The organism is Proteiniphilum sp. X52 (assembly GCF_003712195.1).
Lineage (GTDB): Bacteria > Bacteroidota > Bacteroidia > Bacteroidales > Dysgonomonadaceae > Proteiniphilum.
This window is the reverse complement of record NZ_RDSD01000005.1, coordinates 1-115,343: the sequence shown is the minus strand read 5'-3', so window position 1 is coordinate 115,343 and position 115,343 is coordinate 1. Positions and strand designations below refer to the sequence as shown.

Here is a 115,343-nt window from a genome sequence, read left to right as displayed (position 1 = left end):
CTTCGCCCTGGGCAAGCGTGCGGGGAAATCCGTCAAAGATAAATCCTTTGGCGTCTCTATGCTTGCCAATCAGATTATCCAATATATCAATCACCAACTCGTCGGGGACAAGATCTCCTTTCGACATATATGAGTCCGCCAATTTTCCCAATTCCGTGTCTGCTTCAATCTCGTTGCGCAACATATCTCCGGTAGAGAGATGCTTGAGTCCGTATTTCTCAACTAATTTCGCGCTTTGTGTTCCTTTTCCCGATCCGGGAGCTCCAAAAATTACAATATTCAACATATCCGTTTTTCGTTAAGATGCAAAGATACGATTTTTATTTTTTCCTGGGCTGTAGCTCCATCACCGTTTTTACACTATCTCATTCAATTGAGGTTGAACTAATTTGTTTGCCATCTGTTTATAAAGTAAAAGTCAACATTTTCGTTAAGCAAGAGCAGAACAAATTTATTTGTTTTGCCGAGCACAGAAAATGTCCAATGTAATTGAACATATAATACTCTTAACACTCTCTACAAATGAAAAAAGAAGAATTCAAACAAAAAACGTATGATGTACTGAACGAATTGGCTGATTACATCACCAAACTGGAAGACAAAGCAGGTGAAATTGCGGAAGATGCAAAAGAAGAATACCAGGCGCGCCTGGAGAATCTCAAAGAGATTAAAAACAACCTGTCCGCCAAATTGGAGGAATATGAGCAAGTGGCCGACTCCAAATGGGATGTGGTGAAGGATAGTGCCATCAGTTTCTTTGCTTCAGTAGCCGATGCATGGAAAGAAAATTTCGGTAAAGTGGCAGAAGCATTCAAAAAGGGAAAAAACGAAGAATGTTGCGACGACGATAATGCCGATACAACGGCCTGATACAGATTACAAGTTATATTGAAAAAGGAGCCGTCTCGATTTGGGACAGCTCCTTGTCTGTTTCAATCAGTTATATTTTCTGTGGTGGAAAAACAGAAGGAAGTTTATTTTGATATTCCAGTGAGCCTTTCGGGCTCACCAGTAAAGATATGTGTTTCTAAAAAGAAGAAGTAACTTTGTAAAAAAGTGCGACAAGAGGTCGCACAGGTAATTGTTCAGCATCATGTTTTACATTTGATATGAACACAAACAAATTTGGAATAAGATATTTTTCCCTATTCTAATTTTTACACCAAAAATAGAATAACATTTTTCTTATTCTAAAAAAGACGGATATTTTAGAATAAGGGGTATCTTTGTTCTAATTATTCTAAAGTAATTTTATATGAAACCGACATGTTTAAAATAATCATTAAACACCCGAAGGGAATGATTATTTTGAACATCAAAGGTTCCATATACCGAAATAAAAAAATAAAATAATCAAATGAAAAATTATAAGGCAGGAACTTTCATCAACCAAGGTGGATATAAAAACCGCTCCGGCTCCGGATATGATCCCGAGAAACCAAAGCATTTAGGAGGCGTGAGTTTCGGGAAAGTCCAGGCGGGAGTGTACGCAATAACCGGCCTGGACTAAAAGATAAACGGAACCGGCTATTGTCAATTTCACCGGTTCCGTGACGATGGAGGTACCTGGCGGACATTCTTTAGACCTGATTTTCTTCATATTATAAATTATTGGTTTGCAAACGGGGGACATTTCCCCGTTTTTTTAATTACGGCTCAGGTTCCGAAGCAATAGGATAAGTCCTATTTTTTTTGCTTTCCTTTAACCTTACAACCTCTTTTTTCAGTTCATTATTTTCTATTGCCAATTCTTCCACACGCTTCAGGAGCCATTCAGGGGCTACAGACGTTTCATTTCCTTCCACCCGTTGAATTGGCTCCTTCCCCAGGAGCAACCAATCCGGATTTACCCAAACAAATGTTTGCAAAATAGCGACAAGCATATCGTATTTCGGTTTATTTCTCCGCAAATCTGAGACATAACGCACTGCTTGTCCGGAAAATCCGATCATTTTTCCGAATTTATCAGCCGTACCACCTGCCTCTTTTTCAATCAAATAAGATATCCTGTCAAAAATCTCACTCATTATTAACAATCTTTAAACAAACAATTGTTTGCCAAACACAAACATTTGTTTTATATTTGCAAACGTATGTTTTGAGCGGCACAAATGTACGCTTAAAACGAACACATGTAAATAGCAAATTTAGACTATTTTTTTCAGGATATGGCAAAAAACAAAGAAAACATCCACAGTTTTAAAAAAGGATTCGGATTGATACCCTACAAGGACATCCGTAGAGCAAAAGACGAGATAATGGAAGCCCTTGGTATTTCCGCAAGATCACAATGGTATCAGCGGTTATATGGAAACATCATCCCAAATGTTGAGGAAAAAGAGGCAATTGAGAAAATATTCTCAAAGTACAAAGTTAAACAGTCCGATATCTGGGGAAGCTGATGAATGCACGTGCTCAACTAACGAAACGAGAAAAAGAGATTGGAGAGCTTATTGCATGGGGAGCGATAAAGAAAGAAGTTGCCTATCGACTATCAATCTCAGTGCATACAGTAGAAAACCATGTGAGGAATATTTTCGCAAAAACCGAGTGCCGGAGCGCCAACGAATTTTCAGCATGGTATTTCTGTACACACTTCAACATCAGCATGGAATTGTCCCCATTGAAAAACGTAGTCGCCGCTTTCTTACTCACAATATATCTGTCTGGCGACATTTCGCAAGGATTTGATCTTTTCACTCGTGGACGATATGCCAGGCAGACGAAAACTGCCGAAATACGTAGGTCCCGAATCCAGCGCGATGAGTTAGAATTCACTTTTACTTAAAAGGTATGATTGAAGCATTATTCAACCAACTATTCACGGAGGATGACCGGATAAGGATCAGATCCCGGACACGGTCTGAACCGACCGAGACGGAGCGAAAAGCATGGATCCTGTTCGCGTATATGTCGGACTACAGTATTTATGATATTGCCAGATGCACGAACAGAAAATCCAGACAGGCAAAATATCTTCTTACAAAAGCGGAAGATTTATTCAGCGTGAATGACAGGACATTACACAGTTTTATTGAAAAGTATGAAAGAGCATTGGAACAATCTGGTGGATCAGATTCAAAAAATGATTGACGACGAAGCGACCGTGATCAACGGGTTGCGAAACGGTCCGGACGTGACGAAGATCAAAAAGAATTTTGAGCGAAACGTGAAAACATTGGGCAAACAGATCGACGAGTTCAGCGTATTTGTCCCGGATCCGGAAGCGGATGAGATTGAGATGCCGTTCGACAGTGAAGAATTCGCAGGCACATGGAAAGACTATAAAGAGTTCCTGTATGACGTGTTCGGCATTATCCTGGTACCAGTAGAAGAAAGACGTAGGTTAAAGAAACTTTTCAATATCTCGAAAAAAAACGAAGAACGTGCACTGGAATTCCTGGATTTCTATATCTGCAGCCGGTACAAATCGATCTTCCTACCGAAAGATTTCCAGTTGAATAACGACCAACCCGGCGACGAACCGGCAAAAGAATCCGGATTTACTCTAAAGAAAAAAACAATATGAAATTCAAAAAGAAAACGAAAGAAGAATGGCTCGAAATTATCATCTACGGTCTACTGGCAGTAGTGTTAATTGGATTGTGTCTTTGCCTCATTTTGCTATCAGAGAAACCAGATAAATTATTCGCGACAAATTAATAGAACATGGAAATTAAGGACAAGTCAACTCATGTCTTTCTAAAAACGGAGGACAGTTTTACCAGCATTGCGAAAAAGAAATTCAAGGGAGTGCACCAGGTATTCACGACTATAAAACTAACCTCCCGGATGGCGGATCAGATCAATGACCTGTATAAGGCAAATATGGAAGTGGTAAGGATCAATTTCAAAGACGGATTCCTCCTTATCAGACTGAAGGAGAAGTCAACTTACAACCATATTGTAAAAGCAATCAAAACCGTGCTTTATGGCGAAAGTTGACCCGCGTTTGAAACGCCGGTACAATCTATGCTACCGGGCGAGAAAGAAAGGATATACAATTCACTCCCGGCGTAGAACTATCTATAGGGGGGGGGTAATTGATACGAACTTAGAAAAGAAATTATCAACATACGGTTTTGCCGTTCAATTAAAACTTTTCGAATATGAACGATTTAGAAAAACAACTATTGCAAGATTATCCCACCTGGCAGGACTTCGTAAAAGATCAGAGTCCGGAACAATTGGTGGTCAATTATGATTTTGTCAATAATTTATTTGACGTGTATGAAACATCACCCATCACGCTGTTATTCCTCACGAAGATCTATCCACGGAAGCAAAGTTATGCCGGATTCGAATATTTGGATCTTTGGCTCCGTTTCCTGAACGATTTCCTGAATATAAATAAGAGCCTCCAGACTCAATATATAAAGCAGCTCTCATATATGCTGTATGCCAAATATAATCACTTCCGATTATCAGATCTCAAATTGCTGTTCTATTATATCCTGGAAAGCCGGTACGGCACTTTTTACGGAAGTATTGATACCCAGAGGATCGTCTCCAGTTTTTTTGATTACAACCGGGAACGCGAAGAGACATTCGGAAAGATTCGAGACAGACAACGTGCGGCTGAAAAAAAAGCCGAAAATGAGAAGCCTTACACACCACCTGATCTGTCGAAGTACGAAAATATCTACGGCATCCTAAAAGGCGGAGAAAAGTATATTGAATCGCTGGCCAGAGAAAAAAGCGTATGATTTTCATCCTGTCCATATTTTCCGAGCAGGATCCTGTAAAGAGAGGGCAACACTACAAGGCCTACTCTCTACATAACCTACTCAAAGGTATTGACAATCGTATTGTAACATCATCAGAATTTTACGCAATTCTCAGATGCATGCGTGAAGATATCCTGCAACTCGATAGGTATTACAAGTGTGAAACGGTGCTCGATATCTATTGGGCGAAAGACAAAGGCCTTCACGTGATCGATATATCCACCAGATTTTATTCAGCAACATTAACAGCTAAACAAATAGATTGACATGACTTATTTCATCACAACAGCGGATATCAATCCCGTGAATCTGCTTCAGAAAGCAGTGAAAGAGATGGCCGAAAAAATAGACCATCGCACGAATTCGGATCCGGATCAGTTCGAAAAGGGTCTCAATGAACAAGTCCGAATATTGAACAAAAAGTATCCGCGCTGTACACCTGTCAAAGTCTCGGATAGTCGGCGCCACTCATTGGTCGAAGATTCGGATTTCAGTTTTTTTCTTAATGCCGGTAACTGGTACTTGTATATATATTTTCACGCAATTAAAGGAGAGGCAAAGCTATGATCAATTACATCACATTCGAAAATGTCAATGGAGTAAAACGAGAGTTTGAAAATAAGGAAGGGTTTGCCAAAATCGACGGGAGCAACGGGATTGAACTCATGACTATTTGGGGATATGAGTTTGATGAAAAGTTGTTAGATATGACCGTCATTACCGATTAATCATAAAAGACCAGCATGAAATTTAATTTGGAAGAACAATACCAGATCTACCTTCAGAAAGTATATCTTGATGAGAACAAAATGGGAGAAACCCAGAAAAAAGAAACACGACAGGCTTTTTTTGCCGGCGTTTCCCAATCCGTTTTGTTCTATCTCGCACTCGCGAATATAGAAGAGATGAAGGCTGTTGATTTACTTGACGATCTGATAATGGAAGTTTCCAACTTCTGGCTAAAATTGACGGGGACTCCTCTGAAAAGTGATAATTAGTGATATATGACAAAAATTAAACTGCCTGAGATTACCAGCAATTCGCTGGTATTCGTAGATGACCGGATCCAGGACATTGTGGACACGATTAATGAAGCTTTCATTGTCAAGACCTCATGCCTGGATCCATCTAAATTCAGTATCGAGAGCCGGGATAAAGACCGGTACCGGTATGAACCGACGGCGGACACGCTGTATCTCTATCTGAAAGGGATCGGAAAGACGATATCCCGGACGGATCTCCGGATCATCCTCCGGGACCAGAACTATTTCGACCAGGAGAACCCGGTGTTGAATTACTTCAATACCATCCGGGGATCATACAAAGGGGACAGCCATATCGACAAGCTATGCGACCACATCACGCCCAGGATCTTCGACCGGGAACCGGATTATTACCGGGAACGGATGAACACCCTTATCCGGAAATGGATGGTGGCCAGCGTGGCGCAATGGATCGACGGAACTCCCAATCCGGTGGCGCTCGGATTTATCTCCATGGAGGAATATATTGGCAAAACTTTCCTGACCAGGTTTTTCCTGCCGGCAGAATTAGAGTCGTATTACGTGCAGCCGGAGAATGACAGCCGGTTTTCCCTCTCGGATGTATTCACCCGTTACCTGATCGTCTGTTTCGACGACCTGGTGGGAATAAACAAGGGGACAGCCAGGATCGAGGAATTCAAGAAATACACCCGGTCACGCATGATCCTGGTGCAACGCCGGAATGATGAGTTTCCGGCCGAACAGCCGCGGGTGGCCGTGCCGATGTTCACAGCTAACCGTACGGCCGAGATGGGAGGGTTCCTCTCGCCTATCCATGGGACCAGCCGTTTCGGCACCATAGAGGTGGACAGGATCGATAAACGCTACTCGCAGCGGGTGAAGATCGACCAGATGTGGGCGGAGGCCCTGATGTTGTATGAGAACTCGGAATTTGATCCCCATTATAGCGATGAGGAGATCGAGGAACTGCAGGAATACAATCAGCGGTACCTGATACAGACGGACGAGGAGAAATACGTGAGACTCTATATCACGCCCCCTACCGACGAAGAGGACGAAGAGGCGGAATGGTGTACGGCCAGCGAGATACTCTCGAACCTGAGACGGAACAGGAAGATTCTCTCGAACGACATGATGCGGGTTACCCCCCAGAACATCGGCCGAGCTTTGACATCCATCGGGTTCCGGAGGGAATCGAAACGGTCCGCGTCAAAATCGTACCCCGAATACAAGTATCACATAAAGTTCAATTTTTAATGTATATACGCTATATGGGTGCATACGCATATATAATATTTATAATATATTTATTATTAATAAGTTACAATATTATATATTTTTTTTACGCACGTAAAATTATTTTTTGCAAAAAACACATACTACTTACTACATATTTTACATAACCGTTTCCCAAACGATGTTTGCAATGTAGTAGGTACGTTTATTTAAGTTACTACAAAGTTACTACAAGTTGTAGGCTTATTTTTTTGCTTACTACATATAATATATTATATTTCAGCAATATATATCCAATGTAGTTTGTAGTAGGTATTTTCATTTTTGGATTTTATTCTAAATTTTTTCGTTGTATGACAGACAATCGCCCACATATCATTATCAACTTACGTCCTATATTACAAGATTTTATGTTGCATGAATTCAATTCTTCCGATGATGGCGCCATCATCCTGCACGAACGGCACGACATCGGAAGATTCATCAACACCATGTGGTCCATATCAGACAAACCGGTCAGCAAAAAGGATTACAAATACCCGGTGAAGATGATCATCCCGGTACAACCCAACAGTGCCCATATCCTGAAGTATAATTTCATCCATGTTACTACATGGAAGCATGTGCAGATCATCAACTACATTGAAGCGGAATTCAAACGGCGTGTGAGGGATTTCTTCTCGATCGGATATGAGAAAAAGTTCAAACAGACCGATATCATCAATGCTTTTTTGCAGGCGTATAACATCAAAAATAACGCGCTGAATTTCGACCAGGTCAAGAAATTAGACTACCGGAACAGGTTCAGATTCCGGGAAGAAATTGCAAAAACAATCCAAAGCACTATTATCCAATAAATTAAAAAAAATCTCACCCTTTTGTGAAAAAAATCTCACAAATCGGTAAAACCGTTTACTCTTATGACACGAAAAAACAGCGAATTAAGAAACCGGATATGTAACATATACTATACTCCGGCAAATGAATGCTCCATGGTAGATATCCCCGGACGGGATTTTGTCCAGGTTACCACCACCTGGAAAGAACTAATCTACGCCGACGCGGAATTAAAGGAAGAAGAGCCGATAAAAGGCGAAATGATCAACCAGGAACTGACAATCCGGATCCTGGGAAAAAGCAGGGAGATGGATGCGGAATTGAACGATATCATTTCCAGACCGAATATATTCCGCCTGGCGTACTCCAACGGTGAAAACCGGATCGTGGGTACGACCGAGAACCCGGTGGTATTATCACATGAGACATCAGGCGTCCTGTCTGGAACAAACCTGACCTCAAAGCGGACATCCGCCGAAAAATCCAAAATATTGCAGTCCTTTTGACACTCCGTGTTTCGTTGTAAACTTGCACTATAAACGCGTTTACAATGAAATCGAATTATTTGATCACTACCCTGCTTCGTGGCAAATGGTTTATTGACCACAGGATTGACCTGGAAACCGGTGCGATTGTCGATAAGTTACTCGATCGGCAATTTTCGGGACAAACAGGAATTCTGTCGGACGATAAACCGTTTTCTTTTTCCATTATCTCCAGCGGTGGTGCCATACCGGTAGCCGAAGAGATCCCCGACAATATACCGGACGATACCACGGCCGTCTTCCTGGTGGAAGGTACCATGTTGAAATACGGGTCACTGAGCCATTACGGTACCACTGAAATCGCGGCGGTTATCCGGAAAGCGGCTTTGCATAAGAAAATAAGCAGCCTTGTTATACGATTCGATTCCGGTGGAGGATCCGTCGATTCCATCGCTCCACTGGCGGAAGTGATCCGGTTAGCGAAAGCCAATGGTAAACCGGTAGTAGCTTCATGCGACCTTTGCGCCAGCGCGGCTTATTTCGTGGCGACCTTTTGCGACGAGATCCATGCCGACAACGATATCTCCGCCGAATTCGGATCCATTGGTGTGATGATGTCGTTCCGGGATTATCAGAAATACTATGAGAAAAACGGGATCATCGAACATCGCATCTATTCCAACCTGAGCGAACACAAGAATGAACCCCTGGAACTGGCTCTTCAGGGAAAATACGATCTGATCAAAACCGAAATGCTGGATCCGCTGGCACGTGAATTCCAGGAAACAGTGAAAGAGAATATGCCGCAATTGAACCTCAAACAGGAAGGCATACTCTCCGGAAAGACTTTCTATGCAAAAGAGGCGCTCCAAAACGGGATGATCCACGCCATCGGTGACCTGGATTATTCAATTTCCCGGGCTCGCAAACTGAGACAAAAGAGACTTATCAACGATTATACTAACTCTTAAAATTTTCCTTTATGTTCAAACAAATCTTAGCTGTAGTCCTGTCGATGTTCACAATGAGCAAACTTCCTGTAAATAAGGAAGGAAAATCATTCCTGACCGACGACATGAAAGCAAAACTGAAAGAAGAATACGGCGACAAGTTCGTCGCCAAGTTCGAGGCCGAACTGGCGGAAGCCGAAAAGGACGGTCCGGTCGATACCGAATCGGACGAGATGGTTGCGATGAGAACGCAACTCGACAAACTGAAAACGGATCTCTCTGCCGCCCTGAACGACAAACAGAAATCCGATAAAGAAGCCGAAGAGCTGAAAAAGAAAGTGGAATTTCTCTCGAAAGAGGAAGAACCCGGCAAACCGACTGTAATTCCAATGGGTATGGGAGCAAAACAAGCGTTCAAACCGAACATGAACTACATCCACAACAAGTATGTGGATGCTTATTTCCGTGGCGACGTGGGTGCCATGTATTCTACCGATACGACCATCGATACCGCCGAACTCCAGACAGAGTTCGGCAAGTACGTCCAGACCGAGAAAGTGGATATCATCCGCAAACTCACGATGGATCTGACGGATACCAAGTACATGACCACGATCGTGACGGACAAAATGGAATGGCGTGCTTCCCAGGCCGACATCGATTCCGTGCTGCAGCAGTTCACGCCCTACTGGACTCCGACCGGAAAGGCGAAATTTACGCCCATCACCATCAAGAATTTCATTCTGAAGGTGAACCAGCCGATCAAGCCGGCCGATATCATCGACCAGTATCTCGGTTATATGTACGATGAGAACCTCACACCCGACAAGATGCCGATCGTGAAGTACATCGTGAACGAACTGATCCTGCCGAAGCTGTCGGAAGACCTAGCGCAAGCAATGGCAAAAGGTGAATTCGAGGAATTCAATCCGTCAGAAGATGGTGAAGCCGCTCCCGCCGGTCACGTGCTTGCTTCCATGGACGGATATGTGACTATTCTGGAGAGATTGAAGGAAGCCGTTGGAAATAAAGTAACCTGGCTACTTGATGGCGTGACGCTGACTCCTGCCAATATCCTGGCATCGATCGAGGGTATCGTGAACGAGATCTCGCCGAAGTACCGCTACAAAAAGTTGCCGATCCATATCGATCCCGACCTGGTACGGATGTACAATCTCGCGTATCGCGACAAGTACCCGACGACCAAGAACGAAGACAAGAATGAGAACCGTCTTGACTTCACCAATTTCTACTTCCAGCCGCTGGAGGGTTTGATCGGTACCGGTATCTTTTTCCTCACTCCGAAAGAGAACTTCAAACACCTGATGAGCAAAGATCACCGGGAAGCCAGGATCTACATCCAGGTACAGAACTACGACGTGAAGGTGTTCATGGAATTCCGTAAAGGTACAGGGTTTGCCATTCAGGAAGCGTTGTTCGCTTATCTGCCTCCCGCAGGAGAAGAAGGAGACGAAGAGCCGGAAGATCCTGAAGGTGTTTAACCACTTTTAAATTCGGGGGATTCGTTTCCCCGAATTTCTACTCAAAAGTTTTACGAACAATAAAAAAATTTCATTATGCCTCCATATACTTTAGTATCAGTCCCCAAAAAGAACGTGAATCAGGGACGGCCTACGCCCAAGAAAAAATATGTCATGATTTTCGATTGGGATGATGTGGCCGATTACGCGCGTGACGAAAAGAATGTGAGGGTTACCACCCTTGAATTCAAAGAAGGTAAAAAACCCATCGGTGTCTTTGCTACATCAAGAACGATCAACCCTTATTCCGAATCGAGCGGCGAATCCGGCCAGGCAGGGTTTCTTCAGCATGTGGACTTTGAGCATCCCGGTACCGACCTGGAATTCGACGAGTTCATCGAGAACAATATCAACCGCGAACTAGGCGCCATCGTGATCCCGTGTGACGGCGTTGATGCCCGGATTGCAGGAACTCCGTGCATCCCGTTGGTGATGACGGTTTCCTCTCAGGATAACAACGAAGCCGGCAAACATACCGTGCAGCTCGTTTCCGAAATGATCGGCAGCGTACTCGGACACATTTCGAAAGAACTGATCCCTGAGACGGATAACGCGGATATCAACGCCGCTCTCGGATTACCGTATGTACCACCTGGAGGAGATGGCGAAGGAGAAGGAGTGTGAACTCTTCAATTCGATAACATGCAAGACCGCCGGATAAGTCCCGGCGGTTTTTTTGTCCTTTTATCTGACCGTTTGCAATTGCATATTTGTATTGTATTTCAAAACACTAATTATCATATTATGACTACCAAAAAAAGTACAACAAAGAAAACGACCGGGGAGGCGGTTGAAAAGGTATCTCCAGTCGTCGAAAATTCGACGGAACAATCTTCTCCGGCTGAACAGGCGCCTCAATCCGGAGATGTGGATCCATCGACTGATGATAATCCGGGTGAAGAATCGCCTATCACGGAAGATCAGGTAAATGAGAGTCCATCTCCCATCTATGAGACAAACAATGAAGCGATCAAGCCGATTGTACTCGTTGTTACGAAAAGCGAGAAGCTGGCGGAAGTGGCATCCCGGAGTATCGCGCATTTTTTTGAAGCCGATGTAAGGGCGATTGTTGTAAATTTCGATCCCGAAATGAACCTGGTTGAGAAACTGGCCGATTGCATTTCCACATACGAAAACGAAACAGTGATCCTTTTCGATTCTATTGTGGCGGTAAATAAATTCTTTTTACAGGATGTCGGCGCCATCTATGCCGAACGGTCAAGGATTGGTTGGGATTACAACGCAAAAACTCCTGTCGTACTCGAACGATCCCGTATCGTAGATCTGTTGGAAAGCATCCCTGGTCTTTCCGGTAAAGATTTTATCCAAAGTTATTTCGAAACCTTCCATGGTGATGAATTGCCCCTTGTCACCGATTGGAGGATCGACACGTTTACATTGCCGGTAGTGAGTGTGAATCCATCACACAAGACCCTGAACGATTTGTTGCGTTTCAAGAGGTGGGTACACGTATCGGAAGCATCGGTGGATGCAATGCTTGAGTTTTTCAGTGAATAAAAACCTGGTATGAAAGAGGAAATTCAATCGTGGCTTAACTCGGGAGCGGACGCTTTTTCCGGGATCCTGTTACTGGATAAATATTGTCCTGATCAGATTTTCGTGCGTTTAATGAAATTAAACCCCACGAAAAACAGGTCAAAGATCATCCGGAAGCTGGCGGAACTGGCGAACCTGGACTATGAGATCAAGCCGAAAAAAGCCAAAAGGGAAACATTTCCCAGAACTCCGTTCAGGGAGGAGTTTCCTTTTCTCGCCTCCCCGGGTTGCCCGATTGAACTGAAAGCCCTGGTGACGGATAAATTCTCGTCATTTTACCGGTACCGGGATCTGCATGAAAAACTTTTCGACTGCACGTCAGCCGAAGAGTGTGCCGATGTGGCTGCCGCCCTTCTGGACAATTACCACGAAAACCGGATGATTTATGCGGAACTGGAATATTATAAAAAACACGGTTCACTCCTTGGAAAACATCCTGTTTTCGATCACTACCGGAAAATGAAGGCATTGCACAATCTTACCATAAAAGAACTGGTACTCAAACAGGGAAAGTTACAGCACAACATCTGGCGTATCGAATCGGAAATTAAAAGAGGGGATAAACCTCATTTGTTGGAAGACCGGGAACGAAGGTTGCAGGAAAAGAAAGCGGAACTGGCGGAAGTGAACAGGTTGCTGGAATAAAAAATCGATGGAATTATATGGCTTCAGAAATCATCGCTCAGGCGACATGGAATGAAAATACCGCTCCGGACTGGTTGGAAAAGATCAACTGGAAACATTATGAGAAACTGGCTTATATAGGATATAAACCGGAACAGATCGCCATGTTTTATGAGATCGACAAAGCGGAATTCATGTTCTACTTCATGATGATCGACAGCAAATTAAAGTGGCATTACGACCGTGGCCAGCTTTATGGTCAAGCCCGTGAAGGGATGGACATGGTGGCTGACGCCGCATACAACGTTACCCAAGCGCAGCGGCTGGACAAACTCCGTGATAAGATAGAATTCGAGAACGCGAAAAACGACGTGATCTATGGCGGATTTTAAACGGAGTTACTTCGATGAATTACAGGATCACATTCAGGGCGGTTCCAAGGATAAGATATCCGAAGAGGCTGAACAGTATCTGGATGTGCTTTACCTGCTGATCAACCTCCGGAGAAAATACGGCAAGGAAAACGCCATAGCTTTCATCCAGCGTCCGCCGTTCGGTATCAACTACCGCCGTGCCCGGTTGATGTTCGACGAAGCGGTGAACCTTTTTTATACCGATGACGGCATCGACCGCCAGGCCATGAATAACATGATTGCCGAAGATATTTTTAAAGCCGCCCAGGTTGTACTCCTGACCGCCAAGAGTGCGAAAGACATGGAGATCTACGGCAAACTGATGATGCAGGGACGGGAAGCCAAGGGCCTGGACAAAGAAGAAGCACCTAAACTTCCAGAAGAATTCTACAAAAAACCGATCAAAGTATATTCCCTGGATCCGGCGGCAATCAAACTGGAAGCGGCCGACCGTGACGCGCTGGCTGCACGGATCGACAGCATGGATATTCCGGAGGACGAGAAAACCCGCCTCCGTCGTGATGCACAAGTGGAAGATGTGGACTTTATAGAGATGTTCGATGAGCAGGAAAAGAAAACTCGATCTGAAGCGTGACGATGTAGAAGTCCGTTTCTCCAACTGGCTGGCCCAGCTGCTCGCGATCATGATGCCCAGGATCCTGACATTGATCGCCGGCCGGGGCACATCCAAGACAGTAGACGTACTGGTAGAACGGATACAAGAGGCTGCATTCGATTGTGCCGGCGCCCCGTTCGCCTTTGTGTCCGATACCTATACCAACCTACACAAGAACGTGATACCTTCCCTGCTGGAAGGGTTACGCATCAAGGGATGGGAGGAAGGCGTGCATTACGTCATCAATAAGGAACCGCCGAAAGAGTGGCGGGATAAGATGTACAACAAAATGTCGTCTTATAAGCATACCATGGTTTTCTTCACCGGATTCAATTTCACATTCATCTCCATGGACCGGCCGGCCATCGGCGCCGGTATGTCATACGTGGGTATTTTCGGAGACGAAGTGAAGTACTTTCCTCAGAAACGCATCGCCAACATCCTGAAAGCCGTCCGCGGGTATAAGGTCCGTTACGGGAATTGTGCATTCTACCGAAGCATTACCTTCACCACCGACATGCCGGATCCGAACAATATCGGAGAACACGACTGGTTACTCAACTATGCCCAGTTGAACGACAAGAAAAAGATCCTGGATCTGATACAAACCGGGTTCGTGTACAATGAGACCAAAAAGGAATATGCCACCTCATTGGATGGGAAGAATCAGCGTGCGATCGCACTGGCGGAACGAAATATGAAGCGATGGGAGGAGCGTTGGATAAAGTGCCGCCGGCAAACATCATTCTTCTGGATCGCCAGTTCATTCGTGAATGCCGATATCCTTTCCCTGGGATGGTTCGACGATGAATTCGAGGTGGGCCTGGAAGGTGTGAGCGCTTCCATCCTTTCCATTATTCCGAAACTATCCGGTGTATCAATGTTCTATGCCGGCCTGCAGGAACGCCATTTCTATTTGGACGGGATCGATTATAAATACATCGACTCCCTACCCTTTGGCCAGGATCCGGACTGCCGTGAGTTGAAGTTTCTGGATCCACGTCAACCCATCGAAGCAGGTCTTGATGTGGGTAACACTCTTTGGATGCTCTTCAGCCAAACCAAGGGTAATACCATGCGGATCATGAAGGAAATGTATACCCTTCCGCCGAAATACATCCGCCAGCTGGCAGACGAATTTCTGCGGTACTTTAAGCCGCACGGTCGCAAACGGCTAAAGCTCTATTACGACAGGGCGGCCAATTCCTACAAAAAGGTGGGACAGGATGTAGCCTCCCAGATCAAAAAGGCCATTGAGTTCGACGCCGACGGCCGGCGTACCGGTTGGTCCGTCCAGTTGATGAGCATAGGCCAGGCCAACATCGGTAGCAATGCAGAATACAACTTCATGATGGAACTGATGAGCGGCAAGAACCCCGTGCTGCCTAAACTCCTGATCGATCGCTCGACGTGCCCCAATCTTAAATCGCAGCTGGAGAAAACCAGAACCAAGACACACAACAGCCGCACCGGTGTAAAACTCATTGTCAAAGAAAAGAAAACCGACAAGTTACCCATTAACCGATTGGCGAAAGAATCCACCAATTTCACCGATGCGTTCAAGTATCTGCTATGTCGTCGTAACTACCTCCGTGCGGTGAACAACAAACAATCCCAGATAGGTACATCCATCAACGCCGGGTGATCCACGCCATCGGCAGGGCATACGGGAAAATGTTAAAATTAGAGGGTGAATCAGTGGATTTTTTCACAAAAAATCACATTTCCCCTCGAAACGGGGCGTGCAATTGCATCCACGGGGCAGAGCGGGTCGGCCACAACTCCGTGTTTTGCGATCTCCAATCGCATTTTGAACAGGTTTTTTAACTGTTTTTCAAAATGTTGCAAATTTTTCTCGTGAAAAAAGTGCCAAAAGTCGACCATTTTAAGGCGAAAATCGGCTATTTTTAGTGAAAAATCGGTGTTTTAAGGCTAAAACAAGCCTAAAACTAAACTTTTAACAGCAAAACTTTGTTTACCATATGAATAATTTGCTACTTTTGCACAAAAGAGCACATAAAGCGCAGTAACAAGACAGTAGACACAACTAAATCGTCATTTTCAATATAGTTATAACTCTTTCTCTCTCAGAGTATAAAGAATAGATATATTATGAGTAAATTACCTAAGGCTCCTCTTATAGAGGTTATATTTGAATTAACGTGGCCTATAAATAATGGGAAGGAGCAAGAAAAGTTTCAATTTTTACTTGGTGATATTTATTCGAAATTAAGAAGTGAATACCCTAATCGTCTTAGGCTTGTTCAACCTCCAAATGTAGAAATTCCGTTAGAAATTTTGGCCAATAAACCAGTTTATAGATTCAGTAAAAATGAATCATACCCTCTCTATCAAATAGGACCAGGGTTATTATCCGTCAACACAGTTGATTCGCATTATTTCTGGGAACAGTTCGAAAAAGAAATAGTGAAAATAACAAAAGTATTTAAAGAATCTTATGATTTTGAGAAGGATACATTATTGAACATGGGGTTGAAATATATTGATTTTTTTGAATTTAATTTCAATCATGACGCATTCGAGTTTTTACACAAACTGTTACATTTAGACATTAAACATAATATACGTCCCGAGAAAAACAATAATCCGGTATTTTTCACATTCGCTAGTGGCTACAACGAAGAGATAGGGTTGTTTAATGTGATAATAAACCGAGGTGGATATAACAATAAAGAAGGATTTGTTATCGAAACAAATGTTTCAAAAAAAATCAGCTCTACAGATTTTAATATCTTACCTTCATGGCTAGAGGAAGCGCATTCTTTCTTGAGTGAAAAATTCAAGAAAATGACTGAGGGAGAAATGTATAACAGCTTTAAATAATTAGTAAAATGGATTCAACTCTAGATTTAACTCCAATGTTTCCTGCTACTTCATCCGTATTAAGGAACTCCAATAATGAAGAGTCAGTTAGATCAATTAACAGCCGGAAATCATATCCTATTACTACTTTAGGATTTAGTATTCTAATCCTGTCCGCATCAATCTCCACAGGAGTTAATATTAACCCGGCATCATTGAACACGTCTTCTTCGATTATTTCATACAAAAGCGCAACTGACGATATGTTTGATATTTCTATTTTGCATGAGTTTGTTTCTAATTTGCTTACGAATAGTAGTGAGTTAGATAGAGAGATTGTAGATTTGGTTAATGAAAACTTCTGGGATTTAATTTGATATGAATATATATGAAGATATAAGATTATATCTGCCCAAATATCTATCAGAGGAATCTACAAAAAAATTACTACGAGAAATTGCAGATTTCCCAAATATCCTTGATGGTTCGCTTTATACAAATAGACTGCAAAATGACAACATAATTTTCCAAGGTGATGCCATCAAGGAATTGCCTGTTATTAATTTACCTGACACAACGATCAAAAAAACTCCATCTATAATATTGTCAAACACTTGTGATATTGATGAGGCTAATGAAAGAGCTTTCCCTTCCCACATTTGTTATGCACCAATATTCAACCTTGAAAAATATATCAATGCTGTAAAAAGAATTGATAAATATAAACAAGAAGAGAGCCTTAATCAGCATATTGAATCAATAAGAAAACAATACATTACTCAAATACTTTATTTGCCAGCAGGAGAAGGTTTGGATTATGAGGGTATTGTTTTTCTGGATCGAATCAATAATTGCAAAAACACAATAATAGAAAGAAATAATTTAAAAACAAAAAGGCTTTTCACCTTGAGTAACTACGGACATTACTTATTGCTAACAAAGATATCGATCCATTTTTCACGACTACAGGAGAAAGTTGACAGAAATGAAGGAGTAATAATAAAATAGCTCTTGATCATTCATGATAAAATTCATTTTCTCAAATATTTATTACCTTTGCCATTGCCCACGAAATTGAAAATAAAACGAAGCCTCTCAGGCGTGTAATCCGTAAAATCGGATTCCGGCAATCAATTCCGGTGGGCACACGCTTGAGAGGTTTCTCCGTTTATTACTATGAAATACGACGTATTAATTTACAATCACAACAACCCGCACGCTATTGGCCAAGTGCGAGCAAATAGTATTGAGAAGTTAAAGGGTTTGGCTCGATACTATGCTACCAATTACAACGGAAAAGGTGGACGCATCATGTTAGAAGATCAGAAAACCGGAAGAATCTGGAGAATTAATTCTTAAACTATCTATACTATGATTTTCGCTTTAATCCTTCTTGCAGTGATAATTATGGCTATTGCTATAGTTTTTACAACAGACAAAAAAAATGGAAAGAAACCGGTTCGAGATCAGAGTGTCATTGATGCCGTCGATCAGGTACTCGACAATCAGAAATCTATTGTCAACACTACAATTTATGTACCCGAAAAGAGTTCCACCAACATTGGTAAATATCTGATTCTCGACACGGAGACAACAGGCATTCCATCAAAAAGTAGAATATTCAAACCCGACAATATTGCGGACTGGCCCTATATTGTTCAGATCGCCTGGATCCTTGTGGATGAAGAGGGATTGTTAGTTGAAGGAGAGGACGTGATTTTGAAACAGGATACAACAATCCCCATATCAGCAACCAATATTCATAAAATAACAACTGAAAAGATGTTGGCTGAAGGTGAGGATCCAAAACCAATTTATGAATCTCTACTATCACAGATTCAAAACTGTGATACAATTGTTGCGCATAACGCAAAATTTGACATCGAGGTATTGAAGGCTGATCTATATAGACATGGATTTATATTCAGTGTTTTAAATGAAAAAGATGTTTATTGCACCATGGAGAATGGGAAAGAATTTTGCATCACATATGGTAAAGGACTTACAAGGAAGAATCCACGGTTGGAAGAACTGTTTGGAGAACTGTTCTACAACAATAAATACATAACTATTCAAAATGCACATTCTGCTTTTTACGACGTACTGGTTACCTATAAATGTTTTATGAAAATGAAAGACATGGAACCTCCTTATCCGATTGAGAAAAAGATCCCAGTGGTGAATGAGCATACTTATAATGAAGCATTTGTTTCAAAATGTGTAGGAAAAATAGACCCAGAAATATTTAAAGGAAAAATATTTGTGATTACCGGTGTTTTCAATAATTTCTCGAGAGACGATCTGGGCGAAATATTCACTCGGCTCGGAGGTGTAAAAAGAGGAGCAATTACTTCCAAAACGAATATTGTCATCATAGGTGAAAATGCGGGACCATCAAAATTGGAGAAAATTGAAGAGCAAAAGAGGCTGAGAGATGACATTGTGGTCTTGGAAGAACATGATTTACTTGAAATGTTGAAATAAACTGGTAAGTCCATATTTGCTATCCCCAAAAAAAATTCCGGTTTTTTTCTTTGCCGGTTAAAAAATTATCCCGATATTTGCATCGATCTACATTCTCAGGGGCGGGTAAGGCTCGCCAGTTTGCGGGCATTTTTTATGCCTATACTTTATGATATTTGGGTTCTGACCCCCGTGCCGGCTGCTAATGCACCGGCTGCCTCTGAGAGGTGTAGATCAACGGGAAAGCGGAACCCTCTTTTTATTTCCGCACTAATACTAATCATTTTTAAAGATCTACAAAAAATGAAAGAAAAAGAAAGACAAGACCGGTTTTTCGACCGGGCCCAGGCAACACTTCCCAGGGGAGCCGTCCTTATTAGTGCTTGTGGAGTTTTCAACCGTGGCAACAGCCGGGCATCATTCACTTACCGCCATTGCGGCAGAGTTTTCACCACTACCTTGCAAACGGAAGGAGGTGCGGTATGAAAGGAAATAAACCGGTAATATCCAAAAGTAAAAAAATCAACTCCAACGGAATACCTGCCCGTTATCGTGAGAGATTCAGTGACACTACACTTGGGAAGTTCAAGGAAAGAATAGAAGAGATCCTTGCCAAAATAGACAAAGTTCATGATGCGGAAACACCGGTAAGGCAATTTGAGGGACGAATCCATTGGGAGGACGCCATTGCATGCTGGACGGGAAAGTATTATATTCACTTTACGGTTACCCGGGAAAGGAGGTCGCGATGAAAGACAATTTACCTAATCCCGTAATGGCTCTCAATCCATACACGAATAAATTGGTGAACGTGGAGCCTTTTTTTGAATTCTTGAAAGAACAATCGGATGCTAAAGAAAGTATAGATTCCGTTATTCGTACACTGGTTACAATATTGAGTGATACTGACGACGATCACAGATCACGCATTCATCACAGGTTTGGATTACCCTCTGACATGTACTTTTTTCTTTACGACCTAAGCGATTTATTCCAAAAGATTGCAGAATGTGAAATATCAATGCCAAAAAGAAAAGGAGGTAATGAATGATACGAGGAGCGGCCGGCAGTTTGTCGGCCGTATCTTGTTAAACAGTATTAAATATAATACTTTTTGTTCCGGTTTTGCTTGTTTATTAGTATTAAATATACTACCTTTGTAAGGTATTAATCAAACGGACATTGACATTATGAAGTACTCAGAGATTGAAAAGAAACTGAAGAAAGCCGGCTGTTACTGGCTATGTGATGGGAAAAGACATCCGATATGGTACAGTCCGATTACCGGGAAAGAGTTCCCGCTCAGCTATCACAGATCGGAGGAAGCCAAGTTTGGAACAATGAAATCAATCAGTAAAGACTCAGGGGTTAAGCTTTAACCCCTGAGTAAAAAAACGGAGGAAAAAATATGAAAATAGATGTGATTATTGAAACCGGTCCCGACAAGCGTTTTGAAGCTGTTATAGATCCTGACAAAGAGTATGGATTATCGTTTGGGTTATTAGGTGAAGGACATTCCGTACAGGAGTGTATCGATGACTTTTATGCATCGGCCGACGAAATGAAAGCTTTATACGCCGAAAAAGGGAAAGAGTTTCCTGGGGATTTAGAATTTACGTTTAAATATGATGCCGCTTCGTTCTTAGCTCACTATTCGGATATGCTTTCGTTATCCGGATTGGAAAAAATTACCGGTATCAATCAACGCCAGTTAAGCCATTATTTGAACGGGGTAAAGAAACCGCGTCCGGAAACGATCCAGAAAATTGAAACAGGGATCCATCGTTTTGCAAATGAATTGAGTCAAGTGAATTTCGTTTGATTAATACACTTATGTAATTTCACTGACGGCCGCTCCCGATTATCGGGGGCGGTTTTTTTAATAGGCACTCACTCTTTTCGGTGGGTGCTTTTTTTGTCCTTTTTTCCCGCTGTCGATCAAACTAATTTTGATGTAAAAAAGATGGATCTGTATAAAGCGATTGCGGAAATGCGGAAATTAAGTAACAGGGGAGAGTGTTTCTCCTTTGCTTTCATGACGTTCAGCGCGACGAAAAGAAAAAGCCACGGGATCAGCGAGGTGAGGCGCGCCCGGTTGGCACCCCAGAATCGGGATGATAAACATCCGTGGAAAGATTACCTGCTCTATTTCGTCGATCTCGATACGAACGAGACGAAACGTTGCTATCAGCCGCTCCTGATGGAGTTCAATGGTGAAAAATTGGAACTGAATTAAATCACATAAATCATGAGTGAATCAAAACAGGAGGGAATGATCCCGGCAGAAAACCGCTCCGGCTCCGGATATGATCCCGAGAAACCAAAGCATTTAGGAGGAGTGAGTTTTGCGAAAGTCCAGACGGGAGTTTATGCGATAACCGGCCTTGACACGGAATATACCTTCTATGCGCCGTCGAGTAAATTTACCGGACCATGGGAACAGGAGAAGGTAATCTATGGAGGTGTGGAGATGGTGCCATACGGCTACAATAACAATATGCCGGCCGAAATGCGGGATTTGCTGGAGAAAAACAACCTCGCGCCGGGGATCCTCTCCCGGAAATTGGGATTGCAATACGGCCAGGGCCCGTTTCTCTATTCCCTGAAACTGGAGAATAACGAGATCCGGAAAGAATGGACGGAGGACAAGGAGATCCAGGCGTGGCTGGATTCATGGGATTACCGCCAATACGTGCGTGACGCGCTGATCGAGTTCAATCATTCCGGCGGTTTTTTTGCACGGTACCACTCCGCACGTAGCCGGCGGCTGGGCAAACCGTGGATCTCCCGGATAAAGGCATTGCATTCCACCGATTGCCGGATGGGTTATCCGGGGAAAGACAAGTCGCTGGATGACGTGGATACTTTTTACATTGGGAATTTCGAGAGCAATTATCCCAAGGAACTGGAGAAATACGCACGGTTCAACATGCAGGATCCGGGAAGATATCCGGTGTGCATGGATTACCATTCGCTCCGCAGTTGGGGACACAAATATTACAGCGTGGCATCGTTTCTGGGTGCCGTGCCATGGGTGAAACGGGCAAACGATCTTCCGGAGATCATACAGTATCTCACGGAGAACATGATCGCGGCAGCATACCACGTACATGTTCCACGGGAGTACTGGGAAGAGAAGTACGATAAACTGGTAGAACAGTATCCGGAGGAAAGCGAAAAAGAGATCGAGATCCGCATGCAGAAGTTGCGGGACGAACTGACCGAAACGATTGCGAAAGTGCTCTCCGGGAAAAAGAATACGGGAAAGTTCCTGGAGAGTATCGACTTTACGGATGACCAAGGCAATAGGTGCGTCTGGAAAGTAGAACAGATCGAAATGAACATCGACAAGTTTATCGAAGCGCAAAGTAAGATCTCCAATATCGCAGACAGCTCAACCACTTCCGGATTCGGATTGAATCCTGCATTGTCAAATATTATCATTGACGGTAAGGGTGACAGCGGCAGCCAAATGATTTACGCGCTGAAAATATTCTATGCGGCGGATACGCAGATCGCTGAAGATATAGTCTTTGAACCTATCAACCGTGCGTTCCGGATCAATTTCCCGGGGAAGAATATCGACATGGGGATATACCGCCTGGCAGTGAATAAGGAGAACAACGTGAGCGCCGGGGACCGGATGACAAACCAGATTTAATTTCTACGATCATGATTTTCAATAAAGACAATAAAGGGAATGAGGAGTTGCGGCGACTGACCGGCAACTACTATGCGAACAATGACTTCGCCAAGATTGAACAGGACATTGTCCTGGCGGAAGAGGAGCTGATAAAAATCATCGGTAGGAATGTTTTCAAACGTGCCGAAGATCATTATAAGAATCCGGATCAGGATCTCACTCCGGAGCAAAAAGAACTGGAGAATGATTTGTTGGAACGGGTGCAATTGCCGATTGCCATCTATGCCACGTTCATGATGTACCGGAAAAACGACGTCAGCCATGAGGATAGCGGCCGGAAAGTGAAAATGGATCCGGATAAAGAAAAGTTACCATGGCAATGGCAACTGGAACGGGATGATGAGATCCAAATGGAGAATTACTACCGTGCAGTGGATCGCTTGATTGACTGGATGGATGAAAAGGAGATCGCGGAATGGCTGGATACTCCGACGCGGAAGGCCATCAAAAAGCAGTTGATCCGGTCGGCCGAAGAGTTCGACAGCTATTATCCTATTGATAGGTCCAGCCGTTTTTTCGTGATGATATCCCCGTTCGTACGGGATGTGGAACGGAAATATATCCGTCCCACCCTGGGTAAAGAGCTGTATGAAAAATATTCAGGTCAAACCACGGATCCGGAACTCACGCCCGAAGAGGAGGAGTTGAAAGAATGGATCTATCCGGCCATCCCGTTGCTGGCCATGAGCATCGCGCTACGGCGGATGCCGCTGGCAGTCATCCCGTTCGGCGTGATCAGGAATTTCAAGGCCGAACAGCAGACGATGAACGCATCGGATCCGGCTACCATGGAAGAAATATTTGCCTTTTCGCGAGACCTGGAACAACAGGGAAAAGAGGCCATCGCCGATTTCAAGAATGAACGGAACGGGAAGGGGATCCTATTCCCGTTGCTTCCGAACAATCATCCGAGAAACAAATACATGAAGGTGTGAAAATGTTGAAAACGTAGTTATGGACGATCCTATTATTATTCTTCCGCCGCCATCGTGGTGGGGCACATTGCAAGGTCTCCCGGAAGTGAGTCTGAGCAGCATGTTCCCGGATCTTTACGCATCACCGGTATCAGACCCACGAGATTTCATCATCAAAAATGAAGCGGGGAACACGATATTGAGTGAAAGTTACAAGCCTTACAACTTCAGGTTAGAAATAAAAGGGCTGAAAGAGATCCTGTCGATGTATCTACGCAGGAAGAACCAGGAACTGGTGATCGGTGGCGAGAACACGCAAATTAAGGAGAATTTCCAGTTCATCCTGGGAGTGGATGGAACCAAAAGCTGCGATGTGATTTACAGCCGCATGAAATCGAACATCCCGGCCGAAAAATTCAAAGGAGATCTCTTCCTCACTACACAGTACCTGAAAAAAATCACCATGCCCGGAGGCAAGGAGTTTTTGACCTACTATTTTAAAAATACCGGTGTCCAGGTCAGTGCCCGGATGTACTACCTGCATAGCTCCGGCCAGATAATGAATACGCCTTATGTGTCGATAGAATCCGGTAAGACCGGATTTTTCGCATTCGACACATCTTTCAGTCGGATCAAAAGCTACTTCCCATCCATTGCGTCGGACAACTGCCTGTTCTACCGGGTAGGCAATGACAGCTACAACGTGGAATACCTGATCGATCGGAGCACCTACCCTAACCTCACCCAACTGGTATTTATGAACAGTTTCGGTGTTCCAGAAACATTGTATATCCGCGGTGAGGTGATCCAGAACGTCAATGCCTCTTTCGAAGAAGGTAAAGTGCACCATATTTCACGTAAGTGGAACCAGCGGGAGAATGAAACTTTTGAGGCCAGTACCGGCAAGATATTCCTCCGGGATGAATACCTGATGTGGCGGGATCTCTTCATGAGCCCCGATGTGTACATCTATGTGAACGGCACACCCCGGAAGGTTTTTGTGACGGAATCGAAAAACAGCATCAATCGGTTGAAAGGAATCAATAAATCACTGGTGTTTACTTTCCGTTTTGCCGACGAGAACGACACCTGGGATTATATGAGGTACCTGGAATGGATTCTGGAACACGGCGTATGGGATGACGAAGGCATCTGGATGGATAGCGGCCACTGGCTGGATGAACCGGAATAAAAAATACAGATATGGCGGAACCGACAAGAGAAGATATTGAATTCCTGTTCCAGGAAGAAGTCCTGAGCCAACATGGAGAGTTCGTGGTGGATTTGTTGCAGGATACCCTTGAGAAGAAAAAAATAATCTTTGAAGGGGATTTACATGACATCCTGGATTACGAGACTTTCAAACGCGGTATCCAAAGAGGTCTTCGTATCTCTTTCTTTGACTACGGTCGTTTCATTGAAATCCGGAAGCATAAAAAAAAGCCCTCTAAAATGGAAACGAATACCAACCAATTGATATGGGGAATTAAGGAAAATACCATGAAGAAAAAGCCAAAAGATGTGAGTTGGTATAGTAAGAACGTGTACGGAAGCTTGAACCGATTGATCGGGATTTTAATGTATGAGTTTACTGATTATGAGTTGGCACGCCTTAAGAAAATAATTACAAATAAAATTGAGACATCACTATGAGTTTGAGAATAGATCGGGCACAACTGGAGATCGTGATTGGCAACGATCAGGCACGCAAACGGATGCGTGAAATAGATGAGGAAGTAAAGGAGCTGAACAAAGAAATACGAAAACTGAAAAAGGAAGGAGAGGATACTTCCAAACAGGAACTTCAGGTTAAAAGGTTAATCCGGGAGTATGATAAATTAACTGATTCGATAGGATTAACAGGTAGTTCTATAAAAGAATTGCGTAGGCGTCAACGGGAACTGATCGCTATCCTTCAGAGCCTTCCGGGCGACAGTCCGTTATATAAACAATACCGTGAACAATTAGAAGCTATAAATGGGCGTCTTAAGGAATTAAACGTAAGCGCTCGAGATACTCAAAAGATACTGAATAATACCAGTAGTAAAGGTGGATTCCTTACCGTACTGAAAGGTGTTTTTGCCGGAAACCTGTTAACCAAAGGAGCAATGATGTTGAAAGATCTGGCAGTGAAAGCACGCGACTTTGTCCGTGAAGGTGTACAGATGGCTGCCGCATCCCAAGGCATTCAACATGCGTTTGAAAGGATTGCCGACCGGGACTACCTTGATTCGTTGCGGAGGCAGACCAAAGGGTTAGTGAGCGATCTAACTTTGATGAAATCGGCTGTTCGTGCCGAAAACTTTAATATTCCGCTCAAACAACTCGGGACATTGCTTGAATTTGCCCAGAATCGAGCCCGTGATACGGGTGAGAGCGTGGATTACTTGGTAGAGTCTATTATCAACGGTATCGGCCGAAAATCACCGCTCATTCTCGATAACCTGGGAATCTCTGCCGTTCGCCTGCAGGAAGAAGTGAAAAAGACAGGTGACTTTGTAGCAGCTGTCGGGAAAATCATTGAGGGTGAAATGGAGAAAGCGGGCCCCGCCATTGATACGGCCGCCGATGCTGCTACCCGGAAAAAAGTGGCATGGGAGAATTTACAGCTGGCGGTGGGCAATTTCTTTGTCGGATTCCGGTCAGGATGGGATGACTTCACTACTCGATTTGCAGAAGGACTGACAAAGTTGTTACAAGGCCAGGAAAAGGCATCTATTGCTTTCGATAATCAGATTAACAAAGTAGCTGATCTGAATGTGAATCTTTTCCCTCTTTTGGAACGTTACGAAGAATTGCAGGAAAAATCTATATTGTCAACCGAAGAACAAACCGAACTAAACCGGATCATGCAGACTATTTCGCAAACCATTCCGGGTGTAATATCAGAATTTGACAAATACGGTAATATACTCTCGATCAATACTGACAAGGTATATGATTTCATTGAGGCGGAGAAAGCCAAACTGGAAGTGCTTAACAGAGACCGACTCCGAGAATACCGAAAAGAGTTGGAAGAAGTGGAGAAGCAGTTGGAATTATTGAATAAACAGCAGGCAGCAGGTGGGAAAACGGTTGCGATCCCCGGTGGAGGTACATTTGCACAGCCTTCATACGTGATTGATCCAAGCACGATCGGGGAGGTAGAGGCAGAGATACAAAAGTTGGGACAGCAAAAACTGGGTCTGGAAGAACTAATTCAGGATCTATCGGGACAAACCACTGAACAAATGCTTCAGGATCTGGAGAAGAGAAAGGAAGCACAGAATAATTTCAATAAAATGGATAAGATCCAGCTAGAAACATGGATTAAAAATAATGAAGAAACTGCGAGCGAATACCTTGAAATTGCACAACGTGTCTATAATAACAGATTTGCTTCCACCACAGAAACGGTCGATGGCAATAATAAAACAACAAAAACTGACAAAAAAGAAAAAGATCCCTTTCAGGAAGAATTGAAGCTGTTGAAAGAAAATCAGAAACGAGAAATCCTCGAATTAAAACAGGGTTTATTGGAGAAAGAAGCTACCGAAGAAGAATTCAGGGATGAATCATATAAAAAGGAGTCGGCTCATCTCATTGAAATGAGAGCCCTGTATGAAAGCTATGGACAGGACACGGTTGATATCGATATGCAGATCACCGACCGGTTGATAGCTGAAGCTAACCGTCGGTACAAACTCGAACAGGAAGCCGAGAAAAAAAACCAGGAAGAGATCGCCGCAATTGAAAAGGATGCTGCTGATACCAAAGCAAAAGAAGAAGAGGACCGGTTAAAAGAAATTGAAGAGCGCCGACGTGAGATTATGGACGGTATTGGCGATGAGTACACGGATTTATATGAGTTTCTCTACGGTCTAAACGTAGAGTGGCTCAATGATTTTCTTGATAAGTGGGGTGTAGAGGCTTCAAAAATCGCCGAGACCGGAGCAAATATTATTAATGCCGCTGTCAACTTCAACAGAGCTGAAGAAATGGCTATCGAACGTCGCTACAATAAAATGATCCAGGCGGCCGGGAATAACAGTCGGAAAGTTCAGCAGTTGGAAGAAGAAAAGGAAAAGAAACTGCACGAGGTCCGGGCAAAGTATGCCGATAAGCAATTCATCCTCACCGTCGCCCAGGTAATTGCTTCTACCGCTGTGAGCGCCATGGAAGCATTCAAAGCGATGGCGGGAATCCCCGTGGTAGGTCCGGCGTTGGGTGCCGTGGCTGCCGCTGCCGCCGTGGCGTATGGTGCCAGCCAGATCGCCGTGGCAAAACAACAGCGGGATGCGGCCAAAGAAGGATATCGTACCGGAGGATATACCGGCCGGGGTGATGACCGCGACGAGGCGGGTGTGGTGCACCGCAATGAGTTCGTGAATACGGCCGATGCCGTGAGAAACCCGCATGTGAAACGTTTCCTTGACGTGTTCGATGTGGCCCAAAAGAACGGTACCATCCGGATGCTGAACACCACACAGATCCTGGAACGGGCAAAACTGGCAAACAATGCACCGGCCAGACAGGCGGCGGTTGACAATTCACCCGCTCCGTCAGCGGATTTGGAAACAATTGAAACTTTGAACCGATTACGGGATAGTGTAGACCGTTTTACAGAAAAATTGGATATTCCTATCAAAACATATACGGTGATCCACGGTACCCAAGGAGCGCGGCGACAGAATGAGCTGTATGACCGCATCATGAAAAACGCGCGTTTGTAAAGGGCATTTCCAATGTCCTTTTTTTTGTGTCCATGCCAAGCTAATTTTGAAATAAAAATGAAAATCGATTACAGCATGGATATCTTCCTCGATCGAATTAAAGAATTCTACTGGCTATTGCTCACGGCATTGTTCTCCGTATTTTCTCCGGTCAAACACGCGCTCATCTTTTTGATGATCGCTTTCATGTTCAACATCATCTCCGGGATCATTACCGATGTGCATGTGAACCGGGCGCCGTTCAGCCTGAAAAAAGCATTCAACGCTTTTACCCAACTGTTGTTCTACGCGGTATGCGTGGTGTTTCTCGACTATGGTGCGAGACTGATGGGAGATGCCGATATCGGTATTACTGCTGTCAAATGGCTTACCTATATTGTCGTTTATTTCTACCTCACTAATATCTTTCGGAATGCACGGCTGGTATATCCTAAATCTGCCGCAATCAATTTCATATACGATCTCTTGTCAACGGAGATATTCAGCCGGCTCAAAGATATGATCGGAATCAAAAATAATAAGGATTATCAAAATGATTAAACTGAGATTAGAACGATTCTTTTTTGGTGATAAGTACACCGTCGGCCGGTTATTCATCGATGATAAATATTTTTGCGATACGTTGGAGGACCGTGTGCGTGACCTGGCCAGTGAAGAAAAAGTATATGGTGAAACAGCTATTCCGGCCGGAACCTATGAGGTACGTGTTACCTGGTCGCCGAAATTCAAACGGAACCTTCCGCTGTTGATGGGTGTCCCTCACTTCACCGGGATAAGGATCCACCGGGGAAATTATCCGAAAGATACCCTCGGGTGCATCTTGGTAGGTGAGAACAAAGTTAAAGGCGGGGTGATTAATTCTACGCAATATGAACTCCTGCTCACAAAAATACTGAGTGGCAAAAAATCTGAAATCGAGATAATCAATAAAAAATGAGATATTATGCTTTTATATACTGTATTGGGATTGCTCTTTGTGTTGGTATTGGTCTTAACGGCTGTCGAGCAAAGAAAAGCCTCCAGAGAGTGGAAGAAACTGCAACACGAACTGAACGGGTTGAGAGATCTGTGGATTCATCACGAGTTGAACAAAGAGAAACAAATCGTGGAGAAGATCGGAGATCCGAAGCCGAACGATCTTACATCCGAACGACCGAATACGATTCTTCCGGGATTGTACGAAGAGTATCTGAAGAATGGCGGGACCGACGATCCGCTGACGTGGCTGTACGGGACAACATCTCCGAGACCATTTCCGTGACCGGCTCTGAAACGGTAAAAACAGAGCGGGACAGCAGCTCTGTCGTGGTGAAAGAAAAATCGCATACGCAGGCAGACAGCCGGCCGGTACAGGGCTTTGAATGGGTGTGGGTGATCGTCGGATTAGTGATAGCAGTCGCGGCTATTCTATTTATCCGGCAAAAAGTAAAATAACGGAGGCGCTTATTTAAGTTTTACCCTGAAAATTGGAATAACGATGAAGATCAATCTTTTTTTCCTGATAAAAATTGCCTGGTACTACTCCATCTTTCAATTGATGAGAAGTCTGACTGACCACATCACCGATAAGGACGCCCGTGAGTTGATCGACTACTGGGAGGTGGTATACCAAATGAAAATCCGGAAGACCTTTAAAAACAAAAGCAGAAAACTGTTTGGCGAATGAGTAAAATACTTGAAATACCGGAGATGTGGGAGGAGCTGGCACCTGATCAGTTCGCATACCTGTTGCGCCTGGTGTTCGAAGCGAAACCGGATGAAGTGACTATACACGACCTTTTGCTGAAGTTCGCCGATTATTTGCTCGGTGAAAAGCAGTTCATCGCCCCGGATAAACGCACCCAGTATTACAAACTGGTGAACGATGTGGCCGGTACCATGGACTGGATCTTTGCCAGGGATGAAGATGATAACTTCCTACTGAACTTCGAGACAACGTATAACCTGCTTCCGGAACTTGCCGGTTACCTTGGCCCTCAAAGCCATGGGAGCGACCTCACGTTTGGTGAATACAAGGCAGCCGTGGATATGATGAACCGGTACTCACAAGAAAAAGATCTCTTTTTCCTTGATGCCCTTTGCGGGATCCTGTACCGGAAGCCGGCACTGAAGAAACTCAATCCGGAGGGGATCACCATGCGGGAAAATTTTTCGAAGCACAAAATCGACCGGTACGCCCGCAACTTCGAAAAGGTTCCGGAATACCTGAAATGGGGTGTGTACCTCTGGTTTGCCTATTTCAACCGGTACCTGATAGAGGGAGGCCCTTTCATTATCGACGGTAATACGCTGAGTTTTGAATCTCTTTTTGAGCGGGACGATACCACCGATGGAGCGGAAAAGGATCAGGCCATCGGGTTGATGAGCATCGTATTTACCCTGGCTGACAGCGGCACGTTCGGCAATGTATCGCAGACGGAAGAGGCCCTGTTATTTCCCGTACTGATGAAGCTGCTGCACGACAAACAAATGTTTGAAAAATTGAAACGAAATGATCGGAATTAAAGAATTAAGAAATACGTTTAGCGAATTGGCCGCGGAGGTGAACAGCGAACTGGATGATGACCTGTTGCCGTTCGCAGTGAAACGGGTTATTGTGTCTCCCACGGAAAAGCACCTGGTCAATAAACTAAAAGACAAGCCGGGAGTGATCCTGGCATTCCGGATGCCGAGTGCCGATACCGATATTGTGAGCGGTGACAATTACGGGGAAATTAATAAAATGCTTTTTTACATCATAGAGAAAGTGGATCCGGGTTCGCAAAGCGATGAGCAGGAACTGGATCATTACAACCAGCTGCAGCTGATCACGTCGGCATTCAAACTGAAATTGCTCGACCGGTTGATGGGCAATGATTTCTGCCGTACCGACAATGAGCTGGCCAAGGCATTCCACACGGAATACGAATATCAGGAATTCGGCGGATGGAACGGCCTGAGTGTGAGTTTCGACATCAAAGATTATGAACTATGACCGAATTATTTGTCAATAATGAACAGGTGACGCTTCCGGATAAATTCAGCACGGAAGTGATCGAGGGGAATCCTTTCATCAACCCGATCGGGGAGACGTCGCTTGACATCACGTGTTCGTTACTGGAACCGGCAAACGCTTATATATTCGGGTACCTGCATCGGACCAATTCGAAAAAAGACATCTCCCAATCACTTGACTGCAAATTGCTGGTCGATGCTACTGAGTATTACGGAAAATGCATTATACTGGAGTTTTCGGACGAAGAGGTGAAGTTCCAACTGGTTTTTAAAAATAGCATCTTCACCTATGCGATAAGTGAAGATCTGGAACTCCGCCACCTAAACCTTGGAACGGCTGTCATCAATCCAGGCGAAATTATATCGAACTTCGACAAAACCTATCCGGAAGTGGATTTTCAGTTGCTGATGGTCTATAATCCGGATATTACTTACAGTTTCGCGGGATTTCAGTTGGTGGATGGCGACCTGCTGAACCGGCTCACTTATGTGTGGAACGGTACGACGCATCTGCTTACCTATGGCTTGGACGGAGAGAATGTAAATCTAAATGGCATGTTCGCGAACGGAGATCTCCGTATCAAGAAGGTATTATACAGTCCGCAACCTTATCTATCCGCGATCGTAAAAAAGATAATCAACGCGCTGGGATTCCAGTTGGGAGTAAATGAGATTACGGAACATCCGGTGTATAAATACGCCATCATCGTGAACGGCGCCACATCATTACATTACTCGGACATGCTTCCGGACTGGACTGTAAAGAAATTCATCGAACAGGTACAGATCTGGCAGAACTGCCGGTTCATCTACAATTCCATAACCGGTGTGGTAGATATCCGCTACAATCATCGCAATTCGCAGAACCCGACCTATACCGAACTGGAAGTACTCGATGATTTCTCCGGTGCCTCAGAGGAAGAAGATCCGGTGATGAACCGCCAGCGGAATATCGAATACAACCTTCCGGATACGGACGGATATAAATATACCCGCATCGATCAAAAGATCTTGGAAGAGTTCCCGAATGTAGGGATGAGCGCCGGCACATTACAAGCTGCGGTTACAGCACTGATGGCAAATGGCAATCCGTCGTGGATCTATTATTTTGATAATTCAGATCCATTGCTGATCATGCAGGGAGGGATGCCCAAAATCGTGCATGAATACCCAATGTTACAGAACAACCCCGATACCGACAGCGCCGACGAGACGCTGGATATCGTGCCGGCCGAAATGAAGCTGATCACGTTCTACGTACGCGATCGGTCGAGTAACGCCACATCCAGTTGGGTTTACACCATGGTACCGGTCAACCGGGAATCTTCCATCCTGTTGACAGATATCGATGATACCCAGCATAGCATGCCGGTAGACGACGCAATACAAGATCCGTCATCAATCACCGGAGATAAGGAGACCAGCGAAGTAATGCAAATCGTACTTTACAGCGGGTACAGGAATGCTGAAGTTAAGGGTGCTTTCGTATCGATGGAAGGACTTCCGGAACCCTATACCCGTTCGGTTTCAGATATCTACCCCGACGGAGGATTTCACACGCTTGTTTCAACCACCCCGCAGGTGGACAATCTCCTGTCGCTCGACCATCTCAACAGACACCTTTATGAGCAGGAATTAGAAATAGATCCTTCGAAGCGCTATCGTTTCCGTTTCTTCCGTCCCATGCGTGACCTAGATATCACTGATATTTTCGTGATCAATGGTGAGTATTACCGCGCCTACCAATTTCATAAAACCATCACCAGTGACGGCATGGATGAAGTCATTGAAGGGGAATTTTACAAACTAAAATAGAGTACTAACGATTAAATTACATAAGAGATATGGCAATTGAATTAGAACAAATACAACCTTGGGATGGACAATCCGGTACTGGCTCCGATGCCCGGGTTGTGATTGACGGCAATTTCGAGAAGATTAAAAACGAATTAGAAACTGTCGATTCCAAGCTGGAGGAAACTAATGAACAAATAGTTCAATTAGCGGGCGAGAAGGTGAGTTCTGAAAATATTATTCATTCTGTTTTTGAACGTGTTGATTTTTCAAATAATAGCCCAACATTGCCTGATGGATTCACTATCGAGAATGGAAGCCTTGTGTTTACAAAAGCAGCCGGAATGAGCGGTAATAAAACAGCAATTATTCCTTTAAATATCCCAAATCGATGGAAAGCAGGTAAATACATATCAATGCGTGGAGCGTCTGTTTTTGGTAATGAATCAAGTATTACTTTGACATTTCATAACTCAGCCGGAACAGCGATGATAAATCAGCTTATAGGAGCGATTCCTAAAAGTGGTTCAAGAATAAAAGCAATAGTCAATGCTTATGATTCGTCAACTAAACAGGTCAAGTTGAATGTGTCTATTAATTCGACAGCATTGTCAACAGGGGCGAAGGTTTATCTCAATGATGTAGTTTTAACAGATGTCGCGATTAATGATTTTAGGGGCTTAATCCAAGTCATATCTAATCCTGCACTTTTATCTGAAACAATACAATCGGTATCAACCGTGTCAACAGATTTGGATAAAGTAGAGAATTCGCTGGACGGGATAGAAATAATTACTGATTCAAAAGATCAAGTTAATATTCCCGATAGAGCAATTTCCAATTTTGGCGGAGGGGAAGCTGTCGTAACAGGTTATACTTCAAGCAACTATTTAGACATTAGTGGAGTTGACAGGATAGAAATGTGGGCGTCGATCACCAACTTTGCAACGGGCTATTGCCCGATTCTATTTTATAAAAATGCATCTACTGCAGGATATCTGAGCGCCTTAACTCCTATTTTTCATCGTAAAATGCCTTATGTTGGTTATCGTGAAGCATTCAAAGAAGCAACGCATATTAGAGTGAGTTGCTTGACAGCTGACATTTCAACTTTTTATCTAAGATTGATAAAAGGCAGCACCTCTTCGTTCTACGAGGTGTCAAATGAAGGCATCTTGGCTAAATCTGTCGAATGGGTTCAAAAACATAAACCGTCTGTGAAAGTGGCAAATATTGGCAGTTTTTCTGTCAGAAAAATAGTTGACAATCCGGTGAAGATTGACAATGTAAACACTTACATGAAAGATTATGAGCCGATTAATCGTGATTTAAGGCGACCGATAGGGAAAGTCGTTGTTACTGATACTTATCTGAGCAAGCCCGAAATATGGCATATCGGAAAATATACAGGAAAAATATACTGTAGTGGCTCCGATTATGGTGGACTGTATTGCGCCAACAATTGGGGTGATTTTCTTTCAGGAAACATCGTTAAAATAAGTACCAATAATGTGTATGCAGGTATTGTCGGCGTTAGAGAAATGCAAAATGGCGAATTAGTTATTATGGGAGGAAATGCTTTAACCGGTGGTGAAATAGATGCTCGGTGTGGCGTTTATGTTTCTGCAGGATGGAAGACGGCAAGCATGACCAATACGCCAGTAGCATTTACAATAAAACAGGCATGGCAAAGCAAAAGAAATGCACCTCAGGATGCTTGGGGGTTTCACGTAGTTGGGAATCAAGTTCTTGTTTCAGAATATTCTGTTTCAGGTACAACTTTTGAGAATAGTTACGTATATTATTCGAAAGATTTCGGACAAACGTTTTCAGCTATTTTCGACATTGAAACTCAATTTGGAAATTCAAATAATCGCGTTCCGGCAACTAATTATCAACACATTCACGGATGCACCATAGACCCTTATTGGAGCAGGTTATGGGTGTTTCCCGGAGAAAGCGCTGTCAATCAACAAGTAATTTCATATTCGGATGATGAAGGTGTGACGTGGACCCATCTCTCTACGACATATATGGAAAAGATGCTTACTGTCGGGAATTATCAGGCAATGAAATATTGCGCTGCTCATGCATTAGATACAGGTATTCTAATGGGAACGGACAGCCAGCCAAATGGTATGTGGAGATTCAACCGAATTAATCGTAACATGATTTCAGGCAGTCAAGCTGATTGCATTGAAGAAGCTAAACGATATGATTTGCAAATAACCAACTCAAGCACCGGTTATAGTGGTCACGAACGGACAATTACTCACATTATGGGACATATGACAAGGGTCATGGATGATAATTCAGCTTATCCGGTTATTGTGTGCTCCCCAATGGTTGGATTATACTCTAATATCGGAACCCCTGACCAATCCGGATTAGTGCATATCAGTTATGACGGCGTTAGATTCTGGGAGATTTGGCGCGAAACTGACGCCGCATTCAAAGCACCTGAAAATTTCAAGGATAATAATATGAAGGCCTTCGCATATAAAGACGGAACGATTTATATTATTGCAAAGTATTATGATGGCGGCGCTGTAAGGAATAGGATTGTAAAAGGAGTTTTGCCTGAAGCTTATTGAGAGAACAGTTGGAACCGAGGTGATTCGAAAGAAAATCCCTAAATGGGAATTGGTTTCATCGCACACAGCCCGCAGGAGTTTCGCAACAAACATGTTTCTTCAGAATATACCAACGTACCGAATAATGCTCATCACAGGCCATAAGAGTGAGAGTTCTTTTTTTAAGTACATCCGTGTCACCCGTGAAGAGAACGCAGCCACGCTGGCCGGACATTTGTTCTTTCAATGAGCAAACCCATCAAAACATTTAACCCCTTCCTGTTTACTTTCATCCAGCACGTGGGCATAGATCATTGTTTCAGAAAGCGAACTATGGCCTAATATTTTCTGCAGTGCCGTGATATCTTTTGTCTTTGCCAGAAAATAAGTGGCGAAAGTATGTCGGCCGGCTTTGTGGGTGATCGGCTTTCGGATCTCCAACTCTGCAGCAATATCTTTCAGGTACCGGTTCATGGTCTGATCGGCCGGGAGATCCTGGAAAATCTTTCCTTTCTTTCGTAGGCCAACCACATTCCGGATAATCATTTTCAATGTTTCAGATACCGGCACCAAAATGGGTTCAGGTTTCGAATTCCGGTTCTTTACGCGATAATAAACAAATGATTCCTCCGTGAATTGTTCAAGAGACAGGTTCCGGGCATCGGTGACGTGTAACGATGAAAAACACATGAACAGGAAAAATTCCAGTGTCCGGTGGTATTTCGACTCAAAAACACCGGTTTTATAGGCATCCATCAATATTTTCAATTCATCTTCCCTGAGATAGGTGTAACTTGCCTTTCCTCGTTTTATTTTGAAATTCACAAAAGGATTTTCATCCATATATCCCATCTTCCAAGCGGCTAATATGTATTTTTTGAAAATAGCCATGTTTTTACCAGTTGTGTTATCGTTGTTTCCGCAGTTCTTCCTGAGATGTATGTAATACCGGTGTAGCCAGTCCTCTGTGATATCATCGAAATGGAGATTGGGTTGCCACTCCTGCACCTTCTTTATAACAACGTTATGCGTATTGATAGTCGATAGTTCGTTCCCGAAATTGAGGTTCCGTTTATTTGCTTTGATAAAATCAAAGAATGTGGCATAGTCGGATGGACGGTTGTACGCTCGCAGAAAAGCATCACGGGTAAGTTTTTTATTCTTCAGTCGGTATGTTACGAACACATTATTGATCCGGGCACGGATGTTCTCGATAAGCTGATTCTTGTCTTCATGATCAGGATCTGATGATTTTATACGCATCTTTTTCGGATCCCAATTCTTTTTTGCACATCTTACTTTCGCGGAGAAGTGAACACGGCCACGGTTCACATAGAAGTCAAACCAAACAACACCTTCATTGCTTGTTTTGTATTCGCGCAGGTATATCTTCAGATTTACCATAGCGGTATGTTTTTGAGTAGTTTTTTTGCACCGGTGGGCAAACGGTCTACATAGTTATGACAATAATGTGTTTTTCGATTACGGGTTGAGTCCTGATTATCTAAAAGATAAACGGAACCGGCTATTGTCAATTTCACCGGTTCCGTGACGATGGAGGTACCTGGCGGATTCGAACCGCCGTCAACGGTTTTGCAGACCGGTGCCTAACCACTCGGCCAAGGTACCAATTGTCCTCAAAGAGACTGCAAAGGTAGGATATTTTTTTGACTTATAAAAAGATTCCCCCTCTTTTTCCATTCCCCGATCAATCTTTCCCGGTCAATCCGGTTTTTCAAGAAAAAAGCAGCCTGAAAGCGTCACTCACCCTTTTCACCTGCTGAATATCGATCTTCATCTTCTTATTGAATCCTTTCAGGTTGTTGAAAGGCACAAGAATACGGGAAAAGCCCAGTTTTTCGGCCTCCTGGATACGCTGTTCTATCCGATGTACAGGCCGGATCTCGCCCGACAAACCAACCTCACCACAGAGACAGGTCTGGTTTTCGATTGTCATATCAAGGCTGGAGGAGAGCACAGCACTGATCACCGCGAGATCCATACCAGGGTCGCTTACTCGCAAACCGCCGGCAATATTAAGAAACACATCTTTTTGTGCCAGTTTGAACCCTGCCCGCTTTTCCAGCACAGCCAACAGCATATTCATCCGCCGGATATCAAATCCGGTAGCGGAACGTTGTGGCGTACCGTACGCGGCACTACTTACCAAAGCCTGGGTTTCGATCAGAAAAGGACGAACACCCTCAACCGCCGCGGCGATAGCCACACCACTCAGGCCATCATGGTTCCGGGTAAGCAGCAGCTCCGACGGATTAGTCACCTCGCGCAATCCCGACCGGTTCATCTCATAAATAGCCAACTCCGCCGTACTTCCAAACCGATTCTTGACGCCGCGAAGGATACGGTACATATAATGCTGGTCGCCTTCAAACTGTAACACCGCGTCCACCATATGTTCCAGTATTTTAGGGCCGGCTATGCTGCCCTCCTTGGTGATATGGCCGATAAGTAAGACAGGCGTAGCTGATTGTTTGGCAAATTTGAGGAGCAACGAGGCACACTCGCGCACCTGTGAAATACTGCCGGGAGACGATTCCAGCGCCTCGCTGTAAATGGTCTGTACCGAGTCGATGATCAACAATTGCGGCGACACTTTCCTTACATGCTTGAAGATTTCATCGAGGTTAGTCTCACACACGATCAGACAATCATCATTTTGTATACCGATCCGGTCGGCACGCAGCTTTAACTGACCTGCGCTCTCTTCACCCGAGACATAGAGAGACTTCACGCCAGAGAGCTTCAAAACAGTTTGGAGCACCAGTGTCGATTTTCCGATGCCGGGCTCTCCCCCGATCAGCACAACGGAGGCGGGAACCAATCCTCCTCCCAGCACACGGTTCAGCTCCCCGTCGTTCATATCGATTCTCGGCAGTTCGTCGGCTTTGATCTCGCTCAGCGTCACCGGTGCGCTTTTCACTTCCCTGAAGGAACGGGTATCTTCCTGTTTGGAAGGGGTATCCTTGCGGACCAGTTCTTCTATGAAAGTAGACCATTCGCCGCAAGCGGGACATTTCCCCATCCACTTGGGAGATTCATACCCGCAACTGGAGCAAAAATAGACAGATTTCAGTTTCGCCATGCAGTTATTGTTTAGAAAGGTAAAGATAGAGAAATTTCTTGTATTTTTGTAGCGCATATAAATCGATTACAGATGTCAGTTATTCATACACTCATTTCCAAATCACTGAATATTCCTGTCAGAAATGTGGAGAACAGTATCAAACTGCTGGAAGAAGGTGCCACCATCCCTTTCATCAGCCGCTACCGCAAAGAGGTGACAGGAGGTTTGGATGAGGTGAAGATCGCCAATATCAAAGAGCTGAATGAAAAGTATACAGAACTCGAGAAACGAAAGGAATATGTACTCAAGTCGATTTCCGAGCAGGAGAAACTAACGCCCGAACTCGAAAAAAAGATCACTGATTGCTGGGACAGCGCGGAACTCGAAGATATCTACCTGCCCTATAAACCGAAACGGCAGACCCGCGCCGAGATTGCCCGCAAGAACGGGCTGGAACCCCTCGCGAAATGGCTGATGGCACAACACCCCGGTTCACCCGAAGCGAAAGCGGCACAGTATCTCAATGAGAAGGTAACCGATAGGGAAGCTGCCTTGAAAGGCGCGCGCGATATCATTGCCGAATGGGTGAACGAAGACGGGCATGCGCGTCAATTGCTGAGAAATATGTTTGCGCGTGAAGCGGTGATCACGTCAAAAGTGGTGAAGGGAAAAGAAGAGGAAGGAGAGAAATACCGGGATTATTTCGATTTTTCCGCACCCTTATCCCGCTGTCCTTCACACCGAATCTTGGCGATTCGCCGCGGTGAATCGGAAGGATTTCTGCGTGTGTCTATTTCTCCCGACGATGAGAAATGCCTCGACAGGCTGGTGCCTCGCTATGCGAAAAATGACACTGAAGCAGCCGATCAGGTGGAGGACGCGGTGACCGACAGTTACAAACGCCTGTTGAAACCTTCCATAGAGACGGAGTTTGCCAATCTTTCCAAGGCACAGGCCGATGAAGCGGCCATCGCCGTCTTCGCGGAAAACCTGCGCCAGTTACTTCTGTCTCCTCCCTTAGGGCAGAAACGTATCCTGGGTGTTGACCCCGGATACCGTACCGGCTGTAAGTTAGTCTGTTTGGATGAACAGGGAAATCTGCTGCATAACGAGACCATCTATCCGCATCCTCCACAGAACGAGTTCACCAAATCGGCAAGTAAAGTGGTGAAAATGGTTTCCACCTACCGGATCGATGCCATTGCCATAGGGAACGGCACCGCCAGCCGCGAAACGGAACGTTTTATAACCAACCTGCGTTACGAAAAAGAGGTGAAGGTATTCGTAGTAAGTGAAAGCGGCGCATCGGTCTATTCCGCTTCGAAGATAGCGCGTGAAGAGTTCCCCGAATATGATGTGACCGTAAGGGGTGCCGTCTCTATCGGGCGGCGGTTGAGTGACCCGCTGGCAGAGTTGGTGAAGATCGATCCCAAATCAATCGGGGTGGGCCAATACCAGCACGATGTAGATCAGACAAAGCTGAAAAGATCTCTCGACCAAACCGTGGAAAATTGTGTGAACCTCGTGGGAGTGAACCTCAATACGGCCAGCAAGCATCTCCTCACCTATGTGTCGGGGTTGGGTGATGTGCTGGCACAGAATATCGTGAATTGGCGCACGCAAAACGGGCCTTTCCGCTCGCGCAAGGAGCTGAAAAAAGTACCCCGCCTGGGAGAAAAAGCGTTTGAGCAATGCGCCGGATTCCTTCGCATTCCGGATGCGGAAAATCCGTTGGATAACTCCGCCGTGCATCCCGAAAGCTACACGATCGTGGAACAGATGGCCGGTGACCTGCAATGCACGGTGAAAGAATTAATCCGCAACAAACCGCTCATCGGAACCATAGATATCAACCGATATAAAACAGAAAAAGTTGGTGAAGAGACACTTACCGACATATTGCAGGAACTGGAGAAACCGGGGCGGGATCTGCGCGCCACGGTGCAGGTATTAGAGTTTGACCCCAATATCCGGGCCATTAACCACCTGAAAGAGGGAATGATACTAGCCGGTATCGTCACCAATATTACCCATTTCGGTTGTTTCGTGGATGTGGGTATTAAGGAGCACGGGCTGGTACATATCTCTGAACTGGCCGACCGTTTCGTCTCCAACCCCGCCGATGTGGTTTCCCTCCACCAGCATGTAAAAGTAAGGGTGTTGTCTGTGGATTTGGAGCGCAAGCGGATCCGGTTGAGCATGAAAAAAGTGGCGGCTGAAGGTTGAGCGGCGTGGAAAAGAGGTGAAAGGGAGTGAAAGAAGGCGAAAAGAAGGGAAGGGAGGAGAAAGGAGGAGAAGGGAAGTGCAAAGAAAGGAAGTGAAGGGAAGTGAAAAGAGGAGAAAAAGAGGCAAGAAGAAAAAAAATAAACCCCCAAAAAGTTCATTGTTCAACTTTCGGGGGTCAGATACGGCATAACACCGGAGGTTCTGCCTTCAGATCGTCAGATTTTATTTGAGATTTTTATACAACGATTTTGGGAAATAGATTTGGAAGCCTACGTTCAAAGACAATCCGTTGGAACTGCCATTTCCAAACGTCCCGTTATAAAGCAACAACGCTTCCACAGCTACATTATCGCTCAGGAAATAGGCATAACCGGGGCCAAAGTTCACATTAAAACCCAGATCAACACCTCTGGCGCCACCGACTCCTGCTCCGGCTTCTAAAAACCAACGGCCCTGCTTCAGCAGTGTGTCAAATTCGTCCGGCCCGAAATAATAACGGCCGAAAGCATTCACACTATACCCATAGGCATCTTCTCCGGGTTGTGCCGTATAGGTAAGGCCTACCTTGCCTCCAATGGCGACATTATCCTGGATAAAATATCCCACACGCGGGGTCAAAGTAATATTGAAAACATTTTCATCACCCAATCCCATACTCAAATCTGCGATGCCACCACCTACCAACGTACTCCCTTTTTGAAGTTGCGCGGTAGCCACCCCTACAGAACAGGCAAAAACCAATAAAGTACTAAACAAAAATTTTTTCATTTCTTGAAGTTTTAGTGATTCTACATAAATGTTATTTAATCTCTGAGACAATTCCATTCGGTCTCAATTTCTATATTACAACAACTACTTTTAATTTTTGTTTAAACTACTTTTTACAATTTACCTTCAAAAGGGGAGGATATGTAACGTTCCAGCAACAGGATTTTTGAATCATGGACAAGACTTTAGAATTTGACCACATAGATTTTAACCGCATAGATTGTTCATTCAAAATTTCAAATTTCAAGATTTTGTTTGGCCGATTTACTTAAAAACCAATGTCAACTGCTGCTCAGAGAGGCGAAAACTTTTCCGGTGATGGGGTGTAATTCCGTATCGGGCTATCGCCTCCCGGTGCGCCTTGGTGGGATATCCTTTATTACGGCACCACTCATACGCGGGATATTTTCCGTGGAGCTGTCGCATATATTCATCGCGGTATGTTTTTGCAAGAATCGATGCGGCGGCTATAGACCTGTATTTCATATCACCTTTTATCACGCAGCTATGGGGGATATTACCGAAGGGACGAAAACGGTTGCCGTCCACCAAAATATATTCAGGGGATGTCTGCAGCCGAGCCAATGCCCGATGCATCGCTTTTACGGAAGCCCACAGGATATTGATCTCGTCAATTTCTTCCGGGGAACAACTTTCCACGGCATAACACACCGCGTTTTCTTCGATGATCTTCCGCAATTCATCTCGTTCTTTTTCCGAAAGCTGTTTGGAATCATTCAATCCGTCACAATGAAAATCATCAGGCAAGATCACCGCGGCGGCAAAAACGGGGCCGGCCAGGCAACCACGCCCGGCTTCATCACATCCGGCCTCCAAACGACCCGGTTGCATACAAATCATCAATGGATCAAACTGTTTCATCCCATTTTCATTCACTGTCCTCCACCCCTTACGGGCACCAAACCAGCCGGGCACTTTTCCACTTTATTGAAGGGGTATCACCACCCGGTTGTCTTCCGGCGGGAAATCGAATAGGAACAATTCGGGATCGGCTTCACTTCCCATCTGCCCGGCAAAGAGGCGGATCGCTTCCTTCATCTCCGGATCCAACTTTTCATCACCCTTCATATGCATCAGGCCCAACTTCACAATCACATCTGTGAGGGCCTCGATAATCTCCTGAGGGATAGGAATAGCCAATTCTTCCAACCTGTTTTCGGCCACGCGCCGGGTTATAGCCTCCAGTTTATCACGATATATCGCTGCCAGGTCCGGATTACCCGGGAGAGAAGTCACAAAACGGGTATCGATAGAAAGGGCAGTATCGGTCAACTCCATCAGCCTGTAGGCAAAAGGATACTGTGCCAACGAAGCAGTCTCCACATCATAGATAACATTTCCGGCGGAAGAGGTATGCATGGTGATGTCATTGGCGTGAAAATGTCCTGTAAAAACTACTTTCAGGCCGGCATCGGCAAGAAGAGCGGCATTCTTTTCCCACCCATCAATCAGATACTGCGGAAAGAAGGCAGCCTGATAGGGTATATGCTCCACCAGGCCATGATGCATCATTCCCAACACCATTACCCCTTTATCTTTTGCCTGGTGGAGAATATCAATGGCCCAATCCATTGTTGCAGGAAGGAGACGACCAGCGGTAATAGATTTTGTGGTATGTTCTTCATAGCGGTTGGTGTCAAAACAGAGAAACCAAAGGGAATCGTTTATCCCGGCGAGATAACTGAGTGAGGCCTCATCCCTTTTCAATGCGTCCGAATAACCGAAGGGTGCGTATAGCTCTGTGAATTCCTCTTTTGAAATAGTTTCGGTGGGGGATGCCTTGTCACCCCGATAGGCTTTTGCGTCGGGGATATTGATATCATGATTGCCGGGAATTACCAGAACACGGGTTCCCCGGTTTTGTAACAAACGGAGTTTTTCTATAAAACCAAGATGGCTTTGCCTCTCGCCGTGATTGGTAATGTCACCCGTCACCAATAACAGGTCGGGTGACTCTTTGAGTAAATCGACCAATACCGTATCCAGCACAGCATGCAAATCGGCAATATTTCTACCGGTCGACCTCTCATATGCGGAGAGTGCTTCCCCCTCCGCGACCAGGCTTTTATCAAGAAAATGAATATCGGTTATTACGGCAACCTTTATCGTTGCGGCAATGCCGCACGATGCATAATATCCGGGAAAGAGGAGAAAAAGAATAAGAACAGCTCCTCTTTTATGAATTAAGCAAGTTTTCGATTTCATCGATATCGGATCGGAATCCTTTGTCTACTTCATAGAAATCCTTTACCGTATTGCAGGCATGAAGCACGGTTGCATGATTGCGGTTACCCACCTGGGCCCCGATCTGTGAAAGTGACAATTCTGTATGTTTCTTGATAAAATACATAGTCACCTGGCGTGCCTGCACTATTTCACGCTTGCGGGATGCGGAATGGATAAGCTCTTTTTTCACATGATAGAAGTCAGAGACTATATCCTGGATCTTCTGCACGGTAATACGTTTCTTTTCGAATTTAATACTTTGTTCTACCACCCGCCGTGCCAACGCCAGGTCAATCTCACGATTATTGATGATGGAATGCGCCATCAGGGAGACCACAATTCCTTCCAGGTCACGCACATTTTCAGTGACGTTCTCGGCAATAAATTCGATCACGTTTTCCGGGATGATGAGTCCATCGGCGAGGACTTTGTTCTGAAGGATCTTCTTTCGGAGTTCCTTGTCGGGACGCTCCAGCTTGGTAGTAAGCCCCCAGCGGAAACGGGTAAGCAACCGCTCTTCCACCCCCTGCATATCCATAGGCGGACAATCGGAAGTCATGATCAACTGCTTGTTATTCTGATGCAGGTGATTAAAAATGTGGAAAAAAGTGTTCTGCGTTTTCTCCAAACCCGCGAGCTCCTGGATATCATCGATCAAAAGCACATCAATACTCTGGTAAAAGTTGATGAAGTCATTGATCGTATTGAACCGGCGCGCATCGGTATATTGCACCTTAAAGAGATGGGCGGAAAGATAAAGCACCTTCTTATCGGGATAAAGGTCCTTCACCTTTGATCCGATGGCATGACAAAGGTGGGTCTTTCCCACGCCGGAATAACCATGCACAAACAGCGGATTGAACGCCGTCTTTGCCGGGTTCAAGGCGACCGCTTCGGCAGCTGTGCGAGCAAGGCGATTACTTTCGCCTTCAAAAAAATTGAGAAAGGTATATTTGGAATTGATCTGGGAATCGAACTCCGAAGTCTCCACCCTGTCAAAAGGGCTGGGCACTTTCGAAGACACCTTGCCGGCAGCATTCCTGTCAACTCCCCCCGCGTAAGACTTGGTCTCCCCCCGGAGTTCAACGGCTGTGTTATTTTCTGTCTCCACCAGTATACGATAATTGAGGATAGTCCCCTCTCCTATTTCACGGTAGAGTGTATGCTGGATAAGATCAAGGTATTTGTCTTCCAGATACTCATAAAAAAACTGGCTTGGAACCTGAACCGTAAACACATGATCCTGATACTTTAGCGGAATAATGGGTAAAAACCACGTATTGAAAGCCGGTTCGGGGATATTATCCCGGATGACATTCAAACAATTATTCCATAAAAGTCGGCAATCTTTATTCATTGGTAAAAATGATCTTTTTTTTTCGCAAACGGATTACAAATTTTCAAAAAAAAACCGAGATAAAAAAATAAACTTCAGGTGAGTATTTTTCTCATTCCAAAAAAACCCTATTTATCAACAAAATAGAACCAAGGTATTATATATCAGACAATTAAATAGTGAATCAATATTAAACAGGACTGATTGACAATAGGATATAAAAAGCCTGCAATTACTTTACGATTATCCAAAAAGGCACGATATTGCTGCTTAGCTTCGATCAAACCAAAGAGTTCACCTCCATTCCCGGACAAGGCATTATTTAGAATAATTCTATTTAAATTACCGGAAGGGTATCAATCCAAAACTTTCGTCCTCTAGAAAAGACGTAATCGTATGGTCAAATAACGATCCGGATTCTGCCGAATATCTTCTAACAATTTGGTTGCCGTATCAATTGTCACATTGAGGCTATCATGTAGTTTGGTATCGTTCAGCAGCAGCCCGAGAGAATTATCGTCACTATTGATTTTGGCTGTGAGTAGTTTCAGGTTGTTTACTGTCTCATCGATAGACGCGAACGTGCTCGCCATATCCATCCCGCTGAGTTCCTTGCTGACCTCTTTCAAATCTGAAGAAACAGCGGTGAGATTCCTGCTGATCTCGGGGAGTTCCCGTTCCAGGGGAGCAATCATCCTGTTGAGGCTTTGGCTTGAGTGATGGAGTTGCTCCACCGTACTGCCAATCCCTTTAATCGACTGTTCCCAGCCAGGATTGGCCGCGATTTTTTGTAGAGAATAGATCAATGAATCCACCCTTAGCAGAATGGAATCGGCCTTGGGCATCACAGTCGCCACACCGTCCATCAACCCGGCCTCTTTTCCGCCCGTAAGGGTATCTCCCTTTTGCAGATAGACATCGGATTTTGCCATTATGAGATTTACCGTAGAGGCCCCGAACAGGTCGAGACCATATTCGAGGTGGCTCCCTTTCGGGATCCGTATGTCCTCCGAGAGGTTAAGCCCCACGGAGAAACGCATCGGATCATCACTCACCATCTCGATCTTATTGATCAGCCCTATCTGATAACCTTTCACATAGATAGGTGATGAGATCAACAACTTCGACACGTCGTCAAACAGGGCATAATACTGATTCTGTTTTTTGAGAACATTCATCCCTTTCAGAAAATTGATCCCGAAATAAATCATGACAAGGCTGGCGATAAAAGCCAGTCCGATAAGAGCATTCCTGCTTAATTTGGTTCTCATATATTGAAAATCTGTTTATTTCACCCGTTCTCCGTTTTCGAACTCGATAATAAAAGCATCTTTGAAATTCTTCCGCACCTTGCGCAATAATTTCCGGCTTTCTTCAGGATCGGTTGTGCGCCCATATGTATATTTATAAGTCTTGCCATCGGTATAATAGTCGACAGGGGTTAACCCTTTGAACACCGAAGCACCGTTCTCATACTTCCTGGATGAAGTAAGAAACTGGACCCTGTATTCTTTTCCACCCACCGCCTGAGGCGGCAGGGGGCTTTCCTGGGACTGCGGATGCTGTGCTCCACCGTTAGTAAACACATAACTCTTCTTATCGTACTCCCGCTTATACTCTTTGAAGCCATTATAAATACTTGCTGCGAGCGAACTCTGGCCGCTCCCGCTCTGCAGGTATTTCTCTTCCTCCCTGTTACTGATATATCCCAACTCCACGAGCACACTTGGCATGGCCACCTGCCTCAAAACGAGAAATCCGGCCTGACGGACATTCCTGTTGATCCTCTTCGAATTGGTAACCAGCTGGTTCTGTACCATAGTGGCGAAATAAACACTCCGGTCGAGAAACTCATTGGCCATGAATTCAAAAATAATATAAGACTCCGGCTCATTCGGATTAAACCCCTCGTACTTGACTGAATAGTCCTCCTCGTACATAATCACCGAGTTCTCCGTCTTGGCAACATCCAGGTTGTCTTTGCTCCTGTGCAACCCCAACACGAAAGTCTCCACTCCCTGTGGAGATGTCCTCCTGCGGTCGAGAGCATTACAATGAAGCGATATAAACAGGTCGGCATGTGCCTTATTGGCAATCCCGGCTCTGCGATTCAGCTCCACAAACCGGTCCTCTTTTCGCGTATATACAACATTCACATCGGGATGATTATTCTCGATGAGCTTCCCCAGCTTCAGGGCTACCGAAAGTACAATATCCTTCTCTTTGGAACTCGATCCTACAGCTCCGGGGTCCTTACCCCCATGACCGGGGTCAATCACAACGGTAAATTTCCTGTTTTGAGCCGACAGCGGCTGCGCTGTAACAAACAGAGCCGGCATCAGAATCCAAAAAAGAAAAAAAAACTGCTTTCTATGTAATGCCATACGAATTGTTTTTTACAAAAGTAGATATAAATTTCGTATTGAAAACAGTTTCAGGGTATGGGCTAAGATGAATTTACCCAACTTTGAAAGAATTTAACATGAAACCGGCATGTTTAAAATAATCATTAAACACCCGAAGGGAATGAATATTTCCGTTAAGCCAAGGGTTCACCCATTCAATTTTCGCTTCTTTTTATTTCGGGATCGGCCGATTCCGTCATCGGCACTATGATGGTATCTCCCGGGTGAACTTCAAACTCTTTGGACTGCCTTTTCACGGGTACAGATTGGGGCGGTTTGTTGACATCTTTTTTCTTTTTCGAAAACAACCTGAAGATCCAACTGTCTGCTATGGTCTCGGCTGCTCTGGTAACCTCAAAAACACCCTTGTCCACCCTTGTGAGGGCCGTATCCACACTCAATCCCAATTCTTTGTCGTGAAGCAAGCGGGGTAAAACACCTTCTCCATAATTTATAGCATGCGCTGTCTGCTGCAACTCGCCAACAACTCCATCGGCTTTTACGGAGGTGGCATATAGGTTTTCCATGATGCCTGACAACTGGTCTGTAATGGCATCGTCGCTAATCAGCTTACCTAAATCTCCCTGTCCATTGCTTACTTTCCTCGTTATTTCGTTCACGTCGGACATCGAGCTATTCAACTTACGGGCGGCAATGCCCAACTGGGTAGTTAAATCATTGCCATTCAACAAACGGGCTATATCTCCGTCGCCTTCATTGATTTTATCAGTCACCGAATTAAGATTCGATACGGTTTGGGTGGCTTCCCTAAGCATCGTCTGGGCCTGGGCTATCATCCCCTGCACATCCAGTCCCTCGGCCACAGCCAGGAAGTCATTATCCTCAATTACCCCCGCTTCGGGAGTTCCGGAAGAGATCAGCACGATCTTTCCCCCCATCAAACCTTCCTGTCCGATCTGTACTTTGGAGTTCTTATAAATATACTTTGAATAATCTTCACGTATTGACATTGTCACCACAACAGAGGTATCGGATATAATGCGAATGTTTTTCACCGTACCCACATTGATGCCTGCAAACCTGACATTGTTTCCCTCCACCAGACCCCGTATATCTTTAAATGATGAAAACACATCCTTGGTAGGGCTGAACAAGTTTCCCTTGCTCCCTATTAAATATACGGCCACAACAAATAAAATCAATGCCGCTGCAACAAAAATACCTAAGCGCAAAGCTTTTTTTGTATTCTTCATAACTGTCTGTTATCTTTTTTATTACTATATAAAATAATCACGTATTTCTTTATCCGCACTCCTGCTTAGCTCATCATACGTACCCTCCACGACAAAAACCCCTTCTTGCATAATTCTGATTGTGTCGGTAGCAATTTTGGCGCATTTCATATCGTGGGTAATGATAATGGATGCAGTATTATACTCCTCCCTTATTTTGATGATAAGCTCACTGATCTCTCCTGATGTGACGGCATCCAAACCGGTGGTAGGCTCATCATATAGAATAATCTCAGGCTTTAATATCAGGGTTCTTGCCAAAGCTATTCTTTTTTTCATCCCACCCGATAATTCTGCGGGCATCTTGTCTATGGCATCCAACAACCCCACACTTCTCAAGGATTTTTCCACCAATTCGTCACTATCTTGTTTTTTATCTATAAATTGGGTTCTTCTTATCGGGAAAAGCAGGTTTTCCCTTACACTCATTGAATCATACAGCGCACCTCCTTGAAAAAGATAACCCACTTTTTTCCTTATCTCGTTCAGTTCAATAGTATCACAAGCCAGGACATCAGTTCCAAGGACCTTGATCTCACCCGCATCAGGCTCTATTAATCTCACTATACATTTTGTAAGTACCGATTTTCCCGTGCCCGATTTGCCGACAATACCCAAATTCTCACCCTTATGCAGCACCAGATCAATCCCCCGAAGGATACGCTTATCCCCGAAAGATTTACATAGCTCCTTTACCACAATTACCTCTTCCCTTTCCATACAAAATCAGAGAATATTGGTGATTAAAACAAAAATCAAGTCTATCACGAAAATAGTAAGGGAAGCCACTACCACCGCCGAATTGGCCGCGGTTCCCACCGACTCTGTTCCTATTCCCGCGTTATAACCTCTATAGCAACCTATCAGTCCGATAAAAAAACCAAAAAAGAGTGTTTTTATGGTAGCGGGGATCAGATCCCGGAAACCCAGCATGGCAAAAGCTCTGTCAATAAACAGGGTAGCGGAGGTGTCTTCGAAAACATTTACAGCAAGAAAGGCTCCCAAAAAACTGAATGCATCGGCAAAAATAACCAGGAGAGGAACAGTTACGGTTGTTGCCAACACACGGCTGGCAACCACAAAACCCAAAGGATTCGTTCCCGAAACTTCCATGGCGTCTATTTGTTCGGTTACTCTCATGGCTGCAATCTCGGCTCCAATACCGGAACTCATTTTCCCCGCACAAATAAGTCCTGTTATCACCGGGCCCAACTCACGCACCATTGCCACAGAAATAGCACTCGGCAATAAAGTTTGAGCGCCAAAATCCGCTAAAACCGGATTCATCTGCATGGTTAATACTAATCCCATTATAAAACCGGTCACACCCACCAGGGCGAAAGATTTATTCCCCAGCAGAAAGCCTTGTTTTATCAATTCCCTATGCTCAAAAGGCGGACGAAAAAATTGTTTTATTACGTTTATGGAAAAAATGACCAACTCTCCCAAATCAATAAAAATTCCATTATAAAAATTTCGGGTTTCCTCTTTTATATGGATTTTTTGTGAGGCTAATTGACGTACTTTGAGTTGTTTCATATGATTATTCTATTTTTTTATTTCGGTGTATGGAACTACTAAGCACTATTTCGATAAGCGAATAATGCAATAAAACTTGAAATAGTAAATTAAAATGCAAATATCTAACTTTAGTGGAACCATTGATATTTATAGCATATTAGAATTTCTAGAAGAACAATCATTAGAACAATAAAAAGAATACATTTGTTCCACGATGACTGCACATACATCAGCCCTTGGGTTAAACTTGAATTATAAATATAAAAAAAGCCTGCCTCAAATTAGTGAGACAGACTCTCTTCTCTGCCGGTTTCCAGCGAAGAGGCATATAGGGTTTATACCCGCTCTCTCAAGGCATCAACTCAGCCAATTTGGCATCCAGGGCTTTCCCACTCAGATTCTTTTCAATAATCTTGCCTTCTTTGTCAAGAAGTATAGTATGGGGTATTCCCTGTATAGCGTACAGATCCACTATCGGACTGTCCCAGTACTGCAGATCGGACATTTGCGGCCAGGTCATGTTCAAATCTTTGATTCCCTGTACCCAACGTGTATGTTCCTGATCAAGCGACACGCCTACCACCTCAAATCCTTTTGCTTTATATTTGTCATATGCCGCAACAACATTAGGCATCTCCTGACGACAAGGTCCGCACCAGGCAGCCCAAAAATCGACCAACACATAATTCCCTTTACCGGCATAATCGGAGAGAGAAACCTCATTCCCTTCAGTATCCTTCAAAGTAAAATCAACAAATTTCTTACCCACGGCCACATTCTCAAGATTTTCAAGTCTCTTTCTCACACGTTGAATCCTCTCTGTGGATTTGAATTCTTCGCCGGCAAGATCAAGGATCTCTTTTTGCTGTTCTGCCTCAAACATGGAAGAAGAGTTTTGAAAAACAAATTCGCCCAGTTTATTATCAATGTTATCCTTGATAAAATTGAAATTGAGATCGGTCAATTGCTTATTGATTTCTTCGTAAGATTGTTGCAATTGGGCATCCTGCTCTTCAGTCATTGTGCCTGCCGCATTTTGGCTGTTGTATTGTCCTATAATACTTCTGATATTTTGCACCAGCTCTCTTTGTTGCAACCTGAAATTGGTATAAGCATCATTTATTTTTGTGCCTTTTACCGTAACTACGGTATCGAAAGTCACTTCCAGTTTGCCCGGTTCCACCAATACCGGTATTCTGCGTTCTTGTTGCGGATCCACAGTCTCATCCAGTGCGATAAAACGAAGCACCGCGGTATCAGCCATTCCCGAGAAAGAGAAAGTCCCATTTTGGACAATAGCCGAATCGGTTGCCACCATCGCATTCTCGGTCATTTGCTGCAAATAAACGCTGGTTCCTTCATAAGCATCACCGGTTACGGTACCCTGGATTGTATATTTATTGTTATTTTGACACGAAAAAAGCGCGCTAACAGCAATAAAAAGATAAACTAGTTTTCTCATTTTCATTCTTTTTTATAATTAAATCACGACAAAGATATGTAAAAAGGTTTGATGAAAAGTGTTTTTTGCTTTTTTTTCAACCTGTTGCAATAAAAAGGTCTTTGCGAGCGTTCTAATCTTACCAAATAAGTTAGAAACTGTTTTGAATTTTTTCATCCATTGTCTTTTAACCATTTTTCGATGGATTTGGAATTTCATTTATTGCAATGTGGCGGGCTACTTGAAAGAAGTGAAAATTCGAAGGCGGGGAAAAGGGCAAAAAACAAGATGAAAGAGTGGAAAACAAGTGTGATATGATTTCTCGTGAAATTCAAAACAGTTTCTCGGAAGGCAAGTTATGCGAAACAAAAAAAAGAATCCGAACAAACCAGCAGGTATGACCGCTGAAATAAAACCATCGGCCTTATCTCTGGCTCTTATTCGCCAATTTGCCCAATGCTCTCATGTTGAAAAACGACTTCGGATTCCGGATAACACATTGTTTTTAAACTGATTCTTGGTTCTTGATTCTTGGTTCTAACAGTTAGCTCTTCCTTTTCCGACGCAAAATTAGTAAAAGAATAACAATAACCACAAGTAGCGCGGTTTTATCCCTACTTATAGGTATTTGAAATAAAAAATAGGTTTCATTTATATCCCTGCCGGTTTCTTTCTTTTTATTAGTTAAAATTTCAGGTCTTGTTTGCGGATTTGATATTTTGATTACATTTGCACAATAAATCATGGGAATGCGCTTACCATTAGGATTTTCAACTCAATACGCTGTCTGCGTTTTCAGCGGGATATCTGCTCTTTTAAAAACAGGTGTAATCTTGCTTGTCCTATTCTTAACTTTTTCATGTGCGCAAGACGATAAAAGACAACAATTTTCAGAAGAATACAAGAAGGAATGGGAAGATAAGATATCAGAGGATTTCCCTACCGACTCTATGCGTATATTGCTGGAAGAGCGTATTGCTTCTCAGGACGAAGTGGCCATTTCCATACTCTGCAGGGAGTTAGGGAAACGGATGCGGCAGATGTCCGATTTCTCGAATGCCATCTCGTATCATCAACAGGGATTGATTGCCGCCTACAATATAAAAGACACCCTCGGTATTACGGAAGCCCTGAATAATTTGGGGACCGATTTCCGGCGGATAGGAGACTTCGCGGAAGCCTCCGGGTATCATTACCAGGCACTGCAAATGGCCGAATCCTATTCCGGAAGAAATGAATACAAAGGCAGGAAAAACCGTGTGATGGCGTTGAACGGCATTGGTAACATTTATCTTTCATTCGACAATTACGATGAAGCCGAAAAGTTGCTCCGTGAAGCGCTCGCGGAAGAAAAAGCGTTGAACAGCCCGGTAGGACAAGCGATGAATTACGCCAATATCGGAGTAATTTTCCAGGAAAAACAGATGTATGATTCAGCCTTTACCTATTATCAGTATTCCATGGAGCAAAACCAGATTGCCCAATCACAGTTGGGAATCGGCTTGTGCCATATCCATTTCGGCCATATCCACGAATTGCAGGAGCACTACCATGAAGCGGAATCTGAATACCAACAGGCTTACGAAATCATGGGTAATATTTCTGACACATGGCACTGGCTGGAGGCCTGCCTGGCGATAGCACGCATCCGGTTGGCGAAAAATGACTTTGCGGCAGCCAAAAAACAGATTGATCTGGCAAAAGAAGCAGCGAACCACATTGAATCGCCGCAACATCTTTCGCAAACATATGACCTGTTGCATCAATATAACCTAAAGCAGGGCAATTTCTCCGACGCACTAAAGAATTACAAACTCAGCGAGGCTTATCAAGACAGTGTCCGTAATGCACAGAAAATGAATCATATCATCGACACACGCGTAAACTACGAGCGGGATAAAAACAGACAATACATAACCCAACTGAACATACGCAACGAGATGGAAACCCGGCAGAAAAAAATTATCCTCACGGCTTCTTTTATCATTGTCTCCCTCCTCATACTCTTGTCGGCGACTCTTTTTTATGCTTACAGGCATCGCACCAGAAGCAACAAGATACTCCAGAGGCTCACCCAGTTAAGAACCAATTTTTTCACAAACATCACCCACGAATTCCGCACGCCACTCACCGTAATCCTGGGTTTAAGCAGACATTTACAGGAAGAGAAAAATTCCACTCAGGCCGAGTCCAGCTATTACCTTAAAGCCATAGACCGACAGGGCACACACTTGCTTACATTGGTAAATCAATTGCTGAACATGGCAAAAATAAACGCGGGCATGGACAACCCTGAATGGCAAAGAGGAAATATATGCGTTTATGTGCAGATGATGGTTGATTCGTTCCGCCTGTACGCGCAAAGCAACAATATCAGGTTCTATTTTTCCTGTAGCGAACCGGTTATTGAAATGGATTTTGTGCCACACTACATCGATGATATCCTGCAAAATCTATTGTCGAATGCTTTGAAATTCAGCCTCCCGGGTGATGAGGTCTCGGTATCGCTTTCAACGGTCAAAAACAAGGAGGTCGTACTGAAAGTCACCGATACCGGTAAAGGCATTGCGAAAGAAGAGATAGAGCGGATTTTTGAACTTTTTTATCAGAGCGGTCAATCCGATAAAAAAAGAGGAAGTGGCATCGGTTTAAATTATACCCGTCAACTGGTGGAAATCATGCGCGGAAAAATAACGGCAGAGAGCGAGGAAAAAAAAGGGTCCGTATTTACCGTAACATTACCGTTGCGACAATCGGAAGAATGGATTTTGCCGGTATGGAAGCCGCAGGAGAGGCCACAACCCCTCCCAACCGAAGCCACCCGGATAGCACAACGAAACAGCCGGCTTGTAAGGTCACACGAAAAGGGAAAATCACCTAAAACAAGTGTGAAGGCGACGATCCTGCTGATTGAAGATAGTGAAGATGTGGTACTTTACATAAAAGCGCTCCTCTCGCCCAAATACAACACCATAATGGCACGGGACGGGGAGGAAGGTTTGAAATTGTCCAACGAACTGGTTCCGGATATAATTATTTCGGATATCATGATGCCGAACAAAGACGGGTTGACATTCTGCAACGACATTCGCAACTCGGAACTGCTAAACCACATCCCCATAATTCTGCTGACGGCAAGAAGTGGCATGGACGACCAACTGAAAGGGTTGAAGCATGGCGCGGATGCATATATACGAAAACCGTTCCATCCCGAGGAATTGCTGGTACAGATTGAAACGTTGCTCGAAAACCGGCGGCTACTCAAGAAAAAATACATGCGCACAATCTTCAAGGAAGATGCTCCCCCGGTAAAGGATGTCAATATGGAATTTCTCCAGAAGGCAACAGATATTATTTACCGTGAAATGCATAATCCCGACTTTTCCTCGATAGCACTTGCGGAAAAACTGTGTATAAGCCCTTCGCAACTTAACCGGAAACTGAATGCCATATCTGGACACACATCATCTCTATATATTACTAATATACGTGTCGACTACGCCAAGAAGAAATTGAGGTCAGAGGATAAATCTATTGCAGACATAGCGGCGGAATGCGGATTCTACGATGCCGCTTATTTCTCACGTTTCTTTAAAAAACACACCAAAGTAACTCCATCTCAATACCGGCGTTTAGCCACCGGCCGTGCAGCACCGGTATGACCGCGGACAACTCCCGGTGAAATTGCACTTTTTGTTTTCTCAATATCAATCATTTAAACTTATTTCCTGCACAAATAATGCAAATAGATTTTTTGTTAATGCGTGATTTGTACAAATTTTCGAATGAAAAATCCTACCATTTCAACCCCCATCCCTATTATGTTTGCGAATGCCTTTTCTTTGGTGAATGACATTTTATTAAAAATCAAGCGAAGTGAAAAAAGTAATTCTTTTTTTGAGTGCGGCAGGTGTGGGCGCATTATTTACTACCGGTGTAATTTTAGGAGAAAGTGACAGTTCGCAAAACGAACAGGATCTGCAAGGAATCCAAACGGTCAAAGGTGACCACCGAAACACTATTTACAGAGGTATGGTCGCTCCACCTGCCAGCCTCGGCAATATCGGGGATTTCTATCTTAACACATCCGAATCCAACCTCTATGGGCCTAAAACGACAGACGGATGGGGAATACCTGTCAGTCTTGATGGCGCCGATGTCACAGAAGTGGCCGGAACTCCGGTTTCAGGCAGTACGGCAAAAGCGGTAGCCAATATGAACAGGGATGTCCTAGGCGATTACTCCTTCTTTACAACCCGGTGAAAGTAAGGCCTTTGAAATTGATTTTGATTTTTTCCTTCAAGAGAAGAAAAAGACGATTTTGCCCTGTGATCATTTTTTACTAACTTTGAATCTACAAACTTTGAAACATATGGGCACAATGGTAGCGCCGTCGCTGTTGGCGGCTAATTTTATGAACCTTGAGAGAGACCTCGAAATGCTGAATCGCAGCCAGGCCGATTGGATCCACCTGGATATCATGGATGGAGTTTTCGTGCCCAACATATCCTTCGGATTTCCAGTGATCGATCTCTTGAAAAAGGCGACCCAAAAACCGCTGGATGTCCATCTGATGATCGTGCAACCTGAAAAGTTCATCAATGAAATCGCGGCCACGGGCGCGACCTACATGAATGTGCATTACGAGGCTTGTATACACCTGCACCGGGTGGTACAGGAGATAAGGAAAAAAGGGATGAAGCCGGCTGTCACACTGAATCCGCATACCCCCGTCTCGGTACTCGAGGATATCCTTCCCGACCTGGACATGGTACTTTTGATGTCAGTAAACCCCGGGTTTGGCGGGCAACAATTTATTGAGCATTCCATCAGGAAGACAGCCATGCTCAAAGAGATGATCCTGCGGCGGCAAACTTCTACCCTGGTTGAAGTGGATGGTGGAATCAATCTGGAAACAGGCAAAAAGTTGGTGGATGCGGGTGCCGATGTGTTGGTTGCCGGTAGTTTCGTATTCTCTTCTGAGCATCCCGAGGAAACCATCCACCAATTAAAAATGCTGTGAAATAGCCTTTTACCGAGAAAAAGGAGGTGTCCGGCTTTTCTTTCACGGAGCATTCACCATGGCATAATGCAGCAGAAATGTTTCCGCCTATCTATTGCCCTATCTATTGCTTAACGAACCAGCCTGATCTTTATGAATGCATTGATCGGAAAAACACCTTTTTTCCGCCTTTTGCTTCCCTTGATTGTGGGTATCATTGCGGGAGCTATTTTTCCCGGAATTCTATCCGTATCGTTACCGGTAGCGCTGGCCGGGTTGTCACTTATGCTGTTATCATTCTTTATCCGCCCGGACGACCAATTCAGGCTCAGATGGCTGTTCGGAGCCGGTGTCTGCCTCTTCATCCTTTCCCTGTCTCTATACCAGTTCCGGCAGCATGTTGAGTCCGCGGAACTCTCTCCTGCGGGTTACAACCAATATGACCTCGGTGTGGTGCTCGACATCCCGGAGGTGAAACCGCGGAGTATCGCGGTCAACGTAAGAACAGCCTCTCCCGGAGCAAAGAAGGTGATTCTTTATTTAGAGCAAACCGATGAAGCCAGAGGTTTGAATCCCGGCGATGAAATAGTCTTTCTGTCCAAAGTAGAACCATTCAGGAATTTTGGCAATCCGGATGATTTTGATTATGCCGGATATATGAGGAACAAAGGGTTTGCAGGGGCAGGCTATATTCCCGCGGTTGACTGGCGGAGGACCGGCAGGGAGACGAAAAGCATCCCGATTATGACTCAACGGTTCAGGGCCAGGGCACTCGACTTCTATCGTTCATTCGACCTGGAAAACGACGCATACGCATTTATCTGCGCACTTACCCTCGGCTACAAGGAACACCTCTCCAACGATCTGCAAGAGGCTTTCAGGGCATCGGGGACAGCCCATGTACTGGCATTAAGCGGCCTACACGTGGGAATCATGTATGCACTTCTCAACCTATTGTTCTCGTTCTTTGGAAAAAGCGGCTACGGATTCATTGTCCGTCAATGGCTGGTTATTTTAACCCTGTGGGCATTTGTGTTCACAGTGGGGATGTCGGCATCAATCGTCCGCGCGGCCGTCATGCTTACCCTGTTTGGCTTGGGAAAACTGTATCATCGTGGCGGATTTACCTATAATTCACTGGCCGCGGCAGCGTTTCTTATTCTCATTTTCCAGCCATCTTATCTGTTCGACGCGGGATTTCAGATGAGTTTTGCCGCCGTGTTCGCGATCCTCTTTTTTAATCCGTCACTAAACCGGCTCTACCGCCCCCCGAACAAAGTTGTGAAATATATATGGAATCTGTTCTGTATCACCACAGCGGCGCAGTTAGGCGTTTTTCCCCTGGTACTTTACCATTTCGGCACATTCCCCACCTGGTTTTTCATCACCAATATGCTGGTCGCGCCTCTGGTCGGCATCATTATGTATGTAACTTTTCCTCTTATTGTTTTTGGATTACTCCGTTCCTTAGAATGGGATCTCATCACGGTGTTGTATACTTTCTTTCAATGGGTGGAAAAAAACCTGATAGAACTATTATTGAGAATCGTCTACATCTCCGAGTCAATCCCTTTTGCCCAGATTGCCGGCAAAAAAATATCCTTTCTCCAACTTATACTGCTACTGCTGTTCATTTACTCTTTTACCCGGTTTCTTTTTTCACGCCATGGCCGAACGCTTATTACCTCCCTGGCAGCTTTACTGCTCTTTCAACTCACACTCACTTACAAAAACCTGACCCTCCCGCCGCGGCAACTCACCGTCTTCAATAGTCCCGGCCAAAGTGAGATCGCTATCTTTCATAATAACAAACGACATTTTACAGAGATCCCGGAAAACAGTTTCATCTCTCATCCTGAAAAGCGGATTTTCCTGCTATCGGATGCGGATTTCACTATTTATCATGCGGATAAGCAGTATCCTTTAGATATTCTGATCCTCTCAAAGCAGGCATCCTTTGATACCGGACAGTTGCTCCTCCTGTTTCGTCCCACGAAGATTGTCTTGGACAGCTCACTACCCCGTTATGCGGCCCTCAGAATAGCACAAGAGTGTGGAGCCCTGGGCATAGAGGTACACGATGTAACGGAAAAAGGCGCCTTTTCGCTAAATTTTTAGTAATTTTGTCGCCCTATCAAATGACAGAGACAAAAATGAATTCCACAGTATCGATCTCAAATGTGATTCAGCCCCAAAAAGTAGAGCAGGTGATGGATTCCATCGCCAAGGCGGAAAAGATCGTCATCACCACCCACCGCTCTCCCGACGGCGACGCATTGGGTTCTTCACTCGCACTCTACCATTTCCTGAAGAGAAGAAACAAAAACGTAAAGATCGTTGTACCCAACTCGTTTCCCTATTTCCTGAAATGGATGGCGGGAGCCAGGGAAATTGAAGTATATGAATATAACCCCGCTGCCGGCCAACATCTACTCATGCATGCCGATCTCATCTTTTCGCTGGACTACAACATATCCAAAAGAGTGGGAGATATGGCCCCTTTCCTGGATAAATCTCCCGCAAAAAAAATCCTGATTGACCATCATCTTCTTCCCGGAGAAAATTTCGACATTACAATATCACATCCCGAAATATCATCCACAAGCGAACTCCTGTTCAGATTATTTTTGCAGGCGGGAAAATATGAGGAGGTGACACAGGCAGAGGCGGAATGTATCTATTGCGGTATGATGACCGACACCGGCAGTTTCACATACAATTCAAACGATCCCGAGATTTTTGAGATCATCAGCCTGTTACTTCGAAAAAACATCAATAAGGATGCCATCTATTCACTGGTATTCGACAATTACTCCGAAGAACGCTTTCGCCTGCTTGGATTCACCTTATCGCAACGAATGGAAGTGTATCCAGAACTGCATTCGGCACTTCTTTATCTCTCCAAGGAAGACCAGGCTCAGTTTCGTTTCAGCAAGGGAGATACTGAGGGTTTCGTGAATTATCCTCTCAGTATCAAGGGTATTTTCTTCTCCACCTTTATTCGGGAAGATGATGATCTTATCAAACTCTCATTCCGCTCCCAGAAATCTTTCCCCTGTAATGAATTCGCAGCCGATTTCTTTCATGGAGGAGGTCACCTCAATGCCTCGGGAGGAGAATTCTACGGCACTTTTGAAGAAGCAATCCGGGTTTTCAAGGAAGGATTAAAGTCCTACGAAGAGAAATTAAAATGTATGGCAGACAAGCTTTAACCCATTTTTAAGAATCGATAATGTTTATTTCAGCGCAACCTCTGTTTATTTGGAGCAGATTGTGTATTTTTGTAGGCTATTGGTAAAATGAAAAATGAATGGTGAATAATGAAAAATCAGGTGGCTAATGAAGAAACACCGGACATCGCAAACATTCCTCTTTTCACTTTTAATTTTTCACTTTTAATTTTTTATTTGAAAATCATATGAAACTATTCCATTCCATAGTTCTCACCTTTGTCAGTTTAGTGATCCTGACCACCTCCTGCAATAACAGGAAAACATACGCTGACTACCTCAAAGACGAGAAAAAGGCGATTGATCTCTTAATATCGAAAAATAAATTCGAGATCCTCAGGGAATTTCCGGCAAATAGTGTATTCGATGAGAATGAATTTTATAAAGATCCGAACACAGGCGTCTATTTTAATATCATTGAGCTTGGCGACACTACTCACAGGCCTCAATGGAGGGAGAAAATATATATCCGTTTTAAAGGGTTGCATTATTTTGCAACCACCGACACGACCCGCTACTCCAATTACCAGAGCACCTCTCCCGAAGTGTTGGAATATTTTGGTCGGGTTAATTCGACAACATTGAGCGCCTATTCAAGTGCAACCGCAGGATGGGCTGTCCCCCTGTCCTATGTGGGCCATCGGGGAAAAGTAAAACTGATCATTCCTTTCGAGATGGGTTCGTCGTACGACCAATCCAATTATCAACCTACCTATTACGAACAGGTGGAATACAGATTCGAAACCCAGTGGTGATCATATTCCGGCAATCATCCCATAAACAAAAGAAACAGGTATTATCCGCGGCTGGCATCTTTAAATCAGCATCAAAATATATCATTGATAAAGGGAATCTTTTATGACATTAATCAAATCCATATCCGGGATAAGAGGAACCATCGGCGGGAGAGTCACCCAAAATCTGACCCCGCTCGATATCGTAAAATTCACAGCTGCCTATGCGGCATTTATCAAAAAATCGATCACGCTCCGTTCCGTTGAAGGTGGTTTATCAGCAAAGAAAAATCCCTGTATCGTAGTAGGGAGAGACGCGCGTGTTTCGGGGGAGATGGTACATCGTATCATCACCGGCACGTTGATAGGAATGGGATGTGATGTTACCGATATTGGAATGGCCACAACCCCCACCACAGAGATCGCCGTTGAAAAGGAAAATGCCGCGGGAGGTATCATTATTACAGCCAGCCACAACCCCAAACAGTGGAATGCCCTGAAACTGTTAAACAGCAGCGGGGAATTCCTCAGCGCGGCCGAGGGAGAAGAAATTCTCTCGATCGCCGAATCGGAAGATTTTCTATTCTCTCCTGTCGATGAGCTGGGGAAAGTCACCCAGAAGCAATACCTTCACGAACATATCCAACAAATCCTGTCACTCGATTTAGTGGATAAAAAAGCCATAGAGGCTGCCAACTTGCGGGTGGCAATAGATTGCGTGAACTCTGTCGGCGGAATGGCTGTCCCTGAATTATTATATGCCTTGGGAGTGAAGGAGATATTCAAGCTCCACTGTGCACCGCATGGCAATTTCTCACACAATCCCGAACCATTACCACAGCATCTCACTGAACTGGCATCACTCACACGCAGCTCCAAAGCATCCGTGGGCTTTGCCGTGGATCCGGATGTCGACCGGTTGGCAATCTATTGTGAAGACGGTGAGCCCTTTGGGGAAGAGTACACCCTCGTGGCCGTGTCAGATTATGTTTTGCAACACACGCCCGGCAATACAGTTTCCAACCTTAGTTCCAGCCGTGCGCTGAGAGATGTCACGCATGCCAGGAACGGAGAATATAATGCCGCGGCTGTTGGAGAGGTAAATGTGGTAACCAAAATGAAAGAGACAAAGGCGGTGATCGGCGGAGAAGGTAACGGCGGCGTCATTTATCCTGCTTTGCATTACGGCCGCGACGCGCTTGCCGGTATCGCCCTGTTCCTCACCTATCTCGCCAAATCGGGGAAAACACCTTCGGAATTAAGAAAGTCATATCCGGCCTATTTTATGGCAAAACAAAAGGTAGAACTCACACCCGGCATCGACACGGAAAGGATCCTGAATAAGGTGAAAGAGATATTCAGTGACCAGCGGATAACCGACATCGACGGAGTGAAAATCGACTTTCCCGACAAATGGGTGCATCTGAGAAGATCGAACACTGAGCCCATCATCCGTGTTTATTCGGAAGCACATTCCATGGAGGAGGCGCAAGAAATCGGCAAACAAATTATAAAACTCATTCAAGAGTTCTCATAACAAACTGAAACTGTCGACATTTTTCACTCAATTGCCACATCATCCGGGATGAAGTGGCTTTTGAATTAAATAAACCAAACAGGTGCGGAATTAATGAAAGAAACACTGATCAGCCGCGAAGAGTTGCGCAGTCTGCACCCCGTGCTCAGGGGCAAATACGGAGACAAATTGATAGACTTGGGTATAAAAATATCCGCATTGCATGTTCCGAATGAAATTTACAACCGGTCTAAACATCTTACCGGGCCCGATTTCTGTAAAGATGTGCTGGATAAACTCGGGATCATCCGTACTGTGATAAATGGAGAGCTCCTCAATGAGTTCCAGGATCGTCCTTTTATTACCGTATCCAACCATCCCTACGGACATGTCGACGGAATTGCAGCCATTGAGACAGTAGGCAGCCGGGTTCGGCGGTATAAAATGATGGTGAACGTTATTCTGGGGTTGATAGATACCATGGCTGAAAACTTTATCACTGTAAATCCGATGAGGTATGCCGAAAAAGACAGCATCACCTATGCCGGCATCAAGGAGAGTATCGCCCATGTGCGGTCAGGGTTTCCACTGGGCTTTTTCCCCGCGGGAGCAGTTTCCAATCTCCTTTTCAAGAAAGGGAGAGTGATGATTGAAGACCGGGAGTGGCAATCGGCGGCCATCAAAATCATCCAGAAATCGAAGGTGCCGGTCATTCCTATGCATATCTCCGGACATAATAGCGCCTCTTTCTACCTGTCGAGGATATTCGGTTACAAATTCCGCACCCTCAGGCTGTGTCACGAATTATATAACAAAAAAGGGAAAGAGATGGTGGTCACTCTCGGGAATCCCATCATGCCGGAGAGGATAGCATCGTTCAAAGACGATATACCACGCTTGGGGAAATACCTGAAGGAAGAAACCTACGCTTTAGGAGATAAGTAAATTCGCTCCGCGCTCGCTTAACGAAAAAGTTCATATCTTTGAATATTCAAAAAAACAGCACGCTTATGGCAAAACACTCTTTACAACAGGTGAAGCAACGTTTTGGGATCATTGGCAATGACCCCAAGCTGGACCGTGCTATCGACGTTGCTTTACAGGTGGCTCCCACCGACCTCTCGGTGCTTATCACCGGGGAAAGCGGTACCGGAAAAGAGAATTTCCCGCAAATTGTGCACCAGTACAGTAACCGGAAGCATGGCCCCTATTTTGCCATCAACTGCGGCTCGATACCCGAAGGCACCATTGATTCGGAACTGTTCGGGCATGAAAAGGGTTCGTTTACCGGTGCCACAGGCACCAGAAAAGGTTATTTTGAAGTGGCCGACGGCGGCACACTCTTTCTCGATGAAGTGGGCGAGCTTCCACTCCCGACACAGGCACGCCTGCTTCGCGTGCTGGAGAGCGGAGAGTTCATCAAAGTAGGCTCCTCGAAAGTGGAGAAAACCAACGTACGCGTGGTGGCAGCCACCAACCTCGATATGGTGCAGGCAGTAGAGAGAGGGAAATTCAGGGAAGATCTCTATTACCGTCTCAATTCAGTACCCATCCGCATTCCGCCGTTACGCGACCGGGCAGAGGATATCCCTCTATTGTTCAGGAAATTTGCGGGCGATTGTGCTGAAAAATACATGATGCCACCCATCACGCTGACCGATGACGCAAAAGAAAAACTGAAAAGCTATCGCTGGCCAGGGAATGTACGTCAACTGAAGAATATCACGGAACAGATCTCGGTCATCGAGCAGGAACGCCTCATCACAGCCGATATACTGCAAAAGTATTTGCCCAACAATGAAGTAGGAATGTTACCTGTTTCGGTACATCAGATACATGAATCGGAACAGAAATCATTCGCCAACGAACGGGAAATACTCTATCAGGTGCTGTTCGACATGAAGAAGGATATCACTGACCTGAAACGTGTGGTGAAAACCATTATGGAGGATTCGGCGCAACATTCTTCCTATGATGCATCCTCGAACGAAATGCACCATTCCTCATCTATCCTCACAAACGACCACACCCGGGTTTCCGTTCCGGTGAAATATGAGGCCATGCCCAAAAAGATCACTTTGGATCAACCCGAGACAAATAATATTCAGGAAGCTACCGAATATGAAGAAAGTGCGTTATCAATCAGTGATGTGGAGAAGGAGATGATCATCAAAGCGCTGGAAAGGCATAATGGAAAAAGAAAGTTGGCCGCTAACGATCTGGGTATTTCCGAACGTACACTTTACCGCAAAATTAAGGAGTACTCACTCTTAGGTTAAGATTATGAAGAAAAATATTTTCATCCTCCTGTTATTACTGATCGCTGTCAGTTCATGCCGTATATCCTACTCCTTCAGGGGGACCTCCATCAACTATGATCTCACCAAAACACTCCAGATAGGACACTTCGTCAATCAGGCACCATTGGTTTATCCCCCTCTTGAACAGCGGTTCAACGAGGCGATGAAGGACATGTTCACCCGCAACACGCGTCTGCAACTGGTAAACCAAAACGGAGATATGGAAATCGAAGGAGAGATTGTAGGGTATGAATTGACACCTCTGGCTGTACAGGAGGACGCGTTCGCTTCCGAAACACGACTAACCATGACGGTAAGGATGCGATTCCGGAATAATAAAACGGATGATCCCGAAATAGAGGAGAGGATATCCGCGAACCGCACCTTCTCCAGTAATGAGGTGTTTGACTCAGTACAAGACCGACTTCTCAATGAGCTCATCGATGAAATTGTAGATCAGATATTCAACGCCACCATGTCAAACTGGTAATTGTATGCAAAAGGAAGATCTATACAGATGGATGGAAAATCCGGAAAGGCTGGACGCTTCCACGCTGGAAGAATTGCGAACGGTTGTGAAAGAGTATCCTTATTTTCATACCGCCAGGCTACTATACACAAAGAATTTAAATCTGATTGACAACCAGGGGTATGAAGAGGAATTGGGCAGAACAGCCGTTTTGTGCAATGACAGAAGGAAACTGTTCTACCTTATCTACCGGGAGGAATACGGGAAATTGCTGAAGACAGACAAGGGAATTCACTTAAAAAGAGCCGACAGGACAGAAGAGTTACTTGAATCATTCCTTTCGTCGCTCGGGGAAAGAGAGATGATTGAGCCTACGGTAGAAAACGCAGCGTTGAATCTGGCCACGACGGACTATTTTTCCTATCTGAAATCGCTCGGCGGGGGGACCGCCCCTCCTGATCACAGTGGATACCAGAAATTGCAACACCATGATATTATCGATGCATTTATCGAAAAAGCGGAATCAGACATACTGTTCGTTCCCAACGATACAGCCCCCATTGAAACGAAACAGGAGACAGAGCAAAAAGAAGAAGGAGGCGAATTCCTGACGGAAACACTCGCCAGGATATATATCAAACAAAAGAAATATGAACAAGCGCTCACAATAATTAAAAGGTTAAGTTTGAATTTTCCAAAAAAAAGTGTTTACTTTGCGCACCAAATTCGTTTTCTTGAGTTGTTGATTATTAACGCAAAAAATAAAGATAAATAAGATATGTATATTTTCATCACAATCCTTATTGTACTGGCAGCGATCCTGATGATCTTTGCCGTGTTGGTGCAAAAATCCAAAGGAGGAGGACTGGCAAGCGGCTTCGCATCATCGAACCAGATCATGGGTGTCAGGAAAACCACTGACTTCCTGGAGAAGTTCACCTGGACATTGGCAGGTACGATCATTGTCCTGAGTATCCTCACGGCCAAATACACCACCTCACACTCAAAGGTTCCGCGGTCTCAGATAGAAGTTGAGCAACCGGCTCCGCTGAATCCTTCCACAGCACCGAATGTAACTCCGGAATTACCCGTTCCGTCGCAGATCCCCGCTCAACCCCAGCAGGAAGAGGGAACGCCCGAAGAGTAAAAGATGATTGGCCTGCCATGCGACTTGAGAACGATGGCCGTATGAAACGAGTGTTATTTCTTTTTTCCCTGTGGGCCGCCCTGTCAGCCGGCGCGCAGACCATTACATACGATACCATCAGGGTATCACCCGATGATGAACGGAATATCCATCTCAATCGTTCCAGGGATGTGGTGGTTTCAAGTGGGTCTTTACCCAGGGAGAACATCCATACCGCCGGGAGGCAGCCTGCCGCGTTCGACAAAAGTAAACTGCGTTTTGGCGCCAACCTGGGATTGTCGATAAGCCGCGACTACACGAATATGGGTTTTGGGCCGCAAATAGGGTACCAATTCAATGATTACCTTATGGCCGGAGCAGGAATAAAATACTATTACACGAAGGCACGCGCTTCCCAATACGAAATAAGAAATAATCTACTGGGGGCAAACGTGTTTGGTTATTTCTATCCGGTAAATTTTATCGCCCTGTTCGCACAACCCGAACTCAATTATATCTGGTCGGAAATGACTTCCAGGACGACAAAGGATTCCTTAACTGACAAAGGAGTTGTACCTTCACTGGTAGTTGGGGCCGGTTTCCGTCTGGGAAGATCGCATATAACGTTGAACTACGACCTAGTGCAACACGCAAATTCTCCTCACCCTGAAGGTTTCTATTTAGGAGTCTCCGCTTTTTTCTAACGAAACACAATATCATGCACCACGGGCATCTGCGCATGGTCATTCAGTTTTTTAATCAACTCCCCTTTGATCATCATCAGTTCGGCACGCAATACCGCTGAATGAAGATGCACGTAAAGAGTATCACGGTTGAAATAAAGATTACCGGTGTATCTGGCGATCCCTTCCCCAAACAACTCACTCCATCCCCTGATGACACGTTGTTGTGCCATCTTTACTCTCAGCACGCTATTCTCATTAAAAAAATCCGAGAGTGCCTCCGATAACGATTGGGCATTTTTCCTCCGCATACAGACTAATCTCTCATCAGGGTTATCTCTCCATCCACTACGGAATAGATATGGGAGTTGTTGTGAATCCTCGCCAGTATCTTATCCAGCGATCCTCTGTTGGTATCCGATATGAATATCTGTCCGAATTCCGCGCCGGAGACCAATTTTACAATCTCCTCCACCCTTTTCGCATCCAGCCGGTCGAAAATATCATCCAGCAACATGATAGGTGTGGTTTTTCCTCTCTTGAGCAGGAAGTGAAACTGTGCCAGCTTCAGTGAAACGAAATAGGTTTTGTTCTGTCCCTGCGATCCCACCTTTTTGATGGGATAGTCTTCGAGCAGCATCTCTAATTCGTCGCGGTGAATCCCCACCGAAGTATGACCGAGATAGACATCACGTTGCCTGTTATCTTTCAACTTTCCCAGGAAATCAGCATCATTCAACTGGGAGGTATAGCTGAAAGAGACCTGCTCACCCGATTGACTGATGCTCGCATGGAATTGGTTGAAGATAGGGGTAAATTCTTCTATAAACTCTTTTCTTTTACTGTAAATAAATGTACCGGCCTCGGCCATCTGCTCCTCCCAAAGATCCAACAGGGTGAAATCGATGAGCGATTCCTCATTTTTCAACAGTACGTTCCGTTGTTGCAATGCCTTATTATATCTGAGCAACGCGCGCAGGTATTCCTTGTCGAACTGAGAAACCGCCATGTCCATAAACCTGCGACGCACCTCACTCCCACCGGTAATCAGTTCATTATCATCCGGGGATATCATCACCAACGGGATCAGTCCGATATGGTCTGAAAGCCGTTCATACTCTTTCTTATTGCGTTTGAACTGCTTTTTTTGCCGGCGACGGATAGCACAATAGATCTCCTCTTGGGTACCATCTTCGAACGCATACTTTCCCTGTAGCATGCAAACCTCTTCGCCATGCCTTATGATCTGCGAATCGACGGGATTCATATAACTCCTGCAAAAGGAGAGGTAATAGACGGCATCGAGCAGATTGGTCTTCCCCATCCCGTTGTCACCAATGAAACAATTCATCTTGGGAGACAATGTGAGATCTGCCTGAGTCAGGTTTTTATAATTAATAAGGGAAAGTTCTTTTAAAATCATAATTATTGAATGTGATAATTAGTCAATGTGCCAATGTGCCCATTAAATCAAATACATTAGTCTTATTGGCAAATCATTCACATTGGCACATTGGCATCACTCTCCCAATAACAACCGCTGGAGATCCTCGGGAGAAATATTCATTTTGAGCCGTCCCTGTGAGGCAAATGATATCTTTCCTCTCTCTTCGGAGACTATGATCACTTTCGCATCGGTCTCCTGAGATATTCCCAATCCGGCCCTGTGACGCAATCCCAGATGAGTGGGAATATTGGGATTCTGAGAGATGGGTAAAATACATCCCGCAGCCTTGATCTTCCTTCCGACAACAATCATGGCGCCGTCATGCAGCGGGCTGTTCTTGAAAAAAATATTCTCAATAAGTCGCGACGATATATCGGCATTGACAATTTCACCGGTCTGTTCGTAAAGGCCTAAATGAAGATCACCCTGAATAGCAATCAGTGCTCCAGTATTTGTCCTTGACATGTTCATGCACGCAAGCACGATAGGCGTCAGGTACGACTTATCGCTCTTCTGCTTGTCACTGGGAAAGAAAAGTTTTGTGATAAAATTCCACCCTTTTTTCGAACCGAGAGACATCAGGAAACGCCGGATCTCATCCTGAAAAAGGATTACCAACAGGAAAAGCCCCACGCTCACAAACTGGTCAAGGATGGATCCGAGCAATACCATATTAAATACCCGTGAGACCAGAATCCAGATTACCATGAAAACCAGGATTCCCAGAAAAAGGGGACGCATCCCCGAGATCTTCACCAACCGGAACAGGTAGTAAAGAAGCAGTGCCACCAGCACCACATCAATGAAATCTTTTATTCCAAAATGTGAGAACATATTTCCTTATGAGTCAAATCCTACATTCTCGATGATTTTCACACACTCCACCGCCTCTTTCACATCATGTACCCGCAGGATGTCAGCTCCTGAAAGCAACGCCACCGCGTTGAGCACGGATGTGCCGTTAAGGCTCTCTTCAGGCGTAGTTCCGAGCAGCTTGTAGATCATCGATTTTCGCGATATCCCTACCATTATAGGTTCCTCAAAGATATGAAAATATTTCAGATAAGCCATCAATTCATAATTTTGAGAGATTGTTTTACTGAACCCGAAACCGGGGTCTATGATCACATCACTTACCCCGAGCTGATTCAATTTTGCCTTACGCTCGGAGAAATAATAGAGGATATCCTCCATAAAATTGTCATAATGGGTGAACTGCTGCATTGTCTGCGGGGTACCGCGCATATGCATCAGAATATAAGGGACATTCAGTTGGGCCACAACCGGAAACATCCGATCATCTATCTGCCCTCCCGAAATATCATTGATGATATTCACTCCATACTCTTCCACAGCCGCCTTCGCCACATCGGCATAAAATGTATCCACGGAAAGGATCGTATCGGGAAATTCATTACGAATCAACTTCAGCGCAGGCATCAGCCGTTCGGTCTCCTCTTTTGCATCGAGAAACCGGGAGACCGGCGAAGTGGATTGCGCGCCCACATCGATTATTGTCCCTCCATCCCCGATTATCCGGGCACATCTCTCTATGATCTCGTGGGCGGCTTCTGTCCTGCTGCCTGAAAAGAAGGAATCCGGGGTGATATTCACAATACCCATCACACGCGGTGTGGAAAAATCAATTAGCTGACCGTTTATATTAATTGTCTTCATTTTTTCAATCATTGTGGAACTGGGAGCTTGTTTTTGCCCTTTTTCGCACCTTTGAACTTTCATTGCTTTTAAATGGCCCGCCACATTTCAATCAATGAAAATCCAAATCCATCAAAAAATGGCTAAAAAACAATGGACGAAAAAATTCAAAACAGCTTCTTAAAGCACCGAACCGGGATCCTGACCGGGATAGTCCACAGTATAATGCAATCCCCTGCTCTCTTTTCGCGCCATAGCCTGTTTAATAACCATATATCCCACCTTGATGATATTTCTCAACTCACAAATGTCACGCGATACCACAGAACGCTGGAAGAGATCCTCGGTTTCCCGGAACAGGATATTCAGCCGGTTAAGGGCTCTTTGTAAACGCAAATCCGAACGGACAATACCCACATAGGAAGACATGATCTGTCCCACTTCCCTGTAACTCTGCGTGATCAACACCATTTCTTCGGGAGAGGTTACCCCTTCGGCATTCCAGGATGGAATATCTTCCCGGAAAGGGTACTGCCTGAAGAGAGGGATAGAATGTTTCGCCGCAGCATCCGCGAAAACTACTGCCTCGATCAAGGAATTCGATGCCAGCCGGTTGGCTCCGTGAAGTCCGGTACAAGCACACTCACCGTTAGCATACAGGCGACTGATACTGGTCTCTCCATCCATATTCACTTTAATCCCTCCACACAAATAGTGGGCCGCAGGAGCCACAGGAATCATATCTTTCGTGATATCTATCCCGTAGGAAAGGCATTTGTCATAAATGGTGGGGAAATGTTTCCGGGTCTCTTCCGGGTCTTTATGGGTCACATCCAGAAAGAGGTGCTCAAAACCTTTCTCTTTCATCTCGGTGTCGATTGCACGAGCAACAATATCACGGGGAGCAAGCGATCCCCGATCATCATATTTGTGCATAAACTCCTCCCCGTCGAGTGTCTTCAACACACCTCCGTAACCGCGCATCGCCTCGGTAATAAGAAACGAAGGACGCGCGCCGGGATGATACAATGCGGTGGGATGAAATTGCACAAATTCCATCCCTTTGATCTCACCCTTGGCGCGCGCCACCATGGCAATACCGTCGCCGGTAGCGACCAGCGGGTTGGTGGTGGTCTGATAAATACAGCCTATCCCGCCCGTGGCCATCATGGTGACCCGGGCAAGAAACGTGTCGATTTCATTGGTCTCCTGGTTGAGGATGTAAGCCCCGTAACATTCAATGCCCGAAGTATGCCTGGTAACCACCTGTCCCAAATGATGCTGCGTAAGCACTTCTATGGCAAAATGGTGATCAAACACGTCAATATTGGGATGGTTTCGGACAGTCTCGATCAGGCTGTCCTGGATTTCTGCCCCGGTATTATCCTTATGATGCAAGATACGAAATTCAGAATGCCCTCCTTCCCGGTGGAGATCGAAATTGCCCTTGTCATCTTTATCGAAATCAACACCCCATCTTATCAGTTCCCCGATTTGATCGGGCGCTTCACGCACCACCTTTTCCACCACCTCCACGTCACAAAGCCCTGCTCCGGCATCCAACGTGTCGGTGATATGCTTCTCGAAATTATCCCACGGATTAGTCACGGAGGCAATCCCTCCTTGTGCATAATATGTATTGGCGTCTTCCAGTGAATTTTTCGCCGCGATGGCCACTTTCCCGTGTCTCGCCACTTTCAGGGCGTAACTCATTCCGGCAATGCCCGAACCGATCACAAGAAAATCGTATCTATAAACCATTTCCCTCTTTTTTAGGATTATTCCGATACAAATTTAGATGATTTTTTCGGAATCATCAGCCATTTCCATAAATCCTTTCCCCCTCACCGCATACCTTCATTTCTTCCACTGTATGGGTCCTATCAAGGCGCCAACATGGTTAAAAAACGTTATGCGCCCCGAAAATCTCTCCTAATTTGTTTTCTTTGTATATGTAAATGAACCGGCTGCTAAACATCACGACACCACCTGTCTCACACTCTTAATTATTTTGGTATGAACAACTTGCTCCGTCTGCTCCTATTTCTTTGTCTCCTGCCCACTTCGAGCCTGTTTTCCGGAAATACTGCCCAGCCGGATTCCACCTATCTGCTTAGGGGCAGGGTGATTGGTGGCGACACCAAAGAGCCGCTGGTCAACGCAAGTGTTTCGGTACAACAGGTGAATGTGTCAAGCGTCACTAACCAGGATGGATATTTCTCCATTCGCGTCCCCGCTTTTACAAAAAACTCACAACTGCTTATCCGTTATCTGGGATACGAGAACCGGGAGATTCCGATAATCACGCTGATCGATAATCCTAACAATCATATTACCCTAAAGCCCTCCCCCATCGAACTGAGTGAAGTTGTCGTAGTTTCGGGCGACGGAAAAGAGTTGATACGCGAGGCATTGAAACGTATTCCACAGAACTACCCCGACAATCCCCACATGATGGTTGCTTTCTATCGCGAGTCGGTAAAGAAAGGATCAAATTATATTTCATTGGTGGAGACAGTACTGGATATTTATAAAGCCACCTACAGTTCTTACAGTAATGATCAGGCCAAAATTTATATTGGACGCAAGGCCACCGATATCTCTCCCCGCGACACCATCCTTCTGAAATTTCAGGGAGGTATCAGCGATGCGTTAATGCTTGATATTGCCAAGAACCCGGAGATTGTCTTCGGAACAGATGCATCAGAGTATCAATTCCATATCGAGGGCCTGATCAATATCAACGACAAACCCCACTACATCCTTTCATTTGCACCCCTTCCGGGAATAAAAGAAATCCTGTTCAGGGGAAATATTTATCTGGATGCCGCATCCCTCGCCTTTGCCCGTATGGAATTTAACATGAATGTGGAAGACCGCAAAGATGCGGCCAACATATTTATCAGGCGAAAACCCTCGAAGATGAGGGTGGAAGTAAACAAGGCGCAATATGTGGTGGATTTTACGGAAAGTAACGGAAAGTGGTTCTTTAATTACAGCAGTACTGAAGTTTCATTCCGCGTGCGATGGACAAACCGATTCTTCGGCTTGTTTGCCACTACCTACTCTATCGGCTCGGAAATGGCCATTACCGACAGGTATGGCAACAATGTGGTGAAATTCCCCCGCAATGAACGGATCAGGTCTACCGACGTAATCGCTGAAAAGGTGGAACATTTTCTTGACCCTGGCTTCTGGGGTGAATACAACGTCATTGAACCCGATCAGGAGATAATGGATGCCGTGAAACGATTGAGCGGGAAATTACGGCGAAGAGCGGAATAACCCCGATAAATCGGCACAGGCAGTGATGATTTGATGATATAGTGATTGCAACTAAGCAAAAACCTTTGGATGTTTTTTGTGGATCCATACCTCAAAATGAACGTATAAAAGAGGAGCTGTCTGAGCGAAGCGAGTTTTACTCATTTAGCTCATAAGAGTGTAATGGGGCACAAAACATGGTGAGTGGAATGCCTTAGTGGCAATCATATGACCTAAAAGAAAATGGTAAAACTGTTTGGAATTAGCAAATTTAGACGTACCTTTGCAACCCAAAAGTTTTATACACTAAATATTATTTACAAATCGTATGTACTTAGATTCTGCTAAAAAGAAGGAAATCTTTGCCAAATACGGGAAGTCCAACACTGATACTGGCTCACCAGAAGCACAGATAGCATTGTTCTCCTACCGTATTTCGCATTTGACTGGGCATCTCAAGTCAAACAAAAAAGATTATAACACAGAAAGAGCATTGAGAATTTTAGTGGGTAAGCGCCGCCGTTTACTCGATTATCTGATTGATACCGACATCGAAAGATATCGTTCCATTATCAAGGAACTGGGCATCAGAAAATAATTTTCTCAAAGAGAGACCAAAAGAGGATGGAACAACTGTTTTTATCCTCTTTTTTTGTTATTTGCGCTTCCCTTAAATGAATTTAAGCTTTCACTCAATGACACCCAGGAGCATGGGAACACATAACAAACAAGATAACAAACATTTACATATGTGTTTTTTATTGAATATAAATGGCATCATTTAAAAATATGTTACAAAAATATGTCTTATAACATATGATTTTTTTTTGCAGATTCAAAATAGCGCTCTATCTTTGCATCGATAACCTAAAACAATCTTTTTTACCTTAAGGCTGATATCACGTTAACCGATATAAAAGAGGCCTTCTCGATCGAGGGGGCCTCTTTTTTTTAATTTTTGGTTATCTAAAAAAAATATCTATATTTGAGGCTTAAATGAGGTGTTTTTCGATTTTTGAACTTTTCCGTTAAGCGAAACGAGCAGAAGCAAATTTATTTGCTTTCTGCCGCTGTGAGAAATTGTCCACTATAATTGAACATTTAATGACCTTCCATTATGCTAAAAATACTTATTCTTATTGATTATTCCAGCGAATTCAGTCGCCGGCTGCTCAGAGGGTTGATCCAATATTCCAAGGAACACGGCCCTTGGATCTTTTATCGCCTACCCGCCTACTATAAAACACTGTACGGTAAAGAGGGGATTGTGGAGTGGGCCAAAGAATGGGCGGCCGACGCTATTGTGGCGCGCTGGGATCATGAAGGAACAAATCTACTGAAGTCGTTGAATATCCCAATTCTACTTCAGAATTACAAAGAACGGAGTCCCTACTTCTCCAATCTCACCGGAGATTATTTCGGTACAGGAGAGATGGCGGCACAATTCTTCATCAAAAGGCGTTACCGGAATTTTGCATTCTATGGAAATAAGGGAGTGGTTTGGTCACGAGAAAGAGCAGAAGGATTCAGGTCGCAAATAGAAAAAATTGGCGGGAATTATCATTATTTCGAAAGCGAAAATCTGAATGGGGAGGAATGGGGAAGCAGTCATATACAACTCGATGAATGGCTCTTGTCCCTGCCTAAACCTGTGGGTCTGTTTGCCTGCGACGATAATTTCGCATTAAGGGTATCCCAAATCTGCAAGATCAATAATATACGAATTCCCGAAGAGATTGCTTTGATGGGAGTAGATAATGACGAACTGATTTGTAATCTGTCCGACCCGCCTATCTCTTCTATTGTCACAGATGTGGAAAAAGGAGGATATGAGGCGGGAAGACTCATTGACAGGATGAGTAAAGGCGAAATCACAGAACCTTTCAATATCGTTATCCGGCCGACCAGATTCGAGCTCCGCAAGTCTACGGAGAGATACGATATTTCCAATGAATATATTTCACAAATTGTAAATTATATCGAAGATAATTTTACTTCTAATATCGTGATTGAGTCTCTAATAGAACAGGTGCCTCTATCCCGGCGTAACCTGGAAGTGAAATTCAAAGACGAAATGGGAACCTCCATTTATCAGTTTATTCTAAGTTGCAGGATCAATTATTTTGCACATTTACTGTTGACTACCGACAGAACACTGTTTGATCTCGCACTCGAGTCAGGATTCAATGATTGTAAAAACATTTCCCGTATTTTTAAAAAAATGAAAGGCTATACCCCTCTTGAGTACCGTAAAAAATATGGCGATTCTCACAAGGAATAACGTTATTTGAAAACACAATTACGTTTTTGAAGCATTTCCTCATCATATAAAAAATAATTTTGTGTTTTGAATACATTGAAGCGCTTCTATCATTTTTTTAATTTATAACAATATGAGTGACAGCCCTCAAATTAATTATGTACAAGACAGGAGCACAACAATCAAGTCGATGATAATATTGGCGTTATTGTTTTTTATTTTCGGACTGGTCTCGTGGGTAAACACTATTTTAATACCCTATTTCCAGCTAACACTCCAATTATCGAATTTCCAGTCCTATCTGGTGACATTTGCCTTTTATATCGCTTATCTGATCATGGCAATACCCTCTTCCTTCCTGCTGAACAAGGTGGGTTATAAAAAAGGGATGATGTTTGGACTATGGTGTATGTCGATAGGAGCTTTGCTTTTTGTTCCGGCTGCTTACTGGCGTATCTATCAAATCTTTCTTGTGGGATTATTCCTGTTGGGAGCGGGGTTGACTATTCTTCAGTCTGCGGCTAACCCTTATGTGACTATTGTGGGCCCCATGGAGAGCGCGGCCAAAAGGATGAGTATGGTGGGTACCGGCAATAAACTGGCAGGAGTGATTGCCAATCTGATATTCGCAGCCGTCGTTATCAGGGAATCCGACAAAGTACTTATGCGGGAGATTGAAGCGGGAAATTACACCGGGATAGCCCTGGAAACAGCTTTAGACACCTTGATAAAGGGAGTGATGACACCTTACCTCATTTTGGGTATGGCGCTTTTTATCTTCGGTATAATTGTCCGTCACTCACCTTTGCCTGATTTAGATCCCTCTATAGAAAATAAACAGTCGGCAGAAGATATAAATTCACGTAAATCCATCTTACAATATCCGGCACTTATTTTAGGGATGATCGCCATGTTCTTTCATATAGGAACCCAAATGATCGCGTTGGGCACCAGTATTCAATACGCGGGGACTATGGGGGAGAGTCTGGCGGGACCAGCCCAGAATATCCCCTCTTATACCATGTTATTGACGTTTATCGGTTATTTCTTGGGTATCGCGCTTATACCAAAATACCTGAAGCAGCGGAACGCCCTCCTGATTTGTGCCTCCATCAATTTGCTGCTATCCGTGATGATAATAACCACGTCGGGAACGGTGCGGTTTCTTGGTATCACTTCCGATATCTCCCTCTGGTATTTAGTAATGATGGGGCTTCCAAACGCGTTGCTCTATGCCGGCATCTGGCCACTGGCTATTAACGGGTTAGGCAAATACACCAATCTGGGAGCCTCATTCCTGGTGATGGCTCTGTGCGGAAGCGCCATCATGCCCATTGTGTACAATGCTTTTGTGGAATTGAATGCTTCCTTATCTCCCTTTGAAGCAATGAAGCGGGGATATTGGATCCTGATTCCCTGCTTTGCCTATATTGTTTGGTACGCTGCCAGTGGACACAAAATAAAATCATGGAGAAAACAAGATTAATGTGCAAATAAGAATAATGTGACAATAAGAATAATGTGCTAATAAGAATAATAGGCCAATATGCCAATGAGAGTAATGTGCTAATGGACCGATGTGGATAATTGGTAATCAGTAATTAGTAATTAGTAATTTTTAATTATATGAGTCGAATCATCATAAAAAACGGAAAGATCATCTTCCCTGATAGGATAGAAGAGAATCTGGCCATTGTGTGTGGGAACGGGAAAATAGTCGATATTGCAAACCCTCACGAAGTTATTTCGGAAGACGGAGATGTGGTCATCGATGCCCAAAACAAATATGTGTCGTCCGGATTCATCGATATCCACACCCATGGTGGTGGCGGACATGACTTTATGGACGGAACTGTGGAAGCGTACCTCGGTGCGGCCGAAACACATGCAAAGCACGGGACTACCGCGCTTTTACCTACAACCCTTACCAGCACATTCGAAGAGTTGATGAAAACATTCTCCACCTATAAAGAAGCGGTAAAACAGAACACCAAAGGAGCCAAATTGCTTGGACTCCACCTTGAAGGCCCCTATTTCGCCTATAACCAGCGGGGTGCTCAGGATCCCCAATACCTCAGAAATCCCGAACCGGAAGAATACAATAAGATATTGGCTGCGTCGGACGACATCGTCCGTTGGAGCCTGGCGCCGGAACTGCCCGGCGCATTGGAGTTTGGGAAAGTTCTCAGGGACAAAAATATCCTCACCTCTATCGCCCATAGCGATGCTATTTATGAAGAGGTTGTGGATGCCTACAACGCCGGATTCAACCATATTACCCATCTCTATTCGGCCATGTCGACCGTCACCCGCAGAAATGCCTTCCGGTATGCCGGTATTGTGGAAGCGGCCTACCTGATCGATGACATGAATGTGGAGATCATTGCCGATGGGGTACATCTGCCCAAGTCGTTGCTTCAGTTCGTATATAAATTCAAAGGGTCTGACAAAACCGCGCTATGTACCGACTCAATGCGGGGAGCGGGGATGCCTGACGGTGAGTCTATCCTGGGTAGCCTCGACAAGGGGCAAAAGGTGATCATCGAGGATGGTGTGGCAAAACTACCCGATCGCACCGCTTTTGCCGGAAGTGTTGCCACCACCGACCGATTAGTCAGAACCATGGTAAACATAGCCGAAGTCCCTTTGGTGGAAGCGGTAAAGATGATGACCTTAACCCCGGCCCGCATGATGAAGATAGATCGGCAGAAAGGATCTATCCAAAAAAACAAGGATGCTGATTTTGTTATTTTTGATGATAATATTAATGTTTCATACACAATCTTGGAAGGAAATGTCATACACCGAAATTAACGCGAATGTAATCACATTCACCAAAGGAATGTTGGAAGTGAAGATCTTCCACACGCGAGAGGAAATGGGTAAGGAAGCGGCGGAAAAGGTATCGGAGACCATCCGGCAATTACTCGGAGAAAAAGAGGAAATCAACATGATCTTTGCGGCCGCGCCATCGCAAAGCGATTTCATGAAAGAACTGATTGCCGACAAACGGATCCAGTGGGAAAAGATCAACGCCTTTCACATGGACGAGTATATAGGATTGGAAAAAGACGCGCCGCAAGGATTCGGTAACTTCCTGAAAGAGCGTATTTTCGCCAAAGTCCCGTTCAAAAGCATCCATTATATAAACGGCGGGGCCGAAGATCCTCACGCCGAATGCGAAAGATATGCGGGGTTGCTGAATCAGTACCCGGTAGATATTGTTTGCCTCGGGATTGGAGAAAACGGGCACATTGCATTCAACGACCCACCTGTGGCAGACTTCAATGATCCGAAACAAGTCAAAGCAGTAGAACTGGATTTGGCTTGCAGGCAACAGCAGGTAAATGAGAATCTGTTTCCCGGTATAGACAGGGTGCCTACCCATGCTATTACGGTCACCATTCCTGCCCTGCTGAAAGCTAAATATATGTTCTGCATGGTACCGGCCAAAAACAAGGCTGAGGCGGTCTACCGCACTCTAAATGAAGAGATCAGCGAGAAATGTCCTGCTACCATCTTGAGGACAAAAGAAGACACCATACTATACCTGGATGAAGAAAGCGCGTCGTTACTCAATTAAAAAAAGAAGCCAGAAGTACAGAAGTCATTTTTTTCATTTTTCATTTTTCATTTTTCATTTACAAAAGTCTTGAATTTCGCGTCTTGGTTCCTGGCTCTTGATTCTTGTATCTAAATTTCAATCATTATGAGACTAAAAATTATTTTATCAGCTATCCTGTCAGGGCTTTTATTGATAGCCCAGGCACAAATAAAGATCGGGATTATCGGGTTGGATACCTCGCACTCCATCGCATTCACCAAGTTCCTGAATGGAGAAGATAAAAAAGAAGAATTCAAGGACTTCAGGATCGTAGCCGCCTATCCTTACGGATCGAAAACCATCAAAACAAGCTACGATCGCATACCCGGTTATATGGAGCAAGTAAAGGAAATGGGTGTTGAAATTGTTCCTTCCATTGCCGAGCTTTTAGAGAAAGTAGATTGTGTAATGCTGGAAACGAATGACGGGAATCTGCACTTGGAACAGGCTCATGAGGTATTCAAATCGGGGAAGATCGTCTTTATCGATAAGCCGATAGGCGCCAACCTAGCACAAGCCATTGCTATTTTTCAGTTGGCTAAACAATATAATGTGCCTGTCTTCTCATCATCGGCTTTACGGTATGTGGATCAGAGTCAAAAACTACGTAATGGAGAATTAGGGAAAGTGCTGGGAGCCGACTGTTATTCTCCCGCACATCTCGAACCCTCGCATGCCGGTCTGGCATGGTACGGAATACATGGCGTTGAGACTTTGTTTACCGTTATGGGAACAGGCTGTGTTTCAGTAAACCGTATGTCTTCCGAAGGAACAGACCTGGTGGTTGGACTCTGGAACGATGGCAGAATTGGCACTGTGAGAGGAGCACGTACCGGAAAAGCTCCGTATGGGGGAAATGCCGTTACGGACCAGGGGGTTGTCTCCACAGGAGCATATGGGGGTTACGAACCGTTGTTAAAAGAGATACTCACTTTTTTCAAAACCCGTATCCCCCCTGTAATGGAAAAAGAAACGCTGGAAATATTCACCTTTATTGAGGCCGCGGATATCAGCAAAAGCAAAGGGGGAAAGATCATCTCCATGGATGATGCCTATAAGAAAGGCGAGAAAGAAGCAAAAAAACTGATCCGTAAATTAAAGTAACCGAAAATGAAGACGGGTTGGTTGATCATTGCAGTCGGACTGATATTGCTTTCCTGCATGCGAACAAATAATAACACTGCCGGAGACCATGCGGCATTCACGGGCGAAACGGGGGAGATAAAACTGATTGTGCTGGCTCCGGGGCATTTCCATGCCAATCTGCTTCAAAAAAGCAGCATGTGGCAAGTGAACGATTCAGTATTTGTATATGCAGCCACTGAAGATGCCGGATTAAAGCAATATCTTTCGGCCATTGAGTCGTTCAATCAAAGAGATGAAAACCCTACAAACTGGCAGACAGCGGTCTATACCGGTGACGATTTTCTGAATAAGATGGCCACTGACAAAAGGGGAAACGTGGTTGTACTGGCCGGTAACAATAAAGAGAAGACCGGATATATTCTCAGTGCGGTAGATGCCGGATTAAACGTCCTGTCGGATAAGCCAATGGCGATTAATCAAGGAGATTTTTTTCTATTGGAAGAAGCATATGCTAACGCCGAGACACAAAACGTGTTGTTATATGATATGATGACCGAGCGTTACGATATGCTGAATATCATCGAGAAAGAACTGATCAATGACCCTGATCTCTTCGGGGAACTGCAATCGGGGACACCGGAAGATCCCGCGGTTTATATGGAGAGCATACACCACTTCTATAAGGAAGTATCCGGCAGACCGTTGATTCGTCCGGCATGGTACTACGATGTGGAACAACAGGGAGAGGGGATCGCCGATGTGACCACGCACCTGATCGATTTACTATTCTGGAAATGTTTCTCCGGTCAGTCTATCGATCATACCCGGGATATCGGAAATATTTCATCCACACATTGGCCCACTGAAATTACATTGGCACAATTTACAAAATCGACCGGCGAAACCGCCCTTCCCGATTATCTGCAGAAATACCTCGACAATTCCCTGTTGAAGGTATATGCAAACGGCACCGTCTCTTTCGATGTGAAAAACCGGAATGTGGGTTTAAAAGTCATTTGGAATTACCAAGCTCCCGAAGGCAGTGGCGACACTTTCATGTCGGTCGTGAAAGGGACAAAAGCCATTCTGAAAACAGTGCAGGACAAAGAACAAGATTTTGTGAAACAACTCTACGTGCAAAAACCCGAAGGGTTGGATGAAAATGAATTTTCCGACAATCTCCAAAAAACAATCGGGAAAATCCAAACAACCTATCCCTTTGTGTCTGTCTCGCTTACATCCAACAAAGGGGAATACCTCGTCAATATTCCTACGGAAGATAGGGAAGGACACGAGTCGCACTTTAAATATGTCGCCGAAAGTTTTTTTGGTTTTTTAATCAATGGTGAGATGCCGGAATGGGAAAAAACCAATACTTTAGCAAAATATTACATTACTACTAAAGCGGTAGAAATTGCACAAGAGAGGGATTGCCACTGACAGTACCTATTATGAGGAATCAAAGATGTTCCATGGTTCATTGAAAAACATCATGGGAACACGGTTCGACATACTTATAATGGGCCAAAACAAATTGAAATCTCAAGAAATCTGGAACGATATCGTCTTCGAGCTTCGGCGGCTCCACCGAATTTTTAATCGATTCGACAATACAAGCGAAACTTCTAAGATCAATCGCGAAGCGATTCTTGCACCTGTCCGGGTAAGCCCGGAAATGTGGTCTATCCTGCAAAGTAGCCAAATGTACTATACTCGCACATTGACACTGTTTGATATCACGTTAAATGATTTTTCAAAAGTCTTGATGAACGAAAATGACCACTCCGTCTTTTTTTCTAAAAAAGATATTTCGCTCGATTTCGGAGGCTATGCCAAAGGATATGCGATAGTGAAAGTGCGGGATTTAATTTATCGGGCAGGCGTGCAACACTGTTTTATAGATTTCGGGAATAGTTCCATACTGGGAATCGGACACCATCCTTATGGAGATGCGTGGAAAGTGAGTGTGGGAAACCCGTACAACTGTGATGAAGCCATGGACGAGATTTCTTTAAAAGATCTGGCGCTCTCGGTCTCCGGAAATACCCCCTCCTATGCGGGACATATTGTGCGGCCCGATTCAGGAGAACCGGTAAAAGGACACAAGGCGGTCTCGGTAACCTCGGAAAACCCATTGGATGCCGAAGTGCTGAGTACGGTCTTCATGATAGCCACCGATACAGAAAAGAAACGAATCTCAAAAAATTTTAAAGTGCAAAATATTTCAGAATATAGATTATAGGGATTATGCCGGAAAAAGGATCTAAACAGGTAGACACAAGCCTGCGACAATTTATCAAAGACTTAGGTTTTATTTCAGGAGGAGCCGCGCTCCTGGCAACCACACCGTGGCTGCAATCGTTCACTCCTGACAAAGCCAAAGAAATAAACAAAGAAAAAGCCAGGATAGGATTTATTGGAACGGGATCCAGGGGAGTTTACAATATGCAAGCCGTAATGGCTTTGCAGCATGCCGAGATTGTGGCCCTATGCGATATATATCCGCCGAACCTGAAGGAAGCCTCCGGCCTTTGTCCCAACGCGAAAACATATACCGATTACCGAAAGATGCTGGAATCCCCGGACATCGACGGAGTTATCATATCTACCCCGCTCTACCTGCATGCCCCCATGACATTGGATGCTCTGGATGCGGGTAAACATGTATACTGCGAAAAGGCAATGGCGTTAACCATGGAGGAGTGCAAAGCAATTTACGAGGCATACCAAAAAACGGATAAAGTGCTTTATTTCTGTATGCAGCGTATGTTCGACAAAAAATATATACGGGGGATGCAGATGATCCATTCCGGAGTGATCGGTGACATCGTGGGAGAACGTTGTCACTGGTTCAGGAATCACGACTGGAGACGCCCCGTGCCTTCACCTGAACTGGAACGCCAGATCAACTGGCGTTTATATCGGGATTATTCAGGGGGGTTGATGACTGAATTGGCATCCCATCAATTGGAAGTCTGCTGCTGGGCTATGCGGAAGGTCCCTGAATCAGTAGTAGGAACAGGAGACATTGTATATTGGAAAGACGGAAGAGAAGTGTATGATAGTGTAAACCTGGTATACCACTACTCCAATGGGGTCAAAATCAATTACGAATCCCTTATTTCCAATAAATTCAATGGGATGGAAGACCAGATACTGGGGAACAAAGGAACGATGAACCTTGCCACCGGTATTTATTACCTGGAAGATGAGGCCGGCGGGAAAAAATCCGGAATTGAACAATTGATCGGCCAGATAGGAAATAAAATATACGCCTCGGTACCGGCAGCCGGCCCGAGCTGGCGCCCGGAAACGAAAGAGAAGTATTTTCCTCACCATATCCTTGAAGGCGAGTTTCATGTGAATGACGGCCTCTCCATGATTGGCGCGCTAAAAGACGGCTCCGATGAAATTCTGTCTGCTTTTTGCCAGGCCTGTATTACCGGTGAAAAAGGAAAAAATATCGTGGAAGAGGCGTATCTGGCCACCATGCTTTGTCATTTGGGGAATCAGGCGATGGCGGAGCAAAAACAAGTCACTTTCCCGGAAGAATATAAAATCCCGTATATGAAATTTTAATTTATACCTAGAATGCAAGATATCATTATTACATCAAAGAGGATAAGAAAGGAGATAACTATACTTTTGGTTTGTTTTATCACGGCATTTATTATTAACGTGGTAGCCATTGCGGTATATAAAACTTCTTGGATAGAAGTCGTCACGCAAATAGGGTATGTCATTGTCATCACGATCTTCCTTTATTTGATCGTGGCGGTTTTCCGGTTTATTTCCGCCAAGATAATTAGATTGGTAAAGAAATCGTAACGGAAGAATTCTTAGAAGCTGTTTTGAATTTTTTCATCCATTGTTTTTTAGCCATTTTTTGATGGATTTGGATTTTCATTGATTGAAATGTGGCGGGCCACTTAAAAGAAATGAAAGTTCAAAGGCGCGAAAAAGGGCAAAAAACAAAATGAAAGAGTGGAAAAATAAGCGTAAAATAATTACTCGTAAAATTCAAAACAGTTTCTTATATGCCTTTTGTTCGTCTATAAATAGTAAGTACGAGACATAAATTATTTTCATTATCCTTTTTTTATACGCGGATTTTCAATGGAGTATCCAGACAGATAGTTCAAATTAATTTTGACCGGACACTTACCAGAATTGAATCAATTCTAAATTCTAGCCTGTTATATATGATTCGACATGCTCGAATCATAAGTAATCTTATGCGTTAATTCTAACACTTTTATTCATATTAGCGTTTTTTGAAGATATAATTTCGCAAAATAAACTTTTATAAATTTTACTCTGACTTTCTTTGTGTAAAATAAAATAAACTTTAAAGACATAAACTTGCTTTCATTCCCGCTATCGGGAATTTTTAAGTATATGGCCATTTGATGACATAATATTCTGTTTACCATAAAATTAGAGAGATGACGATTATAAATGATCAAGAGAATATTTGATTTATTTAATTATAGGCAAATGAAACCGACATGTTTAAAATAATCATTAAACACCCGAAGGGAATGAATATTTCCGTTAAGCTAAATGAGCAAAGGACAAACTTGTTTGGACTATGCCATAGCGAGGAATTGAAAATCGAGGAGCGAAGGCGACTCAATTAGCAATCGAGGAGCGAAGGCGACTCAAATATCTAACTTTAGTGATTATTTTGAACATCAAAGGTTCCATATACCGAAATAAAAAAATAAAATAATCATATGAAACGAGCTTGATAATCATTATCACACAAGATCATGACTAAAGCGAGTTCCATATGACACCATTGAAAATAAATATTTTAGTCATATGAAAAATAACACAATACAATTAATAGGGTTGGTTGCATTTTTCGCCTTGCTTCCTTCCTGTTATGATCTGGATAGATTTCCGCAGGATAAATTAAGTTCAGGAACTTTCTGGCAAACGGACGAACATGCCAAACAAGCCGTTATGCCCTGTTACCAGTCAATGAAATTGGCTGAAGTATATAATCAGTTTTTTGCAATGGATTGTTTAACGGATATAGGAACGGGGTATGATTCACAGGGATACTGGGACATCTCCAGAGGAGTATGGACTCCCAGTCATCGCTATGCGCTAAACAGATGGGTCCAAACATACGAAGGTGTGGCAAGAACCAATATGGCAATTTTTAATATTTCCCAATCGGGAACAATCAGTGATGACATAAAGGCCGTTACGATAGCGGAAGCCAAGTTTATGCGAGCCCTTTATTACTTTTTCCTGATCAATCATTTTGGGGATGTTCCTATTTACGATGAAACGTGGGATTATAACGCCAATTATATGGATATGATTAATCCTCGCGATCCGATAGAAAAGGTAAGGGATTTTATATTAGAAGACCTGGAAACAGCGATCAATAACCTCCCTGTATCCTGGGCACAGATAGACTATGGACGGGCGACCAAAGGTGCGGCGTACGCGTTAAGGGGAAAGGTATACCTGTACGGACAGCAATATGATTTGGCGCTAAAAGATTTTGAAGAGATTGTGCTTGATCCCGATAAAAAGGGATACGGGTATGAATTATATTCAGATTATGCGGGATTGTTTTTGCCAGGAGGGGATGAGAGCAAAGAGATGGTTTTTGCCATTCAAAATATGTCGGGCAGCGGCACCTTTAACATGGGAATGCCTTTTGCCCATTATATGGGATCAAATGCCACCATCGGGGTTAGTTGGAATAATGCCATGCCTTCGGTGGAACTGGTAGACAGCTATGAATTAAAGGATGGACGTCCGTTCAATTGGGATGATTTCATTCCAGGATTCAATGATAGCAAGGAGGTAAGGGAAAAAACGTTTATGGCGGTTCTTTCTGAAGATAAGAAAACAGTCGTGAAATATCCTGAATACTATAAAGAGTTATTGGATATGTATGAACAACGCGACCCAAGAATGAAACAGACCATAATCCTGCCTTATACCCATTATACCGGATGGGTTGGAAATAAAAACAAGGATTGTGAATATGTAATTGCTACCGGCGTTACCACAACCAATGGATTTATTGTGGTAAACAGAGGATACAGAACATACCTGTATCGGAAATTCGTCCCTGAGGGAAATATGGATGGATTAGTTACCTCAAGGTCGCATATCCCCATTAATTTCCCGATTATCCGTTATGCGGATGTCCTGCTCATGTTAGCCGAATGCTACAATGAATTGGACCAAATAGACAAGGCGGTTGCCTGTATCAATCAGGTGCGTCAAAGGCCGTCGACCAACCTTCCAGCTCTCAATAGTGGCCCGACGTGGTTGGAAGCCCGCACGAAACAAGAGGTTTTTAAACGGATCATGCAGGAGCGTGCTGTTGAGTTTCCGGCTGAGGGTCATAGATATTATGATATAAAAAGATGGAAATTAGGAGTGGAAATGCTCAATGGTAATGAAGTAGACTTTTTAGGAAATACCATATACGTGAATAAATTTGAGGAAAAAAACTATTTATGGCCGATTCCAACCGCTGAAAGGGATCGAAATCCCAATCTCACTCAAAATCCGAACTGGTAAAACAGAATGTGACTGGTTTTAATTTCTCACCTCCCATGTTTCGGGGAGGTGGGAATTATCTTTAAACTTTATTGATGGTGAAATATACAGCTTTTATTGCGCTTGCATTGTTTGCATCTTCTTTATACGGGCAAAATGTTTCAAGTATAAAAGAGTATGGGCAGGAATATGTCACCTATTCTTTTTCTGACCCTAACCCTGTACCTGTATTCGGAAAGATATATCCATACTATAGATATGACGGATTTACCGAAAGAGCAGAAAAGAGATCATGGAAAATTGTTGAACTCGAAAACAACTTTCTTAAGATAAAGATTTTTCCCGAAATAGGAGGCAAAATATGGTCTGTCATGGACAAAACGAACGGAAAAGAGTTATTTTATGACAACGATGTCGTAAAATTCAGGGATATCTCCTTACGCGGTCCATGGACAAGCGGCGGCATTGAATTTAACTACGGAGTGGTAGGGCATGCCCCGTCCTGTTCTTTCCCTGTGGACTATATGACAAAGGTGAATGAAGATGGAAGCGCAAGTTGTTTCATAGGGGTACTGGATTTGTTGACAAGAAGCCGTTGGACCGTTGAAATAAACCTCCCTAACGATAAAGGCTGGTTCACTACCCGTTCTTTTTGGCATAACTCCACATCGGGAACCCAACCTTATTATAATTGGGTGAATACAGGCGTTCTTGCCAAAGAAGATCTCGAATTCATTTATCCGGGAAAACACAATATCCGGCATGATGGCATTGCCTTACCCTGGCCCATGGATTCTTTGAGGAACAAAAACCTGACCCGATGGATTGAAAATGACTTTATAGGCTCCAAGTCATACCATATTATGGGAACCCACAGTCCTTATTTTGGAGCTTATTGGGCTTCGGAGGATGTCGGAATGATGCAATATGCCGATAGGGATGAAAAATTGGGACGCAAAATTTTCAGTTGGGCTTTGTCTGACCAGGGTGATATCTGGAAAGAATTGCTTACCGACAGCAAGGGGCAATACGTGGAACTTCAAAGTGGAAGACTTTTTAATCAGAACATGGTAATCAGCAGCCTAACTCCGTTCAAACAAATCGGGTTTATGCCCTATGCGACCGATACATGGAAGGAATACTGGTTTCCGTATAAAGGGACGAAAGGAGTGAGCAATGTGAACCTGGAGGGAGTTATACATGTAAGTCAGGACAATGGATGGTTTTCTTTCAGATTATATCCTTTGCAAAGGACGGAAGATACGCTTCAATTTTATAATGAGAGAGGAGAATTACTTCTTGTACAACCGGTATCGCTGGAAACTGCAAAGACGTATGGGTTTCAATCGTCCCTGTTGAGATCTGATTCTGTCCATTCAATAAGGTTATGTAATAAACTATTATGGAGTCGTGAGCCCATTGATCTGGAAAGGCCTGTTGACAAGGATACTCAATTCAATTGGGATACGGCGCACGGCCAGTATCTCAGGGGAAGAGACCTTGCCGGATTAAGGCTATATGATGAAGCCGAAACATTTATTCGTAAGGCATTGGAATATGATCCCTGTTTTGTTCCCGCACTGACGGAAATGTCCCGTCTTTTTTACCATAAAATGGATTACGATTCGGCATTTCTTTATGCATATAAAGCGTTATCGGTAGATACATACGACCCTGCCGCCAATTTTGAATACGCAAGAGCGGCATTGAAACAAGAAAAGTATTACGATGCTTTGGATGGTTTTGAAGTCGCCGCTCTTTCCCTTCCATATAGGAGCGCCGCATTCACCGAACTCTCTAAAATTTATACACTCAGGAAAGAATATTCCAAAGCTATCGAATATGCGGAGAAAAGTCTGGTCAATAACCGTTACAACATCGAAAGCCTGCAGTTGCTCTGTGTATTGAACCGGTTATTGGGAAACGAAAATCAGTCAACCTATTATGCCGGTCAAATTGCATTAACAGATCCGTTAAATCATTTTGTCCGGTTCGAAGCGTACCTTCAAAATAAAATGCCTTTGCTTCAGGAAGCTTTCCAGAACAGTATAAAAAGTGAAATGCCTGAGCAGGCATATCTGGAATTGGGCTGCTGGTATAACTCTCTGGGATTAAAGCAAAGGGCTTTGGATCTTTTCAGGCTTGCCCCATCCAATCCGGAGATAAAGTATTGGGAAGCTTTTCTTAGAAACGATGCCGCGGCATTGGAAAAAGCGGAAACCCTTGAACCGGATTTTATTTTTCCTTTTCGGGAAGAAAGTGAACGGGTTTTTGAGTGGGCAATGCAAAATGGCAGTGAGTGGAAAGCAGGTTATTACCTCTCTTTACTTCATGCTTTCAGGAATAACAAGGAAAAGGCTTTCGAATTATTGGTGTCCGTGGGAGACAAGCCGGACTTCGCTCCATTCTATATTGTCAGATCCCGGCTTGCCCTGGATGGAGATGCCGAAAAAGACATACAAAAGGCCATCTCGTTAACCCCCACAGAATGGCGGTATGTGCATGAACTAACGCGGATTTATTTGAGTAAAACGGAAGCCCGCAAAGCTTTGAATGTGATCGCGCCATTCTATAAAAAGAATTCATACCATTTTCCGACAGCCACTTTATATGCAAGGACATTGATCCGGAATAAACAGTACAAGGATGCTGAAAAAGTGTTGGCGGATATTCGCATTCTACCTTTTGAAGGAGCCAGGGATGGCAGGTTGCTTTATCAGGAAACCAAGTTAATGCTAGCTGCCGAGGCTTTGAACGCCGGAAATCTGACAGCAGCTTCCAAAAGAATAGAAGAAGCCCGCCTATGGCCCCGAAATTTAGGCGTGGGCAAACCTTATGAGGATGTAATCGACACGAGAATAGAAGATTGGATGAGCGCGATACTCCATTCCCAATCAGGCAATCCGGAAATGAAGAAAAAATATCTTGAGAAGGTCGCATCTTCCACACTAAGTCAAAATTCCCCGAATACCCTTTTGCAATGCATCGCTCTTTATCAATTGGGAGAATGGCAAAAATCAGAGGAGTTATTCCTTCAATGGAAGAAGAGTCAAAAAGCGGAAAATATGCGACAGTGGGGAGATTCCTTTTATAAGGGAAGCAGAGGAAAAGAGAATCTTTTCGATTATGAACGGATAATCCGGATCATTGGGCTTATTTCAGGAACCGAAGATGCCAGATTATTTTAACAATTCACCAGCATATAAATGATTATGATTAAAAAATTGAGTCTGTTTGTTTTTTTGTTTATCTCTTCTCTATTTTATATATCGTGCAAAGATAAACATGTGTACCTTTATCAGGTAGATCCATTGATTAAGGTTCTTAAAGAAAGGAATTATTTCAGGGATGAAATAGACACCATCAGGGTGGCAAAGGGAGAAGTGGCCACTATTCAGATTGTTGTGGCAGGATTAACAGAAATAAAGAACATGCGGGCAAGCGTAACAGGTATATCATCTGATCTCTCCACGCTGGAAGGAGCATCAGCCGGCTGGGTGGGCTATGTGCACGTCGGACGCTCTTATAATCCCCCATCAAAAGACATTATCCGGTCAGCATCTGGTTATTTCCCCGATCCTATTTTACCTGATTCCGCCTTTTCCATAAAACCCGGAGAAGTGCAGCCTTTGTGGATCACCGTACCTACAGATGCGGCAACAATTCCCGGTTTGTATAAGGGGACCGTAAAAATTACAGGGGTAGTCGGCAAGAAGACAGAGACGTGGCTTAAACACTTCTATATCAGAGTATATCCCGTCACCTTGGGTAAATCTCCCTTGTATATTACGAACTGGTCTGCCCATTTTAGCACTGTGACGTTGTCTTACCTGAATAATAATGAGCCGGTAGAGGCATATTCGCCGTTATACTGGGAATTGATCGGGATGCATGCCGAAATGATGGCGGCGCACAGGCAGAATGTGCATAGGATATATCCTATCTGGCATACCCTATATACATATGATGATGGAAAGTATACTTTTGATTTCAGCAGATTTGATAAGGAAGCGGAGATTTTCGATGCTGTGGGCGCTTTGGAGCGGATAGAAGGAGGTCATCTGGCCTGGCGTTCCGGGGCATGGGACGATCCTTTTTTCGTGGAGGTGCCTCTTCCCGACAATGAAGAAACCCGCAAGTTACGCTCCTCGCCCAATCCCCAAAAAGTCGAAAACGGGATCAGGTTTACCTTGTTACCTGTCGATGATGAAAGAGCAAAAAATTTCATCACACAATTCATGCCTGCCCTGAAACAACACCTTGCACAGAAAGGGTGGCTGGATAGGTATATGCAGCACATTGCGGACGAGCCCACGGCAAAAAATGCAGCCTCTTATGTTACCATAAGCAATTATATCCATGAGTTCCTGCCTGGGGTCAAGGTGCTCGATGCGGTATTGACGTCAAAAGAGCTAGCCGGAGCAATTGATGTCTGGGTTCCCCAACTGGATATCCTTCACAAGGATTTCAACTTTTACAAAGAGTTGAAAGGGGAGGGAAAGGAAATTTGGTTCTATACCTGCGTCGGTCCCAGAGGCAATTATGCGAACAGGTTTATTGAGTTGCCTCTCAATCAGACACGATATTTACATTGGATAAATTATAAATACGATGTCACCGGATACCTGCACTGGGGGCTTAATTACTGGGTAAAAGACCAATTAAATGCAGATGCCTCGAGAGACAGGGGCCGGTTACCGGCGGGAGACAATTGCATCATATATCCCGGATACCGTAAACTGTACTCTTCCATCCGGTTTGAAGCGATGAGAGACGGCATCGACGATTACCAGTTATTGAAGATGGTGGAGCAAAAAAATCCCGGCAAAGCAAAAGAATATGTGAATGCGGTCATACTCAACTTTGACGATTATGACAATAGTGTAACTTATTTCAGAACCATTAGGAAACAAATACTTGAATTTTTAAGTAAAAACTAACCAACCCATAAAATGCATGAATAAGCGTATTTTATCATTTGTTTTAAGTTTTGCAAGCTTGGGGGCTTGTGTGGAACTTAGTGCCCAGAAATTTGACCAGATAGCCCGTACCCCTCCGATGGGATGGAACAGTTGGAATAAGTTCAATTGTGATATCAACGAGAATATAATAAGGGAAATAGCAGACGCTATGGCTTCCAATGGAATGAAAGAAGCCGGTTATGAATATGTTGTTATTGATGACTGTTGGCATGGAGAGAGGGATAGCCTGGGGTTTATTCAGCCCAATCCGAAAACATTCCCTTCCGGAATGAAGGCTTTGGCTGATTATGTCCATTCAAAAGGATTAAAATTTGGTATATATTCAAGCATAGGAGAGAAAACCTGTCAGGGGAGGTCGGGATCCGGAGGACGAGAGTACCAAGATGCCATTCAGTATGCGAAATGGGGCGTTGATTACCTGAAATATGACGGATGCTCTCCGGCCAATTGCCATCCGGAAGGAGCCATAAGGACAATCAGTAATGCTTTGAAGGAGGCAGGTCGCCCCGTGGTATTGAGTGTGAGTCCTTTTGGAGAGCCTTGGACTTGGGCAGAGAAAACAGTACATATGTGGAGAATGTCTTCAGACATTATGAACTGTTTCGATTGCCAGAAAGGATATGGCAGTTGGTTTAAACTCGGCGTTCTTCAAATTCTGGATGAAACGCCCAAGTACAGACGTTATGTCAAACCGGGGTTTTGGATGGATGTGGAAATGCTTCAGGTGGGAAATGGTCTGACAGAAAGCCAAAACAGGGCCCATTTTTCTATTTGGGCAATTTTAGCTGCCCCTCTGATGGCAGGAAATGATTTAAGGGAGATGGATGAACCGACACTGAAAATATTGACGGAAAAGGAAGTGATTTCTATTGATCAAGATCCGGCGGGAATTCCCGGTTTCAGGTATATGAAGGTAAAAGACCTGGAAACTTGGGTAAGGCCTCTTGCCAAAGGAGAATGGGCGATCTGCTTCTTGAACAGGGGATTGACTTCCCAAAAGCATGAAATAGACTGGGATGAGATGTTCAATGCGAAAATTGGAATGAAGAAAGGAACTTATTCTGTAAGAAATATCTGGGAAAAGAATAACATTGGAACCACAAAAAATAAATTAACGGTGAATGTTCAGGGGGAGGACGTTGTCCTGCTGAGAATTAAACCGGTAGGTTAATCCCTATGATAAATAAAATAATCGTATGCGAACACTTTTTAAATTTTGTTTGTTGCCTATCATTATCTTCTCCGTCTCATGCGCAAGCATGAAGCAGGACGAAGTAAAAATGATCGAATTGAAAGAACCGAAACGTCCCGCCGGACAGGAAAATGTATTGCGACTCGCCGCTGACCCCATTCCAACAGTCAGAATCGGCTTCATAGGAGTGGGTAACCGTGGAGCGGCGGCCCTTAGGAGATATATCCACATGGAAGGGGTTGAAATCAAGGCTATCTGCGACTTGAAAGAAGAACTGGTAAAAAGAGGGCAATCCTATCTCCAGAATAACAACTTTCCCCCCGCGACGGAATATGTTGGAGAAGACACCTGGAAAGAAGTCTGTGAGCGGGATGACATTGATCTGGTCTATATCTGTACCGATTGGCTGACCCACACGCCCATGGCTGTATATGCGATGAAACAGGGAAAGCATGTTGCCATAGAAGTTCCGGCAGCGGTTACCATCGAAGAATGTTGGCAATTGGTCGATACCGCGGAGAAGACAAGAAAGCACTGCATGATGCTGGAAAATTGTTGCTATGACTTCTTTGAACTTACTACCTTGCATATGGCCCAGCAAGGAGTATTCGGGGAGCTTGTCCATGGTGAAGGTGCTTATATTCACGACTTGAGGTCCCAATTGAAAAATGTGCGAGGGTGGCGCGTGAAATTTTACGAGACTTACAACGGAAATCCCTATCCCACACACGGTTTTGGCCCTATCTGCCAAGCGATGAATATACATAGGGGAGACAAAATGAACTTCCTGGTATCGGTTTCTTCCGATCAGTTTGGCATGTCGGCCTATTTAAAAGGACTATACGGAGAGGGATCCCCTGAATCACAAATAAGGCACAGACTGGGAGACATGAATACGACGATTATCCGAACAGAGAAAGGGAAAACAATCATGGTACAACACGATGTGACCAGTCCCCGCCCTTACAGCCGCCTGCATGCATTAAGCGGGACAAAAGGTTTTGCGCAAAAGTACCCTGCCCCCTATATCGCTTTAGAGCCGGATGCCCACCAATTCTTACCGGAAGATAAGTTCAAAGAGCTGGTGAAAGAATATGAACACCCTTTCATAAAGGAGATAGGAGAGAAAGCCAAGCAAGTAGGAGGCCATGGAGGAATGGATTATATGATGGATTATCGGTTGATCTATTGTTTAAGAAACGGCCTACCCCTTGATATGGACGTATACGATGCGGCAGAATGGTCATGCCTTGTGGAACTCACGCGATTATCTGCCACAAACGGCGGGAGACCGGTGAAAATTCCCGATTTCACCCGGGGAGACTGGAATAAGTTGGCGGGACTGAAATTTTTCTAGTGGAAGTTGCAAATAGGGAGAAGGAAAAAAAGCAGACCATGTCCTGGACATCGATTTAGCGGAATAAAATATAGGGTCTACTCCAAAAGGGGTAATTCTCAAAAAAGATTTTTCAAGTTGATTTGTGTTGATAATAAATAGCCATGTTTCTCAGAAAAGTAAATATCGGTTTAATTCTTGCCCTTTCACTGTCAAATTGCCTATTTGCCGACAATAAGGCCGGATACGCCCGTAAAGAGGGAGGCGTTCTCTATATCGGTAACAACAAAATTGAACGCAGTTTCCAGTGGAACAACGGTAATTTAATCACTTTGAAGATTACAGACAAGGAGAACGGAAAAGAGTGGGAAAACCTCGCGAAGCATGCGGATTTTTTTGTTCCCGGACAAAGTGACAAGAATATGAAACCCGGCACATGGGACATTCAACGCGTCGAGACACCCCTCACCGATCCCTATTCGGAAGTCATCATAGAATATGCCATGGAAAAATTGTCTGTACGGAGGGTTTTCAGGATTTATGATGATTGCCCTGCCATAGCAATAGACACTTATTTACGGGGAAGAGCCAATAATCCGTGGATTGTGCAGAACAAAGATTTGGGTGTTTGGAAATATCTGCCACAACGCAATATTTTATCACAACAGGATGAAATACCTGTATTGGATCAGGTAAGCCTTCCCGGAAAACACTGGAAATTAAACCTGATTGAGTTTTCCGATAATTCCGACTCTCACAACACATTTGTAAAACATCATTCGCAGACAGCTTATGCCGACAACGTCTATAAAGGGAACATCCTTTTTTGGGGAAATATGGAAGATGACCTGGGATTGTTCTATTTGAAGGAATCCCCATTAGCTCCCTCTCAATTGGCATATCCAGGTGCCGATTTTATCATCAAATACGGAGAGGTGAAATCGATCGGGATAGGGATAGTGGCCTCTGACTTGCAAGACAGGGAATGGACCAAAACATACAGCATCGTTTTCGGAGTGTCGGCGATTGATGAGTCAAGTCAATTAAAAGCGCTGCACAGCTATCATAAGCATAAAAGAAATCAGGAAGCCTCAAGGGAGGAAATGATCACCATGAACACCTGGGGCGACAGGGGACCCTTGGAACGATTGACGGAAGATTTCTGTTTCAGGCAAATTGATGCCTGCGCCGCCCTAGGCATAAGCCATTTCCAACTGGATTGGGGCTGGCAGGAAACCTCGGACTATATGGACGAAAAAGGTGTTCCCGTGAAAAAATGGACCCCAAAACGAGACTTATTTCCAAATGGTTTTGAGAAAGTCGTGGCCAAAGGAAAAGATGCCGGCGTGGAAGTCTGTCTATATTTTGTTCCCAATTCCAAATATGACAATGAGGAATGGGAAAAAGACGCCGATGCGATCATCTATTTATATAAAAAATATGGCGTCCGTATATTCAAAATTGACGGTCAGCAAATGCAAAGTAAAGCGGCGGAGGTCAGGACCCGGAGAATGTATGAAAAGGTGATGGAAGAGACAGACTACAATGTTATTTTCAATTACGACATAACGGCCGGACAAAGAGGAGGTTATTTTTATTTAAATAATTACGGTAATATGTTCATAGAAAATCGGTATACCGATTTTATGAGTTATTATCCTTATAAAACACTTCGCAATATCTGGATGTTATCGAAGTATGTCCCGGCAGAGAAAATACAGGTTGAGTTTCTGAATAAATGGAGAAATGAGGAGAAATATGCCAATGATCTGTTTGCCCCGGCCAGTTACTCCATGGATTATCTCTTTGCGACAACCATGGCAGGGCAACCCTTGGTTTTTATGGATGTCGCCGATTTACCGGAAAATGCTTTTGAATCGCCCGATATCATCAGACAGTACAAAAAAATCCAACATGAGTTCCATAAAGGGATGATCCTTCCCATAGGAGCTGAACCCTCGGGAAAGTCATGGACGGGCTTTCAATCGACAGGTGATCATCAGGGTTTTTTCTTGATATTCAGGGAATTCAATAAACAAGAAACAGCGGAAATTGAGACATGGCTTGAAAAAGATAGCGAAGTGGAACTCACCCCGGTCTTGGGTTATGGCAAGAAGAACAGACAAACGGTAAAGAACCATGGGAATATATCCGTTCAGTTACCAAAGGAAAATAGTTTTGTTTTATATAAATACAAAATAATCAGTGGGGGAATGTGAAAAACCGGTTGGTTTCATTGTGAAGAACAAGGTAAGTTGAGAGGTATTTATGTGTAAAAAGTTACTCATATCAGGGCTTATACTATTGTCGGCAGGATTATATACCCTTTCCGCGAAAAATAATAATCCCCTGCGGGATAGCCTGGAAGCAGTGATGGGGCCGTTACCATGCCTCCTTGATCTGCCTCCAATGAATATACAATATAAAGACAGCATGAAAACAACGGATTATACCCGTTATACCATCCGTTTTACGGTCGCTGAGAATGAAGATCTTCCCGCTTATCTATACTTGCCCGCATGCAACAGCGCGGACAAACACCCGGCGATGCTTGTATTGCATTCAACGGGAGATCTGGGTAAAGGAATAGTCGACGGACAGGGAAATTTGCCAAACAGGGCGATTGCTAAAGAGTTGGCCGAAAGAGGATATGTAGTCATCGCCCCCGACTATCCGGGTTTTGGCGATCTGAAAGATTACGACTTTGAGAACGACCGGTATGAATCAGGAACAATGAAAGGAGTAGTGAATCATATCCGTTGTGTGGATTTATTGCAAAAGCTCGACCAGGTCGATCCCGACCGAATAGGTGTCATCGGCCATTCTTTAGGGGGGCATAATGCCCTATTCGTTGCTGCTTTTGATCCCCGCTTGAAAGTGGTTGTGTCCAGTTGTGGTTGGACTCAGTTTGAGTATTATGACATTGGACCCTCCGCCGAAAAATTATACGGAGGAAGATTGGGCCCTTGGGCACAAGACAGATATATGCCGTTGATCAGAACGAAGTATCAGTTGGATCAAAATAAAATTCCCTTCAATTTCCATGAAATAATCGCATTGATCGCCCCGCGTGTTTTCATTTCCAATTCTCCGTTAAATGATAAGAATTTCGAGGTCAGAGGTGTAAGAGAGGGTATCCGGAAGGCCTCCGTAGTGTATGAATCCCTTGGCGTAAAAGAAAATTTAAAGGTGTTTTATCCCGATTCAGGCCATGATTTTCCTTTGGACATAAGAAATGAAATTTATCAACTGATTGATAAAGAATTCGATCATCTATTTTTGGAATAATGTTAATCAAATGACAAATCGAAGAGAATTTATTAAACAAGTTGCAGCGGTTAGCATGTTCGTGGCTATACCCGAACAGATTTTTGCTCAAATAGAAACAAAAAACACTAACAATGAATTTATATGGGCTAATTTACTCCATTTAAGTTATAATATGTGGGAAGATAATACCCCTGTTAAGTTTCAGACAAAAACATACCAGAGTAACGAGTGTCAAGAGGTCAGAATGTGGGCCCATCACTATCAACCGGAATTGACTTTCGAAAAAGATGTTTGGGATCGGCTTCTGAAGAAAATGGTTGAAGCAGGAATGAATATGGTGATCATTGATTTGGGAGATGGTGTAAGATATGATAGCCATCCGGAGATAGCCGTTAGAGGGGCCTGGACTCCCTCTCAATTGAAAGAAGAGTTGAAAAGAATCAGGGAGATGGGATTGGAACCTATTCCCAAATTGAATTTTTCGGCTGGACATAAAGCTTGGTTAGGCCCTTATCAACGTATGATTTCTTCGGAAAAATATTATACTGTATGTAAAAATCTGATTGAAGAAGTGTGTAGCCTATTTGATACTCCCCGGTTTTTTCATTTAGGCATGGATGAAGAGACGGCAAGTCATCAAAGAAATCATGTGAATGTGGTTGTCCGTCAGGGCGAATTGTGGTGGCATGATTTTTATTATTTAGTGGATTTAGTAGAAAAAAAGAATGTAAGGTCTTGGATCTGGTCTGATTATGCATGGGATCATCCTGATCTCTTTTTTAAAAAAATGCCGAAATCTGTTTTGCAAAGTAATTGGTATTATGCATCTCAATTTGAAAAAATTGATAATCCTGTAAATGAAAAATACGTAAGGTTATACGACCAACTGGAAACTCATGGTTACGATCAGGTTCCCACGGGAAGTAACCATTCGAATAATATTAATTTTGAAAAAACAGTTGAATATTGTTCGAAAGTAATTAATTCCGATAGACTTAAGGGTTTTATGCAAACAACATGGAGACCTACATTAGCTCCTTGTTTTAAAAAACACTGTGAGGCTATAGAACAAGCAGAAAATGCTATACGTCTAAAAAACAAATAATTGTGTTACATATGCAAACAATAAACAGACGGAATTTCCTGAAAACTTCGGCGATAGCCGGAGCGGGATTAACTTTAGCACCTAACCTTACATTCGCGCAAGTAAACCAGAGCAACAACAAACCTGTGTTGTTAGGGGGAAGTAAACCGACCTATAATTTCTCCGGATGGCCTGTTCACCCGGAGGAGAAATTACGCCGGACAATTTTCAAACGAGTTACTGGCTGTTTATTCCTGCCTATTTATATATCCTATTTTATGCTTCCATTGGATACAAAATAGGACAAAAAACAATTAAAGCAATGGTTGCAAGAGGTGTAAATAAATACAAAATCATTATTTCCCTACTGGTAGGTTTTCATATAATCTGTAGCAGTAAGCTGTTCGCTTTACATAGCGAACAGTCTGAGATTGTCATTGAGAATAAAGACATGCGGTTTATACTTTATGATAATGGAAGGCCTAAAAGTTTAATTCATAAAGATACGGAACAAGAATGTCTCGATTTGGATAATACGGAAAAATCTATATTTGCTCTTATAGAATATAGGCCATATGCTACGGAATTAATGCTTACCTATTCGGCTAAACCACGTAAATACTATGCGGACAGAGTAAAAAAAGATGGAAATAAATTAATTGTCCAATTCGAAGAAATCTTATATACGGCAACTGTGGATTTAAATATAACCGATTACTATATTGGTTTTACTTTGGAAAAATTAGAATATACAATCGGAAAAATAGGTGTTGAAAAAAGAAAAACCGAGGTAGATGAATTTACCCTCTTACAATTACCCATTAAGAAGCGTTCTCATTTCGGGGAGTGGTTGAATGTGGCATGGGATGATGATATTTCCGTAAATGTATTAGCGACCGACCCGTATGCAAAAATCGATGCCTTTATAAATGGCAATACTTGCCTGATGGTTGCAGGAATGGAAAATAGTATTAAATTAGTAGGTGTGGGAGCCGCATTAATCACAACCAACACGAGTAAACTCCTTTCTTGCATTTCCCGTTTAGAAGAAGACTACAACCTTCCTTTAGGGGTTAAAAGTCGTCTTAGCAATGAATACAAATATTCATATTATGAACCTAAAGGAATAACTCCTAAAAATGTGGATGAACATATAGCCTATGCTAAGAAAGGCGGTTTTCGACAGATGTTATTATATTATGAAGATATATTTGTCAGCATGGGGCATTTTATTTGGAACGATCAATACATCAATAAAATACATGATTTAAGACAGATTGTACAAAAGATAGAAGAGGCCGGAATCATTCCCGGATTTCATATACATTATAATAAAGCCAGTAAGAACGATCCTTACGTAACTCCAATTCCCGATCCAAGATTAAATCTTACAAAAATATTCACATTAGCTTGTCCCGTAAATAAGGATGACTCAATAATAATTGTAGAGGAATCACCCCGTGAGTGTGCATTGGAGGGAGGAAGAAGGTTGTTAAAAATTGGCAATGAAATTATTTCATACGAGAATTACACAACTTCCTACCCCTATCAATTTACAGGTTGCAAGAGAGGAGAGCTCGGAACCGAAATCGCTGCAGCGGCTGAGGGACTTAAATTTGGTTTATTGGATGTGGACACCTGGCCGAAGTTTATCCGATTCGACCAAAAAACAAGTATTCAGCAGGAAGTAGCTAAACGGGTAAGTGAAATTTACAGTGAGGCAGGATTTAAATTTGTTTATTTCGACGGAGCAGAAGATGTTCATTTTCCCTATTGGTATAACGTCCCGAAAGCTCAATTGGAAGTATATAAAAATTTAAATCCTATTCCCATTTTTTCCGAGGGAGCTACAAAATCGCATTTTAGCTGGCATATCATTACAAGGGGGAATGCCTTTGACGTTTTCCCGCCTCAGGATGTGAAAGAGGCAACCGACATGTATCAGGTACAGGCAGCGAGATATATGAACGAAAGCTTTTCATCAATGAATTTCGGATGGAATGATTATTTAGCTCCTTCCAACAATACAATCGGGATGCAACCGGATATGTACGAATATATTTGCAGTCGGGCAGCCGCATGGGACTGCCCAATCGGCTTATTTGGAAGATTGGACCAGTTTAAGAAACATCCCCGTACGGAAGACAATTTTCGAGTGATGAGGATGTGGGAAGAGGTGCGCATTGGAGGATTAATGACCGATGAACAGAAACATGAGTTAAGAAACAGCAATCAGGAGCATTTCTTATTCAAAAATGTGGATGGAAAATATGAAATTATTCCATATAAAAGAGTGCAATCAGTGACGAAAAACTCTGATTCAATTCGTGCTTTTATTTTTAGTCGGGCAGGTAAAACATGGGTTGTATTATGGCATACTCGTGGGGAAGAATTACTTCGCATACCGGTATCAAAAAAGAATATTGCATTATATGACATGAATGTAATAAAAAGTAAATTGCATGAAGGGTCCAATAACTATTCAACCATCTCTGTGGGAAATTGCCGTTATGTAGTTTTTGACTTATCGGAAGAGGAAGTGGTCAATTTGTTATCAAAGAGTGAAGTGGTATAAGACTATAATTATAGACTATCAATAATGATGCAACCAACATGAAATCAACAAGAAAAAATAAAATATCAGATCGCGACTTTATGAAAAGAATTTCATTTCTCTTGCTCTTCTTGTTAATAATACAGTTACAGCTATATGCGGAATTCCGTTTGTCACCTGTTTTTGGGGATAATATGGTCATTCAGCGTGACAAGGAGGTGAAAATATGGGGTTGGGCAAATGTAATTATCCCGCATCACCCCACTGTCGGCGATTACAGCAAGTTTAACAGTTGCTCTTTCCCTAATCCGGTTTTACATGAAGGTACGCTCTTTTTGTCTCCCGAAAATAAAATGATCCAGGAACTTTTCTCTCCGCAACAACAAACGGCCTTTGTTGTAAATACAACAGCCTATAAGTCGGTGGGAAGAGGCTTTTCCATACTCATAATGGATGATACATTCACTGATGCGGAAGTTGTTGATTGTGCCGTCAATATTTTAAAGACCCAAGCGCCGGTATTTATGCGCATACATCTTCAAAGAGCAGGTCAAAGAGGCTACGATATTTCTCAAAGTATGCCGGACAAGCCTTATTACAGGAATATTTTCGCACCTAATTCTCCTTATGTGGAGGCAATAGAAGCCGCCGATGAACAGTTGGGTAGGTTCGTTGCTTTTCTTAAAGAGTCCGGAATGTGGAATGAAACAGTCCTTATTGTAACTTCAGATCACGGACAGAGCCGTATCGGATGGCATCCACTGTCTGATGAGGATAGTTGGAAAACCCCTTTGGTATTTGTTGGAAACAGTATTGCCGAAGGAAGGGAATTGAGTTATTTTGAACATACTGATTTGGCTCCCACAATAGCGGGTTTATTGGAAAAAGAATGGCAAATATCCGATAAGCAATCAGGTGTCTTCGTTAAAGAGATATTGAAAGGAACGGATATTACAGGGTATATGCCCCCTACCTATATTAAAACAATCAATAAGCAAATTAAAGAATACAATCTGCTAAAAGCAAAATTTGTCTTACTATCCGAAACAGACGGTTATTTTGCGAATTTTGCCGCATTACTCGAGAACCAGACATTTATAGAACCTTTTTACCACCAGGATCGTATCTTAAACTGGAAAGAAGCGGGCACTATAAGCCATCTGATCGAAGTAAATGAAAAAGTATTGAAGATAATGAGAAACAAACTGCCCGAATAGAGAATAATAACGCTACAATTCTATTTTTCATAAAAATGCCATTTAAAAAAAGTAAATAAACAGAGAGAAAGATTAACGCTTTTTGAGGATTTATTTTCGCAAAAACAAACTTTCCCATATTTTACTTTAATTTTCTTTGTATTATAAAATTAAAGTGGTGTTTGTGTAATCATATAACATATTTTTAAAAGATGAGAGCCTCTTTAATTCGTTTTGTTTTTTTAATAAATACCCCCCCCCCCCGATAACATTATTTAACAATAGTGTTAATAAAGCATGCTGTCGTTCGGATCTTGACCTTATCAAGCATATTAATTCCTATATATATTATCAATCTACTACTGTCGGCGAGAAAAATTATTACAATACTCTTCAATCTAATTTTATTTTACGAAGAATACTGTCCGCGGGTATCAAACATCCATTCTATCCTATGCGGACACATTTCACTCATGCATGGTTCCGTAACAGATTCAACGGATTTTTTCTTGAATTTGCGAAATTCTCCACGCGTTGGGCAGATACTTATATACGCATACAGAATAATATATTATACTAACTATTAATAGAGAGGGTACTCGGTCAACCACTCAAATTATCTTAAAAATGTAAATCTAAAACAAATGAAAGGAAAAAAAACATTGAATGTATGTCTCGTCATAATTATTATGATGATTTTCAGTCCGCTTTTTGCTCTGGGAAGTGTTGTTTCTGAAAGCAAAGAGTCGAATGTTCTCAGAGAGAATGCAACCATCAATGAAACGGAAATTGTACGGGATGTCGCACAGCAAAGAGTGAAAATTTCCGGGCGTGTAGTCGACCAAGATGGATTCCCTTTGCCAGGAGTCGCTGTTGCGATAAAGGAACGGCCGGGCGTCGGTACCATAACTGATGTGGATGGAAAGTATTCAATCGAATGTGCTGCCAATGAGACACTGGTCTATTCTTTTGTGGGTTTTGCTCCCAAAGAAGAAAAAGCCGCGGGAGCCAACAATGTGACCATTGTGTTGGAGGAAGATACGATTGCGCTGGATGAGGTGCAGGTGGTTGCTTTCGGAGTACAAAAGAAAGAAAGCGTGATCAGTTCTATTTCCGCCGTCAGACCGGAGGAGTTAAGGGTGCCTTCCAGTAATATCACCACTGCATTCGCGGGTAGAATGTCTGGGGTAATCGCTTACCAGCGCTCCGGTGAACCGGGATTGGACAATGCGGAATTTTTCATCCGCGGTATCACTTCTTTCAGCGCGAGCGGGAAAAAGGACCCGCTGATATTGATTGACGGGATAGAAATGACCTCTACCGACTTGGCACGGTTGAATGTGGACGATATCGCTTCGTTCTCGGTGATGAAAGATGCCAACGCCGCCGCCCTATACGGGGCGCGTGGAGCAAATGGCGTTATTCTGGTTTCAACCAAAGAGGGAAAAGCCGACCAGATTTCGGTAAATATAAGAGCTGAATTATCCTCTTCGGCCAATACCGACCTGGTGAAACTGGCAGACCCTATTACCTATATGAGACTCCATAACGAAGCGGTAAGAACACGCGACGCGATGGTAGAACTGCCCTATACCTCGTCCAAAATAAGGGAAACCGAATTGGGCACCAACCCCCTCATGTATCCTTCCGTGGATTGGTATAATTACATGCTCAAAGACCGTACTTTCAACCAACGGGTGAATATGAATATAACCGGGGGAGGAAAAGCGGTGCAATATTACCTTGCCGCCAACTATCAGCACGACACCGGGATCCTGAAAGAGAGCAAGGAAAATCTCCTTCATAACAACATCAATATCAATCGGATACAGGTGCGTTCCAATGTAACTATTAAACTTACCCCCACTACCACCGCGATTGTACGCGCCTACGGATCGTTCGACGACCGGACAGGTCCCAGACAGGGTATTGTAGACGGTAAAACGGTATCGGGCGGGGTATATGCTTTCCACCTTGCACGCAACGCAACGCCGGTACGGTTCCTGCCCTATTATCCCAAAGATGAAGCGAACGAGTTCACCAAACATATCCTCTTCGGGATGGGAAGCGAGTTAGGCTCATATGTCAACCCGTTGGCAGTGATCACAAGCAGGTTTCGGGAAGAAAGCTCATCCATGATGTTGATACAAATGGAAGCCAATCACAAATTCTCCGGAGGGTTAGACGGATTGTTTGCCAAAGGAGTTTTTAACGTGCAGCGAAACGCCTCTTATTCCCTGGAGCGGGGATATGTGCCGTTCTATTATCATCCGGCAACGACCTTGGACGGTTCCTATCAACTGGTCGCGTTGAATCCTGATTCAGGGACAGAGTACCTGGATTTTACAGGTGGAGGCAGCAATGTGCTCTCTACCATCTATGGCGAACTCCGGTTGGGGTATAATAAAGTTTTTAACGACATGCACGACGTGAACGCCTTGCTGGTGGGTACGATACGGAACGAGACCGGGCTGACCAACGAGGCAGAGACGCTGCTTTATGCCACCCTGCCCCGCAGGAACCTTTCGTCTGCCGGCCGGTTGGCGTACGGGTACAATTCCCGCTATTTCGCTGAATTCAACTTCGGCTACAACGGCACCGAGCGGTTTGCCAAAAAAAACAGGTTCGGTTTTTTCCCGTCGGCAGGAGTCGGCTGGGTGATAAGCAATGAAGAGTTCATGGAGGGCATGAAGGATGTTATTTCCAACCTCAAACTGAAAGCCACTTACGGTTTGGTAGGTAACGACCAGATCGGGTCAAGATACGACCGTTTCTTCTACCTGTCTCAGATAAGTATGAACGGGAGCGGATATTGGTTTGGTTATAATAGAGATTATAGATCTGGGATCACGATCGGAAGGTACGCCAACGACCAGATCACTTGGGAAATAGCCAAGAAAATGAACCTGGGGGTAGAACTCGGCCTGTTTGGCGACTTGACGATGCTGGTCGACTATTTTACGGAAACCCGCGAAAATATTTTGCAGAGCAGGACAGATATCCCCACCACGATGGGATTGCGCGCGATACCGCAGGCAAACGTGGGTATCGGGGAAGGCAAAGGGTTCGAAGTGGAATTGAAATATCAGAAGAACTTCAATAAAAACTTTTGGACCGTTGTCAACGGCAATTTCACTTATGCGACCAGCCGGTACAAGAAACTGGAAGAACCCGATTACAGCGATGCTCCCTGGAAATTACGCGTCGGATATAAAATCAACCAGTTGAGGGGATATATCGCCGAGCGCCTCTTTATCGATGAAGAAGATGTGAACAACTCTCCCAAGCAAAACCTGGGAGGCACCTATGGCGCCGGTGACATCAAGTACAAAGACATCAATAACGACGGAGTGATTAACGCGGACGACATCGTTCCCATCGGATATCCCACCGTGCCCGAAATCATTTACGGCACCGGGCTCTCCATGGGATATAAGGGATTCGACTTATCCTGTTTCTTCCAAGGTTCCGCCCGCTCGTCGTTCATGATTAATTCCGCGAGTATCACGCCGTTCATAAACAATGGACAAAGAGGATTGCTGCAGTATATTGCCGACGACCACTGGTCTGAAACCAACCGGAATATCTACGCGTTCTGGCCGCGTTTATCGGCCCACCAGGTGGCGAACAACAACGTGAATAGCACACACTGGCTGCGCAACGGCGCTTTTATCCGGTTGAAAACTGCGGAAGTCGGATATACCCTGCCCGAGAAAATGACCAAAAAGTTCCATGTAAGCATGTTCCGTGTCTATGTCAGCGGAACCAATCTTTTACATTGGTCTGCCTTTAAAATGTGGGATCCTGAAATGGCGGGTAACGGTTTGGGTTACCCTGTTCAAAGAGTTTTTAATTTGGGTATAAATATCAATCTCTAATCATGCTTAAAATGAAAAATATCATAAGAATAACAGCTTTTTTATTCCTGATGGGAATGCTGAGTTGCGACTATTTAGACGTGGTGCCGGATGATGCGCCAAGGCTTGACCATGCTTTTTCGAACCGATCGGTAGCGGAAAAGTTTTTGAGAACTTGTTATTCCCACCTCCCCGATATCACCGATCCGTTCTTTTATCCCGGCTGGTACACCAGTTTTGACGAGCTTTTTCCACGGGATTCCCGGTCGCTGAGATCAGTCGCAGCGTTGACTGCCCTCGGGCAGCAAAACACAAACAGCCCCTATCTCGATTTCTGGTCGGGAAACCAGGGCGGAAAGAACCTGTACGTCGCCATACGGGATTGCAATATTTTTCTGAACAACATCCATATCCCCCGGGATATAGAGGAGGAAGAACGTGCCCGGTGGATTGCGGAGGTAAAATTCCTGAAAGCCTATTACCATTTCTTTCTGATGCAGTTATACGGCCCCATTGTGATCGCTGACAAGGAGATGCCTCTCTCGTCGAGTCCCGAGGAGTTGCAGTCGTATCGCGAACCAATAGACGTCTGCGTGGATTATATCGTGAACTTGCTGGACGAAGCGATCGAAGGCCTGCCATTGGTGCTCCCCGACCCGTCATCCGAACTGGGACGTATTTCGCAAACCATCGCCTTGTCTGTGAAAGCAAAGGTATTGGTATGGGGGGCAAGCCCCCTGTTCAACGGAAATCCCGACTATAAAAACTGGGTTGACAACCGCGGAATACAATTGATACCCGACACGTACGATCCCTCGAAATGGGAGAGGGCGGCAACAGCCATTAAAAGCGCGATCGACGCCTGCCACGAAGGAGGATTGCAGCTCTACAAATTCAATAAATACGCCGGGGGGCCGCAAACGTATAACATGAACGACACAGTGGTGCAACTCATGACTATCCGGAAAGCCATTACCGAGGATATCAGGCTGAATACGGGGATAATCTGGGCGACCATGGAGATGCCTGCCAATGGAAAAGGAAACGCCACCGGGTTGGGATTTGCTAGTCTCGGTGATTTGCTGGCGCGTCTCTTCCCCTATATATATGCCGAAGACCAGCAGAGCTATGTGCAGTATCACGATGCCTCATGGCAGATGGTGGAAGTATTTTACAGCAACAACGGAGTGCCGATCAACGAAGACAAGGACTATAATTATTCCGGACGGTTCGGCGTGCGCCGCGCCACGCCCGGAGACAAGCACGAATCCTATATAGCCACCGGAGAGACCACGGCGGAAATCCATTTCAACCGCGAGCCGCGATTCTATGCCGACTTGGCTTTTGACCGGGGATATTACGAGCTTGCCACCACGACGACCGACGGCGGCGCTTCGTTCAATCCTTTCTTGAGATGGCGGAGCGGGGAAGTGTTCTCTAGCGGCAGTTACCTCCCCAAAAAGATCATCCCGTTCGAATCTTCCGCCAGCCAGGGTAATTCGGCATATCGCTATACCGCGCATCCTTACCACTTCCCGCTGATTCGTCTGGCCGACCTCTACCTGCTCTACAGCGAGGCGCTCAATGAGGTGAAGGAGCAACCCGACGCGGAGGTCTATTACTGGATTGACCAGGTAAGGGAACATGCCGGCTTAAAGGGAGTGGAAGAATCGTGGGCAAACGCGTCCATAAATCCCGACAAACCGTCAAATAAAGTGGGAATGAGAGATATTATCCGGCAAGAACGGGTGATTGAACTGGCTTTCGAGGCGCAGCGCTGGTGGGATGTCCGCCGCTGGAAAACAGCCGACCAGTACTGGTCGCTTCCATACATGAGGTGGACAAATACGGCAAAAGATCCGGAAGATTTTTATGTGGTGGAACATCTTCCCGCATATGACCGTCAGGTAACTTTCAGGGATTATTTGAGCCCATTGAGGATTTACGACCTGAGGATTAATCCCAACTTAGTGCAGACCTACGGGTGGTAATAACCACGATATTTCTTTTTTGATAAAACAATATAATTAGGATGAAAAAATTGAGTTATATAATAGCAGTTTTGCTGGTGGGTTCTTTCTTAGCTTGCACCGACTATATTTCCACAGCGCCGGGAGAACCGGAGGGACCGTGGAATCCCGGCCCGCTCACGGCATATTCAGTGACGCCTATCAATGGCGGGGCCACAATCACCTATACCATCCCCAACGATCCGGATATCATGTATGTGATGGCCGAGTACGAGAGAAACGGAAAGATATTTACCGAGAAATCCTCAGTGCATAAGAATTCCATTACCATCGAGGGATTTCACAGGGTGGACAGGGTAAAAGCGACCCTCTATAAAGTGAACAAGTTCGAGCAGAGATCGGAACCGTTGGAGGTGGAGTTCGAACCGTTAGAGTCGATTATCGATATCAGCATGGAATCATTGGAAATGATGCCGGGATTCGGGGGAATTGTCGCAATATGGGACAATCCGGTAGGCACCGAATTAGGGGTGCGACTGATGACATTGGATGATTCTTTATTTCATGAGTTGGTAACCCGGGAGGTCTATTACTCGACGATGGTGCGAGAGACACATTCTTTCAGGGGGCATGAAGCCAAAGAGACTACCTTCGCCTTGTCGTTCGAAGATAAATGGGGCAATATTTCGGATACGGTACAGCTTACCACCACGCCGTTTTTCGAAACAATGGTGCCGAAACCCTATGCCGATTTCCGCGGGAGCATTCCGTTTGATAACACTACGAATTTATCAGGCCGTTCCACCTCCACCCTCTGGGATAATATCGTGAACACCTCCTCTCATGGCTGGTTGACAAATCCCGGAGGCAGCGGCTTGTCGATTACCATCGATATGAAACAGGTGGTTAAACTCAGCCGCATTATTCACCATTTTTACCATCTGAATTCTCCTTACGGACAGGTAAATATCACGGCAATGGAAATATGGGGGACCAACAAGATCGATTTCAACCTACTGCAGAACCGTGCCTACTGGTTAGATTCGTTGAGCCTCGTCACCGGACATATCCTGAATGAGGATCCCACCCAACCACTTCCCGACAGGACCTTCAAAGACGATTGGCAATATTTAGGCTATCATGAAGTCCCCTATTACACTGTCGCTTCTGACATACAAGCGCTGTGTGCTAACGGTGCGGAATACGAGATACCATTTAACGCAGCTCCCGTACGGTATATCCGTATTTTTGTCCGTGAAATTGCCAGAAGCATGCGATCAGATAATTATTTCTCCATGGGCGAGATATCTTTCTTTGGCGATAATACGGTTCCACAAGAATAACAAATGATGAACAAATGAAACAGATGACAAATAAACTGATTACGGCATTATTGAGCCTGCCCGCGCTCCTCGCGTGCATCATATCCTGTGACGATATGAATGAAATTCAACGGGAATTTGCAGACCGGGAGGAACAGGTCTATTTGGGCAAAGTGGACTCCATCAAGTCGATACCCGGTTTTGGCAAAGCCAAACTCACATGGTATCTGGGCTCCGACCCGAAAATTGAACAGACCATTATCTACTGGAACCAGCGGGAGGATTCTATCGTGAAAAATGTCACCCGAACCTCTTCCAACCTGCTGAGAGATTCGATCATTATCGAAAACCTGCCCGAAGGATCTACCCTTTTCGAGTTCCGGAACGTGAACAGCAATGGCCAAACTTCGCTGTTCTCTTCTGCCACGGCAACGGTATGGGGAGAAACTTTCGCCGACGGCTTGCGGGTAAGGAGGCTGACCAAGATGATATTCAATTACGAGCAGTCGAATTATGGACTGGTTTTGTCACCGGCCATGGCGGGCGACAGCGTGGTCTATTCCCAAATTATATACACCGACAACCAGGGCACAGAAAAAACAATAAAGATCGGGAGGGAGACCAACGAGGTGGAACTGGCCGATTTCGCCGACGGAGCGGAATTCCGTTTCCGGAATGTCTTTTTCCTGCCGCAGGGGATGGATACGGTGTATGGCCGTTATCAAGAATATAAAGCCCCGAAAGCGGTATTTGAAAACGGCAAGAAAATAGCCTTCCCCGGAGACCCGGGCAGCCGCTATTCCGCGCATACCCCCACGAGCCTCTATGAATGGAATCTCCAAGGCGACCTGATCCTGTATCAACTGAATGAGAACGGAGCGTTCACCCAAAGCGAATCCTATCCGGGATTGGTTCCAAGAGCCACTTACCGCGAGTTCTTCTTTTACGACGACGACAAGTTTATAGGGGTGAATACCAACAACCAGATATTTATGTTCCAAATAGAGAATTCCCAGCTTACCTTTGTCAAATCGGGCGCCAATAACTATTTTGGCTCAGGATTTTCCTTTCCGGTATTTATACCGGCCAGGGGGTTCTTCTATGTCATCTCGGCTGCCGGCGCCATGAACGCGTGGTATGTGAACAACAAAGCCGTCCTGGGAAAACCGACCAATACCGCGGTAGCTACCAATTTCCTGTACAGCCCGGTCACGTTGTTCGATAGCAAATACATCGTGGCGGTGGATGAGGAAGGTTACCTGTGGAGTATTCCCATTTCCACGGTAGGCACTCATCGGGGGCTGAATAAAATCGGAAGCGGCTGGAATAAGTTTGTAAAACTGATTACGGTCGGCCAGAAATTGATTGCGGTGGATGGCGCAGGAGATTTTTATGAGTTCGATTTCAACGCGACCGACAATTACTGGGTGATAGAATAGATCACGGGTAATTTTTTCTTTAATTATTACAACCGCCTGATAATAAGCAAAAACTTATTATCAGGCAATTGATTCAACTTATGCAATTACGCGCGTTCCCTAACGGCCGATGTTTTAAACCAGACATTCCAGCTAAAACCGGGAAAAGTGGAGAAATATACTTGCAACTAATATTCGAACTATGAAGAAAAGGCCATATCACCAAAGGGTAATTATATCCTTGATCATTCAAATTGTACTGCTTGCCATCCTTTTTCCGGGATGTACCGGAATCTTGAATAAGGCATCCCAAGAACCTCAATTTCAAGTCCGCGCCCTCTGGGTGGATCCTCCGGGATTCAAAGACCGGGAAACCGTGGACCACTTGATTGAAAAATGCCAAACGGCGGGTATCAATACCCTTTTGCCCGACATTATGTTACGTGATGAAGTCTGGTTCAAATCGAAAAACTTTATTGGTAAGGTACATGCAGATGAACAGTATGATCCGCTCGCCTATCTGATAGAGAAAGCGCATGCGGCCGGAATAAAGGTTCAGCCATGGAGCTGTACCTATTATTCGAAACCCAAGCATCCGGACTGGATAAGTAAACCGTTTGTTGACAACAACTACGACCACGTATTCTTATCGGCGGCACACCCTGAGGTAAATCCGTATCTGTTGTCCGTATTGGAAGAATTGCTGGAATATGATATTGACGGTATCCATCTCGATTATGCCCGTTACTGGAATGCCGCCTTTGATTATTCGGAAGCGGCACGAAACCGTTTTAAAGCATCCTACGGCTTTGATCCCCAGGATTTTTTCGATCATCCCGAGCGGATTGTCCCGCCTGCCCAAGATCATTACCCGGTCAGGATGTTATGTCCTGATGCAAGTACACCTCATGTAGCAACATTAGGCACAATTGAACGAAACCTTAACCGTACGGGAGTAGGCTATGCCTATATTTCGGAAAAACCGGCCAATATTGACGCATTGAAAGCCCCCGGATTGCTTATTATGTCCTATTACAATCATATACCGCCTCAAATGGCCAAAGCATTGGACAGGTATGTGAAACGGGGTGGCGATATCATATGGATTTCCCCGGATAACAGTGTATTTGGAAAAGAGCTGTTGAGTTCGTTGACCGGAGTTACGAGAAGCCAGAATTTCAAAACTGAACGGATCAAACTTCAGGTTTCGGACAACCTGTTCGGAAAATCGATCGATACCCTGCAGGTTAAAATAGGTGGCAGTTCCCTGGTCACGGAAAAAGCGGACATCATTGTCCGCCTGGATACGGATGAGCCTGTGGTTACAATTAACCGGAAAGAGAAAGGAAAGGTGGTTGTAATTGGTTTCCAGCTAATGCACAGCGATTCACCGCAGGTAATGGAATACTTTAAGGATACGATTACCGGGCTCCGGACACAGGCCGGCGTAACAGGCCCCGACCCGATGGGAGAAAAACGCAAACAATGGATCGATTGGAGGGCAAGCCATCTTAAAGAACTTTTTCGTGAAGTAAATAAGATAGCGAAGAAGAAAGATCCCAATTTGCTGGTCACAGCCGCCTCCGGAGTAGGACCCCAGCAATACCACGGCATCTATCGCGACAGCAGGGAACTCCTGGCTGAAAATATAGTCGACTACATTTTTCCCATGAATTATACCGATAGACTGGATATCCTTCAGGATATCCTTGATGAACAGGCACTTTATACGCCCGAAGGTGTGTCGGAAAGAATATACCCCGGACTAAGACTTTACACCAAGAAAGATGACACCACTGTCCCTATGGATGCAGATATTGTTGACAAACAACTTGAAATGGTAAAACAATACGGTTATCAGGGATTTTGCTTATTCGCCTATTCCTATTTCTCCGATGAAATGGTAGAAGTGCTCCAACGATATAGCAAGTAATCACGGCTATGATATCCTGCAGAATACTTTTTTTGATTTGCCGGTAAATTTAACTAATGGACTTGACAATAATCAGCAATCAGTAAAAAATAAATATGATGAAGACAATGAACTATCGGATAATCGCCGCCTTGTTTTTTGTGTTGGGCGCCTGTTCCGTTCCTACGAAACAATCGTCTGCCGGTTTGGAATGGAAATATGACGACGGTTGGGTTTTACAAAAAGGGCTTTCCGGCGATAGGTTTGAAAAGTTTTTCGCTATCGGAACCTGGCATGTGCCAGGGTATACCTTTACCGATTCCGTGGAATCGGATGAACTGCAATATCAAAAGAACGCATCGCTTTTCCGGGAACGAACCGCTCCGATTAATATGGTTTTCATGACGCCCGGACTCCAAAAAGATTATATGTCGGAAAAAAACCATATACTCAACCCCTTTTCTCCTATCCTTCATAAATACCTGGATCAGATTCCCGGTTTGCCGGACGGAAAGGACAAAGATTATCACCGAAGTCAGTATATGAAAAAATTAGTAGACAGCCCTGAATTTGAGGAATATTTAGATGTGGAGATTCAAAAGATCCTGGAAACACTTCCCAATGACCAATATATCTACTCACATATCGATGAGATCGCGTTGGGAGGGGTGAGTAAATGGGCTGTCCCACCTTCCGTGGGAGCGAAAATCAATGAAAGGGTGAAGCATTACGACCCGAATGCGCTTGTCTTCGTCGATTTATTAGGCCACTGTAAAGGGAGCACCTATTTATTCGAGGAGAAGTATCTGCAAACCCATGACAGCCTCCCCAAAGATCCTCCTTACGAATCGATAGATCCGGGAGCCCTGGGGTCTGAAATCCCTCTATTGGGATTTTACCATGCCCATAACGGCCTTCCTGTTTATCAATTCGATAAAGGAAAATATTCCTATACAGAATATGAGCTTGATACCTTGAAGTCTGTTTGGTATGAGAATACAAGGTTGATCGCGTCAGGATATAAAGGAAGCGGGGATGTGTTCGGTATAAATGCTTTCCGTGATTATTTCGCCTATCCGGTATTATCAGGCATAACGGTAGATGCGTTGAGGGAAGGATTAGGTCCCAATACCCCCATCTGGATCTATTTTGATGGGAATGGGTATGCAAAACCTTCCAATGTGCCACCCGAAAAGTATATCGAGATAGTAAAATGTCAAATCTATACTTCCATCATCCACGGGGCAACGGGGATCCTGTTTTGGAACGACTGGAGCAAAACAGCGGAAGTATTCGATGCCTTATTACCGATGTTAGGCGAATTGAATAACAATTTGCCTATTGTTAAAATGAAAACGATGGAAAAGAATGTAGATAATAATTTGCATGTCATGATCAAAAAAGATGGGAAGAAAAAGTATATCATCGCTGCCAACACAAGTAAAACGGATAATTTGCCGCTTAATATCTCCGGTATCCGGAAAGAGATGCTATCTCCACTGGAAGTGTATATTTCGGAGTTATAGTTGAATTATGAAAAAGTCATTCATCATTTTTATCCAATGCTGAATGGAAGTCATAGCAACAAGGGTGGATAATTCATTTAAAATATTTTTGCGTTTTTTGAGTATGAGAAAACGCAAATAAAGATTATCAGTGGCGGAATATAATTTTTTTTGTGTTTTTAACTGATATTTTCTCAAGAATGAAGTTCTGGTGTGCCTCTTATATTTATTAAACTTAATAGAATAATTTTATATATTAATATATATGAATAGGGGAATCAAAATATATTGGATATGTGCATGTTTTCTGTTTTTATTGAAATCTATTGCTATGGGACAAGGGGCATTCCCTGGCCCTAAATCGATAGGACCGGCAGAGTCGTTTAAATTGACTGTCGAACCAGCTTGGATTGCTTACGGGAAACCTAACACTATGGGGAAAAGTGAAATGGAGAAAAAGCTTTTTCCTGATGATAATAAGATGGTGGGATTTTTTTTCATTGACAACGTTCTGCGTGAAAGTACTCAAAGTCAAACAAGAATGACAGAATGAGACGCTCACCTCATCCGCCCAATTTCGACT

General features: G+C 44.1%; 110 protein-coding genes and 1 tRNA gene (1 of these 111 running past the window's edge). 91 read left to right on the top strand and 20 right to left on the bottom strand.

Annotation, left to right across the window (positions count from 1 at the left end; all coding sequences use genetic code 11):
- Positions 1-286 carry the start of an adenylate kinase gene (locus tag D7D25_RS06185; protein ID WP_122968089.1) on the bottom strand. Its footprint begins 290 nt before the window's first position, so 286 of the gene's 576 nt are visible here — the first part of the coding sequence; the start codon lies at positions 284-286; its stop codon lies beyond the left edge, outside the window.
- Between the two features lie 236 nt (positions 287-522).
- Between D7D25_RS06185 and D7D25_RS06180 the strand changes: the two genes are divergently transcribed.
- Together D7D25_RS06180 and D7D25_RS17960 are read left to right on the top strand one after the other, a co-directional pair.
- A complete protein-coding gene (locus tag D7D25_RS06180) occupies positions 523-870 on the top strand; it encodes a hypothetical protein (RefSeq protein ID WP_122968088.1) in 348 nt (115 codons plus the stop codon).
- Positions 871-1,357: 487 nt separating this feature from the next.
- The gene (locus D7D25_RS17960) at positions 1,358-1,510 is read left to right on the top strand and encodes a hypothetical protein (RefSeq protein WP_158602553.1); all 153 of its coding nucleotides are present in this window, start codon (positions 1,358-1,360) and stop codon (positions 1,508-1,510) included.
- A gap of 139 nt (positions 1,511-1,649) precedes the next feature.
- On the opposite strand, the gene D7D25_RS06175 is transcribed toward D7D25_RS17960, so the two are convergent.
- Positions 1,650-2,027: a hypothetical protein gene (locus D7D25_RS06175; protein WP_122968087.1), complete on the bottom strand. Its 378-nt coding sequence runs from the start codon at positions 2,025-2,027 to the stop codon at positions 1,650-1,652.
- A gap of 141 nt (positions 2,028-2,168) precedes the next feature.
- Between D7D25_RS06175 and D7D25_RS06170 the strand changes: the two genes are divergently transcribed.
- The 46 genes from D7D25_RS06170 (at position 2,169) to D7D25_RS05945 (ending at position 36,216) form a co-directional block, all read left to right on the top strand.
- Positions 2,169-2,402, top strand: coding sequence for a hypothetical protein (locus D7D25_RS06170; RefSeq protein ID WP_122968086.1), 234 nt, complete (start codon positions 2,169-2,171; stop codon positions 2,400-2,402).
- Positions 2,402-2,788 (top strand): response regulator transcription factor, encoded by a 387-nt coding sequence (locus D7D25_RS06165; protein WP_122968085.1) that lies wholly within the window; start codon positions 2,402-2,404, stop codon positions 2,786-2,788. Before D7D25_RS06170 ends, D7D25_RS06165 begins: the two co-directional genes overlap by 1 nt.
- Before the next feature lie 5 nt (positions 2,789-2,793).
- Positions 2,794-3,093: a hypothetical protein gene (locus D7D25_RS06160; protein ID WP_122968084.1), complete on the top strand. Its 300-nt coding sequence runs from the start codon at positions 2,794-2,796 to the stop codon at positions 3,091-3,093.
- Positions 3,044-3,529 carry a hypothetical protein gene (locus D7D25_RS06155; protein WP_158602552.1) on the top strand — a complete coding sequence of 162 codons (486 nt, stop codon included), beginning with the start codon at positions 3,044-3,046 and terminating at the stop codon, positions 3,527-3,529. Before D7D25_RS06160 ends, D7D25_RS06155 begins: the two co-directional genes overlap by 50 nt.
- Positions 3,530-3,669: 140 nt before the next feature.
- On the top strand, positions 3,670-3,945 hold the full coding sequence (locus D7D25_RS06150) for a hypothetical protein (protein WP_122968082.1): 276 nt from the start codon (positions 3,670-3,672) through the stop codon (positions 3,943-3,945).
- Between the two features lie 164 nt (positions 3,946-4,109).
- Positions 4,110-4,706: a DUF6633 family protein gene (locus D7D25_RS06145; protein WP_122968081.1), complete on the top strand. Its 597-nt coding sequence runs from the start codon at positions 4,110-4,112 to the stop codon at positions 4,704-4,706.
- Entirely contained in the window at positions 4,703-4,993 is a 291-nt protein-coding gene (locus D7D25_RS06140) for a hypothetical protein (RefSeq protein ID WP_122968080.1), read from the top strand. Before D7D25_RS06145 ends, D7D25_RS06140 begins: the two co-directional genes overlap by 4 nt.
- A gap of 1 nt (position 4,994) precedes the next feature.
- Positions 4,995-5,294 carry a hypothetical protein gene (locus D7D25_RS06135; protein WP_122968079.1) on the top strand — a complete coding sequence of 100 codons (300 nt, stop codon included), beginning with the start codon at positions 4,995-4,997 and terminating at the stop codon, positions 5,292-5,294.
- Positions 5,291-5,455, top strand: coding sequence for a hypothetical protein (locus D7D25_RS17955; protein ID WP_158602551.1), 165 nt, complete (start codon positions 5,291-5,293; stop codon positions 5,453-5,455). The genes D7D25_RS06135 and D7D25_RS17955 overlap by 4 nt, the downstream gene beginning before the upstream one ends.
- A 15-nt stretch (positions 5,456-5,470) precedes the next feature.
- Positions 5,471-5,725: a hypothetical protein gene (locus tag D7D25_RS06130; protein ID WP_122968078.1), complete on the top strand. Its 255-nt coding sequence runs from the start codon at positions 5,471-5,473 to the stop codon at positions 5,723-5,725.
- A 6-nt stretch (positions 5,726-5,731) separates the two neighbouring features.
- The gene (locus D7D25_RS06125; RefSeq protein ID WP_122968077.1) at positions 5,732-6,988 is read left to right on the top strand and encodes a VapE domain-containing protein; all 1,257 of its coding nucleotides are present in this window, start codon (positions 5,732-5,734) and stop codon (positions 6,986-6,988) included.
- A gap of 332 nt (positions 6,989-7,320) precedes the next feature.
- On the top strand, positions 7,321-7,824 hold the full coding sequence (locus D7D25_RS06120; RefSeq protein WP_148038866.1) for a transcriptional regulator: 504 nt from the start codon (positions 7,321-7,323) through the stop codon (positions 7,822-7,824).
- Positions 7,825-7,887: 63 nt separating this feature from the next.
- Positions 7,888-8,310 (top strand): hypothetical protein, encoded by a 423-nt coding sequence (locus D7D25_RS06115; RefSeq protein ID WP_122968075.1) that lies wholly within the window; start codon positions 7,888-7,890, stop codon positions 8,308-8,310.
- A 44-nt stretch (positions 8,311-8,354) separates the two neighbouring features.
- Complete coding sequence (locus tag D7D25_RS06110; protein WP_122968074.1) at positions 8,355-9,260, top strand: S49 family peptidase; 906 nt, start codon at positions 8,355-8,357, stop codon at positions 9,258-9,260.
- 11 nt (positions 9,261-9,271) lie between these two features.
- Positions 9,272-10,741, top strand: a complete 1,470-nt coding sequence (locus tag D7D25_RS06105) for a hypothetical protein (protein WP_122968073.1) — start codon at positions 9,272-9,274, stop codon at positions 10,739-10,741.
- A 75-nt stretch (positions 10,742-10,816) separates the two neighbouring features.
- Positions 10,817-11,404 carry a hypothetical protein gene (locus D7D25_RS06100; protein WP_122968072.1) on the top strand — a complete coding sequence of 196 codons (588 nt, stop codon included), beginning with the start codon at positions 10,817-10,819 and terminating at the stop codon, positions 11,402-11,404.
- A 120-nt stretch (positions 11,405-11,524) separates the two neighbouring features.
- On the top strand, positions 11,525-12,298 hold the full coding sequence (locus D7D25_RS06095; protein WP_148038865.1) for a hypothetical protein: 774 nt from the start codon (positions 11,525-11,527) through the stop codon (positions 12,296-12,298).
- A gap of 9 nt (positions 12,299-12,307) precedes the next feature.
- A complete protein-coding gene (locus D7D25_RS18480; protein ID WP_255417213.1) occupies positions 12,308-12,982 on the top strand; it encodes a hypothetical protein in 675 nt (224 codons plus the stop codon).
- A 17-nt stretch (positions 12,983-12,999) separates the two neighbouring features.
- On the top strand, positions 13,000-13,353 hold the full coding sequence (locus tag D7D25_RS06085; protein ID WP_122968070.1) for a hypothetical protein: 354 nt from the start codon (positions 13,000-13,002) through the stop codon (positions 13,351-13,353).
- Positions 13,340-13,969: a hypothetical protein gene (locus D7D25_RS06080; RefSeq protein ID WP_122968069.1), complete on the top strand. Its 630-nt coding sequence runs from the start codon at positions 13,340-13,342 to the stop codon at positions 13,967-13,969. Before D7D25_RS06085 ends, D7D25_RS06080 begins: the two co-directional genes overlap by 14 nt.
- Entirely contained in the window at positions 13,935-15,635 is a 1,701-nt protein-coding gene (locus D7D25_RS06075; RefSeq protein ID WP_122968068.1) for a hypothetical protein, read from the top strand. Before D7D25_RS06080 ends, D7D25_RS06075 begins: the two co-directional genes overlap by 35 nt.
- 467 nt (positions 15,636-16,102) lie before the next feature.
- A complete protein-coding gene (locus tag D7D25_RS06065; protein WP_122968066.1) occupies positions 16,103-16,834 on the top strand; it encodes a TIGR04255 family protein in 732 nt (243 codons plus the stop codon).
- A gap of 8 nt (positions 16,835-16,842) precedes the next feature.
- Entirely contained in the window at positions 16,843-17,190 is a 348-nt protein-coding gene (locus tag D7D25_RS17840) for a hypothetical protein (protein ID WP_148038864.1), read from the top strand.
- Position 17,191: 1 nt separating this feature from the next.
- Positions 17,192-17,821: a hypothetical protein gene (locus tag D7D25_RS06055; RefSeq protein ID WP_122968064.1), complete on the top strand. Its 630-nt coding sequence runs from the start codon at positions 17,192-17,194 to the stop codon at positions 17,819-17,821.
- Positions 17,822-18,184: 363 nt separating this feature from the next.
- The gene (locus D7D25_RS06045) at positions 18,185-19,297 is read left to right on the top strand and encodes an exonuclease domain-containing protein (RefSeq protein ID WP_122968062.1); all 1,113 of its coding nucleotides are present in this window, start codon (positions 18,185-18,187) and stop codon (positions 19,295-19,297) included.
- 282 nt (positions 19,298-19,579) lie between these two features.
- Positions 19,580-19,762 (top strand): hypothetical protein, encoded by a 183-nt coding sequence (locus tag D7D25_RS06040; protein WP_122968061.1) that lies wholly within the window; start codon positions 19,580-19,582, stop codon positions 19,760-19,762.
- The gene (locus tag D7D25_RS06035; protein WP_122968060.1) at positions 19,759-20,028 is read left to right on the top strand and encodes a hypothetical protein; all 270 of its coding nucleotides are present in this window, start codon (positions 19,759-19,761) and stop codon (positions 20,026-20,028) included. The genes D7D25_RS06040 and D7D25_RS06035 overlap by 4 nt, the downstream gene beginning before the upstream one ends.
- Positions 20,025-20,327 (top strand): hypothetical protein, encoded by a 303-nt coding sequence (locus D7D25_RS06030; RefSeq protein WP_122968059.1) that lies wholly within the window; start codon positions 20,025-20,027, stop codon positions 20,325-20,327. Before D7D25_RS06035 ends, D7D25_RS06030 begins: the two co-directional genes overlap by 4 nt.
- 139 nt (positions 20,328-20,466) lie before the next feature.
- Positions 20,467-20,655 (top strand): type II toxin-antitoxin system HicA family toxin, encoded by a 189-nt coding sequence (locus tag D7D25_RS06025; protein ID WP_122968058.1) that lies wholly within the window; start codon positions 20,467-20,469, stop codon positions 20,653-20,655.
- Between the two features lie 29 nt (positions 20,656-20,684).
- Positions 20,685-21,098 (top strand): helix-turn-helix transcriptional regulator, encoded by a 414-nt coding sequence (locus D7D25_RS06020; RefSeq protein WP_122968057.1) that lies wholly within the window; start codon positions 20,685-20,687, stop codon positions 21,096-21,098.
- A 141-nt stretch (positions 21,099-21,239) separates the two neighbouring features.
- Positions 21,240-21,512 carry a hypothetical protein gene (locus tag D7D25_RS06015; protein WP_122968056.1) on the top strand — a complete coding sequence of 91 codons (273 nt, stop codon included), beginning with the start codon at positions 21,240-21,242 and terminating at the stop codon, positions 21,510-21,512.
- Between the two features lie 12 nt (positions 21,513-21,524).
- Positions 21,525-22,937 carry a hypothetical protein gene (locus D7D25_RS06010; protein ID WP_122968055.1) on the top strand — a complete coding sequence of 471 codons (1,413 nt, stop codon included), beginning with the start codon at positions 21,525-21,527 and terminating at the stop codon, positions 22,935-22,937.
- Positions 22,938-22,948: 11 nt separating this feature from the next.
- Positions 22,949-23,914 (top strand): DUF6712 family protein, encoded by a 966-nt coding sequence (locus tag D7D25_RS06005; RefSeq protein WP_122968054.1) that lies wholly within the window; start codon positions 22,949-22,951, stop codon positions 23,912-23,914.
- A 19-nt stretch (positions 23,915-23,933) separates the two neighbouring features.
- Positions 23,934-25,085, top strand: coding sequence for a hypothetical protein (locus D7D25_RS06000; RefSeq protein WP_122968053.1), 1,152 nt, complete (start codon positions 23,934-23,936; stop codon positions 25,083-25,085).
- An 11-nt stretch (positions 25,086-25,096) separates the two neighbouring features.
- Positions 25,097-25,546 (top strand): hypothetical protein, encoded by a 450-nt coding sequence (locus D7D25_RS05995; protein ID WP_122968052.1) that lies wholly within the window; start codon positions 25,097-25,099, stop codon positions 25,544-25,546.
- Positions 25,543-28,605 (top strand): hypothetical protein, encoded by a 3,063-nt coding sequence (locus D7D25_RS05990; RefSeq protein WP_122968051.1) that lies wholly within the window; start codon positions 25,543-25,545, stop codon positions 28,603-28,605. Before D7D25_RS05995 ends, D7D25_RS05990 begins: the two co-directional genes overlap by 4 nt.
- A gap of 57 nt (positions 28,606-28,662) precedes the next feature.
- Complete coding sequence (locus D7D25_RS05985) at positions 28,663-29,145, top strand: hypothetical protein (RefSeq protein WP_122968050.1); 483 nt, start codon at positions 28,663-28,665, stop codon at positions 29,143-29,145.
- A complete protein-coding gene (locus D7D25_RS05980; protein WP_122968171.1) occupies positions 29,141-29,542 on the top strand; it encodes a DUF5675 family protein in 402 nt (133 codons plus the stop codon). Before D7D25_RS05985 ends, D7D25_RS05980 begins: the two co-directional genes overlap by 5 nt.
- 6 nt (positions 29,543-29,548) lie before the next feature.
- The gene (locus tag D7D25_RS05975; RefSeq protein ID WP_122968049.1) at positions 29,549-29,866 is read left to right on the top strand and encodes a hypothetical protein; all 318 of its coding nucleotides are present in this window, start codon (positions 29,549-29,551) and stop codon (positions 29,864-29,866) included.
- Complete coding sequence (locus D7D25_RS17835; protein ID WP_148038863.1) at positions 29,827-30,039, top strand: hypothetical protein; 213 nt, start codon at positions 29,827-29,829, stop codon at positions 30,037-30,039. The genes D7D25_RS05975 and D7D25_RS17835 overlap by 40 nt, the downstream gene beginning before the upstream one ends.
- A gap of 43 nt (positions 30,040-30,082) precedes the next feature.
- Positions 30,083-30,271: a hypothetical protein gene (locus tag D7D25_RS05970; protein WP_122968048.1), complete on the top strand. Its 189-nt coding sequence runs from the start codon at positions 30,083-30,085 to the stop codon at positions 30,269-30,271.
- Entirely contained in the window at positions 30,268-31,110 is an 843-nt protein-coding gene (locus tag D7D25_RS05965) for a hypothetical protein (protein WP_122968047.1), read from the top strand. Before D7D25_RS05970 ends, D7D25_RS05965 begins: the two co-directional genes overlap by 4 nt.
- Entirely contained in the window at positions 31,097-31,579 is a 483-nt protein-coding gene (locus D7D25_RS05960) for a hypothetical protein (protein WP_122968046.1), read from the top strand. The genes D7D25_RS05965 and D7D25_RS05960 overlap by 14 nt, the downstream gene beginning before the upstream one ends.
- Positions 31,576-33,414, top strand: coding sequence for a hypothetical protein (locus D7D25_RS05955; protein ID WP_122968045.1), 1,839 nt, complete (start codon positions 31,576-31,578; stop codon positions 33,412-33,414). Before D7D25_RS05960 ends, D7D25_RS05955 begins: the two co-directional genes overlap by 4 nt.
- A gap of 29 nt (positions 33,415-33,443) precedes the next feature.
- Positions 33,444-35,987 carry a sialidase family protein gene (locus D7D25_RS05950; protein ID WP_122968044.1) on the top strand — a complete coding sequence of 848 codons (2,544 nt, stop codon included), beginning with the start codon at positions 33,444-33,446 and terminating at the stop codon, positions 35,985-35,987.
- 19 nt (positions 35,988-36,006) lie between these two features.
- Positions 36,007-36,216, top strand: a complete 210-nt coding sequence (locus D7D25_RS05945; protein WP_255417212.1) for a tyrosine-type recombinase/integrase — start codon at positions 36,007-36,009, stop codon at positions 36,214-36,216.
- Here D7D25_RS05945 and D7D25_RS05940 read toward each other — a convergent pair.
- From D7D25_RS05940 to radA, 3 genes are all read right to left on the bottom strand, one after another.
- Positions 36,210-37,370, bottom strand: coding sequence for a site-specific integrase (locus D7D25_RS05940; RefSeq protein WP_122968042.1), 1,161 nt, complete (start codon positions 37,368-37,370; stop codon positions 36,210-36,212). The two genes, D7D25_RS05945 and D7D25_RS05940, sit on opposite strands and share 7 nt — an antisense overlap.
- Positions 37,371-37,521: 151 nt before the next feature.
- Positions 37,522-37,595 (bottom strand) — tRNA-Cys (locus D7D25_RS05935).
- 106 nt (positions 37,596-37,701) lie between these two features.
- Positions 37,702-39,069 carry a DNA repair protein RadA gene (radA, locus tag D7D25_RS05930; protein ID WP_122968041.1) on the bottom strand — a complete coding sequence of 456 codons (1,368 nt, stop codon included), beginning with the start codon at positions 39,067-39,069 and terminating at the stop codon, positions 37,702-37,704.
- A gap of 72 nt (positions 39,070-39,141) precedes the next feature.
- Between radA and D7D25_RS05925 the strand changes: the two genes are divergently transcribed.
- On the top strand, positions 39,142-41,277 hold the full coding sequence (locus D7D25_RS05925; protein ID WP_122968040.1) for a Tex family protein: 2,136 nt from the start codon (positions 39,142-39,144) through the stop codon (positions 41,275-41,277).
- 16 nt (positions 41,278-41,293) lie between these two features.
- On the top strand, positions 41,294-41,467 hold the full coding sequence (locus D7D25_RS18240; RefSeq protein ID WP_221407961.1) for a hypothetical protein: 174 nt from the start codon (positions 41,294-41,296) through the stop codon (positions 41,465-41,467).
- A gap of 32 nt (positions 41,468-41,499) precedes the next feature.
- Here D7D25_RS18240 and D7D25_RS05920 read toward each other — a convergent pair whose 3' ends face one another.
- From D7D25_RS05920 to D7D25_RS05875, 10 genes are all read right to left on the bottom strand, one after another.
- Entirely contained in the window at positions 41,500-42,045 is a 546-nt protein-coding gene (locus D7D25_RS05920) for a hypothetical protein (RefSeq protein ID WP_122968039.1), read from the bottom strand.
- 264 nt (positions 42,046-42,309) lie between these two features.
- Positions 42,310-42,927, bottom strand: coding sequence for a ribonuclease HII (locus tag D7D25_RS05915; protein WP_122968169.1), 618 nt, complete (start codon positions 42,925-42,927; stop codon positions 42,310-42,312).
- A gap of 63 nt (positions 42,928-42,990) precedes the next feature.
- On the bottom strand, positions 42,991-44,271 hold the full coding sequence (locus tag D7D25_RS05910; RefSeq protein ID WP_122968038.1) for a metallophosphoesterase: 1,281 nt from the start codon (positions 44,269-44,271) through the stop codon (positions 42,991-42,993).
- Positions 44,243-45,649 (bottom strand): chromosomal replication initiator protein DnaA, encoded by a 1,407-nt coding sequence (gene dnaA, locus D7D25_RS05905; protein WP_122968037.1) that lies wholly within the window; start codon positions 45,647-45,649, stop codon positions 44,243-44,245. Before dnaA ends, D7D25_RS05910 begins: the two co-directional genes overlap by 29 nt.
- 356 nt (positions 45,650-46,005) lie before the next feature.
- Positions 46,006-46,899 carry an MlaD family protein gene (locus D7D25_RS05900; protein ID WP_122968036.1) on the bottom strand — a complete coding sequence of 298 codons (894 nt, stop codon included), beginning with the start codon at positions 46,897-46,899 and terminating at the stop codon, positions 46,006-46,008.
- Positions 46,900-46,914: 15 nt separating this feature from the next.
- The gene (locus D7D25_RS05895) at positions 46,915-48,012 is read right to left on the bottom strand and encodes an N-acetylmuramoyl-L-alanine amidase (protein WP_122968035.1); all 1,098 of its coding nucleotides are present in this window, start codon (positions 48,010-48,012) and stop codon (positions 46,915-46,917) included.
- 176 nt (positions 48,013-48,188) lie between these two features.
- Positions 48,189-49,247, bottom strand: coding sequence for an MlaD family protein (locus D7D25_RS05890; RefSeq protein ID WP_122968034.1), 1,059 nt, complete (start codon positions 49,245-49,247; stop codon positions 48,189-48,191).
- Positions 49,248-49,271: 24 nt separating this feature from the next.
- Entirely contained in the window at positions 49,272-50,006 is a 735-nt protein-coding gene (locus tag D7D25_RS05885) for an ABC transporter ATP-binding protein (protein WP_122968033.1), read from the bottom strand.
- A 6-nt stretch (positions 50,007-50,012) separates the two neighbouring features.
- Positions 50,013-50,825 (bottom strand): ABC transporter permease, encoded by an 813-nt coding sequence (locus tag D7D25_RS05880; protein ID WP_122968032.1) that lies wholly within the window; start codon positions 50,823-50,825, stop codon positions 50,013-50,015.
- A 331-nt stretch (positions 50,826-51,156) separates the two neighbouring features.
- Positions 51,157-52,269: a TlpA disulfide reductase family protein gene (locus D7D25_RS05875; RefSeq protein WP_158602550.1), complete on the bottom strand. Its 1,113-nt coding sequence runs from the start codon at positions 52,267-52,269 to the stop codon at positions 51,157-51,159.
- A 728-nt stretch (positions 52,270-52,997) separates the two neighbouring features.
- On the opposite strand from D7D25_RS05875, the gene D7D25_RS05860 reads away from it, so the two are divergent.
- The 13 genes from D7D25_RS05860 (at position 52,998) to D7D25_RS05800 (ending at position 67,329) form a co-directional block, all read left to right on the top strand.
- Positions 52,998-55,910 (top strand): ATP-binding protein, encoded by a 2,913-nt coding sequence (locus D7D25_RS05860; RefSeq protein ID WP_158602549.1) that lies wholly within the window; start codon positions 52,998-53,000, stop codon positions 55,908-55,910.
- Between the two features lie 214 nt (positions 55,911-56,124).
- A complete protein-coding gene (locus D7D25_RS05855; RefSeq protein ID WP_122968027.1) occupies positions 56,125-56,511 on the top strand; it encodes a hypothetical protein in 387 nt (128 codons plus the stop codon).
- A gap of 109 nt (positions 56,512-56,620) precedes the next feature.
- Entirely contained in the window at positions 56,621-57,271 is a 651-nt protein-coding gene (gene rpe, locus D7D25_RS05850) for a ribulose-phosphate 3-epimerase (protein WP_122968026.1), read from the top strand.
- Between the two features lie 132 nt (positions 57,272-57,403).
- A complete protein-coding gene (locus tag D7D25_RS05845) occupies positions 57,404-59,368 on the top strand; it encodes a ComEC/Rec2 family competence protein (RefSeq protein ID WP_122968025.1) in 1,965 nt (654 codons plus the stop codon).
- Positions 59,369-59,388: 20 nt separating this feature from the next.
- A complete protein-coding gene (locus tag D7D25_RS05840; RefSeq protein ID WP_370453838.1) occupies positions 59,389-60,462 on the top strand; it encodes a bifunctional oligoribonuclease/PAP phosphatase NrnA in 1,074 nt (357 codons plus the stop codon).
- 206 nt (positions 60,463-60,668) lie between these two features.
- Positions 60,669-61,235, top strand: coding sequence for a DUF4827 domain-containing protein (locus tag D7D25_RS05835; RefSeq protein ID WP_122968024.1), 567 nt, complete (start codon positions 60,669-60,671; stop codon positions 61,233-61,235).
- Positions 61,236-61,338: 103 nt separating this feature from the next.
- Entirely contained in the window at positions 61,339-62,751 is a 1,413-nt protein-coding gene (glmM, locus tag D7D25_RS05830) for a phosphoglucosamine mutase (RefSeq protein ID WP_122968023.1), read from the top strand.
- A gap of 93 nt (positions 62,752-62,844) precedes the next feature.
- Positions 62,845-63,675 (top strand): 1-acyl-sn-glycerol-3-phosphate acyltransferase, encoded by an 831-nt coding sequence (locus tag D7D25_RS05825; protein WP_122968022.1) that lies wholly within the window; start codon positions 62,845-62,847, stop codon positions 63,673-63,675.
- Positions 63,676-63,740: 65 nt separating this feature from the next.
- Positions 63,741-65,009 (top strand): sigma-54-dependent Fis family transcriptional regulator, encoded by a 1,269-nt coding sequence (locus D7D25_RS05820; protein ID WP_122968165.1) that lies wholly within the window; start codon positions 63,741-63,743, stop codon positions 65,007-65,009.
- 4 nt (positions 65,010-65,013) lie between these two features.
- On the top strand, positions 65,014-65,520 hold the full coding sequence (gene lptE, locus D7D25_RS05815; RefSeq protein WP_122968021.1) for an LptE family protein: 507 nt from the start codon (positions 65,014-65,016) through the stop codon (positions 65,518-65,520).
- A gap of 4 nt (positions 65,521-65,524) precedes the next feature.
- Positions 65,525-66,274 (top strand): tetratricopeptide repeat protein, encoded by a 750-nt coding sequence (locus D7D25_RS05810; protein WP_148038862.1) that lies wholly within the window; start codon positions 65,525-65,527, stop codon positions 66,272-66,274.
- A gap of 3 nt (positions 66,275-66,277) precedes the next feature.
- Entirely contained in the window at positions 66,278-66,646 is a 369-nt protein-coding gene (secG, locus tag D7D25_RS05805) for a preprotein translocase subunit SecG (RefSeq protein WP_122968019.1), read from the top strand.
- A 41-nt stretch (positions 66,647-66,687) separates the two neighbouring features.
- Positions 66,688-67,329 (top strand): outer membrane beta-barrel protein, encoded by a 642-nt coding sequence (locus D7D25_RS05800; RefSeq protein WP_158602548.1) that lies wholly within the window; start codon positions 66,688-66,690, stop codon positions 67,327-67,329.
- On the opposite strand, the gene D7D25_RS05795 is transcribed toward D7D25_RS05800, so the two are convergent.
- From D7D25_RS05795 to nadB, 5 genes are all read right to left on the bottom strand, one after another.
- Positions 67,326-67,619 carry a DUF721 domain-containing protein gene (locus D7D25_RS05795; RefSeq protein WP_122968017.1) on the bottom strand — a complete coding sequence of 98 codons (294 nt, stop codon included), beginning with the start codon at positions 67,617-67,619 and terminating at the stop codon, positions 67,326-67,328. The genes D7D25_RS05800 and D7D25_RS05795 overlap by 4 nt on opposite strands.
- Positions 67,620-67,624: 5 nt before the next feature.
- Entirely contained in the window at positions 67,625-68,731 is a 1,107-nt protein-coding gene (locus D7D25_RS05790; RefSeq protein ID WP_122968016.1) for a DNA replication/repair protein RecF, read from the bottom strand.
- 96 nt (positions 68,732-68,827) lie between these two features.
- Positions 68,828-69,589 carry a diadenylate cyclase CdaA gene (gene cdaA / locus D7D25_RS05785; protein WP_122968015.1) on the bottom strand — a complete coding sequence of 254 codons (762 nt, stop codon included), beginning with the start codon at positions 69,587-69,589 and terminating at the stop codon, positions 68,828-68,830.
- A 6-nt stretch (positions 69,590-69,595) separates the two neighbouring features.
- Positions 69,596-70,432 carry a dihydropteroate synthase gene (gene folP / locus D7D25_RS05780; RefSeq protein WP_122968163.1) on the bottom strand — a complete coding sequence of 279 codons (837 nt, stop codon included), beginning with the start codon at positions 70,430-70,432 and terminating at the stop codon, positions 69,596-69,598.
- Positions 70,433-70,591: 159 nt separating this feature from the next.
- Positions 70,592-72,172 carry an L-aspartate oxidase gene (gene nadB, locus D7D25_RS05775; protein WP_122968014.1) on the bottom strand — a complete coding sequence of 527 codons (1,581 nt, stop codon included), beginning with the start codon at positions 72,170-72,172 and terminating at the stop codon, positions 70,592-70,594.
- A 255-nt stretch (positions 72,173-72,427) separates the two neighbouring features.
- Between nadB and D7D25_RS05770 the strand changes: the two genes are divergently transcribed.
- The 28 genes from D7D25_RS05770 (at position 72,428) to D7D25_RS05625 (ending at position 115,313) form a co-directional block, all read left to right on the top strand.
- Positions 72,428-73,696 (top strand): carboxypeptidase-like regulatory domain-containing protein, encoded by a 1,269-nt coding sequence (locus D7D25_RS05770; protein ID WP_122968013.1) that lies wholly within the window; start codon positions 72,428-72,430, stop codon positions 73,694-73,696.
- 307 nt (positions 73,697-74,003) lie between these two features.
- Entirely contained in the window at positions 74,004-74,273 is a 270-nt protein-coding gene (rpsO, locus tag D7D25_RS05765; protein WP_122968012.1) for a 30S ribosomal protein S15, read from the top strand.
- Positions 74,274-74,792: 519 nt separating this feature from the next.
- The gene (locus D7D25_RS05760; protein WP_122968011.1) at positions 74,793-75,956 is read left to right on the top strand and encodes a DNA-binding transcriptional regulator; all 1,164 of its coding nucleotides are present in this window, start codon (positions 74,793-74,795) and stop codon (positions 75,954-75,956) included.
- A gap of 112 nt (positions 75,957-76,068) precedes the next feature.
- The gene (locus D7D25_RS05755) at positions 76,069-77,421 is read left to right on the top strand and encodes a sugar MFS transporter (protein ID WP_122968010.1); all 1,353 of its coding nucleotides are present in this window, start codon (positions 76,069-76,071) and stop codon (positions 77,419-77,421) included.
- 140 nt (positions 77,422-77,561) lie between these two features.
- Positions 77,562-78,749, top strand: coding sequence for an N-acetylglucosamine-6-phosphate deacetylase (nagA, locus tag D7D25_RS05750; RefSeq protein WP_122968009.1), 1,188 nt, complete (start codon positions 77,562-77,564; stop codon positions 78,747-78,749).
- On the top strand, positions 78,730-79,518 hold the full coding sequence (locus tag D7D25_RS05745) for a glucosamine-6-phosphate deaminase (RefSeq protein WP_122968008.1): 789 nt from the start codon (positions 78,730-78,732) through the stop codon (positions 79,516-79,518). Before nagA ends, D7D25_RS05745 begins: the two co-directional genes overlap by 20 nt.
- Positions 79,519-79,644: 126 nt before the next feature.
- Positions 79,645-80,643, top strand: a complete 999-nt coding sequence (locus tag D7D25_RS05740; protein ID WP_122968007.1) for a Gfo/Idh/MocA family protein — start codon at positions 79,645-79,647, stop codon at positions 80,641-80,643.
- Between the two features lie 6 nt (positions 80,644-80,649).
- Entirely contained in the window at positions 80,650-82,065 is a 1,416-nt protein-coding gene (locus tag D7D25_RS05735; RefSeq protein ID WP_185140225.1) for a putative oxidoreductase C-terminal domain-containing protein, read from the top strand.
- A 25-nt stretch (positions 82,066-82,090) separates the two neighbouring features.
- Positions 82,091-82,867 (top strand): FAD:protein FMN transferase, encoded by a 777-nt coding sequence (locus D7D25_RS05730; RefSeq protein WP_185140227.1) that lies wholly within the window; start codon positions 82,091-82,093, stop codon positions 82,865-82,867.
- Between the two features lie 5 nt (positions 82,868-82,872).
- Positions 82,873-84,204, top strand: coding sequence for a Gfo/Idh/MocA family protein (locus tag D7D25_RS05725; protein WP_122968006.1), 1,332 nt, complete (start codon positions 82,873-82,875; stop codon positions 84,202-84,204).
- Between the two features lie 1,245 nt (positions 84,205-85,449).
- A complete protein-coding gene (locus D7D25_RS05715) occupies positions 85,450-87,183 on the top strand; it encodes a RagB/SusD family nutrient uptake outer membrane protein (protein ID WP_122968004.1) in 1,734 nt (577 codons plus the stop codon).
- A 74-nt stretch (positions 87,184-87,257) separates the two neighbouring features.
- Positions 87,258-90,350, top strand: coding sequence for a DUF5107 domain-containing protein (locus D7D25_RS05710; protein WP_122968003.1), 3,093 nt, complete (start codon positions 87,258-87,260; stop codon positions 90,348-90,350).
- A 99-nt stretch (positions 90,351-90,449) separates the two neighbouring features.
- Positions 90,450-92,102, top strand: coding sequence for a DUF4091 domain-containing protein (locus D7D25_RS05705; protein ID WP_221407960.1), 1,653 nt, complete (start codon positions 90,450-90,452; stop codon positions 92,100-92,102).
- Between the two features lie 16 nt (positions 92,103-92,118).
- On the top strand, positions 92,119-93,315 hold the full coding sequence (locus tag D7D25_RS05700; RefSeq protein WP_122968001.1) for a glycoside hydrolase family 27 protein: 1,197 nt from the start codon (positions 92,119-92,121) through the stop codon (positions 93,313-93,315).
- Between the two features lie 25 nt (positions 93,316-93,340).
- Complete coding sequence (locus tag D7D25_RS05695; protein ID WP_185140224.1) at positions 93,341-94,693, top strand: Gfo/Idh/MocA family oxidoreductase; 1,353 nt, start codon at positions 93,341-93,343, stop codon at positions 94,691-94,693.
- Between the two features lie 143 nt (positions 94,694-94,836).
- Positions 94,837-96,891 carry an alpha-galactosidase gene (locus tag D7D25_RS05690; RefSeq protein ID WP_122968000.1) on the top strand — a complete coding sequence of 685 codons (2,055 nt, stop codon included), beginning with the start codon at positions 94,837-94,839 and terminating at the stop codon, positions 96,889-96,891.
- 49 nt (positions 96,892-96,940) lie between these two features.
- A complete protein-coding gene (locus D7D25_RS05685; protein ID WP_122967999.1) occupies positions 96,941-97,960 on the top strand; it encodes an alpha/beta fold hydrolase in 1,020 nt (339 codons plus the stop codon).
- A 10-nt stretch (positions 97,961-97,970) separates the two neighbouring features.
- Positions 97,971-99,047 (top strand): Tat pathway signal protein, encoded by a 1,077-nt coding sequence (locus D7D25_RS05680; protein WP_148038861.1) that lies wholly within the window; start codon positions 97,971-97,973, stop codon positions 99,045-99,047.
- Positions 99,048-99,058: 11 nt separating this feature from the next.
- Positions 99,059-99,328, top strand: coding sequence for a twin-arginine translocation signal domain-containing protein (locus tag D7D25_RS18785; protein WP_122967997.1), 270 nt, complete (start codon positions 99,059-99,061; stop codon positions 99,326-99,328).
- Positions 99,214-101,601, top strand: a complete 2,388-nt coding sequence (locus D7D25_RS05670) for a hypothetical protein (RefSeq protein WP_221407971.1) — start codon at positions 99,214-99,216, stop codon at positions 101,599-101,601. Before D7D25_RS18785 ends, D7D25_RS05670 begins: the two co-directional genes overlap by 115 nt.
- 80 nt (positions 101,602-101,681) lie before the next feature.
- Complete coding sequence (locus D7D25_RS05665; protein WP_158602546.1) at positions 101,682-102,797, top strand: sulfatase-like hydrolase/transferase; 1,116 nt, start codon at positions 101,682-101,684, stop codon at positions 102,795-102,797.
- Between the two features lie 623 nt (positions 102,798-103,420).
- Complete coding sequence (locus D7D25_RS05660; protein ID WP_255417210.1) at positions 103,421-106,654, top strand: TonB-dependent receptor; 3,234 nt, start codon at positions 103,421-103,423, stop codon at positions 106,652-106,654.
- Positions 106,655-106,665: 11 nt separating this feature from the next.
- The gene (locus D7D25_RS05655; RefSeq protein ID WP_221407959.1) at positions 106,666-108,624 is read left to right on the top strand and encodes a RagB/SusD family nutrient uptake outer membrane protein; all 1,959 of its coding nucleotides are present in this window, start codon (positions 106,666-106,668) and stop codon (positions 108,622-108,624) included.
- A gap of 41 nt (positions 108,625-108,665) precedes the next feature.
- Positions 108,666-109,946: a DUF4959 domain-containing protein gene (locus D7D25_RS05650; protein WP_122967993.1), complete on the top strand. Its 1,281-nt coding sequence runs from the start codon at positions 108,666-108,668 to the stop codon at positions 109,944-109,946.
- A gap of 14 nt (positions 109,947-109,960) precedes the next feature.
- Positions 109,961-111,364, top strand: coding sequence for a DUF4998 domain-containing protein (locus D7D25_RS05645; RefSeq protein ID WP_122967992.1), 1,404 nt, complete (start codon positions 109,961-109,963; stop codon positions 111,362-111,364).
- A 181-nt stretch (positions 111,365-111,545) separates the two neighbouring features.
- Entirely contained in the window at positions 111,546-113,276 is a 1,731-nt protein-coding gene (locus tag D7D25_RS05640) for a family 10 glycosylhydrolase (RefSeq protein WP_122967991.1), read from the top strand.
- Positions 113,277-113,371: 95 nt separating this feature from the next.
- The gene (locus D7D25_RS05635; RefSeq protein WP_148038860.1) at positions 113,372-114,781 is read left to right on the top strand and encodes a hypothetical protein; all 1,410 of its coding nucleotides are present in this window, start codon (positions 113,372-113,374) and stop codon (positions 114,779-114,781) included.
- Positions 114,782-115,025: 244 nt separating this feature from the next.
- Entirely contained in the window at positions 115,026-115,313 is a 288-nt protein-coding gene (locus tag D7D25_RS05625; RefSeq protein WP_148038859.1) for a hypothetical protein, read from the top strand.
- Positions 115,314-115,343: the final 30 nt, after the last annotated feature.

What these genes read in the sequence shown, in the direction of transcription:
- D7D25_RS06125 (WP_122968077.1), top strand. Translation starts at nt 5,732, where the DNA reads ATGACAAAAATTAAACTGCCTGAGATTACCAGCAATTCGCTGGTATTC.
- D7D25_RS17960 (WP_158602553.1), top strand. Translation starts at nt 1,358, where the DNA reads ATGAAAAATTATAAGGCAGGAACTTTCATCAACCAAGGTGGATATAAA.
- D7D25_RS05695 (WP_185140224.1), top strand. Translation starts at nt 93,341, where the DNA reads ATGCGAACACTTTTTAAATTTTGTTTGTTGCCTATCATTATCTTCTCC.
- D7D25_RS05650 (WP_122967993.1), top strand. Translation starts at nt 108,666, where the DNA reads ATGAAAAAATTGAGTTATATAATAGCAGTTTTGCTGGTGGGTTCTTTC.
- D7D25_RS05755 (WP_122968010.1), top strand. Translation starts at nt 76,069, where the DNA reads ATGAGTGACAGCCCTCAAATTAATTATGTACAAGACAGGAGCACAACA.
- D7D25_RS06165 (WP_122968085.1), top strand. Translation starts at nt 2,402, where the DNA reads ATGAATGCACGTGCTCAACTAACGAAACGAGAAAAAGAGATTGGAGAG.
- D7D25_RS06015 (WP_122968056.1), top strand. Translation starts at nt 21,240, where the DNA reads ATGGATCTGTATAAAGCGATTGCGGAAATGCGGAAATTAAGTAACAGG.
- D7D25_RS05965 (WP_122968047.1), top strand. Translation starts at nt 30,268, where the DNA reads ATGAGTAAAATACTTGAAATACCGGAGATGTGGGAGGAGCTGGCACCT.
- D7D25_RS06045 (WP_122968062.1), top strand. Translation starts at nt 18,185, where the DNA reads ATGATTTTCGCTTTAATCCTTCTTGCAGTGATAATTATGGCTATTGCT.
- D7D25_RS05910 (WP_122968038.1), bottom strand. Translation starts at nt 44,271, where the DNA reads ATGAAATCGAAAACTTGCTTAATTCATAAAAGAGGAGCTGTTCTTATT.
- D7D25_RS05715 (WP_122968004.1), top strand. Translation starts at nt 85,450, where the DNA reads ATGAAAAATAACACAATACAATTAATAGGGTTGGTTGCATTTTTCGCC.
- D7D25_RS05625 (WP_148038859.1), top strand. Translation starts at nt 115,026, where the DNA reads ATGAATAGGGGAATCAAAATATATTGGATATGTGCATGTTTTCTGTTT.
- D7D25_RS05985 (WP_122968050.1), top strand. Translation starts at nt 28,663, where the DNA reads ATGAAAATCGATTACAGCATGGATATCTTCCTCGATCGAATTAAAGAA.
- D7D25_RS05800 (WP_158602548.1), top strand. Translation starts at nt 66,688, where the DNA reads ATGAAACGAGTGTTATTTCTTTTTTCCCTGTGGGCCGCCCTGTCAGCC.
- D7D25_RS06075 (WP_122968068.1), top strand. Translation starts at nt 13,935, where the DNA reads ATGAGCAGGAAAAGAAAACTCGATCTGAAGCGTGACGATGTAGAAGTC.
- D7D25_RS05955 (WP_122968045.1), top strand. Translation starts at nt 31,576, where the DNA reads ATGACCGAATTATTTGTCAATAATGAACAGGTGACGCTTCCGGATAAA.
- D7D25_RS05990 (WP_122968051.1), top strand. Translation starts at nt 25,543, where the DNA reads ATGAGTTTGAGAATAGATCGGGCACAACTGGAGATCGTGATTGGCAAC.
- radA (WP_122968041.1), bottom strand. Translation starts at nt 39,069, where the DNA reads ATGGCGAAACTGAAATCTGTCTATTTTTGCTCCAGTTGCGGGTATGAA.
- D7D25_RS06095 (WP_148038865.1), top strand. Translation starts at nt 11,525, where the DNA reads ATGACTACCAAAAAAAGTACAACAAAGAAAACGACCGGGGAGGCGGTT.
- D7D25_RS06010 (WP_122968055.1), top strand. Translation starts at nt 21,525, where the DNA reads ATGAGTGAATCAAAACAGGAGGGAATGATCCCGGCAGAAAACCGCTCC.
- D7D25_RS05680 (WP_148038861.1), top strand. Translation starts at nt 97,971, where the DNA reads ATGACAAATCGAAGAGAATTTATTAAACAAGTTGCAGCGGTTAGCATG.
- D7D25_RS06080 (WP_122968069.1), top strand. Translation starts at nt 13,340, where the DNA reads ATGGCGGATTTTAAACGGAGTTACTTCGATGAATTACAGGATCACATT.
- D7D25_RS06170 (WP_122968086.1), top strand. Translation starts at nt 2,169, where the DNA reads ATGGCAAAAAACAAAGAAAACATCCACAGTTTTAAAAAAGGATTCGGA.
- D7D25_RS05825 (WP_122968022.1), top strand. Translation starts at nt 62,845, where the DNA reads ATGAAAGAAACACTGATCAGCCGCGAAGAGTTGCGCAGTCTGCACCCC.
- D7D25_RS05940 (WP_122968042.1), bottom strand. Translation starts at nt 37,370, where the DNA reads ATGGTAAATCTGAAGATATACCTGCGCGAATACAAAACAAGCAATGAA.
- D7D25_RS05640 (WP_122967991.1), top strand. Translation starts at nt 111,546, where the DNA reads ATGAAGAAAAGGCCATATCACCAAAGGGTAATTATATCCTTGATCATT.
- D7D25_RS05745 (WP_122968008.1), top strand. Translation starts at nt 78,730, where the DNA reads ATGTCATACACCGAAATTAACGCGAATGTAATCACATTCACCAAAGGA.
- D7D25_RS05665 (WP_158602546.1), top strand. Translation starts at nt 101,682, where the DNA reads ATGAAAAGAATTTCATTTCTCTTGCTCTTCTTGTTAATAATACAGTTA.
- D7D25_RS06100 (WP_122968072.1), top strand. Translation starts at nt 10,817, where the DNA reads ATGCCTCCATATACTTTAGTATCAGTCCCCAAAAAGAACGTGAATCAG.
- D7D25_RS06005 (WP_122968054.1), top strand. Translation starts at nt 22,949, where the DNA reads ATGATTTTCAATAAAGACAATAAAGGGAATGAGGAGTTGCGGCGACTG.
- D7D25_RS06115 (WP_122968075.1), top strand. Translation starts at nt 7,888, where the DNA reads ATGACACGAAAAAACAGCGAATTAAGAAACCGGATATGTAACATATAC.
- nadB (WP_122968014.1), bottom strand. Translation starts at nt 72,172, where the DNA reads ATGGTTTATAGATACGATTTTCTTGTGATCGGTTCGGGCATTGCCGGA.
- glmM (WP_122968023.1), top strand. Translation starts at nt 61,339, where the DNA reads ATGACATTAATCAAATCCATATCCGGGATAAGAGGAACCATCGGCGGG.
- D7D25_RS05960 (WP_122968046.1), top strand. Translation starts at nt 31,097, where the DNA reads ATGATCGGAATTAAAGAATTAAGAAATACGTTTAGCGAATTGGCCGCG.
- D7D25_RS05735 (WP_185140225.1), top strand. Translation starts at nt 80,650, where the DNA reads ATGAAGACGGGTTGGTTGATCATTGCAGTCGGACTGATATTGCTTTCC.
- D7D25_RS05845 (WP_122968025.1), top strand. Translation starts at nt 57,404, where the DNA reads ATGAATGCATTGATCGGAAAAACACCTTTTTTCCGCCTTTTGCTTCCC.
- D7D25_RS06180 (WP_122968088.1), top strand. Translation starts at nt 523, where the DNA reads ATGAAAAAAGAAGAATTCAAACAAAAAACGTATGATGTACTGAACGAA.
- D7D25_RS06035 (WP_122968060.1), top strand. Translation starts at nt 19,759, where the DNA reads ATGAAAGGAAATAAACCGGTAATATCCAAAAGTAAAAAAATCAACTCC.
- D7D25_RS06025 (WP_122968058.1), top strand. Translation starts at nt 20,467, where the DNA reads ATGAAGTACTCAGAGATTGAAAAGAAACTGAAGAAAGCCGGCTGTTAC.
- D7D25_RS05690 (WP_122968000.1), top strand. Translation starts at nt 94,837, where the DNA reads ATGTTTCTCAGAAAAGTAAATATCGGTTTAATTCTTGCCCTTTCACTG.
- D7D25_RS06160 (WP_122968084.1), top strand. Translation starts at nt 2,794, where the DNA reads ATGATTGAAGCATTATTCAACCAACTATTCACGGAGGATGACCGGATA.
- D7D25_RS05645 (WP_122967992.1), top strand. Translation starts at nt 109,961, where the DNA reads ATGAAACAGATGACAAATAAACTGATTACGGCATTATTGAGCCTGCCC.
- D7D25_RS05860 (WP_158602549.1), top strand. Translation starts at nt 52,998, where the DNA reads ATGCGCTTACCATTAGGATTTTCAACTCAATACGCTGTCTGCGTTTTC.
- D7D25_RS05685 (WP_122967999.1), top strand. Translation starts at nt 96,941, where the DNA reads ATGTGTAAAAAGTTACTCATATCAGGGCTTATACTATTGTCGGCAGGA.
- D7D25_RS05790 (WP_122968016.1), bottom strand. Translation starts at nt 68,731, where the DNA reads ATGATTTTAAAAGAACTTTCCCTTATTAATTATAAAAACCTGACTCAG.
- D7D25_RS17840 (WP_148038864.1), top strand. Translation starts at nt 16,843, where the DNA reads ATGGATTCAACTCTAGATTTAACTCCAATGTTTCCTGCTACTTCATCC.
- D7D25_RS05725 (WP_122968006.1), top strand. Translation starts at nt 82,873, where the DNA reads ATGCCGGAAAAAGGATCTAAACAGGTAGACACAAGCCTGCGACAATTT.
- D7D25_RS05770 (WP_122968013.1), top strand. Translation starts at nt 72,428, where the DNA reads ATGAACAACTTGCTCCGTCTGCTCCTATTTCTTTGTCTCCTGCCCACT.
- D7D25_RS05760 (WP_122968011.1), top strand. Translation starts at nt 74,793, where the DNA reads ATGCTAAAAATACTTATTCTTATTGATTATTCCAGCGAATTCAGTCGC.
- D7D25_RS06055 (WP_122968064.1), top strand. Translation starts at nt 17,192, where the DNA reads ATGAATATATATGAAGATATAAGATTATATCTGCCCAAATATCTATCA.
- D7D25_RS06085 (WP_122968070.1), top strand. Translation starts at nt 13,000, where the DNA reads ATGGCTTCAGAAATCATCGCTCAGGCGACATGGAATGAAAATACCGCT.
- rpe (WP_122968026.1), top strand. Translation starts at nt 56,621, where the DNA reads ATGGGCACAATGGTAGCGCCGTCGCTGTTGGCGGCTAATTTTATGAAC.
- D7D25_RS05970 (WP_122968048.1), top strand. Translation starts at nt 30,083, where the DNA reads ATGAAGATCAATCTTTTTTTCCTGATAAAAATTGCCTGGTACTACTCC.
- D7D25_RS05835 (WP_122968024.1), top strand. Translation starts at nt 60,669, where the DNA reads ATGAAACTATTCCATTCCATAGTTCTCACCTTTGTCAGTTTAGTGATC.
- D7D25_RS05635 (WP_148038860.1), top strand. Translation starts at nt 113,372, where the DNA reads ATGATGAAGACAATGAACTATCGGATAATCGCCGCCTTGTTTTTTGTG.
- D7D25_RS05915 (WP_122968169.1), bottom strand. Translation starts at nt 42,927, where the DNA reads ATGAAACAGTTTGATCCATTGATGATTTGTATGCAACCGGGTCGTTTG.
- D7D25_RS06120 (WP_148038866.1), top strand. Translation starts at nt 7,321, where the DNA reads ATGACAGACAATCGCCCACATATCATTATCAACTTACGTCCTATATTA.
- D7D25_RS05810 (WP_148038862.1), top strand. Translation starts at nt 65,525, where the DNA reads ATGCAAAAGGAAGATCTATACAGATGGATGGAAAATCCGGAAAGGCTG.
- dnaA (WP_122968037.1), bottom strand. Translation starts at nt 45,649, where the DNA reads ATGAATAAAGATTGCCGACTTTTATGGAATAATTGTTTGAATGTCATC.
- D7D25_RS05730 (WP_185140227.1), top strand. Translation starts at nt 82,091, where the DNA reads ATGTTCCATGGTTCATTGAAAAACATCATGGGAACACGGTTCGACATA.
- D7D25_RS05880 (WP_122968032.1), bottom strand. Translation starts at nt 50,825, where the DNA reads ATGAAACAACTCAAAGTACGTCAATTAGCCTCACAAAAAATCCATATA.
- D7D25_RS05670 (WP_221407971.1), top strand. Translation starts at nt 99,214, where the DNA reads ATGGCCTGTTCACCCGGAGGAGAAATTACGCCGGACAATTTTCAAACG.
- D7D25_RS05995 (WP_122968052.1), top strand. Translation starts at nt 25,097, where the DNA reads ATGGCGGAACCGACAAGAGAAGATATTGAATTCCTGTTCCAGGAAGAA.
- D7D25_RS05920 (WP_122968039.1), bottom strand. Translation starts at nt 42,045, where the DNA reads ATGAAAAAATTTTTGTTTAGTACTTTATTGGTTTTTGCCTGTTCTGTA.
- D7D25_RS06065 (WP_122968066.1), top strand. Translation starts at nt 16,103, where the DNA reads ATGAGTAAATTACCTAAGGCTCCTCTTATAGAGGTTATATTTGAATTA.
- D7D25_RS05875 (WP_158602550.1), bottom strand. Translation starts at nt 52,269, where the DNA reads ATGAGAAAACTAGTTTATCTTTTTATTGCTGTTAGCGCGCTTTTTTCG.
- D7D25_RS06135 (WP_122968079.1), top strand. Translation starts at nt 4,995, where the DNA reads ATGACTTATTTCATCACAACAGCGGATATCAATCCCGTGAATCTGCTT.
- D7D25_RS06020 (WP_122968057.1), top strand. Translation starts at nt 20,685, where the DNA reads ATGAAAATAGATGTGATTATTGAAACCGGTCCCGACAAGCGTTTTGAA.
- D7D25_RS05655 (WP_221407959.1), top strand. Translation starts at nt 106,666, where the DNA reads ATGAAAAATATCATAAGAATAACAGCTTTTTTATTCCTGATGGGAATG.
- D7D25_RS05740 (WP_122968007.1), top strand. Translation starts at nt 79,645, where the DNA reads ATGAGACTAAAAATTATTTTATCAGCTATCCTGTCAGGGCTTTTATTG.
- D7D25_RS06155 (WP_158602552.1), top strand. Translation starts at nt 3,044, where the DNA reads ATGAAAGAGCATTGGAACAATCTGGTGGATCAGATTCAAAAAATGATT.
- D7D25_RS06040 (WP_122968061.1), top strand. Translation starts at nt 19,580, where the DNA reads ATGAAAGAAAAAGAAAGACAAGACCGGTTTTTCGACCGGGCCCAGGCA.
- cdaA (WP_122968015.1), bottom strand. Translation starts at nt 69,589, where the DNA reads ATGTTCTCACATTTTGGAATAAAAGATTTCATTGATGTGGTGCTGGTG.
- D7D25_RS18785 (WP_122967997.1), top strand. Translation starts at nt 99,059, where the DNA reads ATGCAAACAATAAACAGACGGAATTTCCTGAAAACTTCGGCGATAGCC.
- D7D25_RS17955 (WP_158602551.1), top strand. Translation starts at nt 5,291, where the DNA reads ATGATCAATTACATCACATTCGAAAATGTCAATGGAGTAAAACGAGAG.
- secG (WP_122968019.1), top strand. Translation starts at nt 66,278, where the DNA reads ATGTATATTTTCATCACAATCCTTATTGTACTGGCAGCGATCCTGATG.
- D7D25_RS06030 (WP_122968059.1), top strand. Translation starts at nt 20,025, where the DNA reads ATGAAAGACAATTTACCTAATCCCGTAATGGCTCTCAATCCATACACG.
- D7D25_RS05950 (WP_122968044.1), top strand. Translation starts at nt 33,444, where the DNA reads ATGGCAATTGAATTAGAACAAATACAACCTTGGGATGGACAATCCGGT.
- D7D25_RS06150 (WP_122968082.1), top strand. Translation starts at nt 3,670, where the DNA reads ATGGAAATTAAGGACAAGTCAACTCATGTCTTTCTAAAAACGGAGGAC.
- D7D25_RS05900 (WP_122968036.1), bottom strand. Translation starts at nt 46,899, where the DNA reads ATGAGAACCAAATTAAGCAGGAATGCTCTTATCGGACTGGCTTTTATC.
- D7D25_RS06130 (WP_122968078.1), top strand. Translation starts at nt 5,471, where the DNA reads ATGAAATTTAATTTGGAAGAACAATACCAGATCTACCTTCAGAAAGTA.
- nagA (WP_122968009.1), top strand. Translation starts at nt 77,562, where the DNA reads ATGAGTCGAATCATCATAAAAAACGGAAAGATCATCTTCCCTGATAGG.
- D7D25_RS06175 (WP_122968087.1), bottom strand. Translation starts at nt 2,027, where the DNA reads ATGAGTGAGATTTTTGACAGGATATCTTATTTGATTGAAAAAGAGGCA.
- D7D25_RS18480 (WP_255417213.1), top strand. Translation starts at nt 12,308, where the DNA reads ATGAAAGAGGAAATTCAATCGTGGCTTAACTCGGGAGCGGACGCTTTT.
- D7D25_RS05895 (WP_122968035.1), bottom strand. Translation starts at nt 48,012, where the DNA reads ATGGCATTACATAGAAAGCAGTTTTTTTTTCTTTTTTGGATTCTGATG.
- D7D25_RS06145 (WP_122968081.1), top strand. Translation starts at nt 4,110, where the DNA reads ATGAACGATTTAGAAAAACAACTATTGCAAGATTATCCCACCTGGCAG.
- D7D25_RS05710 (WP_122968003.1), top strand. Translation starts at nt 87,258, where the DNA reads ATGGTGAAATATACAGCTTTTATTGCGCTTGCATTGTTTGCATCTTCT.
- D7D25_RS05660 (WP_255417210.1), top strand. Translation starts at nt 103,421, where the DNA reads ATGAAAGGAAAAAAAACATTGAATGTATGTCTCGTCATAATTATTATG.
- D7D25_RS06140 (WP_122968080.1), top strand. Translation starts at nt 4,703, where the DNA reads ATGATTTTCATCCTGTCCATATTTTCCGAGCAGGATCCTGTAAAGAGA.
- D7D25_RS05820 (WP_122968165.1), top strand. Translation starts at nt 63,741, where the DNA reads ATGGCAAAACACTCTTTACAACAGGTGAAGCAACGTTTTGGGATCATT.
- D7D25_RS06000 (WP_122968053.1), top strand. Translation starts at nt 23,934, where the DNA reads ATGGACGATCCTATTATTATTCTTCCGCCGCCATCGTGGTGGGGCACA.
- D7D25_RS05925 (WP_122968040.1), top strand. Translation starts at nt 39,142, where the DNA reads ATGTCAGTTATTCATACACTCATTTCCAAATCACTGAATATTCCTGTC.
- D7D25_RS05885 (WP_122968033.1), bottom strand. Translation starts at nt 50,006, where the DNA reads ATGGAAAGGGAAGAGGTAATTGTGGTAAAGGAGCTATGTAAATCTTTC.
- D7D25_RS06105 (WP_122968073.1), top strand. Translation starts at nt 9,272, where the DNA reads ATGTTCAAACAAATCTTAGCTGTAGTCCTGTCGATGTTCACAATGAGC.
- D7D25_RS05890 (WP_122968034.1), bottom strand. Translation starts at nt 49,247, where the DNA reads ATGAAGAATACAAAAAAAGCTTTGCGCTTAGGTATTTTTGTTGCAGCG.
- rpsO (WP_122968012.1), top strand. Translation starts at nt 74,004, where the DNA reads ATGTACTTAGATTCTGCTAAAAAGAAGGAAATCTTTGCCAAATACGGG.
- D7D25_RS05840 (WP_370453838.1), top strand. Translation starts at nt 59,389, where the DNA reads ATGACAGAGACAAAAATGAATTCCACAGTATCGATCTCAAATGTGATT.
- lptE (WP_122968021.1), top strand. Translation starts at nt 65,014, where the DNA reads ATGAAGAAAAATATTTTCATCCTCCTGTTATTACTGATCGCTGTCAGT.
- D7D25_RS05700 (WP_122968001.1), top strand. Translation starts at nt 92,119, where the DNA reads ATGAATAAGCGTATTTTATCATTTGTTTTAAGTTTTGCAAGCTTGGGG.
- folP (WP_122968163.1), bottom strand. Translation starts at nt 70,432, where the DNA reads ATGAAGACAATTAATATAAACGGTCAGCTAATTGATTTTTCCACACCG.
- D7D25_RS05795 (WP_122968017.1), bottom strand. Translation starts at nt 67,619, where the DNA reads ATGCGGAGGAAAAATGCCCAATCGTTATCGGAGGCACTCTCGGATTTT.
- D7D25_RS05975 (WP_122968049.1), top strand. Translation starts at nt 29,549, where the DNA reads ATGCTTTTATATACTGTATTGGGATTGCTCTTTGTGTTGGTATTGGTC.
- D7D25_RS06110 (WP_122968074.1), top strand. Translation starts at nt 8,355, where the DNA reads ATGAAATCGAATTATTTGATCACTACCCTGCTTCGTGGCAAATGGTTT.